Origin of the sequence: Aeromonas sp. R7-4, assembly GCF_040908055.1 — a bacterium.
Classification (GTDB): Bacteria; Pseudomonadota; Gammaproteobacteria; order Enterobacterales; family Aeromonadaceae; genus Aeromonas; species Aeromonas sanarellii.
Window position 1 is genome coordinate 1 of the sequence record NZ_JBFODA010000016.1, and the last position, 102,654, is coordinate 102,654.

Consider the following 102,654-nt stretch of genomic DNA (forward strand, 5'->3'; position numbering starts at 1 on the left):
TAGATTGGCCCCTGGAGGATCCAGACACTTCGCCCCTCTTAACTTAAGAGGTAGTCTTGGAACTATGTTCAGTACTAGTCGCAACGAGAAGATGGCCGAAGTGTTAACAGGAGCCGAGCGCCGTCGACGCCGGACTCCGCAAGAAAAGATCACCATGGTGCAGCAGACCTTTGAGCCCGGTATGACCGTCTCTCATGTCGCTCGCTTGCACGACGTCAACGCCAACCAGCTCTTCAAATGGCGCAAACAATTCCAGGAAGGCTCTCTCACGGCGATCACCGCCGGTGAGGATGTTGTTCCAGCCTCAGAGTTGGCTGCTGCCATCAAGCAGATCCGAGAGCTCCAGCGTCTGCTCGGGAAGAAGACCATGGAGAACGAGATCCTCAAAGAAGCTGTGGAGGTTGGTCGAGCAAAAAAATGGATTGCGCATGCGCCCTTGTTGCCGGGGGACGACGATTAAGGGCGGTGAGCCAAGCCCTTGGTGTATCGCGTGCGCAGCTATCCGTTCATGTTCATCGAAAACCTGGTTGGCGAGATGGCCGGCAGCATCGCCAACGCGATGACAGCGCCTTGCTTGCCCGGATCATGGGCGCGCTGGCAGAGCTCCCCTCCTATGGTTATCGGCGAGTCTGGGCGCTGTTACGACGTCAGTCAGAGGCCGAACGACTGCCCGTCGTCAACGCCAAGCGAGTATATCGCGTCATGCGCGATCATGGCCTGCTGCTGGAAAGAAAACCGGCGGTTCCCTTGGCTCAGCAGGCACATAAGGGGCGTGTCGCCGTTAACGAGAGCAATCGACGCTGGTGCTCGGATGGCTTTGAGTTTCGCTGCGATAATGGCGAAAAACTCCGGGTCACGTTCGCCATGGACTGCTGTGACAGGGAAGCCTTGGACTGGGCCGCCAGCACCGGGGGTTACGACAGTGACACGGTACAAGATGTCATGCTGCGCGCGGTCGAGCGTCGCTTCGGGGATGCGTTGCCGGCCTCACCGGTGGAATGGCTGACAGATAATGGCTCGGTGTATCGGGCCCATGAGACTCGCGCGTTCGCACGAGAAATCGGGTTGGAGCCCAGAACAACGGCGGTGAGGAGTCCACAGAGCAACGGTATCGCGGAGAGCTTCGTGAAGACGATGAAGCGAGACTATATCGAGATGATGCCGAAGCCGGATAGCCGAACAGCGGTAGGCAATTTGGCGATCGCGTTCGAGCATTACAACGAGCACCACCCGCACAGCGCCTTGGGGTATCGTTCCCCTCGGGAATATCTGCGCAGTCGGGTATCACAACCCTAAGCGGGAAAGAGTGTCTGGATCTATGGGGTCAAATCCACAAGGTTGTTTTACCAACACCACCTTTATTATTGAAAACAGAAAAAACCTTCATATTTATTCCCATGTTTTTTGGTTGTAATTTTTAATATTTAGAACAGATTGATCTGTTATCTAATATTTTCCTTAAAACCTATAGCACTATTTCGTAGGTTATAGCTTTCCGTGAATCCATTTATCAGCGAGGGCTATGGCTCATCCCGCCAATAGATATTAGGTGGCTATGTTAAGTCAAATGAATCTAACCTTTCCAGTCAAAAGTTGACGCAACCGTAGGGAAGCGCTGGATTTTTGCGCCAGCTCAACAATTGAAGTGAAGGCGCCGGGGAGCCGGAGCGGGGGCAAGGATGGGGTTGTCGAGAAGGAAGGGGCATTTTGTTGTCACGGGGAGGGGGGACTATAGTGCAGCGAGGCAAGGGTGCCTCGTTTGGCCCGTGTTAGTGGGGGTTAACCACAATGGATAGAACGATGGGAGTGTGACATATGAAGCGGATCCTGATGGTGTTGAGTCTGTGTGTGACGGTCATGGGCATGGGAATGGGGGTGGCCCAGAGCGCGACCTCTGGCGCGCAGCAAGAGTGCGAGGCCCAGGCGGCGGTGAAGAAGCTGGCGGGCGCCGCCAAGACCAGCTTTGTGGGCAAGTGCGTCAAGGATGCCTCCGCCAGTGCCAAGGCGAGCCAGTGCGAGAAAGCGGCCGCCGACAAGAAGTTGGCCGGTGCGGCCAAGAACAGCTTCGTGCAAAAGTGCCTGAAGACGGGCGGGGCCGCTGACAAGGCGACCCAGTGCGAGAAGGCGGCGGCGGACAAGAAGCTCGCCGGGGCGGCCAAGAACAGCTTTATCCAGAAGTGCGTGAAAACTGCCTGAGCCGGTTGAGGCAGTGAAACAAGAGGGGCCCCGTGCCCCTCTCTCTTTATTATGGCACCGGATGGGCAGAACACGACGAGCGGTTCGGGTTTGCGAACAATCCCGCCTGTCTTGAATGCGTTCCCGCCCGTTAGCCGCCTTTTTCACCGCCGGGTTGATCCTCTCCTCGTCGGGCTGCGTACTGGCAGCCCTTGGCTGCATCGCCGCTTTTCTCTGCACTGCACGCCCCATTCGTTTCAGTCGTCCGATCACTTATGTCGGCGCTGGCGGTGCCGATACCCTCCGTGGGTGAGGCTGTGGTGCCGATCCGGATCGTCAACGAGGTAGGAGTGTCATGTTCAATCACAAACTCAAGGCGCAGTTGCAGGCTTGCCAGACCCGGCTCGAAGAGGAGCAGGGGGTGGTCGAGGCGATCAAGGCGGGGGCCGCCACCCTTCTCTTCAGTCCGGAGGGGATCATCCTGGAGGCGAGCGCCCCCTTTCTGGCTCTGATGGGGTATGACGCGGGCGAGCTGACGGGACAGCCCCATAGCCGGCTCTGCCCCAGGGCCTGGGCCGAGTCCGACGACTATCGCCAGTTCTGGCGCCGCCTCGCCCAGGGGGAGGCGCAGTCCGGCACCTTCGAGCGGGTGAACCGGCAGGGGGAGACGCGCTGGCTCGAGGCGAGCTATTTCCCGGTGAGGCAGCAGGGCAGGGTGACCCGGGTGGTGAAGATTGCCAGCGACGTGACCCAGAGACACCAGAAGTTGCAGCGCCTGGAGGCGCTCACCGAGGCGCTGGACCGCTCCCGGGCCATGATAGAGTTCACCCCGAACGGCGACATCATCAGCGCCAACGCCAACTTCCTGAACGTCATGGGCTACACCATGGGGGAGCTGGCGGGCAGGCACCACAGGATCTTCTGTGACGAGGCCTTCCTGCGCGAGCAGCCCCGCTTCTGGGAGGAGCTGGCCCGGGGCCAGTTCAAGTCCGGCCTCTTCATGCGCCACAACAGCCGGGGGCAGGCGGTCTGGCTGGAGGCGACCTACAACCCCATTCGGGATGGCAGCGGCAAGGTGGTCAGGGTGGTGAAGTTCGCCAGCGACATCACCGAGCGCATCGAGCAGAACCACGCCACCCGGGAGGCGGCCCGCCTCGCCCACAGCACGGCCCAGGAGACCCTGCACAGCGCAGAGGCCGGAGCCGAGCTGCTGCGCGCCGTGGTGGAGACCTCCTCCCTCATCGCCACCCGGGTGGATCAGGCCATCGCCCTCATCGGCCAGCTCAACGAGCAGTCGAGGAGCATAGAGGCCATCGTCTCGACCATCAGCGCCATCGCCGATCAGACCAACCTGCTGGCCCTCAACGCGGCCATCGAGGCGGCGCGGGCCGGGGAGCAGGGACGCGGCTTTGCGGTGGTGGCGGACGAGGTGCGTCAGCTGGCGGCCCGCACCTCTCTTTCCACCGACGAGATCGCCAGGGTGGTGCAGAAGAACCGGGAGCTGACCGCCAGGGTGACCGAGGACATGGCCGGGGTGGCCGGCAGCGCCGAACTCGGCAAGCAGCAGATCGCCGGCGCCTCCCGGCTGATGAGCGAGATCCACCAGGAGGCGGACAGGGTCTCCCAGACGGTCTCCGCCCTCTCCATCTGAGGAGCCGGTCTGGCGACAGGGGCTGACGGTATCGCCAAAAGAGTGAGCGATCGCGCCGCCAGGCTGAACCCGGGCTGTATGGGCTCCCCCTTGTCAATTGTCCTCCCCGGAGCACTTGTTTAGGCTGCCGCCTCCTTTTTTATTGAACGGGTAGACAACGATGGCAGTACGACAGAGAGGCAGGGCCCTGGCCCTGCTGCTGGGAATGGGGGCGAGCCTGGGGCTCGGCGGTTGCATGGGACAGATGGGGCTCTCCGCCATGGTGACCAAGGGCAACCTCAGCGTGGTGGACAACCGCTACGGCCGCGCCGGCGTCTTCATGCTGCTCTCCCCCGTCTATGGCCTGGCGGCGACGGCGGATCTCTTCGTGTTCAACACCATCGAATTCTGGTCCGGCAAGAACCCCATCACCGGCAAGTCGCCGGCCCTGGTGGATCAGAAGGCCGACGCCGTCATCAAGGTCAACCAGCACCTGGATCCGGCCCTCAACAAGGTGCCGCTGGCCATGCTGCCCCAGGGGGTGCGCGAGGTGGAGATGCGCTACCCGGACGCCCACACGGCGCAGATGGAGATCCACTACCTCGACGGCAGACGCGGCACCATGCGCGGCGAGATGCACGGCGATCTGCTGCACCTCTATCTGGACGACAAGCTGATCTCGACCCTGAGCCGCCAGCAGCTCGATGAGATGAGCCGGGAGGGGCGCAAGCTCGCCTGAGGGGCCTCCCGAAGGGGAGCATGCCTGGTGTCACAAAGCCCCGCTTCGGCGGGGCTTTTTCGTGGGCGCGCGGCTCTGTCAGAGGGCGGTGCGAGGGGGTCGGGATCAGGGGCGGGCCGAGGGCTTGTGATGAGGGGCCAGGTGCTCTCCGGCAGCCTGAGCGCCCGGGTCGGCAGGACGGTGAGGGGGAAGGCCAGGGGGGGCGATGCGCTCTCACCGGCTCGCCAGCGGACGTATCATCACCCGCTCGCCGGGGGAGAGGGGCGCGGGGGCGAGTTCGATCAGGCAGTTGGCCTCGTCGTGCGACCCGTCCGCCGGGCGTACCAGCAGGACGCCCGCCTCATCCTGGCTCAGAACGCCGGGCACAGAGGCCAGCCCCGCCGATGGGGACAGGGCCGCCAGCAGCCGGGCGCAGAGGCGCAGGGGCGGGGCCGGCTGGCGGGCCCCTGGTCGGGGCAGCCAGGCGCAGACAAAGTCGGCGATGGCCTCCAGCTCGTCGAAGCCGAAGCGGGGCAGGGGGCTCGCCTGGGGCGTGTCGCTCACGAGGGCGATGATGTCAGGGTCATCGGGGAAGAGCAGGGGCCTGCCGATGGCGGCGCGATGGAGCTCCACCTTGGGAAAATGGTGATGCTTGAACCCCTCGACGAGCAGCAGATCCAGGGCGCTGGCATCGAAGCGGGCCAGCAGCGCCGCCAGGGAAGGCTCTCCCTCTGGCGTCTCCCGGATCAGGGCGTGACGCAGGCTGGACGCCGCCATCACCTGGGCGGCGCCCGCCTGGCGCAGGCGGTGGCTGTCCTTGCCGGGCCGGTCGATGTCGAAGTCGTGGTGGGTGTGCTTGAGCACCCCGAGGCGTAGGCCGCGTTGGCCGAGCAGGGGGATGAGGCGCTCCAGCAGCGTGGTCTTGCCGGTGCCGCTCCAGGCGACGAAGCCGAGCAGGGGCAGGGGGCTCATGGCGCGCCCCCTTCCCGCAGCCTCGCCTCCCAAGCGGCGAGCTCGTCCGGGCTGTTGAGGTTGACGAAGGCATCGGGCTGGTCGGCAAAGGGCACCACCGTCATCCGGTGGCGGGCAAACCAGGCCCCGGTCTTGCGCTCCCCAGAAGCCAGCGCCTGGCGCAGGGAGGGGAGCAGGGCACGGTGCAGCAGGGCGACCACGGGCTGCAGGTGCTCGCCGTCGTGGGCCACCACCAGTTCTGTATCAGGGGTCACGGCGGCGCGAAAGCGGGCCATCAGATCCCGGGGCAGGGCGGGGCCGTCACAGGGGACGAACAGCACCCAGTCGTGGCGGGCGGCGGCAAGACCCGCCTGCATCCCGGCCAGCGGCCCCTGGAAGTCGGCATGCTGGTCGCGGATGACGGGGGCAAGCTGCCGGTAGCGATCCTCGCTGCGGTTGGCATTGATCAGCACCTCGTCCACCTGGGGGCGCAGGCGCTCGAGCACGTGTTCGATCAGGGGCCGGCCCGCGAGGGGCACCCAGCCCTTGTCGTCGCCCCCCATGCGGGTGGCACGGCCACCGGCCAGGATGACGGCGGAAACGGGAAATGCGGGGGGCTGGGGTATGCTCATGGTGCTCCTGGGGGTGAAGAGGGCAGGCAAGGGGCCGGGGGGATCTTGCGCCAAGCGCGCCGCCGGAGCAAGCCTCTCCCGACCCTGGCCGGCGGGGCTTTGGCCGCAGGGTATGGCTGAGCTCACAAAACCGAATCCCTAAACGTCATATGATCCGCACCAATCTGAGTCTTGCTCTCCTGCCGAATGGCAACTTCATGTAAATCAAAGAGAATGACTATGGCTACCGGACAATATCTGCTGTGGAAAGATGCACAGGGCGAGGACTTTCGCCCGGTCGCGCTGACGGGTACCGATCTGCTCAACGATCGCAACCTCAACAAGGGCACCGCCTTCACCGAACAGGAGCGGGCCGATTTCGAGCTCGACGGCCTGCTGCCGCCCCAGGTGCAGACCTTCGAGGCCCAGTTGGAGCGTGTCTATGAGGCCTTCCTGAGCGCCTGCAGCGACATCGAGAAGTACCAGAACCTGAGGGCCCTGCAGGATCGCAACGAAACCCTGTTCTATGCCCTCCTGTCCCGCCACGTGGAGGAGATGACTCCCTACATCTACACCCCGACCGTGGGCAAGGCGTGCCAGGAGTTCAGCCACCGCTTCCAGAAGCCGCGCGGCCTCTACATCACCCAGAAGAACGTCGATGACATGGGCTCCCTGGCCCGCCACATGGACGCCAAGGCGGTGCGCATCATAGTCGTCACCGACAGCCAGGGGATCCTCGGCATCGGCGATCAGGGGGTGGGCGGCATGGGCATTCCCATCGGCAAGCTCGCCCTCTACACCCTGGGGGCCGGCATCCATCCCGCCTGCTGCCTGCCCATCGCGCTGGACGTGGGCACCGACAACCAGGCGCTGCTGGATGATCCCATGTACCTGGGTCAGCCCCACAGGCGCATCCGCGGCAAGGAGTACGACGACTTCATCGACAAGTTCGTGGCCGGGGTCAAGCGTCACTTCCCGAACGCCGTGCTGCAGTGGGAGGACTTCAGCAAGTCCAATGCCTTCAACAACCTGGCCCGCTACCAGCAGGTGCTGCCGTCGTTCAACGACGACATCCAGGGCACAGGCGCCGTGGTGCTGGCGGGCATCATAGGGGCGGTCAAGTCCAAGGGTGAGACCCTGGGCCAGCAGAACTACCTGGTCTACGGGGCCGGGGCCGGCGGGGTCGGGGTGGCGGATCAGATCTGCGCGGGGATGATCCGCGAGGGGCTGGACCCGCAGGCGGCCCGGGATCGCATCTACATCCTGGATACCCAGGGGCTGGTGTGTGACAACCGGGAGGGGCTGGACGAATACAAGCGCCGCTACGCCAAGCCGGGCCTGCTGCTGGCCCAGTGGGAGCTGCAGGGCAAGGCGGGGCTGACCGAGGTGCTGCGCCACGTGCCCATCACGGTGCTGCTCGGCACCAGCGGCGCCGGTGGCGCCTTCCAGGAGGAGCACATCCAGCTGATGCTGGCCCACTGCGAGCGCCCCATGGTGTTCCCGCTCTCCAACCCCACCGCCAACTGCGAGGCGCTGCCGGAGGACATCTTCCGCTGGAGCCGGGGCCGCGCCATCGTCGCCACCGGCAGCCCGTTCAAGGACGTGCACTTCGAGGGGCAGGACTATCGCATCGGCCAGGGCAACAACGTCTTCATCTTCCCCGGCGTGGGACTGGCCGCCATCGTCAGCCAGATCCGCGAGATCAGCCCTGACATCTTCACCACCGCCGCCTTCGCGCTGGCGGAATGCGTGGATGAGGCGGATCTCGCCCGGGGCACCGTCTATCCGAGGATCAGCGAGCTGCGCAACATCTCGGTGCACGTGGCGACCGCGGTGCTCAAGGACATAGTGCGCCGGGATCCCTCCCACCCCCTGATCGGCCAGGATCTGCATCAGCACATCCTGAGCCACATGTGGGAGCCGGTCTATCTGCCCTATCGCCGGGTCTGACGGGGTTTCGAAAAAACGCGACGGGGTGGCGCCAGCCACCCCGTTTTTTTGCGTCTGCCGCCGGGGCGGTAGCCATCTCGGCCCAACCGGGGGCGGCGGGTCGGGCGACCAGTTGAAACCCTTGCCATGCTATCTGCCCGGAAAAACGATTGGCGTCGGCCACAAAAGTGCGTAAAATCGCATACTCGATGCTTGTAGCAACGAATCCCGCCTAAAAAGCCAGTTTCATGCCCTCCTCAAGCAGTAAAAGGCAACAAATGACGCCCATCAGTTCATTTTCTGCCTTGAAAACGTCTTGTGATGACTGAAAAGTGTCAAATATCCCTGTCAGTTATCAAAAAATTAAGGATACCCATGTTTTCCTTGGTCAAGCAAAGCGTCGCCGGGCTGCAAATTCTGTTTGTCGCCTTCGGTGCCATGGTGCTGGTGCCCCTGCTCACCGGTCTGAACCCCTCCATGGCCCTGCTTGGCGCCGGTGTAGGCACCCTGCTGTTCCAGCTCTGCACCCGTCGTCAGGTGCCGATCTTCCTCGGCTCCAGCTTCGCCTTCATCGCCCCCATCATCTATGCCACCCAGACCTGGGGCCTGCCCTCCACCATGTTCGGTCTGTTCGCCGCGGGCTTCATGTACTTCATCCTGGCGGCCGTCATCCGCGCCCGGGGTATGGGCTTCGTGCACAAGCTGCTGCCCCCCGTGGTCATAGGTCCGGTGATCATGGTGATCGGCCTGTCGGTGGCCCAGGTGGCCTGCAACATGGCCATGGGACGCGCCGGCGGTGAGCAGGTGGTGCCACCGGCGACCGCCCTGACCCTGGCGGGCATTTCGCTGGCGGTGACCCTGATCGCGGCCGTGTTCTGCAAGGGCTGGATCAAACTCATCCCCATCCTGTGCGGTGTCATCGCCGGTTATGTCTCTGCCGTGCTGATGGGCCAGGTGAGCTTCGACGGCATGGTCAACGCCCCCTGGCTGGCGCTGCCCCACTTCGAGACCCCGGAGATCAACTGGGCCGCGGCGCTCTTCATGCTGCCGGTGGCCATCGCCCCCTGCATTGAGCACATCGGCGGCGTGCTCGCCATCGGCGGCGTGACCGGGCAGGACTACACCAAGAACCCGGGGCTGCACCGCACCCTGGCCGGTGACGGCATCGGCGTCTGCTTCGCCGGTCTCATCGGTGGTCCCCCCGTCACCACCTACGCCGAAGTGACCGGCGCCGTGATGATCACCCGCAACTTCAACCCGGTCACCATGACTTGGGCCGCGGTGTTCGCCATCATTCTGGCCTTCTTCGGCAAGTTCAACGCCCTGCTGACCTCCATCCCCATGCCGGTGATGGGCGGCATCATGCTGCTGCTGTTCGGATCCATCGCCGCCATCGGCCTCAAGACCCTGGTGGAGTCCAAGGTGGATCTGGGCCTGTCCCGCAACATCGCCATCGTGGCCGTGACCCTGACCGTCGGTGTCGGTGCCCTGGAGATGAAGATCGGCGACTTCGCCCTGGCGGGCGTGGGTCTGGCCTCGGTGGCCGCCATCCTGCTGAACCTCATCCTGCCCCAGCACTCCGAAGAGGGTGCCATGGAGAGCGCCAAGGACTGAGTCCGGGCACGAACACTTTCCCTTGTCTGACAAGAGGCCACCCCAGGGTGGCCTCTCGCTTTTTGGGCCGGCGGCCCCCCTCTCTGGCCGCCTCTCCCGAGGGACTACACTCAGGAGCGTCATTCAAGCTGGAGGGATAGGCGATGAGGAAGGCATGGATCCTGGCCCTGTTCGGGCTGATGGGAAGCGGCGTGGCCGAGGCCGGTGCGGTGCGCTACGAGGTGGAGGGGCAGCCGTTCGAGGGGTATTACCTGGCGGCCGCCGACAAGCAGGCCCCCCTGGTGGTGCTGGTGCACGACTGGGACGGGCTCAACGGCTATGAAATCAAGCGCGCCGAGATGCTGGTGGCGCTCGGCTACAGCGTCTTTGCGGTGGACCTGTTCGGCGCAGGGGTGAGGCCGACCGCCATGGAGGAGAAGAAGAAGCTGACCGGGGCCCTCTATCAGGACAGGAGCCGGATGCGCAAGCTGCTGCAAGGGGGGCTCGCCGAGGCGGGCCGACAGGGGGGGCGGCTCGACAATGCGGTGGCCCTCGGTTACTGCTTCGGCGGGGCCGCCGTGCTGGAGCTGGCCCGCAGCGGGGCGGATTTGAAGGGGGTGGTGAGCGTGCACGGCGGGCTGGAGACCCCGGCCGGGCAGGACTACAACCAGACGAAGGGGCATCTGCTGATCCAGCACGGCAGCGCCGACGAGGCGGTGCCGCTCACCCAGTTCGCGACGCTGGTCGGCGAGCTGGAGCGCGCCGGGGTCAAGCACGAGGCGACCAGCTACAGCGGTGCCCCCCACGCCTTCAGCGTGTTCGGCTCGGACAACTACCGCGCCGACGCCGATGCCAAGTCCTGGCGGCGCTTCACCGAGTTTCTCGGGGAGGTGACCAGGGGCTGAGGGCGCGGCAGTGCCTGGGGCTGGCTGGTTATACTCAACGGACGGGGCGCCGCCCGATGGGGGACTGGCGTTCGGATAGACACAGTAAGGAGTCATCTTATGGGTCAGATGCGGTTATGGGGCCAGATCCTGGCCGTGTTGCTGCTGGTCGGGTGCGCAGCCAAGGGCGATACCCCGGCCCAGCAGCGCAATACCATCTTGCAGATGCGTCAGCAGACGCTCTCCACCATGTACGGTCAGGATCCGGGGATCAAGCAGGAGGTGGCCAGAGCCAAGGGCTACGCCGTCTTCGCCAACGTGAACAACAACCTGCTGGTGATCAGCACGGGCACCGGCTATGGCGTGCTGCGGGATCATCGCACCGGCCGCGACACCTACATGAAGATGGCTTCCGCCGGGTTCGGGGTGGGCATGGGGATCAAGAAGTTTCAGGCCCTGATCATCTTCAACGATGCGGCGGCGCTGGATCGCTTCGTCACCACCGGCTTCGACGCCAGCGCCCAGGCGGATCTGGCCGCCAAGTCCGCCGAGGATGGCAAGGTGGTGGTGAGCGAGGCGGCCAACGCGGACTTCCAGAAGGTGAAGATGTACCAGATCACCGAGAAGGGGGTGGCGGTGCAGGCCACCATGCAGGGTTACAAGTACTGGCCGGACGACGAGCTCAACGGCAACTAGGGGCCGGCTCTTCGGACTCTCCCACAGGCGGCGCTCCCTCGGCGCCGCCTGCTTTTGTGGGGGATGGCCCGGGGGGATGTTCTCCCCGTCCCTCAGGCGGGGCGCTCGGCCAGGTTCAGGATCCTCACCCACATGGCGCCCTTGCCCACCTCGTGGCGGGAGGCCAGGGTGAGGCGCCCGCTCTCGGGGTCGATGCGGTGCACCGCCACCTGGTCGGACTGCTGCCCGGTGGCGATGAGCCAGTGGCCGCCGTGGTCGATGGCAAAGCCGCGGGAGCAGGCCTCGGTCGGGAAGTGGCCGAGGGGAGTCAGGGCGCCGTCCTTCCCGTCGATCCCGAACAGGGTGAGCAGGCTGCTGGCCCGCTCGCTGGTGTAGAGAAAACGTCCATCCGGGGTCAGGTGCAGGTCGGCGCCCCAGCGCTCCCCCTCATAGCCTGGGGGCAGCATGTCCAGGCTCTCGCGCGCCACTATCTGTCCGTCCGCCTCCCTGTGGTAGCGATTGAGGGTGGCATCGAGTTCGTTGAGGCAATAGAGATCGCCGTTGTCCGGGTGCAGCGCCAGATGGCGGGGCCCGGCGCCTTGGGCGGTATGCAGATCCCCCAGGGGGTGGGGGGAGAGCCTGTCATCCTGCCCCAGGGTGAAGCGGCGGATTGCATCCTCCTTCAGACAGGCCACCAGCAGCTCCTGCCCTCCCTCGTTTCCCGCAAGCGGCGTCACCGAGTGGGCCGCCATCAGGTTGTCGAGGCATTGGTGGGGGGGCTGCATCCGGCCTTCTTCGTCCCGGCGCGACACGCTGACGTGGTTGAAGGCGTAGGAGGCGGCGAAGAAGAGGCGCCCGCTCCCATCGGTACAGGTGTGGGAGGCGCTGCCGAGCAGCGGCGCCGAGGTCGAGGCCCCGAGCCGGCCATCGGCGGCAATGGGGTAGCTTTGCACCCGAAAGTCGGGGCGCACCCCGGCATGGAGCCAGTGCCGGTCCGGGCTGATGACCAGGGGCTGCACCTCGCCGCCGGTCTGCACCTCCTGCAGCGGGCGCAGTTCGCCCTCTTCCAGCCGAAACACATGGATCAACCCGCTCACCGGGTTGGCCACATAGACCACTTGTTGCATTGCATGCTCCTCAACGACGGCGCTGCGTCGGGATGAAGGGGAATCAGGGATGGACGCTCAGGGTCGGCTCAGTATCTCCTGAATGACGGGCACCACGGAGAGGACCAGCAGGGCCGCCATGGTCTGGTTGAAGCGGTGGCGGGCCAGGTCGTCGGCCAGCCAGCGCTTGAGCAGGGCACCGCACAGGAGCCAGAGCCCGACACAGGGGAAAGAGACGATGAAGAAGATCAGGGCGATGGCGAGGTTCTGCTGGTGGAAGTCGGCCCCCGCGCTGGTGAAGGCGGCGATGGCGCCGGTGGCGACCACCCAGGCCTTGGCATTGACCCACTGGAACAGGGCCCCCTTGAAAAAGCCGAGGGGGCGGGCCTGAGTGCTCCCCGTCACCTCGCCCTCCGAGCGGGCGATGAGCCAGGCGAGATAGAGCAGGTAGAGGGTGCCCGCGCACTTGATGATGAGGTGCAGGTCGGGGAAGAGGGTAAAGAGCCGGCCGAAGCCTAGCCCCACCAGCAACAGCATCAGAGTGAAACCGACGCAGATCCCCATGAGCAGGGGCAGGCTCCTGCGCACCCCGAAGTTGGCCCCGGCGCTCATCACCATGATGTTGTTGGGCCCGGGGGTGACCGATGCCGAGATGGCAAAGAGCACCACGGCGTAGAGATAGTCCATCGGCTTCCTCGTGGCTGACAGTCCGTTGTCCTCCCTATATTGGGGGGCTCGCCCCGCTTTCAAGGCGCCAGAGAGGCTGAAAAAAAACAGGCCCCGTGATGGGGCCTGTGCAAGCGGGCGGGATCAGACGGGCTGGTGCCCCGCCGGCGGCAGCGCCGGACGGGATTCCACCTTCTGTTCGTCTCCCTGCATGTTTTTGATGTAGACGTCCATCTGGTTGAACGCGATCTCGATGCCATGCTCGCGGAACAGCACGTCGATGCGGCGGTTCAGCTCGTCGATGGCCGGGTTGCGATCCCCCAGCTCGCTCACGAAGAAGCGCAGCTCGTGATCCAGGGTGCTGGGCCCGAAGGTGAGGAAGTAGACGGTGGGGGCGGGATCCTTCAGGACCCGGCTGTTCTCCGTGGCCGCCTGCATCAACAGCTTGCGGGTCAGATCCAGATCCGAGCCATAGGCCACCCCGACCCGGGCGATGACCCGGGTGACGGTATCGGACAGGGACCAGTTGATCAGCCGCTCTATCATCAGCTGCTGGTTCGGGATGATCACCTCCTTGCGGTCGAAGTCGGTGAGGGTGGTCGAGCGGATCCGGATCTTGTTGACCGTCCCCGAGATGGTGCCGATGGTCACGGTGTCGCCGATCCGCACCGGGCGCTCGAACAGGATGATGATGCCCGAGATGAAGTTGGAGACGATCTGCTGCATGCCGAAACCGATACCGACCGAGAGGCCGGCGGCCAGCCACTGCAGCTTCTCCCACTGGACCCCCAGCATGGCCAGCGCCGTCAGCGAGCCCATGCCGATCAGCACGTAGTTGAGCATGGTGGTGAAGGCGTAGGCCGTGCCCTGGGCGAGGCGCATCCTGGAGAGCACCAGCACCTCCAGCAGGCCAGGCAGGTTGCGGGCCAGGGAGAGGGCGGCGCCGAACAGGAAGAGGCCGGTCAGCACGTCGCTCAGGCTGATGGGATAGAGCACGGCATTGGCGCCTGTCCCCTCGCTCTTGTGCCACAGCACCACGCTGTCGAGGTAGGTGAAGACCGCCACCAGATCGGACCAGAGCCAGTAGAAGGCGACGCCGAACACCACCAGCAGCATGATTCGGGTCAGACGCAGGGACTGCTGGCTGACCTCTTCCAGATCCATGGGCTGCTCTTCGATGGCCTCGCCCCCTTCCGCATCCTCCAGGGTCTTGTGCTCGCGCTTGGCGACGGCGCGGCGATAGGCCAGGCGGCGGGCCGCCAGCTCGAGGCCGCGCAGGGCGGTGCGATAGACCAGGCTCCAGATAATGAGGAGGTAGAAGGACTCGATGAGGCGGCCGGTCAGTTTCAGGGCCGTGTAGTAGTAGCCGAGGGCCGCCAGTACCATGAGCGCCACCGGCGCCAGCGCCAGGGCGACGGCGGTCAGGGTCTGCAACATGCTCGCCTCGCCCTTGATGCGGGCGCGGGAGATGGGCAGCACCAGGTAGGCGGTCAGCCCCAGCAGCAGCATGGTCAGGGCCTGGCCTATCACGTCGTTGCCAAGGGAGGAGGGTTCCACCACCGCCTTGGTCGACAGCATGATGAGGGGCAGCAGGGGCAGCCAGAGGTAGCGCATGCTGTTGCGCTTGGCCTGCAGCTCGTCACGGGGGATGCGGAAGTGGGTCTCGCCGATGCCGCCCGGGCGCATCACCGACAGATAGACGCTGAACACCAGGTAGCCGAGGGCCAGGTTCAGGGTGATCTGGAAGATGAGTTTCGGGCTCAGCAGGCCGCAATAGGCCAGCAGCAGGCCGGCGGCCAGGATGAAGAGGGTGCCCGGCAGGCGCTGCAGCACGGTGAACAGCAGGGCGCGCGGGGTGTGCCACTGGCTGTCCTGGCGGAAGCGGCCGAGATCCTTGGCGATCTTCTTCTGGCGATCGAGCAGGGTGCCGCGTTTCCACAGCAGCAGACCACCCACCAGCAGCAGCGGCAGCGCCAGCAGGGAGACCGCCAGCAGCATGTCGCCCCAGCCGCTCCAGTCCGGTTTCAGCACCCAGTCGGAGACCTGCTTGTAGGCCTGGGCCGGCCAGCTGATGAACCACTTGGCGTCGATGGGCTTGTTGCTGCTCACCCAGAAGATGTGCTGTTGCAGGGTGAACTCGATGGAGGCATAGACCCGGCTCAGCTGCTGCTGGGTCAGCTGCAGGCTGATGGCGTTGGTGAGCTGGGCGTCCATCTGGCGGTTGAGCTGGTCCAGCAGGCTGATGCGGGTGTCGATGAGCTTGGCAAGGTTCGCCTTGTCCTCCTCGCTCACCGTCTCGCCGCTGCTGGCGATCAGGTTGTCCAGATACTGGGTCTTCTGGAACAACTGGTCACGTTGCTGGCTCAGCTCGAACTGGGCCAGGTGCAGGTCGGCGATCTGCTCTTCCAGGTTCTTCACCAGGGTGGAGGGCGCCGCCTCCAGCTGCTGGTAGAGCTGGTAGAGGATGCGCGACAGCAGCAGGTTGCCCTTGAGCATCTGCACCTGTTCGTTGAGGTTGCGCTCGGTCTGGGTGCCGCGCTCCAGCCAGCTCTTGGCCTGCAGATTCTTCTGGGCGAGCGAGTTGAGGCTGGTGGTGGCGCTGATGAGCTGCTGGCTGAGCTGGTGGTTGATCTCCTGCTCCTTTTGCACCAAGGGGTTGTCCTCGGCGGCCACCAGCTCGCCGGTCTGCTCGGCGGTCTTCTCGGTGTCACCCAGGCGCTTGGCGCTGCTCTGCTCCTGCAGGGCCTGCAGCTTCTGCTCCTCGCTCGCGAGCCGTGCGCTCTGGTAATCGCGCTGCTTGACCGCCAGATCCTGCATGCTGGTGCGGTTGTCCAGCTCCTTTTGCAGGTTGGCCAGTTGCAGATCCAGCAGGGCCAGCTCGGCGCCCAGCTTCATCTTCTCGGCGCTGCTCACCCCGTCCCCGGAATTGAGGCGGGTGCGGATCTCCTGGCTGCGCTGATAGGCGCGGCTCATGTTGGCCTGGGCCCGCTCCGGCAGGGTCTGCAGGCTGGTGATCTGGCTGCCGATGGTGCCGAGGGCCTCCTGGGCATCCTGCATGTTGGCCATGATCTCGGGCTGGCGGCTGTCGAGCTCCGCCAGGCTCATGGTGGCGTATTCGCTCCTGAGCTGCTCCGGGCTCTTGCCCTGGGTCAGGGCCTCGAGCCTGGCGCTGATGTCGCGCAGCTCGGCCGGCAGGGAGCGAATGCGCTCGTTCTGGCTCTTGGCCTTGCTCTTCTCCTTGTCGATGCTGTCTAGCAGGGAGAGGGTGTCGGTCAGGAACTTGTGATCCGCCTGCTGGCTGACGGTGAGGGCATCCGACTTGCCGAGGGCATCCAGCGCCCGCTGCACGGTGGCTCGCTGGGGCAGGTCCTGCGCCATGGCGTGCGGGGCGCAGAGGGTGATGAGTAAGCAGAACAGCGGCAACAGGGTAGCCGAGGCTCTTTTGAATCGTGTTGAGAGCATAAAACGTCCGGGTGATTATGCGAGGTTCGAAGGATTGTCCACCTGGGAAAAATCCGCGTGGATTCTAGCACCGGCGCGAGAGAGGCAGCAGGGGGGAGAGATAAAAAAAACGGCGCCCGAAGGCGCCGCTTTCATCGGTTCAGGGCTGATTACAGCACGTGAACGGAGGCGGTGTTGGTGGTGCCGCTCGGTACCAGGGCACCGGAGACCATGACAACCACGTCACCCTTCACGCCCATGCCGATTTCCAGCGCGGCTTCTTTGCCGATGCGATAGAAATCGTCGGTGGAGGCGATGGAGTCGACCACGTGAGTCACCACACCCTTGGTCAGCACCAGCTGGGCAGCGGTCTTCTTGTTGGTGGTGATGGCCAGGATCCAGGCTTTCGGGAAGTACTTGCGGATGGCCTTGGCAGACTTGCCGCCTTCGGTGGCGACCACGATCAGCGGGGCGTCCAGCTTCTCGGAGGTCTCGACCGCGCCTTTGCAGACCGCTTCGGTGATGCGCAGCTTGTTGCTGTCGTTGGCGGCAGACAGGTTGGACGGCATCACGGAGTCGGTACGCTCGCAGATGGTGGCCATGATGGTCACGGCTTCCAGCGGGTACTTGCCCTTGGCGGACTCACCGGACAGCATGACGGCATCGGTACCGTCCAGGATGGCGTTGGCCACGTCGCCGGCTTCGGCGCGGGTCGGACGCGGGTTCTTGATCATGGAGTCCAGCATCTGGGTGGCGGTGATGACCACTTTGCGTGCCTTGTTGCACTTCTCGATGATCATCTTCTGGGCGAAGATCACTTCTTCCACCGGGATTTCCACACCCATGTCGCCGCGGGCGACCATGATGCCGTCGGACACGGCCAGGATCTCGTCGAAGTTGTCCAGACCTTCCTGGTTTTCGATCTTGGAGATGATCTGGATGGCCTCGCCACCGTGGGCCTTCAGGTGCTCACGGATTTCCAGCACGTCTTCCTTCTTGCGGATGAAGGAGGCGGCCACGAAATCGACGCCCTGCTCGCAACCGAAGATCAGGTCGCGCTTGTCTTTCTCGGCCAGGGCCGGCAGCTTGATGGAGACGCCCGGCAGGTTGATGCCCTTGTTCTCGCCCAGATCGCCGTTGTTCAGGACTTTACAGATCACTTCGCGTTCGGTGATCTCGATGACGTCCAGGCCGATCAGGCCATCGTCAACCAGGATACGGTTGCCGACGCGCAGGTCGCTGGCAAAACCGGCGTAGGTCACGGCGACGCGATCCTTGTTGCCGATCACGGTCTGGTCGGTGGTGAAGGTGAAGGTCTGGCCGGCCACCAGGGAGACGTCGTTGCCGCCTTCCAGCTTGATGGTACGGATTTCCGGGCCCTTGGTGTCCAGCAGGATGGCTGCTTGCTTGCCGGTTTCGGCCATGACAGCGCGCAGGTTGCTGATGCGACCACCGTGTTCGGCGTAGTCGCCGTGGGAGAAGTTCAGGCGCATGACGTTCATGCCGGCATCCAGCATCTTGCCCAGCATTTCTTTGGATTCGGTCTTGGGACCGATGGTGCAGACGATTTTGGTCTTTTTCATGTCAGTCTTCATGGTTAAGGAATTTCCGCCGTGCAATATACACCAGTTTTTGGATACTTTTTATGATCCAGAAACAACGTTTTGAGCGAAAACGGCCTCATTTCACAAGATAACGTTTTCGCTCACTGTTGATTTTACGGGCTAAAATAATTGGTTTCTCCGTGTGCCGGCCCATTCGGTTCCCACTCTGCGTTCGCACCGGTGTCGAACGGATGTTGTTAAATAACAAGGCGACGAAGGCGGCGGGGGAGCAGGCCTTGATGGCCGACCGTCACCAAGTGTAGTGGGGAGACCGTCGGTTGCCAGCCAGGCGGGGAGAAAGGGAGTTCACGCGAACGAAAAAGGCGCCGCTGGTGACAGCGGCGCCTTTTTCGTTGCAGGGCCCGGCGCGGGCTTAGCCGAAGAACCAGTAACCGCGGTTGACGAGGCGGGTCAGCAGTTGCAGGAAGCCGGCCTGGTCGGCGAGCTCCTCCAGGTCGTCCTGGGTGACCATGTCCTTGTCGCAGAGCAGGGAGATGGCGGCGGCATCCTCGCCCGGCAGGGTCCAGGCCTCGCCGTCGATGTAGCAGGTCCTGGCCTCGCCGCTGAACCAGACGGTGCGCAGGCCAGGCACCTTGATGGCGGGCTCGCCCTGGCTCAGCAGGTCGGCCACCTCGTCGGCGCCGTAGTCGGGCTCCATGGGGCTCACGTCCAGATCGTGCTTGGCCTCGGAGATCATGGTGCCGAACCACTCCTTGAACAGGGTCTCGTCGTCGAGGGCCTGTTGCATCAGCTCGCGCAGGCGGTGCAGCTCATGGGGCTGGATCTCGCCGTGACGGGCGCGGGGCTTGAGGTCAGGGTCGCCATAGCGCTCGGTGCGCAGATCGTTGTCGATCAGGTGATCGGCGAAGGAGGAGATAAGCGCCCTGGCGTCCGGTGCGCGGAAGCCCACCGAGAAGTTCAGGGAGGGTTCGATGGCGTAGCCCTCGTGGGGGAATCCGGGCGGGATGTAGAGGATGTCGCCCGGCTCCATGATGACGTCGATGACCGCCTCGAACGGCTCGCAGTGCAGCAGGGCTGCATGGGCGGCGAACTCGCTTCGCGGCGTTGCATCGCCGACGCGCCAGTGACGCTTGCCCTGGCCCTGGGTGATGAAGACGTCGTAGTTGTCGATGTGGGGGCCGACGCCGCCGTGAGGGGTGGAGAAGCTCACCATGACGTCGTCAAAGCGCCAGCCCGGGATGAACTGGAACGGCAGCGCCAGCTCGTGCACCTCGGGTACCCAGTGGTTGCAGGCCTGCACCAGCACTGTCCAGTTCTCTTCCCCCAGATGGTCGTAGGATTCGAAGGGGCCGTGGGCCGCCTCCCACTTGTTGTTGAAGCGGGTCACCAGGCGCGACTCGATCACCTCCTCCATGGCCAGACCCGCCAGCTCGTCCGGGCTGATGGGATCCTGAAAGTCGGTGAAACCGCCCTTGATGAGGAGCGGGCGCTTCTGCCAGTAGTGCTCGAGGAAGTGAGCGATATCCAGATTGAGTTGGTACATGGTGCTTCTCGTATCTTGTGAGAGGGCTTGCCCAAGGCGGGCTTGGGCAAACCCTGTCGGGTGCTTGAAAAGTAGCAGGGGCCCTGTGGCAGAGCGTGCACAGGGCCCCTGTCGTATCGCGTTGGCCGCTTACTTCAGCAGATCCACCAGACGCTGGGCGTCGCCGATGTAGTTGGCCGGGGTCAGCTTCTTCAGCTCAACCTTGACCGCTTCCGGCAGCTCTAGGGTGTCGATAAAGGTACGCATCCCTTCGGCGTCGACGCGGCGGCCACGGGTCAGCTCCTTGAGCTTCTCGTAGGGTTTCTCGATGCCGTAGCGGCGCATCACGGTCTGGATGGGCTCGGCCAGCACTTCCCAGTTGGCGTCCAGATCGGCGGCCATGGCGTCCGCGTTGGCTTCCAGCTTGGAGATGCCCTTGAGGGTCGCCTGATAGGCAATCAGGGAGTAACCCACCGCCACACCCAGGTTGCGCAGCACGGTCGAGTCGGTGAGATCACGCTGCCAGCGGGAGATGGGCAGCTTGGAGGCCAGGTGCAGGAACACGGCGTTGGCCAACCCCAGGTTGCCTTCGGAGTTCTCGAAGTCGATGGGGTTGACCTTGTGCGGCATGGTGGAGGAGCCGATCTCGCCGGCGATGGTGCGCTGCTTGAAGTGGCCCAGGGAGATGTAGCCCCAGACGTCGCGGTCGAAGTCGATCAGGATGGTGTTGAAGCGGGCCATGGCGTCGAACAGCTCGGCGATGTAGTCGTGCGGCTCGATCTGGGTGGTGTAGGGGTTCCAGGTCAGACCCAGGGAGGTGACGAACTCCTCGGAGAACCGGTGCCAGTCCACGTTCGGGTAGGCGCTGAGGTGGGCGTTGTAGTTGCCGACCGCACCGTTGATCTTGCCGAGGATCTCCACCGCCATGATCTGCTTGTACTGGCGCTCCAGCCGGTAGGCGACGTTGGCCATCTCCTTGCCCATGGTGCTCGGGGTGGCCGGCTGACCGTGGGTGCGCGACAGCAGCGGCATGTCACGGTACTCGTGGGCCAGGCGTTTGATCTCGCCGATGAGCTTCTCGCAGTAAGGCTTGATCACCTCGTCGCGGGCGGTCTTCAGCATCAGGCCGTGGGAGTTGTTGTTGATGTCTTCCGAGGTGCAGGCGAAGTGGATGAACTCAGCGACGGCGGCCAGCTCCGGGTTCACTTCGACTTTTTCTTTGAGGAAGTACTCCACCGCTTTCACATCATGGTTGGTGGTGCGCTCGATCTGTTTGATGCGGGCGGCGTCGCTCTCGTTGAAGTCGCTGACGATGCCGTCGAGCAGGGCACTGGCGGCCGCGCTCAGGGCAGGGACTTCCGGGATCCCGGCGTGGCTGGCCAGTTTTTGCAACCAGCGCACCTCGACTTCGACGCGAAAACGCAGCAGACCGAATTCGGAGAAGATAGGGCGCAGGGCATCGGCCTTGTCGCCATAACGACCGTCAATCGGGGAAACGGCAGTCAGCGCGGACAGCTCCATGGGGTGAACTCCTGATGATTGGTGTGGGGGTTAAAATCGTTTGGCCAGTTCCACCATCTTCTTGCGGGCGAAGATGATCTGGGTGCGGCTGCCGCCGAGCTGGCGCCACAGCACCACGGCGCGAATGCCCGCCAGCAGCAGGGCGCGCACCTTGTGCTGTACCAGGGGCTGCTGCAGGAACAGCGGGGTGCCCGCCACCTGGATCCTGGGGCCTATCGGGCTGATAAGATCGCTGTAGATGCTCGCCATGTTGGCCAGGATCTGCTCGTCGAGCAGATCGAAATGCTGTTGCTGGCGGCCGATCTGGCTGATCCGCTCCCCCAGCATGTTGAGGATGTCCTTGCGCTTGGCGAGCTTGCGCTCCAGCGCGATCAGGCTCACCACGTAGCGGGTCAGCTCGGCGTTCTTCTGGCTGCCGTCGGCCCCCAGCTGCTCCACCAGGGCGCGGTAGCCGTCACGAATGGCGAGGTGGCTGCCGAACACTTCCAGCGGCTGCTTGGGATCGGTCACCAGCACGCTCTGCAGGCTCTCGCGCAGGGAAGCCTCGTCACAGGTGCCGTCGCGGGCCACCTTCTGTACCAGATAGGCCGCCTGGCAGATGCCGGCAAAGGCCATGGTCCTGTCTTGAAATTTATCGCTCATCGTTTCACGGCCCTGTCTTGTTCACTCATTGGCTGATGCCGTAGCAAGCCATGATCCTTGTTCTGTGTGCTCTTGGGGAGAGAGGCTTTGCCCCTCATCCGGCCCCCACTTCCGTCAGAGAAGAGGGGGCACCCTGCCCGATCCCTTAGACCGGGTGGCTGAAGCGTTGTTCGATGATACCGCCGCCCAGGCACACTTCCCCGTCGTAGAAGACGGCGGACTGGCCCGGGGTCACCGCGGCCTGCTTCTCGTCGAAGATGACCCGGATGGTCTCATCGTCGATGGGCTGGATCAGGCAGGGGATGTCTTCCTGACGATAACGGGTCTTGACGGTGCAGCGGCGCGGTTCGCGGATGGGGGTGCGATCCACCCAGTGCAATTGGCTCGCGATCAGGCCATCGGAGTAGAGGCGGGGATGCTCGCCCTGCGCCACCACTAGCGTGTTGCGCTCGACCTCTTTGTCGACCACGTACCAGGCCTCTTCGGTGGCATCCTTCATGCCGCCGATGCCGAGCCCCTTGCGCTGGCCCAGGGTGTGATACATCAGCCCCTGGTGCGTGCCTATCACCTTGCCGTCCACGGTTTCGATGGGGCCGGGCTGGGCGGGCAGGAATTTCGCCAGGAAGTCCTTGAACTTGCGCTCGCCGATGAAGCAGATACCGGTGGAGTCTTTTTTCTTGGCGGTGACGAGGTCGAGCTGCTCGGCGATGCGGCGCACCTCCGGCTTCTCCAGGTCCCCGACCGGGAACAGGCTCTGACCCACCTGGGCTTCGCTCAGGGTGTAGAGGAAGTAGCTCTGATCCTTGTTGGTATCCAGACCGCGCAGCAGGCGCGGGCGGCCGGTGCTGTCGTCACGGCGCACATAGTGGCCGGTGGCGATGTAGGTGGCCCCCAGCTCTTCGGCGGCAAACTCCAGGAACGCCTTGAACTTGATCTCCTTGTTGCACAGGATATCCGGGTTCGGCGTGCGGCCGGCCTTGTACTCTTCGAGGAAGTGCTCGAACACGTTGTCCCAGTACTCGGCGGCGAAGTTGATGGTGTGGAGTTTCATCCCCAGCTTGTCGCAGACGGCCTTGGCATCAGCCAAATCCTGGGCGGCAGAGCAGTACTCGTCCGTGTCGTCTTCTTCCCAGTTCTTCATGAACAAGCCTTCGACCTGATAGCCCTGCTGCTGGAGCAGGTAGGCCGAGACGGAAGAATCCACGCCGCCGGACATGCCGACGATCACCTTGATTTGGCTGTTGTCTGTCATTAGTCGAAGTTACCAGTTCGTTTAAACGGGGCGTATTCTACCAGAGTTTTGCGCCCCCGGTCACATCTCCATGCCGCCTTGCCCATCGGGAGCCCGGCAGCGGGAAATCGTTTTTCTTGTCTCGGCCCCATAGCGTCAAAAAGAGCGTCCAATGGCGCTTAAATGAAGGCCTTGAGGGCCGACAGCGGCAGGCGTGTGCCGGTCAGATAGTCCTGGATGCACTGCCACACCAGGGGGCTGCGCAGGGCCGGCTTGCACTCGGCGATCTCCTCCAGGCTGAGCCAGTGGCAGGCTAGCACGTCGCCGTCGGGATCCTCTGGATGGTGCTGACCCGGCGCCTTTTCAAGGTCGAAGATGACGGCGGTGCGCACGAAGGTCGCCTCGCTGTCCGCCGGCTTGTAGAGATAGACCCCGAGCCAGGCGGTGGGCGCGGCGGTGAGCCCCGTCTCCTCCTTGAGTTCGCGGCAGGCCGCCTCAATCAGATTCTCCCCCGGCTCCACGTGGCCGGCGGGCTGGTTGAAGCGGCGCCGGCCCGCAATCTCCTCTTCCACCAGCAGGAAGCGACCCTGCCAGTGCACCAGGGCGGCCACGGTGAGACGGGAGGAGAGGGGGGGATGCACAGTCATAAGGACTCCTTGTCGCGTGTCGTGATTCAGGATTGGCCGCGGGCCGGTCGGCGGGCCGTGCCCCGACCAGCGCTGCGGGATTTGCCTGCGCTCGGTGCCGCCTCGCGCCCCTCCCTCCCGGGGCCCTTGCCGTGGGTGGCCTGAGCCGGGCGCCTGTCAGGGGCCCTCTTGTCGCCCTGGGCTTGCCGGTTGCCTTGCGGCTTGCGCGGGGCCGGTGCCAGCTCGGGGGCGGGCAGGGCGCGGCTCTCTCCCGGTGCCAGGCCGTCTAGGGTCCAGTCGCCGATGGCGTAGCGGATGAGGCGCAATGTGGGGTGGCCGATATGGGCTGTCATGCGCCGTACCTGGCGGTTGCGCCCCTCCACAATTTTTACCTCGAGCCAGCAGGTGGGGATCTCTTTACGATCGCGAATGGGAGGATTGCGCGGCCACACCGCAGGTTCATCCATGATGCGGGCCCCGGCGGGCAGGGTCATGCCGTCATTGAGTTCCACACCGGCGCGCAGGGCGGCCAGTTTCTCCTCGCTCGGCACGCCTTCCACCTGCACCCAGTAGGTCTTGGGGGTCTTCTCTCCGGGCTGGGTGAGGCGCGCCTGCAGCTTGCCGTCGTTGGTGAGCAGCAAGAGCCCCTCGCTGTCGCGGTCGAGCCGGCCCGCGGCATAGATGCCGGGCTCGGTGATGTAATCCTTGAGGGTCTCGCGGCCCGCCTCGTCGGTGAACTGGCAGAGCACCATGTAGGGCTTGTTCAGCAGCAGCAGCTTGCGATCCGCCGCGGCCACCTCAGGCTTGCGCCCTGGGCCCGGGGTGGGCGGCTGCACCTTGTCTACCCTGGCGGGGCGGCCTGCGTCGGGGCGGCTGGAGAGGGAGAGGCGGGGACGGGGTGATTTCATCGCATGCATACCAAAAACAGGGGATGGGGGAGTGTACCACAGGGGGTGGTCGCCATGGGGGCAGGGCTCACCCTCTCGGGTCAGGGGGAAGCGGTGTCCGGCTCCAGCACCAGCGAGAGCCGCAGCATATCCTTGTGCTGGATGCCGTACTCCATCAGGGGCTCCGGGTAGTGGATAAGGAAGTGATCCTTCAGGACCGCATGGACGCGAAAGCCGTGGCGCTGGTAATAGGTGAGCTGGTGGCCGAAGCTGCCGGTACCGAGTTCGACGCGGAGTACCCCTTTCCCGGCCAGGCTGGTCAGCACGAAGCGCAGCAGGCCGGAGCCGATGCCTTGCTGCTGGCGATTGGAGGTAACGGCGATATTGAAGATCTCGGCCGTTTGCTCCCCCACCAGACCGGCCACACAGGCGCCCACTACCTCGTTGCCCGCCAGGGCGGCAAAGCCCCAGGCGCCGGGCAGATAGGCGGCAATGCGCTGTTCTGCGGGATCGGCCTCCAGCAGCAGCGCCAGCGGCAGTTGACCGGGGGCCATCTCGACAAACTTCATCTTTCTCTCTTTTATCTCGCTCTGACTGTCTGGGGCGCGCCGCCCTCTGGGCATCAATATTCCAGAAACTTCTCGCCACAGCGCTCGCAGATCAGGTGCTTTACATGGGTAGCCTGATAGGCGAGGGTTTGGCCGAATACCGCGTTGGTCAGGCTGCTGGAACGAAAGGCTTGCCAGAAGGCTTTGCGGGGATCTTTGGGCATGATGTCCTGAGTGTGATCGCGGGCGACCAGCACCACGATATGGCGGGTGCGCTCACCGCATCGGTCGCAACGATGGAGTTCGCTCTTTTCGCTCAAGGTTGCCATGCTGGCGTTCGTTCTCGTGGTGGGCGCGCGCCTATCATAGCTTTCTTCACCTGGCTCTCAATTCCCCGTTCAGGGGGCCGCCACGCGGCAAAGCCCTGCCCCATGAAAGTGGATCAGTCTCGATTTATCCCCGAGCGTCAATAGAACCACCCGGTTCTGAACGACACGCCGGTGATGACAAACAGGATGGAGATAATGGTCACCGGGATGATATGCCAGGCCATAGTGACGAGGTTTTTCTCGGATAGATGGGGAATGACTCTGAAGCGCGCACTCATGGCGAAGCCGAGCGTCAAGGCCAGCAGCGACAGCTTCAACAGGATCGGGTGGGCGACGGGGTTGGAAAAATCCAGCCACTGGCTGACGTCCGGCAGCATGCGATAAGCCAGATAAAGGCCGGTTATCACCTGGATGATCAACGCCGGCATGCCGATCTTTTCGTAAACGGACTCGAATTCCAGCAGCCTGGCGGGCGAGCGCTCCCTCAATACCCTGGGCAGCACGACCACCGACAGCACTATATGGCCGCCGGTCCAGATGGTGGCCGCGAGAATATGTAACAACAGTGCCAATCCGTACATCCTTATCCTCCGGCGATGCAATGCCGATGCATAGCGCCAACGATATATGACCCATGGTGAACCCGGGACGGGATGCGAGCGCCGGCGTCAGCGGGCCCCGTCATCCCTGGGCTTATCTCCTCGCCAGGAGTGGCGAGCAAAACATGTTAACCAATGGCATGATTTCGCAAAACCCGATGCCGACCAAATCCTGTTCAGGATCAAGAAACGGTCCCTCTCCGGGGAAAAATTCCCATTTGGGAGTAGATGACTCGTCGGGGCTAAGGCCAGCAGTGGCAGCCTGGCGCGTCGTGGAGGTGGTACGGGGATGCGCCCGGGGATGACCCTCATCACAACGACCGGCAAGCTGGCCGATGGCTGCCACCTGATCTTATCCAGCCCCCCCTGGCGCCGGTTTTTATGGGGATAGGTCAAGGGTGAGTGGGCATCTCAGATGGCTTGGTTTCATCCTGAGGGGGAGGCTCAGGACGGTAACGGGTCTGCTCAATTTGATCGTGGCGCAACAGCAGGGTATCGCCCCCCTTGAAGCGATAGGCACAGTGGATGGTGTTGCAGGTGATGCGGATATGGGGTTCATTCCCCAGCAGAGGTGACTGGCTATTGGCCTCGCTCTCCGGCCAGTTACCTTGCTCCAGAAGGGTGATCTGAACTTGTGCTGCTTTTACTCCTTGTATAAAGAAGTCTATGGCGCCCATGACGGGGATCAGCACCGCCAATAGCAGGAAGGCAAATTTGTAGTAGTTATCGCCAAGCCAGATAAAGGCTCGACTAAGAGAGGGGGCTGGGTAGCGCTTTTGCGCTTTGGCTTGCTTGCAAGCTGCCCGATATAACCACGATGTTCGCCACCACCATGTGAGCCTGATCCTCCAGCGCGGACAAAAAATTAGGACGGCACAAATGGAAAAAATGGAAATGATGAGGCCCAACAAGGGCCACATCCACGGTTTGAGCATATCGAGAGTTTTCATGAGCCCAAAGGCCAGTAGATAGTCCGCTGGTGGAGAAAACTCAGAATAATCAAGGAGAAATGCCATGGTGTAGCCATAGTGATAGGCCATGCCCAACAGGTAAGTTGCCGCGGTCAGGACAGGAACTGCCGCCATTATCACACCGACAAAGCGCCAGATTGTACCCTCATCTTCGGCTTCGGGCTTGGCAGTGCGCAGTTTCTTCACATGCTGGCGTAGCCAGCACCAACGGGTCGTTAATATGGGCTCACTCATGGAAATCCTTGTCAATCTGTCACTCATTCATATCCACAGTCTGTCGGCCATCGGGGTCATTTACCGCGGTTCCTCGGTAGGTGTGGCGAAAGCTGTGATCTGTCAGAGGATGGCGCGGCTGCGAAACAGCACCTTGCCACAGGCCAGGCAGGTGTGGCGAAGACGGTAGTCACCCCGGCCGGTGAGGGGGGTGAACAGCACCTTGTCGGAACCGCAGCCATGGCAGCGGGCATTTTCGGCATCCGTGGTGGCGCACTCGGGATGCAGTGCGAGGTATTCCGGCAGGGTGGGCAGGCTCTCCCAGTCCGGCTGGCCGAGTGAGCGGTTCCAGAAGATGAGGCCGGCGGCAACCAGACCCGCCAGGGTGAGCAGAACATGGGTCAGATCCATTCGAGAAAACTCCATTTGGGGCAGGCGGTGAGGCGTCGGATGGCCGACCCGGCATCTTAGCTGAGCGGGCAGGGCAGGCGATATCCCCGAATAGGTCGTACATACCCGGTCGGAAGGGGTCTGCCATCCATCCGGATAAGTGATGGCACTGGGAATGTCGCATCTGAAATCTGGATGGATGAAGGGCGTTTTTGCCGGCAACGGTGGTGGGGGGGAGAGGGGGCGGCGTGTGAAAAAACCTGCATAGCCAGATTTTGCCGGTGAGGGCGGGTGAATGGCCGGGAGTTTAAAACTCAATGCCATGATAAATATGGGAAATATATTTATGTCATGGGTTTTGGTGGGAAGAAAAGAGGGCCCCATAAGGGGCTTTCACCCGTTTTATAGATTAGTTATTTGCATAATCAATCGTTTATTTTGTTGGACAATCGGGGAAAACCTGGTGTCCAATCGGGGGAGCAGGTTGGCCAACAGTGCCGTCAGCCAGTGTGTAACCCGAGATGTAAGGAGACATCCTGATGGAAAAACTTGACCAAAATATCGACATCATGCGCCAGGAGTTCGAGTCCCAAGGGCAGAAGCAGGCTCAGGACAAATGGCAAGCCAGGGTCGATGAACTGCAGCGGGAGCGCACCGAGGTTCCCCAGCCGGAAGCGGCAGAACACTAGCCCTTGGCGGCCTTGTGGCCACCGAGTGAGCGCATAATGAAAAACCACCGCCCTGCACAGGGCGGTGGTTTTTTTGGGCGTCGCGACTAGGTTGTGCTCTCAAAGTGTTCATATTTCAAGCGCCTCAATTTTCAGCCATAAACAGGGCCTCTAAAGAGGCCAGTTTAGGCAGTTTTGAAGTGAATGAATGCGGTCTTTCTGGAAGGATGGAGTCCCATAGGATGGGGAGGGCGTTTAGCAACCACTTTAAGAACACAGCCTAGTCCGGATCCGGCAGCCTTTCCCCAACACCTTGATGTGGCTTGGCCGGATGTGGTTACGAAGATGTAACGACGGATGGCATGGGTGGAAGTTACCCTCGGGGGCGGCGCGGCGGCGCGGCGGCGCGGCGACGCGGGCAGGGGGAGGCCTCATTAAGAGGAGATCAGAGCCCTGGCGGGTGGGGGCCTGCACCCGCGCCAGGAGAGGATGGCGATGAGGCGATTCCCCGCCACGGGGGCGCACTGTGATCCAGTCTCCGACTATGGTCGGACATGCACGCCCGCCATTTGATTATGCAAATGGATGGGCTTAAGATGGCCGCGCGCAACGATCAGATTGATAACAAACGGAAGTTAGGAGATGCCGATGGAAAGCAAAGTAGTTATCCCGACCCAGGGCCAGAAAATCACAGTCGATGCCAACGGCAAGCTGCAGGTTCCCCACAATCCCATCATTCCGTTTATCGAAGGGGATGGTATCGGTGTGGACGTGACCCCGGCCATGTTGAATGTGGTGAACGCCGCGGTCGAGAAAGCCTACAAGGGCGAGCGCAAGATCGCCTGGATGGAGATCTACACCGGCGAGAAATCGACTCATGTCTATGGCGAAGGTGCCTGGCTGCCGGCCGAAACCCTGGATTTCATTCGTGAATACTGCGTGGCCATCAAGGGCCCGCTGACCACCCCGGTCGGCGGTGGTATTCGCTCCCTCAACGTGGCCCTGCGTCAGGAGCTGGATCTCTACGTCTGCCTGCGCCCGGTCCGCTACTACGAAGGCACCCCGAGCCCGGTCAAGCACCCTGAGCTGACCGACATGGTGATCTTCCGCGAGAACGCCGAAGACATCTACGCCGGCATCGAGTGGAAGGCGGACAGCGACGAAGCCAAGAAGGTGATCGCCTTCCTGCAAAACGAGATGGGCGTGAAGAAGATCCGCTTCCCCGAGTCCTGCGGCATCGGCATCAAGCCCATGTCCAAGGCCGGTACCGAGCGTCTGGTCCGTGCCGCCATCGAGTATGCCATCGACAACGATCGCGACTCCGTGACCCTGGTGCACAAGGGCAACATCATGAAGTTCACCGAAGGTGCCTTCAAGGATTGGGGCTATGCCCTGGCCCAGAAAGAGTACGATGCCCAGCTCATCGACGGTGGCCCCTGGTGCTCCTTCAAGAACCCGAAGACCGGCAAGACCATCGTCGTCAAGGACGTCATCGCCGATGCCTTCCTGCAACAGATCCTGCTGCGTCCGGCCGAGTATGACGTCATCGCCTGTATGAACCTTAACGGTGACTATATCTCCGACGCCCTGGCGGCACAAGTTGGTGGCATCGGCATCGCCCCGGGCGCCAACATCGGCGACGGCGTGGCCCTGTTCGAGGCGACCCACGGCACCGCGCCGAAGTACGCCGGTCAGGACAAGGTGAACCCGGGTTCCCTCATCCTCTCCGCCGAGATGATGCTGCGCCACCTGGGCTGGACCGAGGCGGCCGACCTCATCGTCAAGGGGATGGAAGCGGCGATTGCCAACAAGACGGTCACCTATGACTTCGAGCGACTGATGGAAGGCGCCACCCTGCGCTCCTGCTCCCAGTTCGCCCAGGACATGATCGACCAGATGTGATCCGGGTTGTTGAAATGCAAAACCGGCGCCATGAGGCGCCGGTTTTTTTATGGGAGCAGCAGGGTGGTCAGGTGGTCTTCTCCACGTGCTGCTCGTAGATCTGCTGCCATTTGCTGAGCTCGGCCTCATTCCCCTCTGCCTGCCAGAATTCGCAGATGGAGCTGGCCAGTTCGGATGCCATGGCGTGATCCCCGTCGCGACGGCTCATCAGATATTGTCCCAGCCAGCTTTGGTATTGTTTCATAGCCCGATCTCCTTATCTTGGGTGGCCCGAATGAGTTCTTGCTGGCGTGGATAGCCTGCCACAACTGGCTCAACCGGGTCACTTGTGGTTCCGCACGGCGGTTTGCCGCTCTTGCCCGATCCGGTTGTGATCTTGTCGGTTCGAGGGGCTAACAGGGCGCAGATGTCAAAAAACGGCCCCCATCGTATCACAAATTAACCACTCTGGGGACGTTGAAGGCAAATTAAGGCATCCAGCAGTCTGGCCGTCTCTGTGGGCGGGGTTGTGGTGTGCGCGCCATCTCGCTGATACGACAAGAGAAAAACCCGCCGGGTCGGCGGGTCTTGTGGGTGAAAAAAAGATCAGAGGCGGGCGCTGGCCAGGTACTTTTCCATCTCCTCGGCGGGCACCATGCCGCCGCCGGTGGCCCACACCAGGTGGGTGGCCCGGGCCATGTCGGCGATATCCAGCCCTCGTTCGGCCTGCCACGCCGGATCGGCCGTCACCCGCCAGGGACCCGCCATGCCAGCCAGGGCGGAGGGTTCGAGCCGGATCTGCTCGTCCCGGGCCAGCAGCCCCAGCAGGTCGTACATCTCCTGATCGCTCAGGGTGTAGAAGCCATCGAGCAGCCGCTCCATGGCGCGACCGACGAAACCGGAGGCACGCCCCACCGCGAGACCGTCGGCGGCGGTGAGGTTGTCGATCCCCAGATCCTGCACCGAAATCTGATCGTGCAGCCCGGTGTGGACCCCGAGCAGCATGCAGGGGGAGTGGGTGGGCTCGGCGAAGAAGCAGTGGACGTGGTCCCCGAACGCGAGTTTCAAGCCAAAGGCCACCCCGCCCGGGCCGCCGCCCACGCCACAGGGCAGGTAGACGAACAGCGGGTGCTCGGCGTCCACCCTGATGCCCATCTGGTCGAACTGCGCCTTCACCCGCTCGCCGGCCACCGCGTAGCCGAGGAACAGGGTGCGGGAGTTCTCGTCGTCGATGAAGAAGCAGTGGGGATCGCCTTGGGCCTCCTTGCGCCCCTGGGCCACCGCCACGCCGTAATCCTCGGCATACTCCACCACGGTGACGCCGTGCTCGCGCAGCTTGCGCTTCTTCCACACCCGCGCATCGGCGGACATGTGGACGCTGACCTGAAAGCCGAGGCGGGCGCCCATGATGCCGATGGAAAGCCCCAGGTTGCCGGTGGATCCCACCGCGATGCGGTATTGGCCGAAGAAGCAGCGCAACTCATCGCGAAGCAGCGTGCGATAGTCATCCCCTTCGCGCAGCAACCCGGCCGCCATGGCCAGCCGCTCGGCATGAGCCAGCACCTCGTGGATGCCGCCGCGCGCCTTGATGGAGCCGGAGATGGGCAGGTGGCTGTCTTTCTTTAGCAGCAGCCGACCGGTCAGCTCGACCCCGTAACGCTGGTTCAGGGTCGCCTGCATCGCCGGGATGGCCGCGATCTCGGACTCGAGGATGCCCTTGCTGGCGCGGGTCTCCGGGAAGGCCTCACACAGATAGGGAGCGAAGCGGGTGAGACGGGCGGCCGCCTCCGCCACATCCTGCCGGGTGAGGCCCACATGGGGCAGGCCTTCCGCCAGAGTGGTGGCCCCCGGATTGAACCAGGTCAGGGGATCGAGGGCCATCAGCCTCTCGAGCAGGGGAAAGCGGGCGATGAGCCCTGCCATGTCGCTGTGTGTCACGGGAACCTCGAGGGAGTGGTGAGGGGATGCCCCATTGAACGGTACGCGGGGCGGGCTGACAAATGATAAAAAGTGGGGTTTGGATGAGCTGGATTGATGCAAAGCGGAAAAATTCCTCGCTCCCATCGTGAAGGTAATGTTTTGGGTTTGTCTGGTGAATGCAACCTTCTGTCATCTGGTATCATCGGGCGGATCAAAAGAGAGGAGGGGCGACCATGGGAAGCGATGAACACTATGCGCTTAGGCGAAAGCTGCTGAGCGGTTATCAACTCGCCAGGCTCCATACCTTCGAGGCGGCGGCGCGGCACGGCTCCTTTGCGCTGGCGGCGGAGGAGCTCTCCCTGAGCCCGAGTGCGGTCAGCCACAGGATTGGCACCCTGGAAGAGGAGCTCGGCTTCCCGCTGTTCCAGCGCTTTCATCGCAAGGTGGTGCTGACGGCGGGCGGGCAGCGCGTCTTCTGGGCGCTAAAGTCGTCGCTGGAGTTCATCAATCAGGAGGTGCTGGAGATCCGGGATCAGGCGTTGTCGGGCTCCCTGACGATCCACTCGCGCCCCTCCATCGCCCAGTGCTGGCTGGTGCCGAGGCTCGCCGACTTTTTCCGCCAGCATCCTCTGATCGAGCTCAACCTGCTGACGGGCAACGAGAACATCAACCTGCAGGGGTATGGCATTGATCTGACCCTGGACTTCGACGCCAGGATGCCGGAGCGGCTCGCCATCCACCCCCTGATGGACGAGTACATGGTGCCGGTGTGCAGCCCGGACTATGCCGAGGAGCACGGGCTGCTGGAGAGCCCGGACAAGCTGCAGCACTGTCGCCTGCTGCACGACAGGCGGGCCTGGGGTCATGACACGGACAGTGACGAGTGGCGCACCTGGACACAGCACTGGGGGCTGGCTCTGGAGGCCTGCCAGTCGCACATGGGGTTTGATCGGGCCGACCTTGCCATCCTCGCCGCCACCCACCACGCCGGGGTGGCCATGGGGCGCAAGCAGTTGGTGAGCCAGGGGCTGGCGAGAGGGGCGCTGGTGATGCCTTTTCCTGCCATGGCGGTGCGCTGCGAACAGCGCTACTACCTCGCGACCCTCCCTCACCGCCAGTGCCCCAAGATCCAGGCCTTCATCACCTGGATCAAGGCGCAGGCAGAAGCCGCATGCTGAGGTACAGTCCTTTGCCAATATGGCGCCATGGCCTTTTCCATTGGGGATCACGGTCATGAGCACAATATTTGTGCCGTGATCGGTTGCCCTGGCCATCGAATTGAGCCACCCGCGATTCAATGCCAGGGCGGTCAGCCTTCCGGTTTATCCGATGGTAGAAGAGGGCAGGATTAACCCAACGGGAAAGAAATAAAGTCGGTGGCGTTTTCCAATAAGCGCAATGTGGAATTAACCGCAGTGAATAATGTCCATAGGGTATCAACTATCATCCTGACGCCATAAAAACATTATGTTGTTATAGCAAGGCCATGCTATTCTCAAAATGTGTAATCCCTGTGACATACAAAATAATTCTGTGAGGAAGTAATGAACGAGTTTCTGAAGGTTCTGCTGAACATTCGCAGCTTGCGTGCTGCCATCCGTGAACTGCCGTTTGAGCAACTGCAAGAAGCGAAAGAAAAGTTCGATCTGGTATATAACGAGCGTGCCGAATCCGTCGAACAGGAGCGTGCCGAGCAGGAAGAGCGTCAGCGCAAGCTGAACGAGTTTACCGAGATGCTGCAACAGGCCGGTATCGATCCGCGCGAGCTGATCAACAGCGTGGCAGCCCCGGCAGCCGCTGGTGCGACCAAGGGTAAACGTGCTCCCCGTCCCGCCAAATACAAGTATCAGGAAGATGGTCAGGAGAAGACTTGGACTGGTCAGGGCCGTATGCCCAAGGCCATCGCCGAGCAAGTTGCGCTGGGCAAGGATTTGAACGACTTCCTGATCTGATCGCCGTATCCGAATATCAATAATGCCGCCCCTTGGGCGGCATTATTATTTTCGGGAGCCTGCCTATCTCTTGCACTTGGAAAGCACCGGTAATTGCACAGGCTCGTCTGGAATAGCCATGACCATCATGGGCCAATAAAGCAGAATCATCCACCACCTGCCGCAGATCCGCGATCGCCGGCGCCATGCATTCAGGACTCATACAGCCCAAATTCTGTCGCAGCCCATCGGCCGGAGAATTAGGAAAGGCCAGGGTGGGGGTGAAATAGACGCTGGGGTGAAATAGCGGGAGGGATCCCGAACCTCTCTGATCGCCAGATCCCATTTGATCATGCTGAGTATGGGAAGGGCTTGATATTGCCCCGCTATTATTTTCTTTCGCCATTCATGTCCTATTTGACACCCCATCTTCGGAATATATGTCCCTCATTCTTTGTATGAAGGACATAGGTTGGGAGCGGCTGTGCCAAGGCGAGTAAATAAGAGATGACCTAGGTAACGGCCTGGCTGTCTTTATGATGAAGGGGGACTGCCTTGCGTTTGGCGACACGGCGGCGGGCCTGCACCGCCTCGGCCAGCATGGCGAGCAGGGTCTCGCTCTCTTCCCAGCAGAGACAAGCATCTGTGACCGACAGGCCGTATTGCAGCTCGCTCAGCGGGGCCGGTTTCTGGCTGCCTCCCTGCAGAAAACTCTCCACCATGACGGCGGCGACGGCGTCGCTCCCCTCGCCCAGTTGACGGCAGAGCTCTGCGGCGACCCTGAGCTGGTTCCCGTGCTGTTTCTGGCTGTTGCCGTGGCTGCAATCCACCATCAGACGATGGTTGAGCCCTTGGCGTGCCAGGCGCTCGGCGGCGTCCATCACGTCGCTCTGGTGATAGTTGGGCAGGGTGCCGCCGCGCAGGATGATGTGGCAATCCGGGTTGCCCTCGCTCTTGATCACCACCATGCCGCCCAGGCTGCCGGGGGCGGTGAACAGATGGGAGGCGGTGCTGGCCTGGATGGCATCGATGGCGACCCGGATATTGCCATCCGTGCCGTTCTTGAATCCCACGGGGCAGGGCAGTGCGGAGGCCAGTTGCCTGTGTACCTGAGACTCGGTGGTGCGCGCCCCTATGGCGCCCCAGCTGACGAGATCGGCCAGATAGAGAAAGCTGGTGGTATCGAGGAACTCGGTGGCGGTGGCGAGCCCCAGCCCATTGATGTCGAGCAGCACCTGGCGGGCCAGATGCAATCCCCGATTGATGTCGTTGCTGCCGTCCAGGTGGGGGTCGAACACCAACCCCTTCCAGCCCACCGTGGTGCGCGGCTTCTCGAAATAGGCGCGCATCACTATCAGCAGCCTGTCTTCATAGGCGCTGGCGAGCCGTGCCAGCCGCCCGGCATAGTCGAGGGCCGCGACGGGATCATGGATGGAACAGGGGCCAATCACCACCAGCAGGCGATCGTCTTCCCCAGACAGGATCCGGCGCACCTGGTGGCGCTGGCTGTCGATATGCCTGGCCATGTCGGTCGGGCAGGGGTGCTGTGCCAGCAGCTCGGCAGGGGTGGGGAGCGCCTCTACCGCGAAGGCGCGCATGACCGAATTCAAAACTGCCATCTGGAATTACCTTGCTGTGCATGAGTGCGATGGGGAACCCGGTATGCGCCATCCCGTTTGGGGCAGACAGGTTCACGGCTCACCGCAGTTGTTGAGAATGATTGTCATTATCTTGGTGTTTGTCTCAAATGCAAGCGCAATGAAACGGCCAGGCGAAGATGGGGGGAGTGGGACGATGGCGGGGGAACCGCAGCAAAAACCGGCCTCCTCCCCGAGGGAGGAAGCCTGCCAGTCACAAGATAAACAAGGAAGATCAGCTGTCCATCACGGCGTGCCTGTCCTGGTGATAGGCATCTTCATCCTTGCCGCTGCGCCAGTAGGGGACTGCATAGACCCGCTGGCGATCCACATCCAGGGTTCGCCTGACGTGGCGCCGAAGCGGCACGACCAGGCTCTCTTCCCCGCCGAACCAGAAATAGCTCCCCTCGGCGACCATGGGCTGGGCGGTGAAATGCGCCACCAGGGTCGCGGCTTGCTCCGGGTTGCCCACGAACCAGCGCAGGTCGACGCCGGCTGGCAGCGACAGATCCTGCACATCGTCCTGGTGGGGGACCAGCAGGGCGATATGGCCGCGGGCATGGGCCGGCATCACCTCCGTCATTGCGCTGATGGCGGGCAGGGCGGTGAGATCCCCCGCCATGTAATAGTGCTCGGCCGTCTGCAGCATGGGGTCGGGACCGCCCGGGCCCGAGATGGCGAGCCTGTCCCCCGGTTTGGCGTGCAGGGCGAAGCGGCTGGCGGGGCCGGCCTCGCCGTGCAGGGCGAAGTCGATGTCGAGCTCCAGCGCCTCCCGGCGAAACGCACGTATGGTGAAGGTGCGAATGACGGGTTTCTGGGCGGGATCGAGCCAGCGAGGCCCCTTGTCGGTGGGGGTGGGCAACACTATCTCGCGCTGATCCGGTCGGGGCAGCATGATCTTGACATGAGCACCGCCACAGCTGAAGGGGTAGTCCACAAGCTCGGGGCTGGTCAGGCAGATTCGGCGCAGGTGCGGGCTCACATCCTGAACATGCTTGACGGTGAGCAGGCGGGGGCGATTGGCCGGGGCGGGTTGAGACATGGGCATACTCCTGGCTGATGATGGCGCCCATTCTTGATTAAATGAAAACTATTATCAATTAGTTTGTGGGCAGAATGGGTCGCGATTGACCTCCTCGGGACGTCCATCGCGATCCCACACTCTCTGCCTGGATCAGGTTCGATCGCTTCCCCCCAGTGCCCGATAGATGCCTGCCATGTTGTTGAGCTGGGCCTGCTGCTGTGCCAGCAGAGCGAGCTCGGCATCCCACAGGCGGTTCTGCTCATCCAGCCAGGGTTGCACCCCGGTGGCTCCGGCCAGGAAACGGGCGCCTGCCAGCCTTTCGGCCTCCCGGGCATAGGCCCTCTGCTGCTCCAGATAGCGCAGCCGCTGATCCCCTTGCTGACGGGCGGCCAGGCCATCCTCCACTTCCAGCAGCGCGGTATAGAGCTGCTTGCGAAACTCGGTTTCGGCAATCTGGTAGTCGATGTCGGCGCTGGCGATGGAGAGCCGGGTCTTGTTGTACTCGAGGAAAGGGAGCGCCAGCGTGGCGCCCAGGGTGCCGACTGGATTTTGCAGCACCTGGGTCAGGGTATCCGAGGTGGTGCTGGCACCGCCGGTCAGGCTCAGGGTGGGATAAAAGCCGGTGCGGATCTCGTCTCCCCTCGCGAGGGTCTTGCGCAGCCTGAGTTCGGCGGCGCGCACATCGGGCCGCCGGGCCAGCAAATCGGCGGGGATGCCGGCCGCCACGGACGGGATCGGGCCCATGATCAGGGCGTCGGGAGCGTCAGCGAGCGGCCCGCTGCTGCGGCCCAGCAGCAGGCGAAGAGCATTGCCCGCCTGTGCCCGCTGCTGGGTGAGGGTGGCGAGCTCCGCCTGCTTGCCTGCCTTCTGCTGGCTGGCCTGTACCAGATCGAGTCGGGTCACGGCGCCCGCCTCGTATTTGGCGCGGGTCAGGCGCTCAATGCGCTCCAGATTGGCCAGTTGCTGGGTGCCCAGGGTAATGGCCGAGCCGAGGTAGGCCAGCTGCCAGTATTGCTCCAGGGTCTTGCCGATGAGCAGCAATCGGGTGGCGGCCAGATCCTGTTCGCTGGCTTGTGCCTCCCAGCTCGCCTGATCCCTTGCCGCGGCCAGTCTGCCCCAGAGATCCACTTCGTAGCTGAGGTTGAGGGAAGGGCCCAGGTTGCTGCTGGCGCTGCCATCTTTCATGTTCTTGGTGCCGCTGGCCCCGAGATTGGCGCTGACCGAGGGGGTGAGGTTGGTGTCAGCCAGATCGGCGCCGAGCAGGGCATTCTTGAGCTTGAGCCCGGCCACCCGCATGTCCGGGTTGGCGGCCAGCACCGCCTCGACCAGGCGATCGAGTGCGGGATCCTGGAATCCCTGCCACCAGGGGCCAGCCTGCTGCGCGGTGAGATCCCGGCTCTCCTGCTGCCATGCTGGCGCCACGTCGAGATCGGGTCTGTGATAGGTGCTCTGCTGGCTGCAGGCACCGAGGCTGGCGGTGAGCATCAGGCTTAGCCCGAGCCTTGATAGGTTGTGCATCGTCATTCCCTCGCCAGTGCCTCCACCGGATCGAGCCTGGCCGCATTGCGGGCGGGCAGGTAACCAAACAGGATCCCGATGAGGGAGGAGCACCCGAAGGCCATCAGGATGGAGAAGAGCGAGAAGCGCATCTGGAAGCTTTCCACGAGCAGGGAGAAGAGAGCGCCGATGAGCAGGGCGAGGCCGATACCGAGCAGCCCCCCCAGCAGGCTGACCATCACCGCCTCGATGAGGAACTGTTGCAGTATGTCGGACTGGCGGGCGCCGACGGCGATGCGGATCCCTATCTCCCGGGTACGCTCCACCACCGAGACCAGCATGATGTTCATCACTCCGACGCCGCCGACGATGAGGGAGATCACCGCGATGGCGGAGACCAGCAGTGTCAGGGTGGCGGTGGTCTTCTCCACCGATTTGACGATGCTGTCGCTGCTGAAGGTGAAGAAGTCCTTCACGCCGTGGCGCTGGGTCAGCAGGGCGACTGCCGCCTGCTCGGCCAGGGCGGGCTGGACGCCGTCTTTGACCCGGATGGTGATCTGGGTGAAGTGCTGCTGGGAGAGGAGACGGCTCATGACGGCGCTGTAGGGGAGCCAGACATTGACCGACTGGCTGCTGCGGCCAAAGCCGGTCTCCTGGGCCACCACGCCGACGATGCGCACCGGCAGGGTGCCGACCAGCACCACCTGACCGACCGGGTCCACCTTGCCGAGCAGGCTCTCTATGGTCTTGCCATCCACCACGGCCACCGCCGTCCGGCTGCGGATGTCCCGCTCATCGAGCAGGCGCCCCTGGGTGAGCGTCATCCCCTTGACCCGGAAGAAGTCGTTGCCGACCCCGATCACGCTGCCGCTGCTGGTCTTGTTGCGATAGCGCAGCTGGCCCGAGGTCGCAATCTGGGGGCTGGCCCCTTCCAGGTAGGGCTGGCCGAGCAGGGCGTCGAGATCCCGCTCGTTCAGGGTCTGGATGCTGGCGGCTTTCTCGTCCCCCCAGTCCTTACCGGGAAAGATGTCGATGGTATTGGTGCCCATGGCGTTGATGTCGTCGATCACCTTGGCGCGCGCCCCCTGACCCAGCGCCACCACGCTGACCACGGCGGCGATGCCGATGATGATGCCGAGCATGGTGAGGAAGGTGCGCATGCGGTGGGCCAGCATGGCGTGCAGGGCCATGCGGCCCGCCTCCCGGTAGCGATCCCAGCCCTGGCTCGCAGCGAGGGCGGCCGACTTGGCGCCCTGCGCATCGGGCCGGGTGGGGGAGACGGCCTGCTTGCCGCCGTCACCTGGTCCCTCATGGGGACGCGCCGGCGCCTCGGACTGGCTCTGCCGAGGTGAACTTTCGCCGGTTGTCCGCTGGCCGCTCTCTTCCACCACCCGGCCGTCGCGTAGGGTGATGATGCGGTCCGCATGGTTAGCCACCGCCATGTCGTGGGTCACCAGTATGATGGTGTGGCCCCGGGCGTGCAGCTCCTTGAGGATGGCCATCACCTCCTTGCCGCTCTGGCTGTCGAGGGCACCGGTGGGTTCGTCCGCCAGGATCACCTCGCCGCCGTTGGCCAGGGCGCGGGCGATGCTGACGCGCTGCTGCTGGCCGCCGGAGAGTTGGCCGGGTCTGTGGTGGCTGCGATCCTGCAGCCCCAGGCGGGTGAGCAGGGTGCGGGCCCGGATCCGGCGCTCGGCGCGGGCGGTGCCCGCATAGATGGCGGGGATCTCCACGTTGGCGGCCGCATCCAGGTGCGGCAGCAGGTGATAGCGCTGGAAGATAAAGCCGAAGTGGTGGCAGCGCAGCTGCGCCAGGGCCAGGGCATCCAGGGTGGCGGTGTCCTGGCCGCGAAACAGATACTGGCCGCCGCTCGGGCGATCGAGGCAACCCAGCAGGTTCATCAGGGTGGACTTGCCGGAGCCGGAGGCGCCGACGATTGCCACCATCTCCCCCGCATCGATGGCCAGATCCAGCGGGTGCAGCACGGTCACCTCGTGCTCCCCACTCTGGTAGCGGCGCTCTATGCCCTTGAGCCGGATCAGGGGCTCGCTCACGGCGCCATCTCCTCTTCGTCGTGCTGGACTGGCTTGCCCTGATCCAGGATGACCTTCTCCTGCTCGGTCAGACCGCTCACCACCTCTATCTTGATGTCGTCCTTCATGCCGGTCTGGATGCGGCGGGTCTCTCTCTGATCCCCCTCCCTGAGCAGGGTCACCTCGAATTCGTTGTCACCTAGCTTCTTGCCGAGGGCGGTCTGGGGAATGGTCAGCACCTGTTTGCGCTCGCCGAGCACTATGGTGACCTGGGTCGTCATGGCGACCCTCAGCTGGTGGCCGGGGTTGGGCACGTCGAACAGGGCGTAGTAGTAGATGGCGGCATTGCTGGTGGTCGTGGCGCTGGCCGTCTGCTCGTTGATGTTGGTGGGGGCCAGCTCGACCGTGCGCAGGGTGCCGTGGTAGCGGGTATCCGGATCCCCGATCAGGGTGAAATAGACCGGCATGCCCGCCTTGACCCGGGTGACGTCCGCCTCCGAGATCTGGGCCTTGACCGTCATGGTATCCAGGTTGGCGAGCTTGAGCAGGGTCGGCACCGTCTGGCTGGCGGCCAGGGTCTGCCCCTGGCGAGTGACGATGGAGACGACGGTGCCATCCATGGGGGCCTGAATGCGGTTATAGCCGAGCTCCGTCTTGGCCCGCTCCACCTTGATGAGGGCGTTGTCGATGTCTGCCTGGGCGCTCTGCAGCTCGGCCCGGGTGACGGCGAGCTGGGCCTCGGCGCTTTCCAGATCTGCCCGGGAGCTCGCCTCCTGCCGGAACATCTGCTGCTGACGGCGCCAGGCGAGCTCGTTCTGCTTGAGCTGCGCCTGCTTGATCTTGAGCTGGGCGCGGCGGCTGACCAGCTCCGCCTCGGCGGTCTTGAGGTTGTTCTGGGCGATCAGGGGATCGATCTCGGCCAGCAGCTCCCCCTGCTTGACCTGTTGCCCCGCCTCCACCGCGAGATAGGTGACCTGACCCGAGACCTGGGCCCCCACGTCCACCTGCTCGATGGCCTGCAGGACGCCGCTGGCGAGCACCGTCTGCTCCACGTCCTGGCGAGTGACGGTGGCGGTCAGCACGGGCTCCGGGGCCTTGCCGGGCCAGGCCAGCCAGGCGATCAGGGCAAGCAGCAGGAGGGCGAGCAGGGAGAACTTGCCCGGGGTGGGGAGACTCTTCATGTATCACCTGAAAAAAAGGGGAGAAGGCGCGCAAGGGCCATATCGTGCAGCAAATGGCACTCAAAAAGAAGCGAACGATGTGTAAGAAATCGTGTCGTCACCGCCGTGATGGAGGGGGCGGCGGGTGAGGATTTTGGCTGGTTGGGAGTTTACTGGCGCCCGTTTGGCGGTATCGGGAGAGGGTGCGCGGCCCGGATCTTTACAGGGGAAAGAGACCCGCTCGCCGAGCGGGTCCTTGGGCATCAGCCGACGGCCTGGAGCAACTCGGCGTGGGGCTCGTGACAGATCTGGATATCCACGGGCAGCTTGTAGATGAGCAGTCGGGCCAGTGAGCCTTCCATCCAGTGATGCCGGCTGCCGACCAGCAGCAGATCGGTCGGATGAGCGGCCAGCCAGCGCTTGAGATCCGGCACCACGTCGTCGACCACCAGGCACTGGTAATCCACGGGGTGAGACGGCAGGGTGATGAGCTCGCTGATGATCGCCTTGGCATCCAGGGTGCCCTGGACGCTGCGCTCCTCCTCGGACAGTGACAGACTCTTGCGGCGCACCTTGCTGCTGTGGGTCAGGTGCAACAGCGTCAGGTTGCTTCCCAATCCCTGTGCCAGACGGCTCGCCTTGGCCAGCGTCTCCTGCTCGTAATCCTTGCCTTCCAGCAACAGCACAATATTGGTCGAGCTCATAAGCAGTTCTCCTCGGCATGGCGCGGGCCACCCGGTCAGGGAGATTGTCCCGTCCCGGGGCATGCCCGCGGGTGTCACATCACAGTGGCCGACCCGCACGCCTCGCGTCGCACTCTGACGCCATGCCCACAGCCTCGGCTCTGTTTACATCATCATAACAGGTGCAGTTGAATGGAATATGAAGGTGTGCCGCAGATCGGTGTTGAGATGGAAGAATTTCATGGGGAAAGGGGAGAAAAGCAGCATGGTCACGGGTCTCCTTCTGCAGGAATGGCTCGTTATGCTGCCACTATGGTAGGCCGGATGGGGACCCTGTGATGGAGGTCAGAGGGGCGGGTTCGTAAGATGCTGCTCCAGCCAGGGGAGTCCCTCCTTCTTGCGGCTGAGGGCGCCCGCCAGCGGGACGGGGTCGGTGGGCAATATGCCCTTGCTGGCACAATGGAGCAGGCTGTCCCCCCTGGCCAGATCCGTCAGCATCAGGACATAGGCATCCAGAGAGTCCTGTTCCAGCCTGGTGTGCATGGCCTGGTACAGCTCCGCCATCCGGGCCTGCAACTGGGCCGGATCCATCACGCAGATCTGGCTCACCATCAGGGTGTGCCCCGCGATCTGGTAGCGCTTCTCATCGGCGACGAGCAGCTCGCTCATCGGGGCGTCACCGAGTTGGGTGCGGCGTTCCAGCAGGATCTGGGCGAAGGGGGCCAGCGCCAGATCGGCGATGGGCAGCAGTCGCTCGACCGCCGCCCTGTCCTGAGGCGTGGTGGTGGGGGAGGTGAAGTTGAAGGTGTCGCTCACTATGGCCCCCAGCAGCAGCCGGGCCTGGGCGCGGGAGAGCGCGTCATGGCCCATCAGGTCCAGCAGCACGGTGGCGCTGCAGCCGACGGCTCTTATCCAGGCATCGAGGGGGCCCCGGGTGATCAGGGTGCCGAGACGGTGGTGATCGATAAGCCCCTGCACATCGGCGTCGGCCAATCCTTCCGGCCCCTGCTCCAGCTCGCTGAAATCCACCAGGAAGACCGGCTTGCCGGCCACGCTGCCTTGCAGCACGGGGGGCGCCTCCACCCCGGCGGTCTCCAGGATGAAGCGGGTTTCGGCAATGGGCTCACCGAGGGCGAAGGCCTGGGCCGCCCGGCCCTGACGATTGAGCCAGTCGGCGGCGACCAGGGCGGTACAGATGCTGTCGCTGTCGGGATTCTGGTGACCAAAGACCTGGAGCATGGATTGATTCCTGAAGTGGGGTGAGAGGGACTGGCAGTGGGTGGCTACCTTGATTTGGCAGTATGATGCCGTCCTGCGCCGGAATGAAGCGGGCAGTGCGGGTTTGACCACGGATCGAGCCAGTGGTTCGACCGCCCTGGGGCCTAGCAATAGCCAATGACAAAGGTAAAAACAGGGAAGGCTGAACAAGGCGGGGATGGGGGAGCGGGGCTTACCGCCCTGAGCGGCAATGGTGGCGAAGGCTGGGCCAGCCAACAAGGGCCGACATGAACGGGAGGTCGCCCCTCCCGTCCTGACGTCAGCTTGCGAGCAGCTCGCGGGCGTTGGCCAGGGTGTTGTCGGTGATCTGATCCCCCCCCAGCAGGCGGGCCAGCTCGTTGAGACGGGCGTCTGGGGTGAGCGCCTGCATCTGGGTTTCCGTGGTCTTTCCGTCGGTGTGTTTGCTCACCACCATGTGCTGGTGGCCCTTGCCTGCCACCTGGGGCAGGTGGGTGACCACCATGACCTGGGTGGACTCGCCGAGCTGGCGCAAGAGGCGCCCCACCACGGCGGCGGTCGGGCCGCTGATCCCCACGTCCACCTCGTCGAAGATCAGGGTCGGTGTCGAAATTTTGCGGGCGCTGATGACCACGATGGCGAGGCTGATCCGCGACAGCTCGCCACCGGAGGCGACCTTGCCGAGTGGCTGAATAGGCTGGCCCGGATTGGTGGTGACCATGAATTCCACCCGATCGATGCCGAGGGGGGACAGGCTGCTCTGGGCATCGGGGCGCACCTCGATGGCGAAGCGGCCGTCGGGCATCGCCAGCTCGTGCATGCTGGCGGTGACCTTGGCGCCCAGCTCCTGCGCATAGCGCTGGCGGCTCTGGCTCAGCGCCTCGGCGGCCTGTACGAAGGCCTCACGGGCCGCGGCCAGTTCGTCTTCCATCCCCCCGAGACGCTCCTCGTCCGAGTTGAGACGGGTGAGCTCCAGGGCCAGATCCTGGTGGTGGTGGGCCAGCTCGGCCGGTTTGACATGGTGCTTGCGGGCGAGGGAGATGGCCTTTGAGAGGCGCGCCTCCAGCTCGTTGAAGCGCTCGGGGTCGAGCTCCAGGTTGTCGAGGTAGCTGCGCAGCTCGCTGTGGCTCTCCTGCACCCCGATCAGCGCCTCGTTCAACATGCCGAGCACATTGCCAAGCCGGCTGTCCATGCCCACCAGGGTCTCGGCCCTGTCCACGGCGTTCTGCAGCAGGCCGGCGATGGTGGTCTCCTCGTTGTCATAGAGCAGATCCAGGCAGGCGCCACACTCCTGCATCAGCTCGGTGCCGTTGGCGAGCCGCTGGTGCTCCTCTTCTATCTCTTCGAATTCCCCGGGTTGCAGGGCGAACTCGTCGAGCTCCTGCACCTGGTATTCGATGAGTTGGCGGCGGGCCTCCCGCTGCTGCTGCTCGGCCTTGAGCCGGTTGAGCTCGTTCTGCAGCTGGCGCCACTGCTGGTAGTGCCGGCGCACGTCGTCGAGCAGCAGGTGGTGGCCGGCGTAACCGTCCAGCAGGGCGAGCTGGTAGTCGGGCTTGAGCAGCAGCTGGTGGGCATGCTGGCCGTGGACGTTGACCAGCAGCTGGCCCAGGTTCTTGAGCTGCGCCAGGGGAACGGGCACGCCGTTGATGTAGCTGCGCGATCGCCCCTCGGCGGAGAGCACCCGCCGCACGATGCACTCCCCTTCGTTCTCCAGCTCGTTGGTGGCGAGCCAGGCGCGGGCGGCGGGGTTGCCCTCCAGCAGGAAACGGGCGCTGACCTCGGTCTTGTCGCTGCCGGGACGCACCATGCCGGCCTCGGCCCGCTCCCCCAGACACAGGCCCAGGGCGTCGATGGCGATGGATTTGCCCGCCCCCGTCTCGCCGGTGATGCAGGTCATGCCCGGTTGCAGATCGAGTTCGAGAAACTTGACGATGGCGAAGTTGTTGACGGTCAGCTGGGTCAGCATGGTCTCATCCTGTATGGGTCAACATTACTGTGTATGCATCCAGTATATACTGGTTTTCCATACAGTAAAGATGTCGCCGCAGGACGGAATGCAAAACGGCCCGCGTCAGGGCCGTGTTGTGAGTGAGATGGCGCGCAGGGGGGCGTCAGAACAGCTTGCTGCCCCAGCCGAGCTTGTTGCGCAGCACGTGGAAGTAGCTGTAGTCCAGCGGATGGACCAGGTGCAGCTTGTGGCTGCTTTTCCTGATGAGGATCTCGTCCCCCGGATGCACCGCCAGGGTCACCTGGCCGTCACAGCTCACCTGCATGGCGTCGTCCTGGTTGTCGGGGGATACCAGCAGTCGCACCTCGCTGTCCGCGTCCAGCACTATGGGGCGGCTGCTCAGGGTGTGCGGGAACATGGGCACCAGCGTGATGGCGTTGAGCTTGGGGGTAAGGATGGCGCCACCCGCCGACAGGGAGTAGGCGGTGGAGCCGGTCGGGGTGGCGACTATGATGCCGTCCGAGCGCTGGCTGTACATGAAGCTGCCGTCGATGTAGACCTCGAACTCGATCATGTGGGCGATCTTGCCCGGGTGCAGCACCGCCTCGTTCACCGCGAGGTTGCTGGACTTGCGCTCCCCGTGGCGATAGACAGAGGCCTCCAGCAGGAAGCGGTGCTCGCTCTTGAAGTGACCTGAGAGCACCTGCTCCAGGGGCAGCAGGTAATCCTGGGGCGAGAGATCGGTGAGGAAGCCGAGGTTGCCCCGGTTCACCCCGATCACCGCCACGTCGAAGCGCGACAGCACCCGGGCGGCCCCCAGCATGTTGCCGTCGCCGCCGACCACGATGGCGAGGTCCGCCTGCTCGCCGAGCTGCACCAGATCCATCACGTTGTCACCCAGCAACCCCAGGGTCTGGGCGACCCGGCTCTCCAGCAGGACGCGAAAACCGCGGCTGGTCAGATATTGATAGAGGCCGCGGAGGGTCTGGTTGGCCCCCTCGTGGTGGGGTTTGCCGATGAGTGCAACGGTTTTGAACGGAGAATCCATAGGTTACCGGGTCTGGGAGAGTCTTGGTGGGGAGTATACCGCGCTTTGCCGGGGATTTGTCTGCCGCCATGCGAGTTGGCGCATTCGGCCCCGAAAAGGGGCAATCTGGCCGGCCGGCGGGGGGCATTGTGTCCGATATGCCCTTTTCCCCTTGAAAGCCGGGGCGGCGTCCCCATAATAGCGCCAGCACAAGGGTCCGTTGGTGAGTGTCGCTTGCCTGAACGCCAGCTGCCCCTCATAAGTAACCCCTGAATATTGGAGATGTCATGAGCCACGAAGAACAAAAGGTTGAAGCGATGGAGCAATTGGAAGCCCAGCCAGTCGAGCCGACCGATGTAGACAGTGAAGTGACAGCCGAGCAGGCCCGCATTGCCGAGCTGGAGGCCCAACTGGAAGCGGCCCAGCAGGCCTCCCTGGAAGAGCGCGAGCGCGCCATTCGCGCCGTCGCCGAGATGGAGAACCTGCGTCGCCGTGCCGCTCAGGACGTGGAGAAAGCCCACAAGTTTGCGCTGGAGAAGTTCGCTGCCGAGCTGCTGCCGGTGCTGGACAACCTGGAGCGCGCCATCGAGCTGGCCGACAAGGAGAACGACACCCTCAAGCCCATGATCGAGGGGGTGGAGCTGACCCTGAAATCCATGCAGAGCGGCGTGGCCAAGTTTGGTCTGGTGGCCCTGGATCCCACCAACCAGCCGTTCGACCCCAATGCCCACCAGGCCATGAGCATGGTGCCGAGTGCCGACGTGGCGCCGAACACCGTCATCGCCGTGATGCAGAAGGGCTACGAGCTCAACGGCCGCGTCATCCGCCCGGCCATGGTGATGGTGTCCAAGTCCGCTGACTGATCACCCTGTTCTCACCAAGCCCGCCGCTTGGCGGGCTTTTTGTTGACCATGGCGCCACCCGGGTATTTGTGGCGTCATCTGGCAGGCATTCTTGGCTCCATGGGCCGGAGTGCAGGGTTTTTTCAGGGCCGGACTTGAAGCGCCGACTTGAGACCCCATATAGGTTGCAAGGCCACGGCGGCACAAAAAATTTGATGCCGGGAGCTTGAAAGCCACAGTGGCAGGCCCCACCTAGCCGTTAACGTATCAAGGCGAGCCCCTCGCCAGTTTATTCAAAGTATTTGGAGATTCGTCAAATGGGTAAAATCATCGGTATTGACCTGGGTACTACCAACTCCTGCGTCGCTATTCTGGATGGCGACCATGCTCGCGTGATCGAGAACGCGGAAGGCGACCGTACTACTCCGTCCATCATTGCCTATGCCGATGACGGCGAAATCCTGGTTGGTCAGCCGGCCAAGCGTCAAGCCATCACCAACCCGAAGAACACCCTGTTCGCCATCAAGCGTCTGATCGGCCGTCGTTTCGAGGATGACGAAGTACAGCGCGATCTGGAGATCATGCCGTACACCATCGCCAAGGCCGACAACGGTGACGCCTGGGTCGAGGTGAAGGGCAAGAAGATGGCACCGCCGCAGATCTCTGCCGAAGTGCTGAAGAAGATGAAGAAGACCGCCGAGGACTACCTGGGCGAGCCGGTGACCGAAGCCGTCATCACTGTACCGGCCTACTTCAACGACGCCCAGCGTCAGGCCACCAAGGACGCCGGTCGCATCGCCGGTCTGGACGTCAAGCGCATCATCAACGAACCGACTGCCGCGGCCTTCGCCTACGGCGTGAACAAGGTCAAGGGCGAGCGCAAGGTTGCCGTGTATGACCTGGGCGGCGGTACCTTCGACATCTCCATCATCGAGATCGACGAAGTGGAAGGCGAGACCACCTTCGAGGTGCTGGCCACCAACGGTAACACCCACCTGGGTGGTGAAGACTTCGACAACCGCGTCATCAACTACCTGGTGGAAGAGTTCAAGCGCGAGCAGGGCATCGACCTGCGCAAGGATCAGCTGGCCCTGCAGCGCCTGAAAGACGCCGCCGAGAAGGCGAAGATCGAGCTCTCTTCCGCCCAGCAGACCGACGTGAACCTGCCGTACATCACCGCAGATGCCACAGGTCCGAAGCACATGAACATCAAGGTGACCCGCGCCAAGCTGGAATCCCTGGTGGAAGACATGGTCAAGAACTCCCTGGAGCCGGTCCGTGTCGCCCTGAAAGACTCCGGTCTGGCGGTCGGCGAGATCGACGACGTCATCCTGGTGGGCGGTCAGACCCGTATGCCGATGGTGCAGAAGGCCGTTGCCGACTTCTTCGGCAAGGAGCCGCGCAAGGACGTGAACCCGGACGAAGCCGTGGCCATGGGGGCCGCCATCCAGGGTGCCGTGCTGTCCGGTGACAAGACCGACGTACTGCTGCTGGACGTGACCCCGCTCTCCTTGGGGATCGAGACCATGGGCAGCGTGATGACCGCGCTCATCGAGAAGAACACCACCATCCCGACCAAGAAGTCCCAGGTGTTCTCCACCGCTGAAGACAACCAGTCTGCCGTGACCATTCACGTGCTGCAGGGTGAGCGCAAGCGCGCCAGCGACAACAAGTCTCTGGGCCAGTTCAACCTGGAAGGCATCCGCCCGGCACCGCGCGGTCTGCCGCAGATCGAAGTGACCTTCGACATCGACGCCAACGGCATCCTGCACGTCTCCGCGAAAGACAAGGAGACCAACAAGGAGCAGAAGATCACCATCCAGGCCTCTTCCGGTCTGTCCGATGAGGAGATCGAACGCATGGTGCGCGAAGCCGAAGCCAACGCGGCCGAGGACAAGAAGTTCGAAGAGCTGGTGCAGGCCCGCAACCAGGCTGACGGTCTGGTCCACTCCGTGCGCAAGCAGATCGCCGAAGCCGGTGAAGCCCTGCCTGCGGACGACAAGAGCAAGATCGAGACCGCGCTGAGCGAGCTGGAAGCCGCCATCAAGGGCGACGACAAGGCCGCCATCGAAGCCAAGCAGCAGGCGCTGCTGGAAGCGTCCCAGAAGCTGATGGAAATTGCCCAGCAGCAGGCTCAGGCACAGGGCGCCGCCGGTGCTGATGCCCAGTCCTCCTCTTCTGCCAAGGCTGACGACGACGTGGTCGACGCCGAGTTCGAAGAAGTGAAAGACGACAAGAAGTAAGCCCGACCCGGATGGGCGAAGCAGGCTTCGCCCATCGGCTCAGAATCTGTTCACGGTCTGTCGCGAGAGGCCGTCAGCAAGGTAAAAAGCAGCGCAAGAACCGGAGTGTGTGTGAATACATGAGTACTCTTGGTTACAAACAAGCGAGCTGCACATGAGCCTTGATCACGGCTTCGTAGTAAGAGTGTGAGCAGATTCGTCAATGAATTTACGGGCGTTGGGTGACCAACGCCCGTCTGCGTAACTGCTGATATAGCAACAGGATGAGTATGTCGAAGCGCGATTTCTACGAAGTGCTCGGGGTGTCGAAAGGTGCCGACGAGCGCGAGATCAAGAAGGCGTACAAGCGTCTGGCCATGAAGTATCACCCGGATCGCAACCAGGGTGATGCCGCGGCCGAAGAGAAGTTCAAAGAGGTCAAGGAGGCCTATGAGGTCCTGACCGACGAGAACCTGCGTGCCCGCTACGACCAGTACGGTCATGCCGGGGTGGATCCGAGCCAGGGCGGCGGTCACGGCGGCTTCGGCGGTGGTGCCGACTTCGGCGACATCTTCGGCGACGTGTTTGGCGACATCTTCGGTGGTCGCGGGGGCGGTCGTCGCGGCCCGGCCCGTGGCTCCGACCTTCGCTACAACATGGAGCTGACCCTGGAAGAAGCGGTGCGCGGGGTCTCCAAGGAGATCAAGATCCCGACCCAGGTTCACTGCGAAGTCTGCAACGGCTCAGGTGCCCACACCGGCAGCAGTGCCCAGACCTGCCCCACCTGCCACGGCTCCGGCCAGGTGCAGATGCGCCAGGGCTTCTTCGCGGTGCAGCAACCCTGCCCGCATTGCCACGGTCGCGGCAAGATCATCAAGGATCCGTGCCGCAAGTGCCACGGCGAGGGGCGCTACCAGAAGACCAAGACCCTGTCGGTCAAGATCCCGGCCGGGGTCGACACCGGGGATCGCATCCGTCTCTCCGGCGAAGGGGAAGCGGGGGAGGCCGGTGCACCGGCCGGGGATCTCTACGTACAGGTCCACGTGCGCGAGCACGAGATCTTCGTGCGTGACGGCAACGATCTCTACTGCGAGGTGCCCATCAGCTTCACCACGGCGGCGCTCGGCGGCGAGATCGAAGTGCCGACCCTGGATGGCCGGGTCAAGCTCAAGGTGACCGCCGAGACCCAGACCGGCAAGCTGTTCCGCCTGCGGGGCAAGGGCGTCAAGTCCGTGCGCTCCGGTCAGGTGGGGGATCTGATGTGCAAGGTGGTGATCGAGACCCCGGTCAAGCTGACCGAGACCCAGAAAGATCTGCTGCGCCAGCTGGACGACTCCTTCAGCGGCGCCGCCGCCAAGACCCACAAGCCGAAATCCGAAGGCTTCTTCGAAGGGGTGAAACGCTTCTTCGACGACCTGACCAAGTAAGCGCGATCCGCGTGATCAAAGCCGGCCTTCAGTGCCGGCTTTCTTTTTGCCCGTGATCCGGTCCGGATCCGCCCTATTGAGTGGATCCCGATGAGGGATCTTCCTCACAACTTCCGCTCGTTCTTCCTGCGCAAATGCTATCCCGCTCACACTCTGGCTGAAACGGTTTAGCTTGTGTATTGAGTCAGCTAAAGCGGTTTAGCTATGCTCAGCCCGTCGATAACAACAGTGCCCGACCGGGCGACAGATGACAGGTGAGGACGATGACGATGTTCAAGAGCAAGTTGGCGCTGGCGGTGGCGCTGGGATTGGGGATGAGCGGCCCGTTGTGGGCGGCGGACGGTGGTATCGAGGCCCGTCTGGCGGCGCTGGAGGCGCGGGTGCAGGCCGCCGAGGCGCGCGCCACCGCGGCGGAAGCGCGGGCCGATGAGGCCCAGAGCAAGGCGAGCGAAGCCCACGAGACCGCCGCCGTGGCCAAGGCCCAGAGCGAGAAGGTGGACAAGCAGACCGCCGGCGCCCAGGGCTTCGAGTTCCACGGCTATGCTCGCTCCGGCCTGCTGGTCAACGGCAATGGCAACGGTGGCCGCGGCGGCCCCTACATCACCCCGGCCGGCTCGGTGGGCGGGGCCGTGGGTCGGCTTGGCAACGAGGATGACACCTACATGGAGGCCAACCTGCTCAAGACCCAGACCTTCGACGACGGCAGCTGGGCCCGCTACAAGCTGATGCTGGCGGACGGGGTGGAGACCAGCAACGACTGGACCGCCAGCGATTCCAGCCTCAATACCCGCCAGGTGTTTGCCGAGATCGGCGATCTGGCGAGCTTCAGCGGCCCCTTCCAGCACTCGGTGCTCTGGGCGGGCAAGCGCTTCGATCGGGACAACTTCGACATCCACTGGCTCGACTCGGACGTGGTCTTCCTCGCCGGGACCGGCGGCGGCGTCTACGACGTGCAGCTGGCCGACAGCTGGAAGGCGAACTTCTCCCTCTACGGGCGCGACTACGGTGACATCAGCGCGAGCGGCCTCTCCGACATCGAGAGCTACATCCTCACCATGAACAACCGCGTCGGCAACTGGCAGTGGATGTTGAACGGCCTCTCCGCCAAGGACAACGAGGCGCGCATCAACGACGGCGGCGTCGGCAGCGAGGCGGCGAACAAGGGGGCCCACACCCTGGTGGCCTACCACGCCGACAGCTTCTTCGGCATCAACCCCGGCTTCTCCAAGGCGGCCGTGCTCTATGGCCACGGCCTGGGGGCCGAGCTCAAGGGGCTGGGTTCCGACAGCGAGCTGCTGCCGGACGCCGATGCGGTGCGGGTCGCCCTCTTTGGCGCCACCGATCTTGCACCCCGCTGGCGTGTCGCCCCGGCCCTGCTGGCGGAGCAGAGCCAGGATCGCTACGTGAAGGGGGACGAGTACAGCTGGGTGACCCTCAATGGCCGGCTGGCCCAGGTGCTGAGCCAGAACGTGGAGCTGGTCTACGAGGCGACCTGGCAGTACATGGATCTCGATCCCAAGGGCTACAAGGGCCGCCAGGCGGTGAGCGGCGACTTCACCAAGCTCACCTTCGCCCCCACCTTCAAGGCGCAGACCGCCGGCTTCTTCGAGCGGCCGGAGCTTCGCGTGTTCGCCACCTGGATGGACTGGTCCTCCGAGCTCGACAACTACGCCAGCTCCGATGCCATGGGCCAGAGCGACTTCACCGCCGGCGGCGAGTGGAACTTCGGCGTGCAGATGGAAACCTGGTTCTAGTTCGTTATCCCGATCACAAAAATGGCAGCCGGTGCCGGGATCTGTTGGTTAGCTAAAACGGTTTAGCTGATAATGCGGACCAAGAGATCAGGGCCCGGCTCTGGCAAATCCTGTGCAGCAGTGGAGTAGCAAGGTGACGAATCGTGTGTGGGTAATGGGGGATGCGGTGGTGGACTTGATCCCGGAAGGGAAGGTGCACTACCTCAAGTGTCCGGGGGGCGCACCGGCCAACGTGGCGGTCGGGGTGGCGCGGCTCGGCGGGGAGTCGGCCTTCATCGGCCGGGTCGGCGCCGATCCCTTCGGCCGCTTTATGGCTGACACCCTGGCAAGCGAAGGAGTCGACATCCGCCATCTGACCCTGGATCCGGCCCATCGCACCAGCACGGTGCTGGTGGAACTGGATGACGAGGGGGAGCGCAGCTTCACCTTCATGGTGCGCCCGAGCGCCGATCAGTTCCTGAGCCCCGCCGATCTGCCGGTCTTCCAGGCTGGACAGTGGCTGCTGACCTGCTCCATTGCGCTCGCCAACGAGCCGGTGCGCAGCAGCTGCCTGCAAGCCATGACGACCATCAAGGCGGCCGGGGGACGGGTCTGTTTCGACCCCAATCTGAGGCCCGAGGTGTGGGGCAACCCCGCCGAGATGCTGCCCGTGGTGCGCGAGGCCATGGCCCTCGCGGACGTGGTCAAGCTCTCGGTGGAGGAGCTGCAACTGCTGAGCGGTCTGGACGATCTGGCCGCCGGGCTCGCCACCATAGCGGGGCCGGCCCTGGTGCTGGTGACCCGGGGGGCGGCTGGCGTGGTGGCCCGCCTCGGCGGCGAGCGGCTGGAGTGGGTGGGGCCCAAAGTGACCCCGCTCGACACCACGGGGGCGGGGGATGCCTTCGTCGCGGGGCTGCTGGCGGCGCTGGCAGGGCGTTCGTCGCTGCCCAGTCTGGCCGAGCTGCCCGCCATCCTGGCCCAGGCCCACGGCTGCGGGGCGCTCGCCACCACCGCCAAGGGGGCCATGACGGCACTGCCCACCCGCACCCGGCTGGATGAATTTTTGCGATCGGGCGCAAGCGGCCGTTGATCTGCGGCTAGAAGCCAGGACCGACAGCCCCTACTCTCATGTGACAAGGGCCCGCCGACGGCGGGTCATAAGAGGAAGATTATGAATATCAGTGCGATAGCCAAGGATCTGGTGCCCCTGCTCGGGGGCAGTGAGAACATCGTCAGCGCCGCCCACTGCGCCACCCGGCTGCGGCTGGTGCTGGCGGACGACAGCAAGGTGAACAAGGCCGCCATCGACAAGCTGGACGGGGTCAAGGGGTGCTTCAGCAACGCGGGCCAGATCCAGGTGATCTTCGGCACCGGCCTGGTCAACAAGGTCTATGCGGAGTTCGTGGCGCTGACCGGCACAGGTACCGCCAGCAAGGCGGAGCTGACCGACATGGCGACGGCCAAGCTCAACGTGGCCCAGCGCCTGGCGCGGACCCTCTCCAACATCTTCGTGCCCATCATTCCGGCCATAGTCGCGTCCGGCCTGCTGATGGGGTTGCTCGGCATGGTGCGCACCTATGGCTGGGTCAATGCCGACAGCGCCCTGTTCGTCATGCTGGACATGTTCAGCTCGGCGGCCTTCATCATACTGCCGATCCTGATCGGGTTCACGGCGGCGCGGGAATTTGGCGGCAACCCCTATCTGGGGGCGACCCTCGGGGGCATTCTGACCCACCCGGCCCTGACCAACGCCTGGGGCGTGGCGGGGGGCTTCAAGACCATGGACTTCTTCGGGCTGGACGTGGCCATGATCGGCTACCAGGGCACCGTCTTCCCGGTGCTGCTGGCGGTCTGGTTCATGTCCCACCTGGAGAAACAGCTGCGCAGGCGCATCCCGGACGCCCTGGATCTCATCCTCACCCCCTTCCTCACCGTCATCCTCACCGGCTTCGTGGCGCTGCTCTTCATCGGCCCCGCCGGTCGCGTGCTGGGGGACGGCATCTCGTTCGGCCTGAGCGCTCTCTATGAGCAGGCGGGCTGGCTGGCGGGCCTGGTGTTCGGCGGGACGTATTCGCTCATCGTCATCACCGGCATCCACCACAGCTTCCACGCCATCGAGGCGGGCCTGCTCACCAACCCGGCCATCGGCGTCAACTTCCTGCTGCCCATCTGGGCCATGGCCAACGTGGCCCAGGGCGGGGCCTGTCTCGCGGTCTACTTCAAGACCCGGGACGTGAAGATCAAGGCCATCACCGTGCCGGCGGCCATGTCCTGCCTGCTCGGCATCACCGAGGCGGCCATCTTCGGGGTCAACCTGCGCTACATCAAGCCCTTCCTGGCCGGTCTGTTCGGCGGTGCCTGCGGCGGTGCCTACGTGGTGGCGGCCAAGGTGGGCATGACGGCGGTGGGCCTGACCGGCATCCCGGGCATGGCCATCGTCCAGCCCATGAGCCTCATCCACTACGTCGTCGGGCTGGTGATCGCCTTTGGCGCCGCCTTCGTCGCCTCCTACCTGCTCAAGTACAAGGTGGAGTGATGAAGGAAAGCCATCTCCTCAACCAGGTTGTCCGGTCCCTGCTGGCCGGACAGCTCAAGGCGGCGGCCGATCCCCATCGACCCCGCTGGCACCTGGCAGCCCCGGTGGGGCTGCTCAACGATCCCAACGGCGTCATCGAGCACGACGGGCGCTACCACCTCTTCTACCAGTGGAACCCGCTCGGCTGCGAGCACCGCAACAAGGGCTGGGGCCACGTCACCTCGACCGATCTGCTGCACTGGCGGCACGAGCCGGTGGCGCTCCTGCCCACCGAGCCCTATGAGAGCCACGGCTGCTATTCGGGTTCGGCGGTGAGCGACGAGCAGGGGCGTCTGACCCTCATCTACACCGGCAACGTCAAATACCCGGACGGCGGTCGCACCGCCTACCAGTGTCTGGCCCGTGTCGACGGTGAGGGCGGCTTTGCCAAGCTGGGGCCCGTGCTGGACCTGCCCCAAGGCTACAGCGGCCATGTGCGCGACCCCAAGGTGTGGCACGACGGCCGGCAGTGGCTGATGGTGCTGGGGGCCCGCACCCTGGACAATCGGGGCGAGGTGCTGCTCTATCGCGGTGACGCGCTGGATGCCTGGACGCTGGTGGGCCCCATCGCCGGCAGCGGGCGCGGGGGGCTGGGGGAGTTTGGCTATATGTGGGAGTGTCCGGACCTGTTTGCGCTTGGTGAGCGCCATGTGCTGATCAGCTGCCCCCAGGGCATAGCCCCCCGGGGGGAGGATTATCGCAACCTCTACCAGTGCGGCTGGCTGGCGGGAGACTTCGACGGAACGCACTTCGAGCACGGGGCCTTCCACGAGCTGGACCGAGGCTTCGAGTTCTATGCGCCCCAGACCACCCAGGACAGCCAGGGGCGGCGCCTGCTGTTCGGCTGGCTGGGCTTGCCGGAGGAGAACGAGATGAGCCAGCCCACCATTCCCTATGGCTGGATCCATCAGATGAGCTGCCCGCGGGAGCTGTTCTGGCAGGACGACTGGCTCTGCCAGCGGCCGGTGGCGGAGATTTCGGCCCTCAAGGGGGCGCTGACCCGTTTCGAGGGGGGCGAGCTGCCTGCCCTGGCCATCGACAGCGCCTGGCTGGACCTGGCCCCGAGCGGTGAGGGTCGCCTCGGGTTCGGGACCGTGGCAGAGCTGGTGTGGCAGTCGGGGCGCATCGTGCTGCGTCGCCAGAACTGGCAGAGCGGGGAGTGGGAGGAGCGATCCTGCCCCTGGCTTGGGGGGAGTATCACCGTCTTGTGCGATCGCTCCAGCCTGGAGTGCTTCGTCGACGGCGGTCGCCAGACCCTGTCTACCCGCTACTTCCCCGGTGAAAACCCAGTACTTTCCGCACGTTGTGACGGTGATGACAGCAAAATTTGCCTCTATCACTGGCCGCTGGCGGCCTGCCTTGTACAATAGCCCGGTGTCAGTTTGCCGGGAGGTCAGGTGGAGAAGAAGAAACGGATCACGATTGCCCAGATAGCCACGCTCGCGGGGGTCTCCAAGGCCACCGCCAGCCTGGTGCTCAACGGCAAGAGTGCGGAATACCGCATCGCCGACGATACCCGCAAGCGAATACAGGCGGTGGCGGACGAGTGCCACTACCAGCCGAGCATCCATGCCCGCTCCCTGCGGGCGGTGCGCAGCTACACCTGGGGACTGGTGATCCCCGACCTCACCAACTTCGGCTTCGCCAGCATCGCCCGGGCCCTGGAGGCCCGCTGCCGGGAGGCGGGGATCCAGCTGCTCATCGCCTGCTCCGAGGACGATCCCACCCTGGAGCAGCGGGTGGTGGACAACCTCATCAGCCGCCAGGTGGACGGTCTCATCGTCGCCTCCAGCGGTCACAGCGACGACACCTATGCCCGAATTCACGACCGCCTGCCGGTGGTGCAGCTCGACCGCCACATCGGCGAGTCGCGCCTGCCCATGGTGATCTCGGACGCCTGCAAGGCCACCGCCGAGCTGGTGCAGGACATGACCCAGGATTGCGGGGAGGAGATCTACTACTTCGGCGGCCTGCTGGATCTCTCCCCCAGCCGTCACCGGCTGGCGGGTTATGAGCTCGGCCTGCACCGGGCCGGTCTCGTGGCCGAGGCAAATCGGGTGCGCCACCGGGACTATCAGCCGAGCTCCGGCTATCAGCTGATGGCCGAGCTGGTGGCCGAACTGGGGACGCCCCCCAGGGGCCTCTTCACCGCCTCCTTCACTCTGCTGGAGGGGGTGCTGCGCTACCTCAACGAGGCGGGCCTGATGGAGACGGGCATGCGCCTGTGCACCTTCGACGATCACGACCTGCTCGACTGCATCCCCATGCGTATCGACTCCGTGGCCCAGGACTGTCCGGCCCTGGCCCTCGCCGCCTTCGAGCTGATGCAGACGCTGATCGCGGGCTCCCCCCCCACGAAAACCGCCCAGGTGATCAACCCGCGCATCCGCTGGCGCAGCCGCCGCTAGTCATCCAGAGGTACTGCGCCCAGCAAAAAGCCCCGCCGATCCGGCGGGGCTTTTTGCTGGGCGCCATGGCCCGAGCGGGCCGGGAGTCTCAATCCGTGGTGCTGGCGCGCCAGAAGATCTGCTTGATGCGGGGATGCTCCCCCAGCTGCTTCATCAGAGCGTCGAGCTCGTCACCGTCGATGGAGGTGGCGAGCAGCACCGCCGAGATCTCCAGATCCTGCTCCCCAAACGGCTCGATGTCGAGCTCGCTCAGGGGGTAGTTGGCCTGCTCCAGCATCTGCTCCAGCCAGGGCAGCACCTCCTTCTGGTGGGTGCGGCGGATGAGGGCCGTGACGCGGTAGGTCACCTCGGTGTCGGTATTGTCCACCGGGTGGCGGTTGATCTGGTTGACCAGGGGGCGTAGCAGGGTGTTGGCCGCCAGCACGAAGAGGGCGCCGAGCACGGCCTCCAGGGCGAACCCGGCGCCGCTGGCGGCCCCCACTGCCGCCACGCCCCACAGGGTGGCGGCGGTGTTGATGCCGCGGATGTTGCCCGATTCGCGCATGATGACGCCGGCCCCGAGAAAGCCGATGCCGGAGACGATGTAGGCCACCACGTGGACCACGCCGTAGCTGCCGCCGTGCAGGTCGTAGATGCGCTGGGCCAGGTTGACGAACAGGGCCGCCCCCACGGCCACCAGCACGTTGGTGCGAAGGCCGGCGGTGCGCTGGCGGTACTGACGCTCCAGGCCGACCAGGCTGCCCAGCACGAAGGCGAGCAGCAGGCTGGCGAGGGTGTCGAGCAGGGCGATGAAATCGAGTTGTTGCCACATTCTCATGGGTGACTCCTTCTGACGGGGCCGACCCGGTGTCCCGGGGCGAGATGTCCATGGGGACATCGAAGGAACGCGGTCGGCGCGGGGTGAATGAAAACGCGCCCTCCCGCGTCTGGCCGGGAAGGCGCGGGAGGGGAGTGCCGGGCCCGTTAGAGCCGCCGGCCCGGGCCTTGCGCCGGCAAGGGCGCGCGGGGGGCGGGCGCCGGGTCCGGGTGTAGCTCCCAGCGCACCGGGTGATCGGCCCCGACCAGGTGGACGAACTGCACCAGGTAGCGGCGCTGGGGCGGCGTGCAGCAGAGGCTCAGCACCAGCACGCGACCTTCGCCGCTACCGGGTGTCATGGCCTGCCTGGGGTGCAGGCCGGCCGGCTGCAGGGTGCGGCTCACCCCGACCAGCACCCGCTCCATGTCGGCCCTGTCCTCGCAGCGGATATGCAGCCGATAGTGATGCCGGCGCCTCTGGCGGCACCACAGGCGCGGCCAGAGGCCAAGACCCAGCCTGCGCAGCAGGGAGAGGGTGTCACCGGCCAGCCGGTTATGTGAAGTCAAGCGCATAGTAGCCTCCTTTCGGGAAGCAGAAACTATGCAGGCAAGGTGTCGGCCTTGGGCCGGTCACCTGACGTCAAGTGTAAAAAGAAGGGGGGAAGATCCGCTTCTCGCTGGGGTGGCGAGTCGCGGCAGGGAGTGACCTGCGGCTAGCTCGCGACCGGGGTGCCGACGAACGGAGTCGGCGTGCATCTGTCACTTGATGAGTTGCCCACTGATGGTCTCCGCTATGGGTAAAGAGGCGACATGGTAGCCGATGCGGCGGCCGGGGTAAACCCTGGGACTCTGACAGCAACATATTGAAACAAAATGGGGTTTTACCACGAGGGAGCCATAGCTCCCTCGTTTTCATCGTCCGGTCTGGGCTATTTCATGCCCATGCGCCTCAGGATCATGGCGGCGGGGCAGAAGCCGGTGAACGCACTCTGTATCAGGTTGACCCCGACAAAGACGCTCAGCCAGACGAAGCCCGGGTGGACCCAGGCAGTGAGCAGCAGCGACAGCAGCAAGATGCAGCCTGCGACCACTCTGACTCCGTTATCGACTGTCATGTGTCTCTCCTTTTTTTGATTGTTTAGTAGTTGCTAATTTAGTGTTTATTTATACAATAGACTAAATATCAGCAATTGCTAATTTATGCTTATGAGCCCATTCGACGAGATGTACAGACACGCGACGGCGGCCGCCTCCCTGCTCAAGGCGTTGGCTCATCCCGAACGCCTGATGGTGCTCTGCCAGCTGGTGGAGGGGGAGAAGGGGGTCGGGGAGCTGTTGGCCCACAGCCAGCTCGGGCAGTCGGCCTTCTCCCAGCAATTGTCGGTATTGAAGCGCCATGGCCTTATCCGTTCGCGCAAGGTCTCCCAGCAGATCTACTACTCGCTGGTGAGCGAGGCCGCCGCCGATGTGCTGGCGGCGCTGCAAACCCATTTTTGTCACTCTGAAAATAAGGAATCTTGATGATGGAAAGCCAATGGCTGCTCTCTTTGGGCGGCGGCATGCTGGCGGGGCTGTCGGCCCTGATCCTGATGTTGTTCAACGGCCGGGTGGCCGGGATCAGCGGCATTCTGGCCGGTGCCTTGCAACACCGGGCGCCGTGGCGGGTGCTGTTTCTGCTGGGGCTCGGGGCGGGCGCCTGGCTGGCGCTGACCCTGGGTTGGGCCAGCATGCCCGCATTTACCACCCTGCCCGGTTGGCCGCTGGTGCTGCTGGCCGGCCTGCTGGTGGGCGTCGGCACCCGCCTTGGCAACGGCTGCACCAGCGGTCACGGCATCTGCGGCATGGGGCGGCTCTCCCTGCGCTCCATCGCGGCCACCCTCACCTTTATGGCGGCTGGCTTTATCACCGTCTTCGTCACTCATCATCTGCTGTAAGGGGTTGATCGTCATGGCATTGCTGACAAGTTTGCTCGCAGGTCTGCTGTTTGGCCTGGGGATGGCCATCTCCGGCATGGTGGATCCCGCACGGGTCACCGGTTTTCTCGATCTGGCAGGGGCCTGGGATCCCAGCCTCGCCTTCGTCATGGGGGGCGCCCTGCTGGTCTTTATGCCGGGTTATTTTCTGCTGGTGAAACCGCGCAGTCAGAGCCTGCTGGGGGAGCCCATCGCCGTCGTACCGGCCCCCAGGCTGGATCGCCGCCTGATCGGCGGGGCTGTGCTGTTTGGCATCGGCTGGGGGCTGGTGGGCATCTGCCCGGGGCCAGCCTTGAGTCTCATTTCTAGCGGGCAGCCCATGATAATGTTGTTTATAGCAGCCATGGTGGCCGGGATCTTGCTGGTCGACCGGGTGCTGGTTCCCGCACGGAGCAAGGCTCACCAGCCCCATACCGCCTGATCCCGTGAAGTGACTGATGACGCCAGGGAAGGAGAGTGATGATGGAAAACATCCGGTTGCTGGGGATCACCTTGCTGGTGATGACATCGCAGGCCATGACATCCACCCAAGCCCTGGCCGCAGAAGGGGATCCGGTGGCCCCGCTGACTGTGGCGCCACAGCCGGTGACCGACTGGCTGACACTCGATGGCACAGTCACTGCCATCCATCAGGGGACGGTGGCGGCCCAGACCAGCGGCCGGGTCTCCCGTATGCTGGTGGATGTGAACGATGAGGTCGTCGCCGGGCAACCGCTGCTGGAGATCAGCGGCAAGGAGCAGTTTGCCGCCGTCACGGGAGCCGAGGCGCGACTGGCCCGGGCACAGGCCCAGCAGGTGGAGGCCGAGCGCCAGCTTGCCCGTTTTCAGGCGCTGATCGCCAAAGGGGTGATCACCCGTGCCCAGCTCGACAATGCCCAGGCGACCGATAGCGCCGCCCGCGCGGAGGTGAATGCGGCCGACGCTGCCCTCACCCAGGCCCGCGAGGCCTACGGTTATACCCGCATTCTCGCCCCCTACGCCGGGGTGGTGACCAAGCGGTTGGTGGAGCTGGGGGAGACGGTGGCCCCCGGTACCCCGCTGCTCTCCGGCTTCTCCCTTGACGAATTGCGGGTGGAGGTGGAGTTGCCCCAATCCACCCTGACGCTGGCTCGTGAGCCTGCGGATGTGCAGGTGCTGCTGCCGGATGGCAACACCGTTACCCCCCTCAAACTGACCCGCTTCAACTATGCCGACAGCCAGAGCCACGCCTTCAGGCTGCGCCTCGACCTGCCGCCGCACACCGCCGGGGTATTGCCCGGCATGTGGCTCAAGGTGCAGCTCAAACAGGGTGAGCGTCAGGTGTTGCAGGTGCCGGATCGCGCCCTGCTGCGGCAAGGGGAGTTCAACGGCGTCTATCTGCAGCAGCCCGCTGGCTGGGCCCTGACGCCGGTGCGGGTTGGCCACTGCGTCGAGGGGCAGTGCGAGATCCTGGCCGGGCTGCAAGCCGGTGACAAGCTGGCCCCCGATGCCTGGGCGCAGCAGCAGGCGGTGGCTCATGAGTAGCGAGCTGAACGGCAACAAGGGGAGGCTGGGGCCAGCGGGCCGACTGGCTGCGCTGTTTCAGGGCTCGGCCATCACCCCGCTGCTGGCGCTGGTGGGGCTGCTGCTCGGCTTGTTTGCGGTACTGGTGACCCCCAAGGAGGAGGAGCCGCAGATCGATGTCACCTTCGCCGATGTCTACATCCCCTTCCCGGGTGCCAGCCCGACGGAGGTAGAGTCCCTCGTTACCACCCCGGCCGAGCAGGTGGTCTCCCAGATAAAGGGAATTGATACCCTCTACTCCTTCTCCCAACCCGATGGCGCCCTGCTGGTGGTGGTGTTCAAGGTGGGGGTGAGCCGCGAACAGGCCATCGTCGATCTCAACAACCAGCTCGATTCCCACCGCGACTGGTTGCCAGAGGGGATTGGAATCGGCCAGCCACTGGTCAAACCCCGGGGGATCGACGACGTGCCCATCGTCAGTCTGACGCTCTGGAGCAAGCAACTGGGCGCCCCCGAGCTGACCCGGGTCGCCCATGAGCTGGAGACCGAGCTCAAGCGTATTCCCGGTACTCGCGATATTTACAGTCTGGGCAGCCAGAGCGCGGTACTGCGGGTGATGCCGGATCCGGCGGCACTCAGCGCCCACGGCATCAGCTGGGGCGAGCTGAGTCAGCGACTGGCTGCCGCCAATCGGGTGGGCCCGACACAGGCCACCTGGCAGAACAACAGTGAGATCAAGGTGCAGGTGGGGCAGTTCCTGCAAAGCGAGCAGCAGGCCCGCGAGCTGGTGGTGGGGCTGCAGGGCGGCAAGCCGATTTACCTCGGTGATGTGGCTAGTGTGTCGCTCGGGGAGGAGACCCCGGTGCAGCGCAGCTGGATGGGGCAGGGGGATCACAGCTATCCGGCGGTGACGCTGGCCATCGGCAAGCAGCCGGGCCAGAACGCGGTCGATGTGGCCAAACGGGTAGAGGCGCGGGTCGAGAGTTTGCAGAACCGGCTTATCCCGGCTGGGGTCGAGGTGACGGTGACCCGGGACTACGGCGTCACCGCCGAGACCAAATCCAACACGCTGATCGGTAAGTTGATTTTTGCCACCACGGCGGTAGTGCTGCTGGTGCTGGTGAGCATGGGCTGGCGCGAGGCGCTGGTGGTGGGGGTGGCTATCGTCATCACCCTGGCACTGACCCTGTTTGCGAGCTGGGCCTGGGGTTTTACCCTCAACCGGGTGTCGCTGTTTGCGTTGATCTTCTCCATCGGCATTCTGGTGGATGACGCCATAGTCGTGGTGGAGAACATCCACCGTCATCGCGGTTTGGGCAAGGGGGCGCTCAAGGATCTTATTCCGGGGGCGGTGGACGAGGTGGGCGGGCCGACCATACTGGCGACCCTGACCGTGATCGCGGCCCTGCTGCCGATGGCCTTTGTCAGTGGCCTGATGGGCCCCTACATGAGCCCCATCCCCATCAATGCCAGCATGGGGATGCTTATCTCCCTGCTGGTGGCCTTTATCTTCTCCCCCTGGCTGGCTGGCCATTTGCTCAAGAGCGAGGCACATGTCGTCCACGGTGAGGCCAGGGCCGGACTCTTCCAGCGGCTGATGACCCCTTTCCTGATCGGTGACGGCGCCAAGCGCGCCAGACGCAAGCTCTGGCTGGCCATCCTGCTGCTGGTGGCGGGTGCCGCCGCCATGCCCATGGTGCAGTGGGTGGTACTCAAGATGCTCCCCTTTGACAACAAGTCGGAATTCCAGCTGGTGCTCGACATGCCGGAGGGGGCGACCCTGGAGCAGACCGAGCGCACCCTGCTGGCGGTCGGGCGGGAGCTTGCCAAGGTGTCCGAGGTGAAGGATTACCAGATCTATGCCGGCACCGCGGCCCCCATCAACTTCAATGGCCTGGTGCGCCACTACTTTATCCGCAGCGGCGCCAACCTGGGGGATATTCAGGTCAATCTGGTGGACAAGCATGAACGGGATCGCAGCAGCCACCAGATTGCCCAGTCGGTGCGGGCCCCCTTGCAGGCTATCGCCAGTGCGGCAGGGGGCAACCTCAAGGTAGTGGAGGTGCCGCCCGGCCCGCCGGTCTGGTCCCCCATAGTCGCGGAAGTGTATGGCCCGACACCGGCCGCCCGTGAAGCGGCGGCGCGCGCCGTACAGGCCCGCTTCGTGGCCACGGCGGATCTGGTGGACGTGGATATCTATCTGACCGACCCCCAGTCCAAGTGGCGGCTGGTGGTGGATCGCAGCAAGGCGGCTTTGCTCGGGGTCGATCTCGGGGATCTGGTGAGCACCCTCCATGGCGGGGTGGGTTATCAGGATGCCAGCTGGCTGCAGGGGCACGGCGCCAAGTATCCGGTGCCGATCCGCATCGAACTGGCTCCCGGTGACAAACGGGAGCTGGCGGGCGTACTGGCCCTCAAGGTGCGCAGCCCGAGCGGGCAGCTCATCCGGGTATCAGAGCTGGTGAGTCGCCGTGATGAGGTGGCACCCAGCTATATCATGCACAAGAACATGCAGCCCATGGTGATGGTGGTGGCCGACATGGGCGGCCACACCGACAGCCCGCTCTACGGCATGTTTGCCGCCGGTGCCGATATCGACCTGCCCCAATATTACGTGCAGCAGCCTGACAAGCTGGGGGAGGTGGCGCTGTTGTGGGACGGGGAGTGGAAGGTAACCTACGAGACCTTCCGCGATATGGGCATCGCCTACGGGGTGGGGATGATCCTCATCTACCTGCTGGTGGTGGCCCAGTTCCGCTCCTATCTGGTGCCGCTCATCATCATGGCTCCCATTCCGCTCACCCTCATCGGGGTGATGCCGGGCCACGCCCTGCTGGGGGCCCAGTTTACCGCCACCTCGATGATAGGGATGATAGCCCTGGCCGGGATCATCGTACGCAACAGCATCCTGCTGGTGGACTTTATCGAGCAGCAGAGAGGCGCTGGCATGCCGTTTGAGCAGGCGGTGATCGAAGCGGCGCAGGTACGGGCCAAACCCATCATGCTGACGGCGCTGGCGGCGATGATCGGAGCCCTGTTCATCCTCGATGATCCCATCTTCAACGGGCTGGCCATCAGCCTGATTTTCGGGATCCTGGTCTCCACCTTGCTCACCCTGGTGGTGATACCCTTGCTCTATTATGCCCTGCTCTCCCGACGCTGATGACGGGAGTCACTAGCTAAGGCGAAATGATGTCCTGCTCTCCCGACGCACGTGACGGGAGCCGATGGCGAAAGGAGGCGCGATGAAGAGAGGCTGGCTGTGGTGGACGGCGGGCGCCGGGGTGGCGGTGGCCGTCCTGGCATGGTGGCTGCGCCCGGTGGCGACGCCCGTCCCGCTGGTGAGCGTGGATCGCGGCGAGGTGCGCGTCACCGTGGTCAACACCCGGGCCGGCACCATCAAGTCGTGCCAGCGGGCCGGGCTCAGCCTGCCAGCTGGCGGCGTGGTGGAGCGGATCGCCGTCAAGGCCGGGGACAGGGTGGCGCAGGGAGACCTGCTGCTGACCCTCTGGAGCGAGGACATTCGCGCCGATCTCGCCCGTGCCCGCGCCCAGCAGGCCCTCGGCAAGACTCAGCGCGAGGAGCGTTGCAGCGAGGCCACCTACTACGAGCGGGAGGCCAGCCGCCTCGCCACCCTGCTCGCCAAGAACCTCACCTCCCGCACCCTGGCCGAGCAGGCCCAGAACCTGGCCGATACCCGCCGCTACATCTGCCGGGCGTCCCGCCAGCAGGAGCGGGTCGACGAGGCGCTGGTCGCCCAGGTGGAGGCCCGCCTGGCCGAGCGGCGCCTGCTGGCCCCCTTTGCCGGCGTGGTGGCCGAGGTCAACAGCAAGCTCGGCGAATACATGACGCCCTCCCCCCCCGGGGTGGCCATGCCCCCGGTCATCGATCTCATCGACGATCGCTGCCTCTATGTCTCCGCTCCCATCGACGAGGTGGATGCCGCCCGCCTCAGGGTGGGCCAGCGCGCCCGGGTACTGCTCGACGCCATGCCAGGGCGCGATCTCGCCGCCACCGTCATCCGCATCGCCCCCTATGTGAAGGAGCTGGAGAAGCAGGCCCGCACCGTGGAGGTGGAGGCGGCGCTCACCGCCCCGCCCGGCGACGTGCCTCTGCTCATCGGCTACAGCGCCGACCTTGAGGTCGAGGTGACTCGCGCCACCGATGTGCTGCGGGTGGCGGCCAGCAGCCGGGCCGACGATGGCAGCGTGCTGCGGCTGGAGGGGGATAGGCTGGTGCGGGTCCGGCCTCGCTGGGGCGTGGAGAACTGGAACTGGGTTGAGGTCACAGAGGGGCTCGCCGCCGGTGACCGGCTGGCGGCCCAGCCCGGTCAGATAGCCGGGGAGGGGCCCTTCACCGCCGCCACGGAGCCGGCGGATGAGTGATCTCATTCGCCTCGAGGCCGTCAGCCGTCGCTTCACCCTGGGGGGGAGCGAGGTGGCCGCCCTCGATCGCGTTTCCCTGCGGGTCGCCGAGGGGGAGTATCTGGCGGTGATGGGCCCCTCGGGGTCCGGCAAGTCGACCCTGCTCAATGTGCTGGGGCTGCTGGACAGGCCAGACGAGGGGCGCTACTGGCTGGGGGGGGAGGACACCGCCACCCTGTCTGAACCCGCGCTGGCCCGGCTGCGCGGCCATCGTATCGGCTTCGTGTTCCAGTCGTTTCACCTGGTCTCCCGCCTCACCGCCCGCGAGAACGTCGAGCTGCCGCTGATGCTGTGCGGCGTTGCCCCCACCGAACGCCATCGCCGAAGCCAGCAACTGCTGGCGAGCCTGGGGCTGGGCAACCGGGCCGACCACAGGCCCGCCGAGCTCTCCGGCGGCCAGCGCCAGCGGGTGGCCATCGCCCGGGCCATGGCCATGGCGCCGCGCCTCATCCTGGCGGACGAGCCCACCGGCAACCTGGACTCCCGCTCCGGGGAAGAGGTGATCACCCTGCTTGAGGGGCTCAACCGGGAGCAGGGCATCACCCTGGTGGTGGTGACCCACGACCCGCGCCTCGGCGAGCGGGCGGGCAGGCGGATCCTGATGAACGATGGCCGCATCGGCAGCGACAGCGGTGGTAACTGAATGCGGCGCCCCGATGCCATCCGCTTCGCCGCCGTGGCGTTATTGCGTCAGCGCACACGGGCGCTGGTGCTGATCCTGGCGGTGAGTCTGAGCGTCACCTCGGTGCTGCTGCTCACCGCGCTGGGGGAGGGCGCAAGACGCTATGTGGCCGACCAGTTCAGCTCCCTTGGCAAGGATCTGCTGGTGATGTTCCCGGGCCGCAAGGAGACCACAGGCGGGCTGCCGCCGGTCACCGGCAACAGCCTGCGGGAGATCACCCTGGATGACATGCACTACCTTGGCCAGCACCAGCCCAAGGTGCGGCTGGTGCCGCTGGTGATGGGCTTTGCCGAGGCCAAGCAGGGGGCCCGGGTGCGCCAGACCATGCTGCTCGGCAGCAGCAACGGGCTGCGGCATACCCACGGGCTGGTGCTGCTCGCCGGCCGCTGGTTGCCGGGGGAGGCCACAGAGGACAGGCCTGTGGTCCTGCTCGGGGCCGTGGCGGCCAGGGAGCTGTTCGGCCGGACCGATCCCCTCGGCCAGTGGCTGCGTTTTGACAATCGTCGCTTCCGGGTGGTGGGGATCTTCACCAGCCAGAGCAGCAATCTGGGGATGGACATGGCCGAGGCGGCGCTGATCCCGGTCGGCAGCGCCATGAGGCTGTTCAATACCGAGGGGCTGTTTCGCCTGCTGATCCAGCCGCTGGACGGGCAGGCGGTGCCCCCGCTGGTAACGCGGCTGGAGCAGCTGATGCAGGGGCGTCACGGAGTGCTCGATGTGACTGTGGTCAGGCGCGACGCCATGCTGGCCACCTTCTCCACCATTCTGGCCACCCTCACCCTGGCGGTCGCCGGCATCGGCGCCATCAGCCTGCTGGTCTCGGGCATCATGATGATGAATCTGGCGCTGATCAGCACCCGCCAGCGGACCGGGGAGATAGGCCTGCTCAAGGCGCTGGGGGCCGACAGCCGCCAGATCCGCCGGCTGTTCTTGTGGGAGGCGCTGCTGCTGAGCGGTGGAGGCGCCCTCATCGGCACCCTGCTGGGCTATGCCCTGGTCGCCCTCGCCGGCCTGATCTGGCCGACCTTCCCGGCGGCGGTGCCCTGGCAGGCGACGCTCTGCACCCTGCCGGCGGCCCTCTTGACCGGGCTCTTCTTCAGCTGGCTGCCGGCGTCCCGGGCGGCAAGACAAGATCCGGTCAGCAGCCTGCGCAGCGGGCAATGGGGCGGTGGCTGATGCGCCTCGCCGATCTGCTGTTCTGGCTCTGGCGCGCCCTGCTGGCCGGGCGCAGCCGCAGCCTGCTGTCGGCGCTCGGCATCGCCATCGGGATCGCCTCGGTGACCCTGCTCACCGGCATCGGCGAGGGGCTCAGGCTCTATCTGCTCGACAGCTTCTCCCAGTTCGGTACCCGCTTGATCGCGGTGACCCCGGGCAAGACAGAGACCGCCGGCGGCCCGCCCGGCATCCTCTCCAGCAGCCGCCCCCTGCTGCTGGAGGATGCCGACGCCCTCGCCAGATTGCCGGGGGTTGAGGCCGCGCTCCCTGTGGTGCAGGGGCAGGGGGAGGTGCGCAGCCGGGGGCTGACCCGCAGCACCGCCATCCTGGGCACAGGCCCGGCGGCGCTCTCTGGCTGGCGGCTCACCCTGGTGCAGGGGCGTTTTCTGCCCGCGGACGACAGCGCCATGCCCCGCGCCTATGCGGTGCTGGGCGCCAAGGTGGCGGCGGAGCTCTTCCCCGGCGGGGATGCGCCGGGCAGTCTGCTGCGGGCCGGGGATCGCCGCTTCCGGGTGGCCGGGGTGCTGGCTCCCAAGGGGCAGTTTCTCGGCTTCGATCTGGACGACATGATCTATCTGCCCGCCGCCCACGCCCAGGCGCTGTTCAACAGGGAGGGGCTGCAGGAGATCGACGTCATCTATGGCGCCGGGCGGGCGGAGGCCGAGATCTCGGCCCAGATCCGGCGGGTGCTGACGGCCCGCCACGGCGCCGAGGACTTTACCCTCACCTCCCAGCAGGACATGCTGGCGAGCCTCGACAAGATACTCTCCATCGTCAAGCTGGCGGTCGGCGGGCTCGGCATCATCTCGCTGCTGATCGGGGCGGTCGGCATCTTCAGCATCATGAGCATCGCCCAGCAGGAGCGGATCCCCGAGGTGGGCCTGCTGATGGCGCTGGGTTGCCCACGGCGGCGCATCCTGCTGCTGTTTCTGCTGGAGGCCGTGGTGCTGGCGCTGCTGGGGGGGACCATGGGGCTGGTCCTGCTCGGGGGGCTCAAGCTGCTGCTCGCCCTGCTGGCGGCGGGGCTGCCGCTCAGCCTTCATCCCCTCTATCTGTTGCTGGCGCTGGGGTGCAGCGCCCTGGTCGGTCTGCTGGCCGGGGTCGCCCCGGCGCTGCGGGCGGTGCGCCTGGACCCCGTGGTCGCCCTGCGCGGCGACTAGCCGAGCGCCTGCTGGCGGACGTCGCCCGCCTCGAACAGCGCGAAGTAGCACCGGTCGGCCTGGCTCATATGGCCGACCACCAGCTCATGGATGATGAAGTTGAGCAGTTCGTCGTGGCCCAGGGTGCCCGCCCTGGCGGCGGCCATCAGCTGGTCGGCCATGCTCAGCAGTCGCCGGTGATCCTGGCGGTGGGCCTCCAGCTCGGCAAAGTCATGCTCCGCCAGTACCTGCTCCTCGGCGGCGAAGTGCTGGCGGGCCATCTCGAAGACCCGCTCCATCTCCTCCAGCAGTCGATCCGGTCGCCCGTCTGGCTCGTTCAGACGCTCCAGCAGCCGGTTGGTCAGCCTGAAGAGCTGGCGATGCTCGGCGTCGATGCGGGGGTGACCGCACTCGTGGGCGGGTTGCCATTGCAGGGTGTCCGGTGCCAGCCCGGCGGCGAACAGGCAGACCCGGCCCCGGCCGTGGTGCTTGGCCTGGTACATGGCCTGATCGGCGTGGTGCATCAGGGTCTTGGGGTCGGTGCCGTGCTCCGGATAGAGGGCCACCCCTATGCTGCCGGAGATGCACAGCGCCTGCTGCTCGATCGAGAAGGGGTGGTGCAGGCTCTGGTGCAGCTTGTCGGCTACCGCGAGGGCCGCGGCGTCCGTATCGGGCAGCAGGATCACGAACTCGTCGCCGCCCAGGCGCGCCACCAGGTCCTCCTCCCGCACGCAGTGGCGCATGCGCTCCGCCACCTGTTTGAGCAGCTGATCCCCGGTCTCGTGGCCGAAGGTGTCGTTGATGGGCTTGAAGTGGTCGAGATCGATGAAGATGAGGGCCAGCGGCCGCTCGGGAGCCTGCGCCATGGTCTCCTTGAGCCGCTGCTGCAGCAGGCGGCGGTTGGGCAGCTGGGTGAGGGGGTCGTAGAAGGCGAGGCGGCGCATCATCTCCTCCCGTGCCGAGCGCTCGGTGACATCCCGGGTCACCCCCAGGATGGCGTCCGGCCAGGCCCGGGTGTTGCCGTGCAGGGTGGTGACCGTCTCGATGGCCACCAGATGCCCGTCCTTGTGGCGCAGCTGGGAGTGGATGACGCACCGGGTCTGGTCATGCTCCCCCCGCTGCCAGGCGGCCAGGGAGGCGGCGATCTCGTCGCGCAACCGGCCCCAGGAGTCATCGGGCAGCAACCGGCGAAGGGAGAGATTGAGCAGTTCGGCGGGTTCATAGCCGCTCAGGGACGAGATGGCGGGGCTGATGTAGCGAAGACGCAGGCTGGCGGTGTCCATGGTCCAGATGACGTCGCCGCTGTTTTCCGCCACGAAGCGGTAGTGCTGTTCGCGCTGGACCAGTTCCTGGGTGAGCCGCTGTCGGTCGAGCGCCTCCTGGCGCAGGCGCAGATAGAGGTACAGGAAGATGCCAAGCAGCACCAGCAGGCTGAGGGTGACCAGGATGGCCACAGTGACGCTTCGGTCGAACAGCTGGCGCTGCTGGAGCAGGCGGGCCTGGGCCGTGTTGTAGATGAAGGGGGCCAGGTTGGGGACGGCCTTGAGCATGCCGGCATCCCGGTAGGTCCTGGCGATCTGCTCCCAGCGTTCCGGCTGCATGTAGCCGGGCTCTATGATATCGGGCTGCATCAGCGCCCGGGTCTCGCGGGCCTCGAAGGCCAGCTGCGCGCGATCGGCCCTGCCGGGGTACTGCGTCAGGATGAGGTCGATCATCTCCTCGGGGTGGTCCATGGCATAGCGCCACCCCCTGAGACTCGCCTGCAGGAAGGCGTCGACCCTCTCCTGATTGGTGACGATCTCGTGCTCCGAGGTAAAGAGGTTTTCGCCGTAGAAGTCGAAGCCGATCTCCCTGGGGGTGAACACCCGGTGGCGAATGCCCCCTCGCGCCAGCGCGAAGGGCTCGGTGGAGCTGTAGGCGCTGATGACATCCGCCTGGCCCGTGATCAGCGCCTGCACCCCCTGCGCATAGGGCAGGGTCTCCCACGTCTTGTCCCGGGTGTGGTGATGCAGATAGGTGAGCAGCTCGTTGGCGCCGGGCTCCAGCATCAGGCGCTTGCCGGCCAGATCCGCCGGGGTGCGGATGTCCGGCCTGTCTAGGGTGATGAGCACCAGGGGGGAGTGCTGCAGCATGGCGGCGAGTACCACCACGGGGCGCCCTGCGGCCCGGGCCAGCAGCAGATCGCTGCCCCGGATGCCGAACTGGGCCCTGCCCGTGGTCACCTCGTTGATGACGTCGGTGCGGGGGCCGGCCTCGCGCAGGGTGACCCGCAAGCCCGCATCCCGATAGAACCCCTTGGCAAGGGCGGCATAGTAACCGGCGAACTGGAACTGGTGCTGCCACGGCAGTTGCACTATGAGGTGCTCGTCTGCCCTGAGGGGAAGCGTGGTCAGGGTGGAAATCACCACCCAGAGGGGCAGAAGCCAGCGCGCACGCTGGCAGGATGCATCGGACTCCGTCATACCGCGGTTCTCTCGGGAGGTGCTCTCCTGGCTAGAGTCAAACAATTTCTGTCCGTTCGCAAGGGGATCAAGGCCCGTCGAGAAAGGATATAGGGGGGAATAAAAGTCATTTTTGTGTCGTTCATCACGCCTGATGGCGGCACGGCTCATTTTGGCGCCTCGTCTGGGCGAAAGAAACGCCCTGATGGGAAGAAAAGGTGGCCATGCGGGGCGCGTCTGGGCCGCTACTCTTGCAGTCTGCTATTGATATAACGCATGTTTTTGGTGGTTGCGTGTCAACCCGCCTCGCTGCACCAACGGTGGAGGCTTTTTCCCGCGCTGGCGGCCCGCCTCGGCCACGGGGGTGCGCCGATCCTCCCCCAGGTGGTATGGTAGTCACCCGTTTCCTGTTCTCTGTTTCCTAACAAGGTCCCGCCATGTCCTCCTTGCGCCTGCTGCTTTCCGATTCCCACGACCCCCTGTTCAACTTGGCGGTGGAGGAGTGCATCTTCCGCCAGATGGACCCCGCCCAGCGGGTGCTGTTTCTGTGGCGCAACGCCAATACGGTGGTGATCGGCCGGGCCCAGAACCCCTGGAAGGAGTGCAACACCCGGCGCATGGAAGAGGACGGGGTGACGCTCGCCCGGCGCAGCAGCGGGGGTGGCGCCGTGTTCCACGACCTTGGCAACAGCTGCTTCACCTTCATGGCGGGCAAGCCGGAGTATGACAAGAGCGTCTCCACCGCCATGGTGCTGGAGGCGCTCAAGCGGCTCGGGGTGGAGGCGTTCGCCTCCGGGCGTAACGATCTGCTGGTGGCGACCCCGGACGGGGATCGCAAGGTGTCTGGCTCGGCCTATCGGGAGACCCGGGATCGCGGCTTCCACCACGGCACCCTGCTGCTGGACGCGGATCTCGGCCGGCTCGCCCACTACCTCAATCCCGACCCCAAGAAGCTGGCGGCCAAGGGGATCAGCTCGGTGCGCAGCCGGGTCGCCAACCTCTGCGAGCTGCTGCCGGGGATCAGCCATGAGCGGGTGGTGCAGGCCCTGTGCGAGGCCTTCTTCGCCCACCATGGCACCCGGGTTGCCCCCGAGCATATCTCCCCCGAGCGGATGCCCGACTTGCCGGGCTTTGCCGAGACCTTCGCCCGCCAGCGCAGCTGGGAGTGGAACTTCGGTCAGGCGCCCGCTTTCAGCCACCTGCTGGAGGAGCGCTTCCCCTGGGGCGGGGTGGAGCTGCACTTCGACGTGGAGAAGGGGGTGATAGGCCGGGCGCAGATCTTCAGCGACAGCCTGGATCCGGCGCCGCTCGATGCGCTGGCCGAGCGCCTGCCCGGGGTTGCCTATCGCCCCGAGGCCATCGACGACCTGTTGCAAGGGTGGCGGGCCGATTTCCCGGAACATGCCGAGCTGGAACCTTTCTGCCACTGGTTGCTGGCCGCCGTGCGCTGACCGAACCGGCGTGATCGGGGTCACAAGACGGCGAGGGGGGCGCCTCGGGGGAGGCATTCCCAGCCCCCGTCAGGGCTCAGTCATGACAAAAAGTAGGGCGGCGCATTAGATATTGTCTCTGTTGATGCTTTCGTCATGAGGGTATAAGAACCGCACCTTTGCCGTACCCAGGGTATAAAAATGAGTGATCTGGTTTACCTGAAAGACGACGGCGTCAACGCCGTCTCCCCCGCATTCGCCGCCCGCTTCGCCACCGTCAAGGCCCACTTCTTCTCCCGCAACCCCGAGCTCTGGCCGGTGTTTCGCGAGCCCGGTTTCGCCACCCTCAACGAGTTTCGCGCCCGCGGCCTGGCCCCGGATGCGCGCCTCAATGCCTGGCCCGATGGTCGTGCCCGCCTCGCGGATCTCTGCGAGACCATGCCGGTGCCCGCGCAGATGCGCACTCCGGGGGAGCCCATGACGGAGCTGCTGTTCGCCGGCGCGCTGTCCAAAGACTGGGAGAACCCCTCCAGCGTCGAGAACGTCATCACCATGTCGGCGGATCCTGCCATCTACGGCGCCCAGATGGGCATTCTCGCGAACCCCAACCTGGTCTACTCCGAGTATGCCGGGGTGGCCGAGGAGCTCGAGAAGAAGGTGGTGCGCCAGATTGCCCTGCTGGCGGGTTACGATCCGGCCCGCGCCACCGGCATCTTCACCCAGGGGGGGACCTTCTGTAACCTCTACGGCTACCTGCTCGGCATTCGCAAGAGCCTGCCCGAGGCCAAGCACAAGGGGCTCGGCCACTATCAGGACTACCGCATCATCAACTCCCAGGGCGGTCACTACTCCAACATCACCAACCTCTCCCTGCTCGGGGTGGATATCGAGAACAAGACCATCCGCATCCAGGTGGGGGAGAACAACGACATCGATCTGGCGGATCTCGAGCGCACCCTGACCGCCTGCTTCGCCCTGAAGCACGTGGTCCCCACCATCATGCTGACCATGGGCACCACGGATACCTTCGGGGTGGACAGGGTCAAGCCCGTGGTCGAGCTGCGGGACAGGCTGTGCGAGCGGTTCGAGGTGGCGGTCAAACCCCACATCCACGTGGACGCCGCCATCGGCTGGTCGATGATCTTCTTCCTGGGTTACGACTTTGCCGCCAACCCCCTGGCCATCAACGCCGCGACCCTGGCCGGCATCGAGCGCAACGTGGCGCGCTTTGCCGAGCTCAGATACGCCGACTCCTTCACCGTCGACTTCCAGAAGTGGGGTTATGTGCCCTACACCTCCAGCCTGGTGATGATAAAAGAGCAGAGCGATCTCAAGGCGATGGAGAATGACCCGGAGAACTTCTCCTACTTCGAGCGGGACATCCAGGGTCAGACCCACCTGCAATCCACCATCGAGTGCTCCCGGGGGGCGAGCGGCCTGTTCGGTGCCTATGCGGCCCTCAACTACCTGGGGGTGGAGGGGTATCGCACCGTGCTTGCCCACTGCCTGCAAAACGCCAACTACTTCCGCTTCCGGTTAAGCCAGCTCGGCAACGTCAAGCTGGTGGCCCAGGAGAATCAGGGGCCCAGTGTCGGCTTCAAGATCTACAACCCCGAGTGGGTGCAGGACCCGGAAGCCGAGTTCGCCTTCGAGCTGGCCCGTAGCCCGGATGCGGCCTACAAGGCGCGGCTGGCACGCAACACCGAGTACCACCGCAGCCTGTTCAAGGGACGCGGCAAGGTGGGGCTCTACACCAACTGGGTGGAGGCGGTGGCGCACTCGGACTACGACGAGCGTGGCAAGTACTCCTATATCGCCGGGGAGAAGGCGGTCTTCATGAACCCCGCCTGCGGCCGTGAGCAGATCGACGCCTTTATCGCGCATATTCGTGGCTGACTCCGGCTGAACATCACAGATAAAACAACGGCGGGCCCAGTGCCCGCCGTTTTCATTGTGTGTGGTCTCGCCATCACTGTTTCTGGATGGCCGTCACCGTCAACTTGCCACCCGGGTTTTCGGCGTGGAAGCGCACCGCGTCCCCCACCTTCAGCCCCTCCAGCAGGGCGGGATCCGACAGCAGGAACACCATGTTCATGGGGGGCATCTTGAGGTTCTCGATGGCTTCGTGCTTGATGCCGACCTTGCCGTTGGGGGCGTCGATGCGGCTGATGACCCCCTTGGTCATCGTCATTTCGCCCATCTCGTTCATGCCGTCCATTTGTCCCATCTGGCTCATGTCGTGCCCTTCGTGGTGCATCATCTCCTCGGCCTGCAGGCCGGTGTGGGTGGCGAGGCCGAGCAGCAGGGTCAGCGTCAGCGTCTTGTAGTTCATCATGTTTTCCTCGTCATCTATGCAAAAAAGAGTTGTTTGAAGCGGATTATTCGGCCTGTTCGGGCACGGGCTTTCCAAGGTGCCGGCTGCGCCACAGGTAGTAGGCGGCGGGCAGCACCAGCAGGGTCAGCACCAGGGCGCTCACCATGCCGCCGATCATCGGGGCGGCGATGCGCTGCATCACCTCGGAGCCGGTGCCGTGGCTCCACATGATGGGCAAGAGGCCGGCGATGATGGTCACTACCGTCATCATCTTGGGGCGCAGGCGCAGGGCGGCGCCGTGGATCACCGCCCGGTGCAGGCCCGCCTTGTCCGGCTTGCCGCCGGCCACGAGGTCATCCCAGGCGTGGTTGAGGTAGACCAGCATCAGGACGCCGGTCTCCACCGCCACCCCCGCCAGGGCGATAAAACCTACCCCTACGGCGACTGACAGGTTGAAGTCCAGCAGCCAGAGGGTCCAGATCCCGCCCACCACCGCCAGCGGCAAGGTGGTGAGAATGAGCAGCACCTCCTGGAAGCGGCGAAACGCCAGATAGAGCAGCAGCACGATAATGGCGATGGTGAGCGGCACCACGTAGGCGAGGCGTGCCTTGGCCCGCTCCATGTATTCGTATTGACCGGACCAGGTGAGGGCGTAGCCCGCCGGCAGCACCAGCTGCCTACCCACCTCGGACTTGGCCTCTGCCACAAAGGAGCCGATGTCGCGGCCGCGAATGTCCACGTAGACCCAGCCGTTGAGGCGCGCGTTTTCACTGCGCAGCATGGGCGCCTCGTCGCTGATGTAGACCCGCGCCACGTCCGCCAGGGCGATGCGTTCCCCCTTGGGGGTCACCAGGGGCAGCAGCTCGAGGCTGGCCACCGAATCGCGGTAGCTCTGGGGGTAGCGCAGGTTGATGGGATAGCGTTCGCGCCCCTCTATGGTCTGGCCCACCTCCATGCCGCCCACCGCGGTGGCGAGCACCGCCTGCACGTCGGCGATATTGAGGCCGTAGCGGGCCGCCTTGAGCCGGTCGATGTCCACCTTCACATAGCGGCCACCCGCCACCCGCTCGGCGTAGACAGATGACGCGCCCTCCACCTTGCCGACGATCTGCTCCAGCTGCTGGCCGAGCTGCTGGATCACCTTGAGATCCGGCCCCGCTATCTTGATGCCGACCGGGGTCTTGATGCCGGTGGCCAGCATGTCGATGCGGGTCTTGATGGGGGGCACCCAGGCGTTGGTGAGACCGGGGAAGCGGATGAGGGAGTCGAGCTCTTCTTTCAGCTTTTCCGGGGTCATGCCGGGGCGCCACTGATCGCGGGGCTTGAGCTGGATGCTGGTCTCCATCATCACCAGATCGGCTGGGTCGGTGGCCGATTCGGCGCGGCCTGCCTTGCCGAACACGTTCTGCACCTCGGGCACGGTGCGAATGAGCTTGTCGGTCTGCTGTAAAATCTCTCGCGCCTTGCCCACCGAGATATTTGCTGCTGTGGTGGGCATATACATGATGTCCCCCTCATCGAGCGGCGGTATGAACTCAGAGCCCAGGTACTTGAGAGGCCAGAAGCCCGCCACCGTCACCAGGGCGGCGATGGCCAGGGTGGTTTTCGGACGGGCCAGCACGGCCTTGAGCAGTGGCACATAGCCTTGGCTTAGCCAGCGGTTCAGCGGGTTGGCCTGCTCGGCCAGTACCTTGCCGCGGATGAAGTAGCCCATGATCACCGGCACCAGCGTGATGGCGAGCCCGGCCGCCGCCGCCATGGCATAGGTCTTGGTGTAGGCGAGGGGGTGGAACATCCGCCCTTCCTGCGCCTCCAGCGCGAACACCGGCAGGAAGCTGATGGTGATGATCAGCAGGGAGAAGAAGATGGCGGGCCCCACCTCTATGCTCGCCTCGGTGATGATGCGCCAGCGGTTCTTGTCGGTGAGCGCCTCCCGTTCCATGTGTTTGTGGACGTTCTCGATCATCACGATGGCACCATCCACCATGGCGCCGATGGCGATGGCGATGCCGCCGAGGGACATGATGTTGGCGTTGATCCCCTGCAGGTGCATGACGATAAAGGCGGTCAGGATGGCGATGGGCAAGGAGATGACCACCACCAGGGATGAGCGCAGGTGGAACAGGAAGGCAAGGCAGACCAGCACCACCACCGCGAACTCCTCCACCAGCTTGCCGGAGAGGTTGTCGATGGCGCGCTGGATAAGGTCGGAGCGATCGTAGACGGTGACGATCTCCACCCCCTCCGGCAGGCTGGATTTGAGCTCCGCCAGCCGCGCCTTGACCCCGTCTATGGTGTGCTGGGCATTCTCGCCGTAGCGCATGACGATGATGCCGCCCACCACTTCCCCCTCGCCGTTGAGCTCGGCCAGGCCGCGCCGGCTCTGGGGACCGGTGACGACATCCGCCACATCCCCCAGCAGCAGGGGGGCGCCGCGCACATTGGTGCCGAGCGGGATCTGCTTCAGATCCTCCACGCTCTTCAGATAGCCATTCGAACGCACCATATATTCCGCTTCCGCCATCTCGATGACGGAGGCGCCGGTCTCCTGGTTGCCCTGCTTGATGGCGGTCTCGATGAGGGAGAGCGGGATGCCGTAGGCGCGCAGCTTGTCCGGGTCGACCCGCACCTGATACTGGCGCACCATGCCGCCCACGGTGGCGACCTCGGAGACGCCGTCCACCGTTTGCAACTCGAACTTGAGCAGCCAGTTTTGCAGGGAGGTGAGCTCGCTGAGGTCATGCTTGCCGGTTCTGTCCACCAGCGCGTACTGATAGACCCAGCCCACCCCGGTGGCGTCCGGGCCGAGCTGGGGGCGGGCGGAGGCGGGCAGGTTGGGCGCTACCTGGCTCAGGTACTCCAGCACCCGGGCGCGGGCCCAGTAGAGGTCTGTGTCGTCGTCAAACAGCACGTAGACGAAGGAGTCGCCGAAGAAGGAGTAGCCGCGCACCGTGGTGGCGCCCGGCACCGCCAGCATGGCGGTGGTGAGCGGGTAGGTCACCTGATCCTCCACCACCTGCGGCGCCTGGCCGGGGTAGGAGGTCTTGATGATCACCTGGACGTCGGAGAGATCCGGCAGGGCGTCCACCGGGGTCTGTTTGACCGACCAGAGCCCCCAGGCGGTGAGCATGAGGGTCAATAGCAGCACCAGGAAGCGGTTGCCCACGGACCAGCGAATAATCGAGGGGATCATGGTTGGGCTCCTTGCTCATTGGGTGCAGAGAGCGGAGAGCGGTTGCCTGTCAGGCAGCGAATGATGGCAGGGATCATGACTTCTTCTCCATCTCGGGCATCGCCATCTGATGCTGGCCATGGTCCATGCCTTCCATTTGCTCCATCTCATCCGTTGCTGGCTTGGTGGCGTCGCCGGTTACTGGCGCTTGTTCCTGATGGATGGTGGTGATGCGATATTCATCCCCCTCCTGCATCACCTGCAGGTGCAGGGTCTGTCCCTCGGTCAGCTTGCTCATGTCGACCCCCTCGGCCACGGTGAACTCCATCTCCATGGCGGGCCACTGCCACTCGGGGATGGGCTGGTGGGCGACCATCAGGGTACGCCCGGCCAGGTCGATGCCTTGCACCTCCCCCTGGGTCCAGATCTGGGCGGGGCGCACCGCCGTCATGCGCTGGAAGTCCGAGTCGATGGCCGACTCCGAGTCGAGCAGGAACTGGGCCGAGCTGACGATGCTGTCCCCCGCTTCGACCCCCGCCTTGATGGCCACCTTGTCGCCAAACTGGGGGCCCAGGGTGACGGCCACCGACTTGAAGCTGCCATCCCCCAGCGCCAGCACCAGCCTGTCTTGGCTGCCGGTGCGGATCACCGCTTCGCTCGGCACTACCAGTCGGGGCTCGCCCTTGCCTGTCTGAATCGTCACCTTGGCGAACATATTGGGTTTCAGAAACTCGTCCGGGTTGGCGAAGCGCAGCCGTACCTTGAGGGTGCGGGTAGCGGCATCCAGGGTCGGGTAGAGGTAATCGACCCGACCCTGCCACTGGCGGCCCGGGGCGTAGTCCAGGGTCATGGTGACCGGATCGCCCACCTTCAGCTGGGCGGCCTGACGCTCGAACACCTCGGCACTCACCCACACCTGCTTGAGGGTGCTGATGTTGAACAGGGCCGCGGCGGGCTCCACATACTGGCCCTCGCGCACCTTCAGCTCGGAGACATAGCCGCTGCTCGGGGCATAGATGCGCACCGTCTCCTGCACCTGACGGCTGCGCTTGAGGGCCGCTATCTGATCCGCCGGCACCTGCAGGGATTTCAGCTTGCCCTCGGCGGCGCGCAGCAGCAGCGGGTTGGTGGTGTTGAGGGCCAGCAGGTATTCGTGCTGGGCGTTGACCAGATCCGGAGCGTAGAGCTCGTAAATCAGGCTGCCTTTGCTCACTTGCTGCCCCTCGCTCTTGATGGCGAGGGTGCGGATCCAGCCCGCCATGCGGGCGTTGACCGCCTCCAGCCTGTCCTCGTCATAACCGACGTAGCCCACCGTCTCGACCTGCTGGTGGATAGGCAATTTCTCCACCTTGGCAAGCCGCACCCCCAGGTTCTGCTGGATCTCGGGGCTGATGGTGACGGTGCCGGGCGACCCTTCCTGTTTTTCCTCATAGACGGGAATGAAGTCCATCCCCATGTTGTCCTTGGCGGGGCCGTCGCGCTTGTCGCGGGGATCCATGGGGTTGACCCAGTAGAGGGGCTGCTTCTCGGCGCTGGCGCCATCCGTGGTCTGTTTGGCGGCCCAGTAGCCGCCGCCGGCCCCGAGGGCGAGCAGCAGGGCAGACAGGATCAGCGTCTTGTTCATGACTGGCCTCCGGCGCGAGTCTGCAGGCAGAGCGTGCGGGAGGGCAGGGCGCCACGGGGCGCAAATGTCTTGGATGATGACATGGTACTTCTTCTCTCGTATCGGGCCATCGTCCGGCCTTGAGCGGATGCGGTGCTGGCGCTCGGCGGACGGGGTTGGCCGACCATAGGGGCAGGGCCGATGGATCGGCCGCTGCACGGCATGGCGATGGCAGTGCCATCGCCCGGGCTAACGGGAGAAGCGGTTTCTAATGGCGCAGCACGGACAGCATCAGATGCCGTCTGGGCCAGGAGGGGGGATGGGTACCACGCAGGCGCAGGAAGGGATCCCGCAACCAGTTGTCCAGCAGGGGGCCGATATTCCACGAAGAGGGGAGCAACAGCAGGGGCAGCAACAGCAGTGACAGCAGCATGCCGAGCAGGGGGGGCGCACTGGCGGCGCCGGAGAAGCCGGGCTGCATTTGACACTCATTCCCCGGCAGGGTCCCCGCATTCAGTGTGCCCGAATGGCAGGAGAGGGAGGCGGTGTCGATCTGGTCAGGGGTCATGGCGGCGTGCCGTACCGGCCCGCTCTGGTGCAGCCCATGAGACAGGGAGAGCTGTGGCGGGGTCAGGATGGGACCGGATGCGTCGCCCGGGAGGGGGGTGGCCACCCCATGCCAGCCGATGCACAGGGTGAGATTGCAGACGAGCACCAGCGCCAGCAATAGCCGGGCGATGAGCGCTGTGGGCAATCTCGATGACAACATGGTGCAGGTTCCCTGTGACGTATGGGATGAATGTAAACCTTACCTATAGGAGAAGGTCAAGGTTCGACCTGTACCATCTGCCAAAGAGTTGATATGGATTAAGAAATGCCGGATTGGCAGACGAAGAAGCCCCCGCGTGGCGGGGGCTCAGGGTCAGGAGTGACAGGGCAGCCCGACGGCCGGGATCAGGCGAAGCAGGTCCAGATTGGGGCGTGATCCGAGGGTTTGTCGATGCCGCGCAGCTCGTAGTCGATGCCGGTCTCGGTCACTTTGTCCTTGAGGGCGTCGGAGGCCATGATGAGGTCGATGCGCAGGCCCCGGTTCTCGTCAAAGCCCCTGGAGCGGTAGTCGAACCAGGAGAAGCGCTCGCACTCGGTGGGGTTGGCGGCGCGGAAGGTGTCGGTGAGGCCGAATCCCTTGAGCCGCTCCATCCATTCCCGCTCGATGGGCAGGAAGGAGCACTTGCCATCCCGCAGCCAGCGCTTGCGGTTCGCCTCGCCGATGCCGATGTCGAGATCCGTGGGGGAGATGTTCATATCCCCGATCAGCGCTATCTGGTCGTCCGGGGTATGGTGGGTCTCGAGGTAGTGCTGCAGGTCTTCATAGAACTTCTGCTTGGCCGGGAACTTGGTCTCGTGATCCTGGCTCTCCCCCTGGGGAAAGTAGCCGTTCATCACCTTGATGACGGAGCCGTCTTCCTGCTTGAAGCTGGCCATGATCATGCGGCGCTGGGCATCTTCCGGATCGGTGGGGAAGCCCTTTTGCACCTCGATGGGAGCCTGCTTGCTCATGATGGCGACCCCGTAGTGCCCCTTCTGGCCGTGGAAGACCACGTGGTAGCCCATGGCCTCCACGTCCGCCACCGGGAAGGCTTCGTCGTGCACCTTGATCTCCTGCAGGCCGATCACGTCCGGCTGGTGCTTGTCGATAAGGGCTTGCAACTGATGAAGACGGGCACGCAGGCCATTGATATTGAAAGAGATGATCTTCATGTTCGGGGTGCTCATGTCGTTTTTGTTCGTCGCTTATTGGACTAGGAATCCGCGATGGATGCAAGTTCGGGGGCTGTGACTGGCGCAGCGGCTCGGTAATCTGTTCACGATCTGTCGCGAGAGTCTGTCAGCAAGGTGACGCGCAGCAGAGGAACCTGAGTGCATATGTATACATGGGAGCGCCTGGCGACACATAAGCGAGCAGCATATGAGCCTTGGAAGCGGCTTCCCAGCAAGATCGTGGACAGGTTTCTAGCGGGTCATCTTCTTGACAAACACCACCACGAACAGTGCCAGCGTGAAGCTGCCGGTAAAGGCTTCGAAGGCGGCGAAGATCCGCGACAACCCCACCGGGGTGAAGTCCCCATACCCCAGCGTGGTGAAGGTCACCACGCTGTAGTAGAGGCACTCCATCAGGAAGATGGCGTTCTGCTCCAGAGGGGCGTCCGGGCGATAGATGAGGTGGGTGCCCGCGAAGTTGAGGCCGCAGAAGAAGTAAAAAATGCTGCAGATGACGATGAGCAGCAGGGAAAAAAGCACCACCCGCATGGGGGCCTCGCCGTAGCCGCAGAAGAGATCCACTATCCAGGAGGCGAAGCGGCGGTAGGACCAGAACGGCATCTGCAGGCGGCGCATGGTGAGCTCCTGCTGGATGTAGCGACCGGACATGGTGAAGATGCCCTGGGCCTCCGAGGCCTTGCGCAGATCCCGGTAGGTCTCCTCCGCCTCCTTGAACCAGACGCGGGCCTGCGCCGGGTCCCGCTCGCGGCGCCCCTTTCTGTCCTGCATCAGCCGCTTGCCCGTCTCCAGGTTGTCGAGGCGGGTGTTCTTCCAGCGGATGCCGAGCAGGTTGACGTCGTCGAGGGTGGCGCAGTGGAGGTTCGCTTCGCTCAGATCGGCCTTCATCAGGCTGCCGCCCTTGATGCGAATGCCGTAGAGATGGGCACCTCGCAGGTTGGCGCGATAGAGGTTGCACTGCTCCAGCAAGAATCCCTCCGGACCCTGCCTGTTCACCAGGTTGAGATCCGCCAGCTCGGCGCGGGCCAGTTGCAGGCCGTGGCACAGGCCTCCCTGGCGCACATAGCGCTCCAGCGCCTCGGCGGTGCCCGGGGAGTGGTGATCGCCCTTGGGATCGTGCCAGCGACACAGATCCTGTTCTCCCGCCTCTTCGCAGCAGTGGCGGCCATCGGCCACCAGGTATCGGCACATTCCCATGGCGTTGCCCCTCCCTTCCCTGAGTCAGTATCAGCATAGGTGAGGGGACGAGCGGCAGATCAGCTGCTCTGGTGGTATTCCTGGCGCAGCTTGCGAAAACGCTCCTGCTGGGCCGGGTTCAGGGGAATGCCCTCCAGCACGTCCAGGGTCTCCCTGCACTCGGCGCCAAATTCCGGGCTCTTGCGGTTCTTCTGCATCAGTTGCAGCAGCACCTGGATCTTGTTGAGGGCCGCCCCGGTATTGGCGGGAGCCCGGCGCAGCGCCTCGCGAAAATGGCCGAGGGCCTGCTCCAGCTCCCCGGCCTGATAGGCCTTGATCCCCAGATCGTTGAGTTGCTGGTAGCGCTGGCGGCGCTCCTGCACCGTCTTGTCGTCCCGGGTCACCCGGATGCAGGTGGTGAGCAGCCTGTCCTCATCCTCCGCCAGCAGTCCCTGCAGGCTTTCGGCGTACTCGAACTCCCCGAGCTGGTAGAGGGCGAGTATGGTCTCGCCGAGCAGGGCGGGGGGCATGGTGTCCGGCTTGTCCAGCCAGTTCTGGTTCGCGCGATAGAGCATCTTCTTGCCCTTGAGCAGCTCCCCGAGGGCGATGCGCACCCTGGCCTGGCAGATCTGCTCGAACACCGGGTAGTTGAACTCCGCCATCATCAGGGAGTCGCGAATGCGCGACAGGGCCGAGTTCACCTGCTTTTGCAGGTTGGCGATGTGGTAGCCGTCGTTGCTGTTGAGGGCGTAGAGGGTCAGGGTCTGGATGTAGGCCCCGAGATAATGCGGCGTGCGGTGGATGGAGTTGCGCGACAGGTCGATGAGGGACAGCAGCACGTCCTTGGCCTGGGCGTAGTCGTGGCGCAGCAGGCAGACCTCCGCCAGCCGGCGGGAGAGCTGCACCGACTGGGGGGAAATGTCCACCGCCCGCCTGAGCTCCTGCTGGGCCTGCTCCTCCTTGCCCAGGGCCTGCAGGGACTCCGCCAGCCAGAGGTAGGCCTCCACCATCAGGGGAGTGTGCTTGAGGGTCGCCTGCAGGTGGCTCACCGCCTCCTCATGCAGCCCCAGGGTGTGGCACGCCTTGCCCAGGGTCAGCCGGGCCCAGCTGTTCTCCTGCCCCGCCAGCAGCTGGCGCATCAGGCTGCGGGCCTCCTTCGCCTGGCCCAGCTTGAGCTGGGTGTCGGCCTGCAGGCAGCGGCAGAAGTTGGCGAAGCGCGGCGCCGTGTCGGCCTGTCTGGCACAGGCCTCGACCAGGGCAGGGAGATCGTCCCGGGTGAGGGCGGTGAAGACGCTCTCCAGGGCCTGGCGGCGGGCGAGGGCGCGTTTGAGACGAAACGAGAACTGCTCCTGGGAGAAGGGCTTCATCAGGTATTCGTCGGGTTCGGCCTCCAGCGCGCTCAGCACCATGGCGCGGGAGCCGTCGCTGCTGACCATGATCACTACGCTCTGGGGGGGGATGAGCTTCTGGTCCCGCAGGCTCTCCAGCAACTGGCGGCCGTTTTCCCCGGACCCCAGCTCGTAGTCGAGCAGATAGATGTCGAAACTCTCTTTCTGGCAGCGGCGGCGCGCCTCGTCGGCGGAATTGGTGTAGGTGATCCGGTTGATGCCGATGTTGATCAGCATCGCCTTCATCATCATCTGAAAGGAACGCTGCTCGTTGACCAGCAGGATATGCCTGGACTTGGGCTGGGCTTTCTTCTCTGGTGCGGGATCCGGTGTCTGCATCTGTCTTGCATCAGGCGCTGCGGGCTGGTGAAGGAAGTGTGCCATCAAAGTCCGCAGACAGGCAATCGGACGCGGGCCGAGCCCCCGCTTTTTCCCGCCGGGAGCGGATCGCAAAAATGCACGCCGCACCCTTGATCTTCATCAAGGAGAGGCGAAATGGCAGTGGCGAAGGCCGGCCCGGTTTTTAGACTTGAAGAGAGGCAGATCCCGGCGTTCCGCAGAGGGGCGGATGCCCGTCCATGCCTCGTGTGCACCAGAAGGAGGAATCAAATGAGTTTGCTACCGAGCCGCACCAGCCTGTTTGATGACCTGTTCCACGACATGGCCTCCGGCTTCTATATCCGCCCCCTGCACGGGGACCCGCTGCCCAGCCAGATCAAGCTGGATGTGCGGGAGAGCGACGGCGGTTATCTGCTGCAGGCCGAGCTGCCCGGGGTCGCCCGGGAGGACATACAAGTGGACGTGCATGGCAAGCTGGTGACCCTGAAGGCGGAGATCCGCCAGTTTGACAGCCAGAACAAGGATGAACGTGCCCTGCGCAGCGAGCGCTACTTTGGCAGCGTGTCGCGCACCGTCGAGCTGCCGGTGGAGGTGTCGCCGGAGCAGGTGAGCGCCAGGTTCGACAACGGCATCCTCACCCTGCGCCTGCCCAAACAGACGGTGACTCCGGCGCCCCACCGCATTCCCATCGAATAGCGGTACCATGATGTAAAGAGGCCCCGCCGTGCGGGGCCTCGTCGTTCATGGCTCGCTGCGCACCAGATAGGGGGCAAACTCGGGGGTGTGGCGCGCCACAAATCCCTGATCCGTCTTCTCTATGAGATAGACCGCGAGCCTGTGCTCCTTGGCAAAGGCCATCGCCCGCTCGGGCCCCATCACCATGAGGGCGGTGTCGAGGGCGTCGGCCTCCAGCGCGGTCGGGGTGATGACGCTGGCGGAGACCAGTCTGTGGGTCACGGGCTCGCCGGTGGCGGGATCGATGATGTGGGAGTAGCGCTTGCCGTCCAGCTCGTAATAGTTGCGATAGCTGCCGGCGGTGCTCACCGCCATGCCGTTCGGGGTGACCACGTCCTCGATGGCGCCCGGCCTGTCGGAGGGTTCGACGATGGCCACCCGCCAGGGGTTGCCCTTGGCGTTGCGGCCCTTGCTGCGCACGGCGCCCGCCACCTCGATGAGGTAGTTGTGCACCCCTCTTCGCTCCAGCAGGCCGGCTATCTCGTCGGAGGCCGCCCCCTCGCCCAGGGTGGAGAGGTCCAGATAGAGCCCCGGTATGGCCTTGCCGAGCAGGAAGTGATCTCCTTGGGGTGTCAGGGTGAGCTTGTCGATGCCGACCCTCTCCCTGGCCTGGGCGATCTGTTCGGCGCCGGGGCGCTGGGTCGGGCGCTTGTCCGGCCCGAAGCCCCAGAGGTTGACCAGGGGACCCACGGTGACATCCAGGGCGCCCCGGGTGAGGCGCCCCGCGTCCATGCCCTGTTGCACAATCTTCGCCATGGTGGCCGGGATGACCTGGGGAGGCTGCCCCGTCCCCTGGTTGAAGCGGGAGATGAGGGAGGCGGGATCATAGGTGGAGATCTCCTGGTTCAGGCGCGCCAGCAGGGTCTCCACCTCCTGTTGCAGGGCGTCCTGTCCGCCGGGGAAGGGATCGCTCAGGGTCACCGCATAGTAGGTGCCCATGGTGCTGCCCTGAATGCGGGTCTGGGTCGGGGCTGGCTGACAGGCGGTCAACAGCAGCATCAGGGAGAGCAGCAGGGTGCGCGGTGCCTGGCGCAGGGAAGAGGTGTGCATCTGTCATTCTCACGGGAGTCGTCGACGGGTGAGCAGCTTAGCCAAGGGCGTTCGGGTTGGCGAGCTGGCCAAGGGCGCCAACCCTGCAAATAATTAAGCCGGACGGCCCGTTGACCAATCCGGTCCCTTGTCGTGACGCGGGGGAGAGGAGTGACCCGGCCCGCATCTTTGAGCAAAAACCGTCGTCCCCCGGTGACATCTGGGTACAATGAAGATCGATTTTGACAGCATCTTTGCCTGGTGCCGCTCGGACTTTCGAGGCGAGTTTGCTGTCTTCCATCGCCAATCAAAGGAGAAGATGATGAAAAAGGTGTTAGCCCTGCTGCTTCTGAGCTCCCTCGCCGCCCCCGCCCTGGCCGATGAGTGCGCATTGGTCATCGAAGGCAATGATGCCATGCAGTTCAACCAGAAAGAGATGAGCGTGCCGGCCACCTGCAAGGAGGTGACAGTGACCCTCAATCACACCGGCAAGCTGCCGGTGGCCAACATGGGTCACAACTGGGTGCTGGCCAATACTGCCGACTACCAGGCCGTCGCCACCGCGGGCATGAGTGCCGGTGCCGATCACGACTACCTGCCCAAGGACGACGCCAGGATCCTGGCGCACACCAAGCTGGTGGGAGGGGGCGAGAGTACCAGCGTCACCTTCAAGACCGAGGGGCTGGCAGGCAAGGATCTCACCTTCTTCTGCTCCTTCCCCGGCCATTTCGCCATGATGAAGGGCAGCTTCAAGGTAGGCTGATCCGCTCGCACTTCATGCCAATCAAAAGCCGGGATTGCCCGGCTTTTTTGTGCCCGCTATCTGGCTTGCAGGGTAAAGAAGGCGAGGGTGGTCTTCTTCTGACACTCGAAGCGGATGCTCTGCTCGCCGTTGACCACCAGGGTTTCGTTGATCGCCACGGCCTGGCCTGCCACCGTCAGCTCGCCACTGAGCAGGTGGCAGAGGTAGGTCTTGTCCGCCTCCAGGGTGAGGGTGAGCGGGAAGGGGACGTTGAGCACCCGCACGTTGGCGCTGACGCGTTCGGGGTGGTAGATGAGCCCGAGATCCGTCACCTCTTTTTTCAGCAGCTCGCAGTGGGTCTCGTCATCGCCGCTGAAGTGGGCCGCCTCGAAGGTGGCATAGGGGTGGCCGTTGAGCACGAAGCCGGCGCCGCTGACGGGCAGGAGGATACGCTGATAGCCGGGAAATTTGGAGAAGGGGCCCGCCGTCTTGATGGGCGCCGAGCTCAGGCGGTAGTCGAAGTCGAGTTTGTCCAGGCTCGCCCCCTTGGGGGAGATAAGTATCTGGGCCGTGATGCCCTGCCTGTTTTTCCAGGGCATCTTCAACTGGTCGGACTCTTTAATCAGGGTGATCACGATGGCGCCTCGGCGGGTGGATGAGAGAGGTGGACAAGGAGGCCAAGTGATACCACCCCGATTGCCCTCCGGCAAGGCGCAGGCCACCTCGGCAAGCCCGACTGGCCAGAATATGGCCGTTGTCCGCCCGGTGTTGGCATGGGCGCGTTCGGGAGCCGGGTTGATGCAGGCAGGGAGGCAGAGGAGACGTCAGGGTTGTGATCCCGGCGCTGTTAAAGCGGCGCCGGCTCGCTACACTGGCTGCTCTGTCCAATGGAGGCCCCATGACCCACAAGATCATTCTGGATACGGATCCCGGCATCGATGACGCCATGGCCATTCTCTTTGCCGAGGCGCACCCTGCCATCGAGCTGCTCGCCATCACCACTGTGTTTGGCAACGCCACCATAGAAAACGGCACCCACAACGCCCTCTGGCTCAAGCAGAAATACGGCATGCAGGCGGACGTGGCCCAGGGCGCCGCCGCCCCCCTGCGGCGCGACCCCGTGGGCCCCACCACTGTGGTGCACGGCCCCACCGGCTTTGGCGACGTGCAGGCTGGGGCGGTGACCCTGACCCCGGATCCCCGTCCGGCCTGGCAATACATCGTCGAGACGGTGAAGGCCCACCCCGGCGAGATCACCCTGGTGACCATAGGGCCGCTGACCAATCTGGCGCTGGCGCTCGAGGCGGCCCCCGAGGTAGCCGCCCTGGTGAAGCAGGTGGTGGTGATGGGCGGCGCTTTCGGCGTCAACGGCCATCGCGGCAACGTGACCCCCTATGCCGAGGCCAATATCCACGACGATCCGGAGGCGGCGGATCGGGTCTTCACCGCCGACTGGCCCGTGGTGATCATCGGGCTCGACGTCACCCAGCAGAGCTTCTTCAGCAGCGCCTACCTGGATGCGCTGCGGGACCAGGCGGGGGAGCCGGGCCGCTTCCTGTGGGACGTGAGCCGCTTCTACCTGCGCTTCTATTCCGAGCGGATCGGGCTCGATGGCTGCCACGTGCACGATCCGTCCGCCATCGCCTATGTGATAGATCCTTCCCTGTTCACCCTGAGGGAGGGGCCGGTGCGGGTCGTCGACAGCGGCCCCGCCATCGGCCATACCCTGCAGAAGTTCGATGGCAAGGCCCATCCCCACGACAGCTGGGCCGGCTATCCTGCCCAGCGGGTCGGGGTGGCGGTGCGGGATCAGGCGCTGCTGGCCCTCTATCGGGATACCCTGACTGCCTGGGGCAGGGGGCGTTGAGCTCGGCGTAGTGGGCCCTGTGGTCGGGCCGCGGGCGCTGTCCGGTGGGCAAAGCGTGATGCCCGCCAGATAACGGGCCGCCGCCGCGCCCTATACTGACCCAGACAAGGATATGGATGGAGGATTGTGGATGGCCTGGCTCTCTTTGGTGGTGGCGATCGCCCTGATCTGGTGGCTGATGAAGCTGGGGCGTGGCGCCCTGTTCGAGATCCGGCTCGCGCCGGGCAAGGTGGTGGTGAAACGGGGCTCGGTGTCGCCGCGCTTCCTGGATCAGGTGAAGCAGATCCTGCGCCAGGATCCGGTGCGCGGCCGCATCCTGGGGCAGCGCGACGGCAGCGGCGTCAGGCTCGTCTTCTCCCGCTCCATCCCGGAGCCCGTGGCCCAGCGCCTGCGCAACGTATTCCCCTACGGGGATTATCGCACGACCCCGGCGCCGGACGGGCGCAAGCCCCGCTGAGTCGTCGTGACGCCCCTCATGTCCAGACGCCGGGCCCTCTGCCCGGCGTCTGCTTTTTTCTGCCCGCCATCGACGAGACGCTTGCCGCGATCAGCGCGGCCCTTGCAGGGGCGCCATCGCCTCCACCAGAAAGTCGATGAAGGCGCGGGCCTGGGGGGTGAGGAAGCGGCCACCGCGAAACACCGCGTGGATCTCGTCGTGGCGATCCTCGTAAGGGGAGGCCTGCCACTCGGGCAGCAGCGACACCAGGGTGCCGTCGTCCAGGCTCTGCTGCACCATCCAGCTCGACAGCAGCAGGATGCCGCACCCCGCCCGGGCGGCGCAGAGCAGGGGTGTACCGCCGACAGAGGCGAGGTTGCCCTGCACCGCGACCCTGTGCCGCTCGGTGCCCCTTCGAAAGTGCCAGTGCTGACGCTGGCGGCCATGACCGCGAATGAGGCAGTTGTGGTGGGCCAGATCGGCGGGATGGGCGGGTTCGCCATGGCGCGCCAGATAGGCGGGGGAGGCGACCAGCAGGGCCCGGTTGGTGAGCAGGTGGCGGGCGTGCAGGCCGCTGTCCACGGGCCGTCCGATGCGCACCGCCACGTCCACGTTTTCGGCGTCGAGATCCACCAGGCGGTTGTCCAGCTCGATCTCGAGCCGCACCCCGGGATAGCGGGCTAGAAAGTCCGGCAGGCGGGGCGCCAGCCAGGCCGCAGCGAAGCTCTCGAAGACGGAGACCCGAAGCGGCCCCTGCGGCGCCACCGACAGGGGCTGCAGGGATTGCACCAGCTGGTCGGCCTCCTCCAGCAGGGGCAGGGAGCGGGCGAGAAAGTACTCCCCCTGGCTGGTCAGCACCAACTGGCGGGTGCTGCGCTTGAAGAGCGGGATCCCCAGCTGCTGCTCCAGGGCATCGATGGCGCGGGTCACGGAGGAGGGGGCCAGGTTGAGGGCGCGGGCGGCACGGGAGAAGCTGCCCGACTCCACCACCTGGGCCAGGATGCGGATGCGATCCAGCATGGAATCACCTTTGCGATATACGCAAAACTGTTGCAGGTTTTGTCGGTATTCTACCGGCGAGTGAAAGGGTGAACAATGGGCCCATCGCCCATGTCGGGCCTCTTTACGGGAGCATCACCATGTCACAACGTATCCAGCTTGCCAGCCAGATCCCCGCCGCCATCCAGGCCATGCGGGGACTGGAAGCCTATCTCGGCGGCACCGACATTCCCCTGTCGCTCAAGGAGCTCATCAAGCTGCGCGCCTCCATGATCAACGGCTGCGCCTACTGCATCGAGATGCACGCCGAGGTGGCGATGAAGCACGGGGAGAGTGCGCAGCGGCTGCTGGCGCTCGCCGCCTGGCGCGAGTCGCCGCTGTTCGATGGGCGGGAGCGGGCGGTGCTGGCCCTGACCGACGAGGTCACTTCGATCGCCGACCAGGGGCTCACGGAGCAGACCTATGGGGAGGCGCTGGCCCAATTGGGGGAGAGTCTGCTGGCCCAGTGCCTGATGCAGGCCGTCACCATCAATGCCTGGAACCGGATCGCCGTTGCGACCCGTATGGAACATGCCCATCCCTGAATGCCGACCCCTGGCGGGGCTCGCCTATCCTCTGCAACGGGTCCGATGAGGACCCGTTTTTCATGGCGGGTTCCGGAAAGAGAGGCGCTCTGTCCGCTTTGATCGGCCTCAGGAAGTTAATCATACGATTGTTTGATTAATTATTTTTTTATTCCTTTCCCGAATATGCGTATCCAGATCAAGGAAGCGCGGGGTGGCCTGTGTATCGAAGAGGGGTTGTTTGGCTCTTTTTGTCACCACAAATCCGGTTGAAAATAGAGCGATGCGGTTGTTTCGGTTAATTAGTGGGCGTTTTTGGCGAAGGGATAAATTAACGGAAGATGAATCGCTCGAGTGTGATTTGAGTAAATTGGTCATTGTCAAGGGATTAACATCTGACACGGCTTTCCATCACCTTTGGAACATTTTTGGGATTAATTTTTCATGTTGTTCACATGCCGCTCTGATGCAATAAAATGCTGCATTTTTTTATACCAATAAGCCTTCAAAAGATGAGGACATTGCATGAGACTCTTTGATGTGAAGAGGGGCTTGGGCGCTTTGCTGTTGCTCGCGACCGCCAGCTTGCTGAGCGGCTGCGACATGGCTCTGATGAGCCCCAAGGGGCAGGTTGGTCTGGAGCAGAAGTCACTGATATTGACCGCACTCGGCTTGATGCTGATCGTGGTGGTGCCCGTGATTGTCATGGCGGTGGCGTTCGCTTACAAATACCGGGCGTCCAACACCAGTGCCACCTATGCGCCGGACTGGGCCCACTCCAACAAGATTGAGGCAGTCGTCTGGACTGTGCCCGTCATCATCATCGCCATCCTGGCGGTGATCACCTGGAAAACCTCCCACTCTCTCGACCCCTACAAGCCGCTGGAATCCGACGTCAAACCGGTTCAGGTGGATGTCATTTCCCTGGACTGGAAGTGGTTGTTCGTCTATCCGGAGCTGGGCATTGCATCGGTCAACGAGCTGGCCTTCCCGGTCAACACCCCGGTCAACTTCCGGGTGACCTCCGACACCGTGATGAACTCCTTCTTCATCCCGCAACTGGGCGGCCAGATCTACGCCATGGCCGGCATGCAGACCAAGCTGCACCTGATTGCCAACGAAGCGGGCGAGTACAAGGGCATCTCGGGCGGTTACAGCGGTGCCGGTTTCTCCGGCATGAAGTTCAAGGCCATCGCGACGCAGGACCAAGCCGGTTTCGACGCCTGGGTAGCCAAGGTGAAGGCCTCTTCCAAGGCCCTGAGCACCATGGATGAGTTCAATGCCCTGGCCAAGAAGAGCGAAAACCACCCGGTGGAGTACTTCGCCAGCGCCGATCCCAAGCTGTTCGTCAACATCATCAACAAGTTCATGGGCGGCATGTCCCATGGCGATCACGACACCCAGAAAGCGGGCGCCGCGGACCACGAGGGCATGAACCACGAAGCCATGAATCATGACGCCATGAACCATGAGACCCCGACCGAGGGGGCCATGGACGAGCAGGCCATGAACCATGACGCTCATGCCGGACACATGGCCATGTCGGCCGACAAGAGTGTGAAAGCAGGATCCGAGGAATAATCGATGTTTGGAAAATTGACACTCGAGGCTATTCCGTACCATGAACCCATCATCATGGTCACGATAGCCGGTATCATCTTGGGTGGGCTGGCCATTGCCGGTCTCATCACTTACTACGGCAAGTGGCAATATCTGTGGAAAGAGTGGCTGACCTCGGTCGACCACAAGCGCCTCGGTATCATGTATCTCATTCTGGGCATGGTCATGCTGCTGCGCGGCTTCGCCGACGCGGTCATGATGCGTGGTCAGCAGGTCCTGGCCTCCGCGGGCAGCGAAGGCTATCTCAACGCCCATCACTACGACCAGATCTTCACCGCCCACGGCGTCATCATGATCTTCTTCGTGGCCATGCCGCTGGTGATCGGTCTGATGAACATAGTGGTGCCGCTGCAAATCGGTGCCCGTGACGTCGCCTTCCCCTTCTTGAACAACCTGAGCTTCTGGTTTACCGCCGCGGCCGTGGTGCTGATCAACGTCTCCCTCGGGGTCGGTGAATTCGCCCAGACCGGCTGGCTGGCCTATCCGCCCTTGTCGGGGCTGGAGTTCAGCCCGGGGGTCGGGGTCGACTACTGGATCTGGAGTCTGCAGATCTCCGGTCTCGGGACCCTGCTGACCGGTGTCAACTTCTTCGCCACCATCATCCGCATGCGTGCCCCCGGCATGACCATGATGCGCCTGCCGGTCTTCACCTGGACCGCCCTGTGCGCCAACATCCTGATCATCGCCTCCTTCCCGATCCTGACCGTCACCATCGCCCTGCTGACCGCAGACCGCTACCTGGGTACCCATTTCTTTACCAATGACATGGGTGGCAACATGATGATGTACATCAACCTGATCTGGGCCTGGGGTCACCCCGAGGTGTACATCCTGGTGCTGCCGGTCTTCGGTATCTTCTCCGAAGTGGTGGCCACCTTCTGCAAGAAGAAGCTGTTCGGTTACACCTCCCTGGTGTGGGCGACGGTGGCGATCACCGTGCTCTCCTTCATCGTCTGGCTGCACCACTTCTTCACCATGGGCTCCGGCGCCAACGTGAATGCCTTCTTCGGCATCACCACCATGATCATCTCCATCCCGACCGGGGTGAAGATCTTCAACTGGTTGTTCACCATGTACCGCGGTCGCATCGAGTTCAGCTCCCCCATGCTGTGGACCGTCGGCTTCATCATCACCTTCACCGTGGGTGGCATGACCGGGGTGCTGCTCTCCGTGCCGGCCGCCAACTTCGTGCTGCACAACAGCCTGTTCCTGATCGCCCACTTCCACAACGTCATCATCGGCGGCGTGGTGTTCGGCTGCTTCGCCGGTATCACCTACTGGTTCCCGAAAGCATTCGGCTTCAAGCTGGATGACGTCTGGGGCAAGCGTGCCTTCTGGTGCTGGATCACCGGCTTCTTCGTGGCCTTCATGCCGCTCTACGTGCTGGGCTTCATGGGCATGACCCGTCGTGTCAGCCAGAACATCGATCCCGAGTTCCACGGCTGGCTGGTGGTCGCCGCCTGCGGCGCCGGTCTGATTGCCCTGGGCGTGCTGTGCCAGGTCATCCAGATCGTGGTCAGCATCCGCGACCGCGAGAAGAACCGCGACTGGACCGGCGACCCCTGGGGTGGCCGTACCCTGGAGTGGGCCACTTCCTCTCCGCCTCCCTTCTACAACTTCGCCATCGAGCCGAAGGTGAAGGGTCTGGACGCCTTCTGGGAAGCCAAGGCTGACGGCAGCGCTTACAAGAAGCCTGCCCAGTATGCCCCCATCCACATGCCGAAGAACTCCGGTGCCGGTGTCATCATCGCCGCCTTCAGCGTGGTGTTCGGCTTTGCCATGATCTGGCACATCTGGTGGATGGCCATCGCCGGCTTCATCGGCATGATCGCCACCTGGATCATCCACAGCTTCAACGACGATGTGGACTACTACGTACAGGTTGACGAGATCGAGCGCATCGAAGGTCAGCATTTCGACAACATCAACAAGGTGGCTTAATTCCATGGCGACTGACGTACTACATCACTCTCACGGTGCCCATGAGGATGGGCACCACGATGCCGGTGCCACCAAGGTATTCGGTTTCTGGATCTACCTGATGAGTGACTGCATCCTGTTCGCGACCCTGTTCGCGACCTATGCGGTCCTGGTCAACGGCACTGCCGGCGGCCCCACCGGCAAGGACATCTTCGAACTGCCGTTCGTGTTCGCCGAAACCATGCTGCTGCTGCTGAGCTCCATCACCTTCGGGTTCGGCATGCTGGCCATGAACAAGAACAAGGTCGCGGCGGTCAACACCTGGCTGTTCGTCACCTTCCTGCTGGGTGCCGGCTTCATCGCGATGGAAATCTACGAGTTCCATCACCTGATCGTGCACGAGGCGGGCCCGGATCGCAGCGGCTTCCTCTCTGCCTTCTTCACCCTGGTGGGGACCCACGGTATCCACGTGACCAGCGGCCTTGTCTGGATCATCGTGATGATGGTGTCGATCACCAAGAAGGGGCTGACCGAGCGCAACCGCACTCGCCTGATGTGCCTGAGCCTGTTCTGGCACTTCCTCGACGTGGTATGGATCTGCGTCTTCACCGTGGTCTATCTGATGGGGGTCATGTAAATGAGTCATTCCGTTGACATTGACTGGGCCAGCCACGGCAGCGCTAGAACCTATCTGATGGGGGCAATGTAAAAATGAGCAATCATACCGTTGACAATCACGGCGCCAGCCACGGCAGCGTCAAGTCCTACCTGATCGGCTTCGTGCTGTCACTCATCCTGACCGCCGTGCCGTTCTGGATGGTGATGGACGGCTCCGCCTCCCACGCCGTGGTGCTCGGCACCGTGGTGGCCATGGCGGTGGTGCAGATCTTCGTGCACCTGGTCTACTTCCTGCACATGAACACCTCCTCCGAGGAGCGCTGGAACCTGGTGGCACTGGTCTTTACCGTGCTCATCATCGCCATCGTGGTCGTGGGTTCCCTGTGGATCATGTACAACCTCAACATCAACATGATGGTTCACTGAGCGGGTTGATGATGATGAAGCAATACCTGCAAGTGACCAAGCCGGGCATCATCTTCGGCAACCTCATCTCGGTTATCGGGGGATTCCTGCTGGCCTCGAAGGGGAGCCTGGATGTGCCCCTGTTCATCCTGACCATGGTGGGGGTGTCACTGGTGGTGGCCTCCGGTTGCGTGTTCAACAACTACATCGACCGGGACATCGACTGCATCATGGAGCGCACCAAGAACCGCGCCCTGGTGCGGGGGCTCATCGCCCCCGGTGTCTCCCTCTGGTATGCGACGGCGCTGGGCGTTGCGGGCATTGCACTGCTCTACTTTGCGGCCAATCCGTTGGCCGCCTTGCTGGCGGTGCTGGGCTTCCTGGTTTATGTGGGGGTCTACAGCCTCTACATGAAGCGGCACTCTGTCTATGGCACCCTGGTCGGCAGCCTCTCCGGCGCCGCGCCGCCGGTCATTGGCTACTGCGCGGTGAGCGGGCAGTTCGACTCGGGGGCCCTGATCCTGCTTGCGATCTTCAGCCTGTGGCAGATGCCGCACTCCTATGCGATCGCCATCTTCCGCTTCAAGGACTACCAGGCTGCCAACATCCCGGTGCTGCCGGTGGTGAAGGGGATCCCGGTGGCCAAGCTCCACATCACCCTCTACATCCTGGCGTTCATGGTGCCGACCCTGATGCTGTTCCTCGGCGGCTACGCCGGTTACAAGTATCTGGTGGTGGCCACCGCGGTGAGCGTCTGGTGGCTGGGGATGGCGCTGTCGGGCTACAAGGCGGCGGTGGACGACTCCCTCTGGGCGCGCAAGCTGTTCATGTTCTCCATCGTCACCATTACTTGCCTGAGCGTAATGATGTCGGTGGACTTCCAGCCGGACGCAGCGCCTGTATTGGTGAGCATGCTGCCCTGATAGTGTGAACTGCACCCCTGAAATGCATGAAATCCAGAGCCGGGAATCTTCCCGGCTCTGCTATTATGGGCGCCGCCCTGCGAGGGGCATAGCCGATTTTTCGGGGGCGGCCGGGCGCCTGTCACCCCTTTCTTTCTCTCTTCTTTTTGACTCATCGAGGCCCTCATGAATGATTTCACCATGACGAGGGGCGAGCGACGCGCGACCTGGGCGCTCGGCTCCGTCTTCTCGCTGCGCATGCTAGGCATGTTTATGGTGCTGCCGGTGCTGACCACCTACGGCATGTCCCTGGCGGGCGCCTCCGAGGCGCTCATCGGGCTTGCCATCGGCATCTACGGCATGACCCAGGCCCTGTTCCAGATCCCCTTCGGCCTGCTCTCCGACAAGGTGGGGCGCAAGCCCCTCATCGTCGGCGGCCTGCTGATGTTTGCCCTTGGCAGCGTCATCGCCGCCCTGAGCGACGCCATCTGGGGGGTCATCGTCGGGCGCGCCCTGCAAGGGAGCGGCGCCATCTCCGCCGCCGTCATGGCGCTCCTGTCGGATCTCACCCGGGAGCAGAATCGCACCAAGGCGATGGCCTTCATCGGGGTGAGCTTTGGCATCACCTTCGCCATCGCCATGGTGACCGGCCCCCTCATCACCCATGCCCTGGGCTTGTCCGGCCTCTTCTGGCTCATCGCCCTGCTGGCCCTGGCCGCCATCGCCATGGTGCTTTGGGTGGTGCCGACCCCGGCGGCCCACCTGCAAAATCGCGAGTCCGCCATGGTGCGAGGCAGCTTTCGTACCGTGCTCACCAACCCTCGCCTGCTCAAACTCAACCTCGGCATCCTCTGCGTCCACACTCTGCTGATGTCGAGCTTCGTGGCCCTGCCGCCCCTGCTGGAACGTGCGGGCCTGCCCCGTGACAGCCAGTGGCAGGCCTATCTGGTCACCATGCTGATCGCCTTCGTGAGCGTGGTGCCCTTCATCATCTATGCCGAGAAGCACCGCCAGATGAAGCGGGTCTTCATCGGGTGCGTGGTGGTGATGCTGGCCGCCGAGCTGGTGCTCTGGCAGAGCGGCCAGCAGCTGTGGGGTCTGCTCGCCGGGTTGCAGCTCTTCTTCATCGGCTTCAACGTGATGGAGGCGCTGCTGCCGTCTCTCATCAGCAAGGAGTCCCCGCCGGGCTACAAGGGCACCGCCATGGGGGTCTACTCCACCAGTCAGTTCCTCGGGGTCGCCATCGGCGGCAGTCTCGGCGGCCTGCTCTACAGCCTGGGGGGCGGCCCCCTGGTGTTTGGCGGTTGCGCCGCCCTGGCCCTCGCCTGGCTCGGGGTGAGCCTCACCATGGCCGAGCCCCCCTATGTGAGCAGCCTGCGCATCGTGCTGCCGGAAGGGGTCGAGGCCACCCCGGCCCTGGAGCAGAAGATCCGCGCCTGCGAGGGGGTGAGCGACGTGCTGCTGGTGCGCGAGGAGCACTCCCTCTACGTGAAGGTGGACAGCAAGCGCCTGACCCGCAGCGATCTGGAGCGGCTGGTCTCTCTTTGAGGGTGACCTGGGGCACGGCTGCTATGCTGAGATCCTCACTCACAGGAGGAAAGGCTCATGTCATATGTGGACGGATTCGTGATCGCCGTGCCGACGGTCAACAAGCAGGCCCTGATCGACCATGCTGGGCTGTTTGACCCCATCTTTCTCGAATATGGGGCCACCCGGGTGCTGGAGTGCTGGGGGGATGACGTGCCCCACGGCAAGCAGACCGACTTTTACCGCGCGGTGGCGGCCAAGGAGGACGAAAGCGTTGTCTTCTCCTGGGTGGAGTGGCCGAGCAAGGCGGTGCGGGACGAGGCCATGACCAAGATGATGCAGGACCCCAGGATGGATCCGGCCAGCCCCATGCACCAGACCATGCCGTTTGACGGCGCCCGCATGATCTTCGGGGGCTTCACCACAGTGCTGGAACTCAAGGGCTGAGGCAGCCAGTGACACCCAGGCCCGTCAGATGATGAAAAAGCCCGCCATTAGGCGGGCTTTTTGCTGGGCGTCATGCCATGGGATCAGCGCTCCACCAGCGGGGCCGAGCGGTAGCTCCACAGGCCATAGGTACGCAGGGCGTCCCGGTAGATGCCGAGCCGCTCCTCCGGGCTTGCCTTGGCCAGGGCGGAGAGGGGCTTGTCCGGGTAGGCGACGCTGTCGATGCGGATGTTCGCCGGGCCGCTCTGCCAGCAGGCGATTTCCAGCAGGGTCTGGCCCCGGCGCACATGGCTCGCCGAGCTCACCAGGGTGGCGAACTCAATCTCGTGGCGGGCGAGGGCATAGCCGCTGTAGAGGGCGTTCTCCACCGTGCTGGTGGCGTAGTTTTCCTCGATGATGCGGGAGCGGTCGATGCCCTTCTTCGCCAGCCAGTCCGCCATCAGCTTGCCCTCGGTCTGGCGGTTCTGGGGCACACCGCCGGTGAGGATGACGAGGGCCGCCGGATCGGCCTGGGCCAGGGCGCGGGTGGTCTCGAGGCGCCCCAGCAGGATCTCGTGCATGGAGCCATCGGGATTGAGGGCATAGCCCAGGGTGACGATGGCGCGGCGCCCCTTCTTCTCGCTCCGTCCCTGACGCTCCTTGAGGGGGGTGGCGATCACCCGGTCCACGGTGGCGAACAGCCGCTGCAGATCGGCGGCGCGACCGGCGTTGAGCTCGCCGACCCGCTTGAGGTAGCCATCGGCCTTGGCCTGGTTGCCCTTGAAGCGCTGCCAGGTGGCGAGATAGGTGTTGATGTCCAGATCGTCCGGCGCGGCGCTCTGGGCCTGCTCGAACAGGGCGATGGCCCTGTCCACGTTGCCGTTGTAGATCTGGGCGTTGGCCGCCGAGACGAGCAGATCGGTGCGATAGGGCTCGAGCTGGTGCGCCTCCAGCAGCAGGGTGGTCACCTGCTCCATGTTGCTCGGCATCTTGGCGGTGAAGCCCGCATCGGAGACCCGGGCGGGGGAGTGGAAGATGCGGGCGGCATCCGCCAGCAGCTGATCCACCACCTGGCGCTTGCTGATGAACTGCTCGTAATTCTGCTCCTTCTGCAGGGAGCGCACCGGGGCGGCCCAGGCATCGGGTGAGACAAAGAGCGGCAGCGCCAGCAGGCTGGCCAGGGTCAGGGCAATCGCGGTTTTCTTCATCGTGGTACTCCACCTGGGGGGCCATGCCGTGGCATGACCCCGGAGTGCTTCTCCAATCAAAACAGACGCTTGGTTTGCTGCCTACTCTACTCCCTTCCTGATGAAAAAAACGTGAACCGTTCCGGTTATCCCGATGGCCCCCCTCAGCGGAGCCCCAGGCGCTCCTGCAGGAAGGCCAGCCAGGCCTCCACCTTGGCGGGCAGGTGGCGGCGCTTGGGATAGAGGCACCAGATGCCGTGCTCGGGCAGGGCATGGTCTGGCAGGACGGGTACCAGCCGCCTGGCGGCGAGATCCCGCGCCACGATGAAGTCCGGCATGTTGCCTATACCGAGCCCCGCCAGCAGCGCGGTGTGGATGGCATCGCTGTTGTTGACCTCGAAATTGCCCCTGGGGGTGATGGCCACCTCCCCCTCGGGCCCGTGCAGTCGCCACTGGGTGCCGCCGCGAAACAGGGAGTAGAAGAGGCAGTTGTGGCGCTCGAGATCCCTCGGGGTACGGGGCGTACCGGACTTCGCCAGGTAGGCGGGGGAGGCGCACAGGGTGCTGAGACAGGGGGCGAGGCGGCGGGCGACCAGGCTCGAATCCTCCAGCGCGCCGATGCGCACCGCCACGTCGAACCCCTCGGCCACCAGATCCTGCCGGGCGTCGCTCATGTCGAGCTGCAACTGCACCTCGGGGTGGAGAGCGAGAAACTCCGGGACAAGGGGGGCGATGTGGCGGCGGCCATAGACCATGGGCACCGTCACCCGCAGCAGGCCGCGGGGGGCCGATTGCAGGGCGCCGATGGCATCTTCCCCGTCGCAGGCCAGGCGCACCGCATGGCGCACCGTCTCGAAGTAGCGCTCCCCCGCCTCGGTGAGGGTGAGGGAGCGGGTGGTGCGATAGAGGAGCTGGCAGCCGAGGGCCTGCTCGAGCTGGCTCACCTTCTTGCTCAGCACCGACTTGCTGAGACCGAGCTGACGGGCGGCGCCGGACAAGGTGCCCGCCTCCACCACGGCGACGAAGGCCGGGAGCAGGGCGAAGGCTTCCTGGTTCATGTTGTTCTCGTTATGGAAACAATGTTGTTCTAAGAGGGTAGATTATCCCCATATCAAAAACAATTTACCCTGCTCGTCAGTTCAACCAAGGAGCAACCCCATGATCCCCCCGCTTGTTGACCGCGGCCCCGGCCGCCCCGCCCTCGGCCAGACCCTGGGCGCCCTGGCCGCCTTCGCTGCCGGCCTGCTGCTGGCGCTGATGATCGCCCAGAACGGCGCCCTGTCCCGCGCCACCGACCCCTGGCTCGCGAGCTGGCTGGCCCACGGGGTCGGCAGCCTGGTGGCCGGGCTCCTGTGGTGGCTCTCCCCAAGGCCCCCGACGCCGGAGGCGGCCCCGCCCTGGGCCTGGCTCGGCGGTCTGCCGGGGGCGCTCACCGTGGTGCTGGCGGCCCTGTGCCTCAACTCGCCCCTCGGCATGGCGGGCACCCTGGCCCTGCTGCTGCTCGGCCAGCTGCTGTTTAGTGCCCTGTGCGATGGCCTCGGCTGGCTCGGACTGGCTCGCCGCCGCCCCTCGGGAAAAGACGCGCTCGCCGCCCTGCTGGTGCTGGCCGGCGCCCTGCTTATCGTGCTGCATTAGGAGAGACACCATGACCCTATTGATCCTGCTGGGACTGCTGAACGGCGTGGCGGTGAGCCTGTCGCGCACCCTCAATGGCCGCCTCGCCAGCGCCCGGGGCGCCATGACGGCGTCCCTTGCCAACCACCTGCTCGGCTTCGGGCTGCTCGGCGCCCTGCTCATCCTCAAGGGGGCGCCCTGGGAGCGGCTCGCCGGGCTCGATCCCTGGCTGCTGCTCGGCGGCGTGCTGGGGGCGCTGTTCGTCGCCATCAGCAGTTGGGCCATCGGCCGGATCGGCGCCCTGGCCTGCGCCCTGCTCATCGTCACGGGCCAGCTGGCGGGGGGGGCCCTGCTCGATGCCCTGGCCGGACGGCTGGCCGCGAGCGATCTGCTCGGCATCCTGCTGGTGCTGGCGGGGGCTGCGCTGCAACGCTGGCAGGGCGGCAAGTCGCGCTCCCGAGGGTGAGTGGGGCTGTGATGGCCTGGGTAAACCGGCAGGGATGACAAGAGCGTCGCCCTGCCTGGATGCCAAAGGCGGCTCGCCTGCCGGATCAGGGCCCAGATGAAAAGGAAAAGGCGAAAGAAAGGGAGGGAAAGGAAGAAACAGGAAGGCAAAAGAGAGCAGAGAAAGAGAGGCGCCTGTGGGCCAGGGCCAGCCCAAAAGCAGAACACCGGCGCTAGGCCGGTGTTCTGAAATAACAGGGTTGCCCCCCTGCAGGGGGGGCGCGGTCAGGGCCGCTTAGGCGTAGAAAGCCTCGACGGTGCCCTTGACTGTGATCAGCATGGGGTTGCCGTAGCGATCCTTGGCCTTGGGGGAGGGGATCTTCACCCAACCTTCGCTGATGCAGTACTCCTCGACATTGGTGCGCTCCTTGCCGTTCACGCGAATGCCGATCTCGTGCTCGAAACACTCCGCCACATGGTGCGGGCTGCGCGGGTTGGCCGCCAGGCGGTTGGGCAGTGCAGGTTTGTTGTCGCTCATTTTATAGACCTGAGTTTGATAAAAAGTGGGTCATTGTAGGCAATGCCCGCCATGGGCTCAAGGCTGGTGGTGTTCCATCCCTGCTGGTTTTCAGCTTCCTTGAAAATTACGAATACCAAAACTTGGACACTCATCTGTTGTGTTCTGGCGATGCAACGTCTTGCTCAGAAAAATAGGGGAACTGATCATTTGTTTCTAACGCCCGCAGCACGGGCTGTATGGAGATGGTATTCACCTGACAGTTGCCCACAAAAGGGAGTGGTCATACGGCTTCAAACCGGATAACAAAACGGTACCCCTACCGTGTTATCTGGAGTCACCGTATGACCACCAACGAGAAAGTAGCACGTCGCAAACTCAGCCTGCTAGAGCTCGCCAAAGAGCTCAATAATGTCAGCAAAGCCTGCAAGCTCATCGGCTACAGCCGTCAGCAGTTCTACGAAATTCGCCGTAAT

At 64.2% G+C, this 102,654-nt stretch carries 90 protein-coding genes and 2 pseudogenes; 47 read left to right on the forward strand and 45 right to left on the reverse strand.

All coding sequences use genetic code 11. The features are described 5' to 3' along the window. Nucleotides 1-91: 91 nt before the first annotated feature. The 4 genes from AB5Y72_RS02800 to AB5Y72_RS02815 all read left to right on the forward strand — a co-directional run bounded on the left by AB5Y72_RS02800 (nucleotide 92) and on the right by AB5Y72_RS02815 (nucleotide 4,544). A protein-coding gene (locus tag AB5Y72_RS02800) for an IS3 family transposase (protein ID WP_270822696.1) occupies nucleotides 92-1,296 on the forward strand; the annotation gives its coding sequence in 2 pieces (ribosomal slippage) (nucleotides 92-410 and nucleotides 410-1,296; 1,206 coding nt in all). 519 nt (nucleotides 1,297-1,815) lie between these two features. Then, nucleotides 1,816-2,196 carry a hypothetical protein gene (locus AB5Y72_RS02805; RefSeq protein ID WP_325783372.1) on the forward strand — a complete coding sequence of 127 codons (381 nt, stop codon included), beginning with the start codon at nucleotides 1,816-1,818 and terminating at the stop codon, nucleotides 2,194-2,196. Between the two features lie 334 nt (nucleotides 2,197-2,530). Further along, complete coding sequence (locus tag AB5Y72_RS02810; protein ID WP_325783373.1) at nucleotides 2,531-3,826, forward strand: PAS domain-containing methyl-accepting chemotaxis protein; 1,296 nt, start codon at nucleotides 2,531-2,533, stop codon at nucleotides 3,824-3,826. 160 nt (nucleotides 3,827-3,986) lie between these two features. Then, the gene (locus AB5Y72_RS02815) at nucleotides 3,987-4,544 is read left to right on the forward strand and encodes a DUF3332 domain-containing protein (protein ID WP_209794528.1); all 558 of its coding nucleotides are present in this window, start codon (nucleotides 3,987-3,989) and stop codon (nucleotides 4,542-4,544) included. Between the two features lie 456 nt (nucleotides 4,545-5,000). On the opposite strand, the pseudogene mobB reads toward AB5Y72_RS02815, so the two are convergent. Together mobB and mobA are read right to left on the reverse strand one after the other, a co-directional pair. Further along, nucleotides 5,001-5,495: pseudogene (mobB, locus tag AB5Y72_RS02820) on the reverse strand (molybdopterin-guanine dinucleotide biosynthesis protein B); the annotation flags it as partial. Next, nucleotides 5,492-6,106 carry a molybdenum cofactor guanylyltransferase MobA gene (mobA, locus tag AB5Y72_RS02825; RefSeq protein WP_325783375.1) on the reverse strand — a complete coding sequence of 205 codons (615 nt, stop codon included), beginning with the start codon at nucleotides 6,104-6,106 and terminating at the stop codon, nucleotides 5,492-5,494. The gene mobA and the pseudogene mobB, both read right to left, overlap by 4 nt. 219 nt (nucleotides 6,107-6,325) lie before the next feature. Here mobA and AB5Y72_RS02830 point away from each other — a divergent pair, with 219 nt between their 5' ends. From AB5Y72_RS02830 to AB5Y72_RS02845, 4 genes are all read left to right on the forward strand, one after another. Beyond that, nucleotides 6,326-8,035 carry an NAD-dependent malic enzyme gene (locus AB5Y72_RS02830; RefSeq protein ID WP_209794531.1) on the forward strand — a complete coding sequence of 570 codons (1,710 nt, stop codon included), beginning with the start codon at nucleotides 6,326-6,328 and terminating at the stop codon, nucleotides 8,033-8,035. Nucleotides 8,036-8,389: 354 nt separating this feature from the next. Then, nucleotides 8,390-9,628: a uracil-xanthine permease family protein gene (locus AB5Y72_RS02835; RefSeq protein ID WP_216990689.1), complete on the forward strand. Its 1,239-nt coding sequence runs from the start codon at nucleotides 8,390-8,392 to the stop codon at nucleotides 9,626-9,628. A 143-nt stretch (nucleotides 9,629-9,771) separates the two neighbouring features. Continuing rightward, a complete protein-coding gene (locus tag AB5Y72_RS02840) occupies nucleotides 9,772-10,512 on the forward strand; it encodes a dienelactone hydrolase family protein (protein WP_042078652.1) in 741 nt (246 codons plus the stop codon). A gap of 99 nt (nucleotides 10,513-10,611) precedes the next feature. After that, complete coding sequence (locus tag AB5Y72_RS02845) at nucleotides 10,612-11,187, forward strand: hypothetical protein (protein WP_244462953.1); 576 nt, start codon at nucleotides 10,612-10,614, stop codon at nucleotides 11,185-11,187. A 92-nt stretch (nucleotides 11,188-11,279) separates the two neighbouring features. On the opposite strand, the gene AB5Y72_RS02850 is transcribed toward AB5Y72_RS02845, so the two are convergent. From AB5Y72_RS02850 to AB5Y72_RS02920, 15 genes are all read right to left on the reverse strand, one after another. Next, nucleotides 11,280-12,293, reverse strand: a complete 1,014-nt coding sequence (locus tag AB5Y72_RS02850; RefSeq protein ID WP_325783378.1) for a beta-propeller fold lactonase family protein — start codon at nucleotides 12,291-12,293, stop codon at nucleotides 11,280-11,282. 57 nt (nucleotides 12,294-12,350) lie between these two features. After that, the gene (locus AB5Y72_RS02855; RefSeq protein ID WP_325783380.1) at nucleotides 12,351-12,959 is read right to left on the reverse strand and encodes a LysE family translocator; all 609 of its coding nucleotides are present in this window, start codon (nucleotides 12,957-12,959) and stop codon (nucleotides 12,351-12,353) included. 123 nt (nucleotides 12,960-13,082) lie between these two features. Next, nucleotides 13,083-16,400 (reverse strand): mechanosensitive channel MscK, encoded by a 3,318-nt coding sequence (gene mscK, locus AB5Y72_RS02860; RefSeq protein ID WP_042078648.1) that lies wholly within the window; start codon nucleotides 16,398-16,400, stop codon nucleotides 13,083-13,085. A 149-nt stretch (nucleotides 16,401-16,549) separates the two neighbouring features. Then, nucleotides 16,550-17,962 (reverse strand): pyruvate kinase PykF, encoded by a 1,413-nt coding sequence (pykF, locus tag AB5Y72_RS02865; protein ID WP_042078647.1) that lies wholly within the window; start codon nucleotides 17,960-17,962, stop codon nucleotides 16,550-16,552. A 394-nt stretch (nucleotides 17,963-18,356) separates the two neighbouring features. After that, a complete protein-coding gene (locus AB5Y72_RS02870; protein WP_325783382.1) occupies nucleotides 18,357-19,487 on the reverse strand; it encodes a cupin domain-containing protein in 1,131 nt (376 codons plus the stop codon). Nucleotides 19,488-19,616: 129 nt separating this feature from the next. Further along, nucleotides 19,617-20,987: an adenylosuccinate lyase gene (gene purB / locus AB5Y72_RS02875; protein ID WP_325783383.1), complete on the reverse strand. Its 1,371-nt coding sequence runs from the start codon at nucleotides 20,985-20,987 to the stop codon at nucleotides 19,617-19,619. Between the two features lie 30 nt (nucleotides 20,988-21,017). After that, entirely contained in the window at nucleotides 21,018-21,629 is a 612-nt protein-coding gene (hflD, locus tag AB5Y72_RS02880; protein ID WP_042078644.1) for a high frequency lysogenization protein HflD, read from the reverse strand. A gap of 145 nt (nucleotides 21,630-21,774) precedes the next feature. After that, complete coding sequence (mnmA, locus tag AB5Y72_RS02885) at nucleotides 21,775-22,881, reverse strand: tRNA 2-thiouridine(34) synthase MnmA (protein WP_318161743.1); 1,107 nt, start codon at nucleotides 22,879-22,881, stop codon at nucleotides 21,775-21,777. A gap of 158 nt (nucleotides 22,882-23,039) precedes the next feature. Beyond that, on the reverse strand, nucleotides 23,040-23,507 hold the full coding sequence (locus AB5Y72_RS02890; RefSeq protein WP_325783385.1) for an NUDIX hydrolase: 468 nt from the start codon (nucleotides 23,505-23,507) through the stop codon (nucleotides 23,040-23,042). Between the two features lie 26 nt (nucleotides 23,508-23,533). Then, nucleotides 23,534-24,403: a pseudouridine synthase gene (locus tag AB5Y72_RS02895; protein ID WP_216990683.1), complete on the reverse strand. Its 870-nt coding sequence runs from the start codon at nucleotides 24,401-24,403 to the stop codon at nucleotides 23,534-23,536. Nucleotides 24,404-24,474: 71 nt separating this feature from the next. Continuing rightward, on the reverse strand, nucleotides 24,475-24,942 hold the full coding sequence (locus tag AB5Y72_RS02900) for a GNAT family N-acetyltransferase (RefSeq protein WP_216990682.1): 468 nt from the start codon (nucleotides 24,940-24,942) through the stop codon (nucleotides 24,475-24,477). Between the two features lie 53 nt (nucleotides 24,943-24,995). After that, the gene (locus tag AB5Y72_RS02905; protein WP_216990681.1) at nucleotides 24,996-25,250 is read right to left on the reverse strand and encodes a hypothetical protein; all 255 of its coding nucleotides are present in this window, start codon (nucleotides 25,248-25,250) and stop codon (nucleotides 24,996-24,998) included. A 137-nt stretch (nucleotides 25,251-25,387) separates the two neighbouring features. Beyond that, nucleotides 25,388-25,822, reverse strand: a complete 435-nt coding sequence (locus tag AB5Y72_RS02910; protein ID WP_223932142.1) for a CopD family protein — start codon at nucleotides 25,820-25,822, stop codon at nucleotides 25,388-25,390. Nucleotides 25,823-26,241: 419 nt separating this feature from the next. After that, nucleotides 26,242-27,054, reverse strand: coding sequence for a hypothetical protein (locus tag AB5Y72_RS02915; protein WP_325783388.1), 813 nt, complete (start codon nucleotides 27,052-27,054; stop codon nucleotides 26,242-26,244). A gap of 102 nt (nucleotides 27,055-27,156) precedes the next feature. Further along, nucleotides 27,157-27,444: a hypothetical protein gene (locus tag AB5Y72_RS02920; protein WP_325783390.1), complete on the reverse strand. Its 288-nt coding sequence runs from the start codon at nucleotides 27,442-27,444 to the stop codon at nucleotides 27,157-27,159. A 518-nt stretch (nucleotides 27,445-27,962) separates the two neighbouring features. Here AB5Y72_RS02920 and AB5Y72_RS02925 point away from each other — a divergent pair. Together AB5Y72_RS02925 and icd are read left to right on the forward strand one after the other, a co-directional pair. After that, nucleotides 27,963-28,112: a hypothetical protein gene (locus AB5Y72_RS02925; protein ID WP_216990679.1), complete on the forward strand. Its 150-nt coding sequence runs from the start codon at nucleotides 27,963-27,965 to the stop codon at nucleotides 28,110-28,112. A 627-nt stretch (nucleotides 28,113-28,739) separates the two neighbouring features. After that, a complete protein-coding gene (gene icd, locus AB5Y72_RS02930) occupies nucleotides 28,740-29,993 on the forward strand; it encodes an NADP-dependent isocitrate dehydrogenase (protein ID WP_042075114.1) in 1,254 nt (417 codons plus the stop codon). Between the two features lie 67 nt (nucleotides 29,994-30,060). On the opposite strand, the gene AB5Y72_RS02935 is transcribed toward icd, so the two are convergent. Both AB5Y72_RS02935 and dsdA read right to left on the reverse strand, forming a co-directional pair. Further along, the gene (locus AB5Y72_RS02935) at nucleotides 30,061-30,237 is read right to left on the reverse strand and encodes a hypothetical protein (protein WP_081843655.1); all 177 of its coding nucleotides are present in this window, start codon (nucleotides 30,235-30,237) and stop codon (nucleotides 30,061-30,063) included. A gap of 341 nt (nucleotides 30,238-30,578) precedes the next feature. After that, entirely contained in the window at nucleotides 30,579-31,895 is a 1,317-nt protein-coding gene (dsdA, locus tag AB5Y72_RS02940) for a D-serine ammonia-lyase (RefSeq protein WP_325783433.1), read from the reverse strand. A 230-nt stretch (nucleotides 31,896-32,125) separates the two neighbouring features. Here dsdA and dsdC point away from each other — a divergent pair, with 230 nt between their 5' ends. Together dsdC and AB5Y72_RS02950 are read left to right on the forward strand one after the other, a co-directional pair. Then, complete coding sequence (gene dsdC / locus AB5Y72_RS02945) at nucleotides 32,126-33,070, forward strand: DNA-binding transcriptional regulator DsdC (RefSeq protein ID WP_368198585.1); 945 nt, start codon at nucleotides 32,126-32,128, stop codon at nucleotides 33,068-33,070. 366 nt (nucleotides 33,071-33,436) lie between these two features. Beyond that, complete coding sequence (locus AB5Y72_RS02950; RefSeq protein WP_042075118.1) at nucleotides 33,437-33,844, forward strand: H-NS family nucleoid-associated regulatory protein; 408 nt, start codon at nucleotides 33,437-33,439, stop codon at nucleotides 33,842-33,844. 491 nt (nucleotides 33,845-34,335) lie between these two features. Here AB5Y72_RS02950 and AB5Y72_RS02955 read toward each other — a convergent pair whose 3' ends face one another. The 6 genes from AB5Y72_RS02955 to AB5Y72_RS02980 all read right to left on the reverse strand — a co-directional run bounded on the left by AB5Y72_RS02955 (nucleotide 34,336) and on the right by AB5Y72_RS02980 (nucleotide 41,878). Next, nucleotides 34,336-35,442: a 3-deoxy-7-phosphoheptulonate synthase gene (locus AB5Y72_RS02955; protein ID WP_325783395.1), complete on the reverse strand. Its 1,107-nt coding sequence runs from the start codon at nucleotides 35,440-35,442 to the stop codon at nucleotides 34,336-34,338. A 253-nt stretch (nucleotides 35,443-35,695) separates the two neighbouring features. After that, complete coding sequence (locus AB5Y72_RS02960; RefSeq protein ID WP_325783397.1) at nucleotides 35,696-36,502, reverse strand: siderophore-interacting protein; 807 nt, start codon at nucleotides 36,500-36,502, stop codon at nucleotides 35,696-35,698. A 132-nt stretch (nucleotides 36,503-36,634) separates the two neighbouring features. After that, complete coding sequence (locus AB5Y72_RS02965) at nucleotides 36,635-38,008, reverse strand: TolC family protein (protein ID WP_325783399.1); 1,374 nt, start codon at nucleotides 38,006-38,008, stop codon at nucleotides 36,635-36,637. Beyond that, nucleotides 38,005-40,035, reverse strand: a complete 2,031-nt coding sequence (locus tag AB5Y72_RS02970; protein WP_325783400.1) for a MacB family efflux pump subunit — start codon at nucleotides 40,033-40,035, stop codon at nucleotides 38,005-38,007. The genes AB5Y72_RS02965 and AB5Y72_RS02970 overlap by 4 nt, the downstream gene beginning before the upstream one ends. Next, complete coding sequence (gene macA / locus AB5Y72_RS02975) at nucleotides 40,032-41,195, reverse strand: macrolide transporter subunit MacA (RefSeq protein ID WP_325783401.1); 1,164 nt, start codon at nucleotides 41,193-41,195, stop codon at nucleotides 40,032-40,034. Before macA ends, AB5Y72_RS02970 begins: the two co-directional genes overlap by 4 nt. A gap of 242 nt (nucleotides 41,196-41,437) precedes the next feature. Next, a complete protein-coding gene (locus AB5Y72_RS02980) occupies nucleotides 41,438-41,878 on the reverse strand; it encodes a universal stress protein (protein WP_042075129.1) in 441 nt (146 codons plus the stop codon). A 171-nt stretch (nucleotides 41,879-42,049) separates the two neighbouring features. Between AB5Y72_RS02980 and AB5Y72_RS02985 the strand changes: the two genes are divergently transcribed. After that, nucleotides 42,050-42,196 (forward strand): hypothetical protein, encoded by a 147-nt coding sequence (locus AB5Y72_RS02985; protein WP_325783402.1) that lies wholly within the window; start codon nucleotides 42,050-42,052, stop codon nucleotides 42,194-42,196. A gap of 6 nt (nucleotides 42,197-42,202) precedes the next feature. Here the strand turns inward: AB5Y72_RS02985 and AB5Y72_RS02990 are convergent, their stop codons facing one another. From AB5Y72_RS02990 to nadK, 3 genes are all read right to left on the reverse strand, one after another. Then, nucleotides 42,203-43,096 (reverse strand): DHHA2 domain-containing protein, encoded by an 894-nt coding sequence (locus AB5Y72_RS02990; protein WP_325783403.1) that lies wholly within the window; start codon nucleotides 43,094-43,096, stop codon nucleotides 42,203-42,205. A 298-nt stretch (nucleotides 43,097-43,394) separates the two neighbouring features. Then, nucleotides 43,395-45,059: a DNA repair protein RecN gene (gene recN / locus AB5Y72_RS02995; RefSeq protein WP_325783404.1), complete on the reverse strand. Its 1,665-nt coding sequence runs from the start codon at nucleotides 45,057-45,059 to the stop codon at nucleotides 43,395-43,397. A 145-nt stretch (nucleotides 45,060-45,204) separates the two neighbouring features. Then, nucleotides 45,205-46,089 carry an NAD(+) kinase gene (gene nadK, locus AB5Y72_RS03000; RefSeq protein WP_042075132.1) on the reverse strand — a complete coding sequence of 295 codons (885 nt, stop codon included), beginning with the start codon at nucleotides 46,087-46,089 and terminating at the stop codon, nucleotides 45,205-45,207. Between the two features lie 266 nt (nucleotides 46,090-46,355). On the opposite strand from nadK, the gene grpE reads away from it, so the two are divergent. The 8 genes from grpE (at nucleotide 46,356) to AB5Y72_RS03040 (ending at nucleotide 57,275) form a co-directional block, all read left to right on the forward strand. Beyond that, nucleotides 46,356-46,931: a nucleotide exchange factor GrpE gene (gene grpE / locus AB5Y72_RS03005; protein ID WP_042075133.1), complete on the forward strand. Its 576-nt coding sequence runs from the start codon at nucleotides 46,356-46,358 to the stop codon at nucleotides 46,929-46,931. A gap of 296 nt (nucleotides 46,932-47,227) precedes the next feature. Then, nucleotides 47,228-49,153, forward strand: a complete 1,926-nt coding sequence (gene dnaK / locus AB5Y72_RS03010; protein WP_209794558.1) for a molecular chaperone DnaK — start codon at nucleotides 47,228-47,230, stop codon at nucleotides 49,151-49,153. A gap of 269 nt (nucleotides 49,154-49,422) precedes the next feature. Further along, complete coding sequence (gene dnaJ / locus AB5Y72_RS03015; RefSeq protein ID WP_209794559.1) at nucleotides 49,423-50,559, forward strand: molecular chaperone DnaJ; 1,137 nt, start codon at nucleotides 49,423-49,425, stop codon at nucleotides 50,557-50,559. A gap of 263 nt (nucleotides 50,560-50,822) precedes the next feature. Further along, a complete protein-coding gene (locus tag AB5Y72_RS03020; protein ID WP_325783405.1) occupies nucleotides 50,823-52,313 on the forward strand; it encodes a carbohydrate porin in 1,491 nt (496 codons plus the stop codon). A gap of 154 nt (nucleotides 52,314-52,467) precedes the next feature. Further along, entirely contained in the window at nucleotides 52,468-53,382 is a 915-nt protein-coding gene (locus AB5Y72_RS03025; RefSeq protein WP_325783434.1) for an aminoimidazole riboside kinase, read from the forward strand. An 81-nt stretch (nucleotides 53,383-53,463) separates the two neighbouring features. Next, nucleotides 53,464-54,828 (forward strand): sucrose-specific PTS transporter subunit IIBC, encoded by a 1,365-nt coding sequence (locus AB5Y72_RS03030; RefSeq protein WP_209794562.1) that lies wholly within the window; start codon nucleotides 53,464-53,466, stop codon nucleotides 54,826-54,828. After that, nucleotides 54,828-56,237, forward strand: a complete 1,410-nt coding sequence (locus AB5Y72_RS03035; protein ID WP_325783406.1) for a sucrose-6-phosphate hydrolase — start codon at nucleotides 54,828-54,830, stop codon at nucleotides 56,235-56,237. The genes AB5Y72_RS03030 and AB5Y72_RS03035 overlap by 1 nt, the downstream gene beginning before the upstream one ends. 27 nt (nucleotides 56,238-56,264) lie before the next feature. After that, nucleotides 56,265-57,275 (forward strand): LacI family DNA-binding transcriptional regulator, encoded by a 1,011-nt coding sequence (locus AB5Y72_RS03040; RefSeq protein WP_325783407.1) that lies wholly within the window; start codon nucleotides 56,265-56,267, stop codon nucleotides 57,273-57,275. A gap of 88 nt (nucleotides 57,276-57,363) precedes the next feature. Here the strand turns inward: AB5Y72_RS03040 and AB5Y72_RS03045 are convergent, their stop codons facing one another. The 3 genes from AB5Y72_RS03045 to AB5Y72_RS03055 form a co-directional block, all read right to left on the reverse strand. Then, nucleotides 57,364-58,092, reverse strand: coding sequence for an MgtC/SapB family protein (locus AB5Y72_RS03045; protein ID WP_325783408.1), 729 nt, complete (start codon nucleotides 58,090-58,092; stop codon nucleotides 57,364-57,366). A 146-nt stretch (nucleotides 58,093-58,238) separates the two neighbouring features. Further along, entirely contained in the window at nucleotides 58,239-58,643 is a 405-nt protein-coding gene (locus tag AB5Y72_RS03050) for a hypothetical protein (RefSeq protein WP_325783409.1), read from the reverse strand. 356 nt (nucleotides 58,644-58,999) lie between these two features. Beyond that, a complete protein-coding gene (locus tag AB5Y72_RS03055) occupies nucleotides 59,000-59,185 on the reverse strand; it encodes a DUF2892 domain-containing protein (protein WP_042076094.1) in 186 nt (61 codons plus the stop codon). Between the two features lie 91 nt (nucleotides 59,186-59,276). On the opposite strand from AB5Y72_RS03055, the gene AB5Y72_RS03060 reads away from it, so the two are divergent. From AB5Y72_RS03060 to AB5Y72_RS03100, 9 genes are all read left to right on the forward strand, one after another. Continuing rightward, nucleotides 59,277-59,591, forward strand: coding sequence for a helix-turn-helix transcriptional regulator (locus AB5Y72_RS03060; RefSeq protein ID WP_042076102.1), 315 nt, complete (start codon nucleotides 59,277-59,279; stop codon nucleotides 59,589-59,591). Further along, complete coding sequence (locus AB5Y72_RS03065) at nucleotides 59,591-60,004, forward strand: YeeE/YedE thiosulfate transporter family protein (RefSeq protein WP_325783410.1); 414 nt, start codon at nucleotides 59,591-59,593, stop codon at nucleotides 60,002-60,004. The genes AB5Y72_RS03060 and AB5Y72_RS03065 overlap by 1 nt, the downstream gene beginning before the upstream one ends. A gap of 13 nt (nucleotides 60,005-60,017) precedes the next feature. Further along, a complete protein-coding gene (locus tag AB5Y72_RS03070; protein ID WP_325783411.1) occupies nucleotides 60,018-60,464 on the forward strand; it encodes a YeeE/YedE family protein in 447 nt (148 codons plus the stop codon). Nucleotides 60,465-60,505: 41 nt separating this feature from the next. Beyond that, entirely contained in the window at nucleotides 60,506-61,546 is a 1,041-nt protein-coding gene (locus AB5Y72_RS03075) for an efflux RND transporter periplasmic adaptor subunit (protein ID WP_325783435.1), read from the forward strand. Next, on the forward strand, nucleotides 61,539-64,688 hold the full coding sequence (locus AB5Y72_RS03080; protein ID WP_325783412.1) for an efflux RND transporter permease subunit: 3,150 nt from the start codon (nucleotides 61,539-61,541) through the stop codon (nucleotides 64,686-64,688). The genes AB5Y72_RS03075 and AB5Y72_RS03080 overlap by 8 nt, the downstream gene beginning before the upstream one ends. An 82-nt stretch (nucleotides 64,689-64,770) precedes the next feature. Continuing rightward, entirely contained in the window at nucleotides 64,771-65,910 is a 1,140-nt protein-coding gene (locus tag AB5Y72_RS03085; RefSeq protein ID WP_325783413.1) for an efflux RND transporter periplasmic adaptor subunit, read from the forward strand. Then, a complete protein-coding gene (locus AB5Y72_RS03090) occupies nucleotides 65,903-66,592 on the forward strand; it encodes an ABC transporter ATP-binding protein (RefSeq protein ID WP_325783414.1) in 690 nt (229 codons plus the stop codon). The genes AB5Y72_RS03085 and AB5Y72_RS03090 overlap by 8 nt, the downstream gene beginning before the upstream one ends. After that, on the forward strand, nucleotides 66,593-67,807 hold the full coding sequence (locus tag AB5Y72_RS03095; protein ID WP_325783415.1) for an ABC transporter permease: 1,215 nt from the start codon (nucleotides 66,593-66,595) through the stop codon (nucleotides 67,805-67,807). After that, nucleotides 67,807-69,006 carry an ABC transporter permease gene (locus AB5Y72_RS03100; RefSeq protein ID WP_209794574.1) on the forward strand — a complete coding sequence of 400 codons (1,200 nt, stop codon included), beginning with the start codon at nucleotides 67,807-67,809 and terminating at the stop codon, nucleotides 69,004-69,006. Before AB5Y72_RS03095 ends, AB5Y72_RS03100 begins: the two co-directional genes overlap by 1 nt. Here the strand turns inward: AB5Y72_RS03100 and AB5Y72_RS03105 are convergent. After that, nucleotides 69,003-71,447, reverse strand: coding sequence for a diguanylate cyclase (locus tag AB5Y72_RS03105; protein ID WP_368198586.1), 2,445 nt, complete (start codon nucleotides 71,445-71,447; stop codon nucleotides 69,003-69,005). The two genes, AB5Y72_RS03100 and AB5Y72_RS03105, sit on opposite strands and share 4 nt — an antisense overlap. A gap of 416 nt (nucleotides 71,448-71,863) precedes the next feature. On the opposite strand from AB5Y72_RS03105, the gene AB5Y72_RS03110 reads away from it, so the two are divergent. Both AB5Y72_RS03110 and AB5Y72_RS03115 read left to right on the forward strand, forming a co-directional pair. Continuing rightward, nucleotides 71,864-72,877 carry a lipoate--protein ligase A gene (locus AB5Y72_RS03110; protein WP_368198587.1) on the forward strand — a complete coding sequence of 338 codons (1,014 nt, stop codon included), beginning with the start codon at nucleotides 71,864-71,866 and terminating at the stop codon, nucleotides 72,875-72,877. Between the two features lie 180 nt (nucleotides 72,878-73,057). Continuing rightward, entirely contained in the window at nucleotides 73,058-74,752 is a 1,695-nt protein-coding gene (locus AB5Y72_RS03115) for a pyridoxal-dependent decarboxylase (protein ID WP_325783418.1), read from the forward strand. A gap of 73 nt (nucleotides 74,753-74,825) precedes the next feature. Here the strand turns inward: AB5Y72_RS03115 and AB5Y72_RS03120 are convergent, their stop codons facing one another. The 7 genes from AB5Y72_RS03120 to AB5Y72_RS03150 all read right to left on the reverse strand — a co-directional run bounded on the left by AB5Y72_RS03120 (nucleotide 74,826) and on the right by AB5Y72_RS03150 (nucleotide 84,627). Continuing rightward, nucleotides 74,826-75,188: a copper-binding protein gene (locus AB5Y72_RS03120; RefSeq protein ID WP_219144384.1), complete on the reverse strand. Its 363-nt coding sequence runs from the start codon at nucleotides 75,186-75,188 to the stop codon at nucleotides 74,826-74,828. A 46-nt stretch (nucleotides 75,189-75,234) separates the two neighbouring features. Next, nucleotides 75,235-78,363, reverse strand: a complete 3,129-nt coding sequence (locus tag AB5Y72_RS03125) for an efflux RND transporter permease subunit (RefSeq protein ID WP_325783419.1) — start codon at nucleotides 78,361-78,363, stop codon at nucleotides 75,235-75,237. 73 nt (nucleotides 78,364-78,436) lie between these two features. Further along, complete coding sequence (locus AB5Y72_RS03130) at nucleotides 78,437-79,966, reverse strand: efflux RND transporter periplasmic adaptor subunit (protein ID WP_325783420.1); 1,530 nt, start codon at nucleotides 79,964-79,966, stop codon at nucleotides 78,437-78,439. Nucleotides 79,967-80,213: 247 nt separating this feature from the next. Further along, the gene (locus tag AB5Y72_RS03135; RefSeq protein WP_042076060.1) at nucleotides 80,214-80,714 is read right to left on the reverse strand and encodes a hypothetical protein; all 501 of its coding nucleotides are present in this window, start codon (nucleotides 80,712-80,714) and stop codon (nucleotides 80,214-80,216) included. A gap of 185 nt (nucleotides 80,715-80,899) precedes the next feature. Next, nucleotides 80,900-81,706, reverse strand: coding sequence for an exodeoxyribonuclease III (gene xthA / locus AB5Y72_RS03140; protein ID WP_279981572.1), 807 nt, complete (start codon nucleotides 81,704-81,706; stop codon nucleotides 80,900-80,902). A gap of 252 nt (nucleotides 81,707-81,958) precedes the next feature. After that, nucleotides 81,959-82,921 (reverse strand): ion channel, encoded by a 963-nt coding sequence (locus AB5Y72_RS03145; RefSeq protein WP_325783421.1) that lies wholly within the window; start codon nucleotides 82,919-82,921, stop codon nucleotides 81,959-81,961. 59 nt (nucleotides 82,922-82,980) lie between these two features. After that, nucleotides 82,981-84,627, reverse strand: coding sequence for a response regulator (locus AB5Y72_RS03150; RefSeq protein WP_042076055.1), 1,647 nt, complete (start codon nucleotides 84,625-84,627; stop codon nucleotides 82,981-82,983). Between the two features lie 270 nt (nucleotides 84,628-84,897). Here AB5Y72_RS03150 and AB5Y72_RS03155 point away from each other — a divergent pair, with 270 nt between their 5' ends. After that, complete coding sequence (locus AB5Y72_RS03155) at nucleotides 84,898-85,323, forward strand: Hsp20/alpha crystallin family protein (protein ID WP_042076053.1); 426 nt, start codon at nucleotides 84,898-84,900, stop codon at nucleotides 85,321-85,323. 45 nt (nucleotides 85,324-85,368) lie between these two features. Here AB5Y72_RS03155 and AB5Y72_RS03160 read toward each other — a convergent pair whose 3' ends face one another. Then, nucleotides 85,369-86,412 (reverse strand): FAD:protein FMN transferase, encoded by a 1,044-nt coding sequence (locus tag AB5Y72_RS03160; RefSeq protein WP_325783422.1) that lies wholly within the window; start codon nucleotides 86,410-86,412, stop codon nucleotides 85,369-85,371. Nucleotides 86,413-86,713: 301 nt separating this feature from the next. Between AB5Y72_RS03160 and azu the strand changes: the two genes are divergently transcribed. Further along, a complete protein-coding gene (gene azu / locus AB5Y72_RS03165) occupies nucleotides 86,714-87,154 on the forward strand; it encodes an azurin (RefSeq protein ID WP_216990648.1) in 441 nt (146 codons plus the stop codon). 56 nt (nucleotides 87,155-87,210) lie between these two features. On the opposite strand, the gene AB5Y72_RS03170 is transcribed toward azu, so the two are convergent. Continuing rightward, complete coding sequence (locus AB5Y72_RS03170; RefSeq protein WP_325783423.1) at nucleotides 87,211-87,768, reverse strand: HutD family protein; 558 nt, start codon at nucleotides 87,766-87,768, stop codon at nucleotides 87,211-87,213. Between the two features lie 263 nt (nucleotides 87,769-88,031). Between AB5Y72_RS03170 and AB5Y72_RS03175 the strand changes: the two genes are divergently transcribed. Together AB5Y72_RS03175 and AB5Y72_RS03180 are read left to right on the forward strand one after the other, a co-directional pair. After that, a complete protein-coding gene (locus AB5Y72_RS03175) occupies nucleotides 88,032-89,000 on the forward strand; it encodes a nucleoside hydrolase (RefSeq protein ID WP_325783424.1) in 969 nt (322 codons plus the stop codon). 130 nt (nucleotides 89,001-89,130) lie between these two features. Continuing rightward, complete coding sequence (locus tag AB5Y72_RS03180) at nucleotides 89,131-89,457, forward strand: DUF3634 family protein (RefSeq protein ID WP_209794587.1); 327 nt, start codon at nucleotides 89,131-89,133, stop codon at nucleotides 89,455-89,457. A gap of 90 nt (nucleotides 89,458-89,547) precedes the next feature. Here the strand turns inward: AB5Y72_RS03180 and AB5Y72_RS03185 are convergent, their stop codons facing one another. Beyond that, nucleotides 89,548-90,456, reverse strand: a complete 909-nt coding sequence (locus AB5Y72_RS03185; protein WP_325783425.1) for a LysR family transcriptional regulator — start codon at nucleotides 90,454-90,456, stop codon at nucleotides 89,548-89,550. Nucleotides 90,457-90,575: 119 nt separating this feature from the next. Between AB5Y72_RS03185 and AB5Y72_RS03190 the strand changes: the two genes are divergently transcribed. From AB5Y72_RS03190 to AB5Y72_RS03225, 8 genes are all read left to right on the forward strand, one after another. Beyond that, nucleotides 90,576-91,019 (forward strand): carboxymuconolactone decarboxylase family protein, encoded by a 444-nt coding sequence (locus AB5Y72_RS03190; protein WP_042076037.1) that lies wholly within the window; start codon nucleotides 90,576-90,578, stop codon nucleotides 91,017-91,019. Between the two features lie 504 nt (nucleotides 91,020-91,523). Then, nucleotides 91,524-92,579: a cytochrome o ubiquinol oxidase subunit II gene (cyoA, locus tag AB5Y72_RS03195; RefSeq protein WP_368198588.1), complete on the forward strand. Its 1,056-nt coding sequence runs from the start codon at nucleotides 91,524-91,526 to the stop codon at nucleotides 92,577-92,579. Between the two features lie 3 nt (nucleotides 92,580-92,582). Further along, the gene (cyoB, locus tag AB5Y72_RS03200) at nucleotides 92,583-94,559 is read left to right on the forward strand and encodes a cytochrome o ubiquinol oxidase subunit I (RefSeq protein WP_325783428.1); all 1,977 of its coding nucleotides are present in this window, start codon (nucleotides 92,583-92,585) and stop codon (nucleotides 94,557-94,559) included. After that, nucleotides 94,480-95,175 carry a cytochrome o ubiquinol oxidase subunit III gene (locus tag AB5Y72_RS03205; RefSeq protein ID WP_080560441.1) on the forward strand — a complete coding sequence of 232 codons (696 nt, stop codon included), beginning with the start codon at nucleotides 94,480-94,482 and terminating at the stop codon, nucleotides 95,173-95,175. Before cyoB ends, AB5Y72_RS03205 begins: the two co-directional genes overlap by 80 nt. A gap of 74 nt (nucleotides 95,176-95,249) precedes the next feature. Beyond that, nucleotides 95,250-95,582, forward strand: coding sequence for a cytochrome o ubiquinol oxidase subunit IV (locus AB5Y72_RS03210; protein ID WP_042076034.1), 333 nt, complete (start codon nucleotides 95,250-95,252; stop codon nucleotides 95,580-95,582). 8 nt (nucleotides 95,583-95,590) lie between these two features. After that, nucleotides 95,591-96,484 carry a heme o synthase gene (gene cyoE, locus AB5Y72_RS03215; RefSeq protein WP_010673685.1) on the forward strand — a complete coding sequence of 298 codons (894 nt, stop codon included), beginning with the start codon at nucleotides 95,591-95,593 and terminating at the stop codon, nucleotides 96,482-96,484. A gap of 165 nt (nucleotides 96,485-96,649) precedes the next feature. Next, a complete protein-coding gene (locus tag AB5Y72_RS03220) occupies nucleotides 96,650-98,011 on the forward strand; it encodes an MFS transporter (protein WP_325783429.1) in 1,362 nt (453 codons plus the stop codon). Between the two features lie 57 nt (nucleotides 98,012-98,068). Beyond that, the gene (locus AB5Y72_RS03225) at nucleotides 98,069-98,437 is read left to right on the forward strand and encodes a DUF1428 domain-containing protein (RefSeq protein WP_103244539.1); all 369 of its coding nucleotides are present in this window, start codon (nucleotides 98,069-98,071) and stop codon (nucleotides 98,435-98,437) included. 83 nt (nucleotides 98,438-98,520) lie between these two features. Here AB5Y72_RS03225 and AB5Y72_RS03230 read toward each other — a convergent pair whose 3' ends face one another. Together AB5Y72_RS03230 and AB5Y72_RS03235 are read right to left on the reverse strand one after the other, a co-directional pair. After that, nucleotides 98,521-99,624 carry a YdcF family protein gene (locus AB5Y72_RS03230; protein ID WP_325783430.1) on the reverse strand — a complete coding sequence of 368 codons (1,104 nt, stop codon included), beginning with the start codon at nucleotides 99,622-99,624 and terminating at the stop codon, nucleotides 98,521-98,523. 143 nt (nucleotides 99,625-99,767) lie between these two features. Next, complete coding sequence (locus AB5Y72_RS03235) at nucleotides 99,768-100,661, reverse strand: LysR family transcriptional regulator (RefSeq protein WP_368198589.1); 894 nt, start codon at nucleotides 100,659-100,661, stop codon at nucleotides 99,768-99,770. A gap of 100 nt (nucleotides 100,662-100,761) precedes the next feature. Here AB5Y72_RS03235 and AB5Y72_RS03240 point away from each other — a divergent pair, with 100 nt between their 5' ends. Both AB5Y72_RS03240 and AB5Y72_RS03245 read left to right on the forward strand, forming a co-directional pair. Continuing rightward, the gene (locus tag AB5Y72_RS03240) at nucleotides 100,762-101,238 is read left to right on the forward strand and encodes a DMT family transporter (protein ID WP_368198590.1); all 477 of its coding nucleotides are present in this window, start codon (nucleotides 100,762-100,764) and stop codon (nucleotides 101,236-101,238) included. Nucleotides 101,239-101,248: 10 nt separating this feature from the next. After that, nucleotides 101,249-101,683, forward strand: a complete 435-nt coding sequence (locus tag AB5Y72_RS03245; protein WP_045524056.1) for a DMT family transporter — start codon at nucleotides 101,249-101,251, stop codon at nucleotides 101,681-101,683. 273 nt (nucleotides 101,684-101,956) lie between these two features. On the opposite strand, the gene AB5Y72_RS03250 is transcribed toward AB5Y72_RS03245, so the two are convergent. Then, nucleotides 101,957-102,199: a DUF3297 family protein gene (locus AB5Y72_RS03250; protein WP_216990638.1), complete on the reverse strand. Its 243-nt coding sequence runs from the start codon at nucleotides 102,197-102,199 to the stop codon at nucleotides 101,957-101,959. Nucleotides 102,200-102,522: 323 nt separating this feature from the next. Here AB5Y72_RS03250 and AB5Y72_RS03255 point away from each other — a divergent pair. After that, nucleotides 102,523-102,654: pseudogene (locus tag AB5Y72_RS03255) on the forward strand (IS481 family transposase); the annotation flags it as partial.

Excerpts from the sequence above, each read along its gene's own strand:
- AB5Y72_RS02805 (WP_325783372.1), top strand. The coding sequence starts at position 1,816 with ATGAAGCGGATCCTGATGGTGTTGAGTCTGTGTGTGACGGTCATGGGC.
- AB5Y72_RS02810 (WP_325783373.1), top strand. The coding sequence starts at position 2,531 with ATGTTCAATCACAAACTCAAGGCGCAGTTGCAGGCTTGCCAGACCCGG.
- AB5Y72_RS02815 (WP_209794528.1), top strand. The coding sequence starts at position 3,987 with ATGGCAGTACGACAGAGAGGCAGGGCCCTGGCCCTGCTGCTGGGAATG.
- mobA (WP_325783375.1), bottom strand. The coding sequence starts at position 6,106 with ATGAGCATACCCCAGCCCCCCGCATTTCCCGTTTCCGCCGTCATCCTG.
- AB5Y72_RS02830 (WP_209794531.1), top strand. The coding sequence starts at position 6,326 with ATGGCTACCGGACAATATCTGCTGTGGAAAGATGCACAGGGCGAGGAC.
- AB5Y72_RS02835 (WP_216990689.1), top strand. The coding sequence starts at position 8,390 with ATGTTTTCCTTGGTCAAGCAAAGCGTCGCCGGGCTGCAAATTCTGTTT.
- AB5Y72_RS02840 (WP_042078652.1), top strand. The coding sequence starts at position 9,772 with ATGAGGAAGGCATGGATCCTGGCCCTGTTCGGGCTGATGGGAAGCGGC.
- AB5Y72_RS02845 (WP_244462953.1), top strand. The coding sequence starts at position 10,612 with ATGGGTCAGATGCGGTTATGGGGCCAGATCCTGGCCGTGTTGCTGCTG.
- AB5Y72_RS02850 (WP_325783378.1), bottom strand. The coding sequence starts at position 12,293 with ATGCAACAAGTGGTCTATGTGGCCAACCCGGTGAGCGGGTTGATCCAT.
- AB5Y72_RS02855 (WP_325783380.1), bottom strand. The coding sequence starts at position 12,959 with ATGGACTATCTCTACGCCGTGGTGCTCTTTGCCATCTCGGCATCGGTC.
- mscK (WP_042078648.1), bottom strand. The coding sequence starts at position 16,400 with ATGCTCTCAACACGATTCAAAAGAGCCTCGGCTACCCTGTTGCCGCTG.
- pykF (WP_042078647.1), bottom strand. The coding sequence starts at position 17,962 with ATGAAAAAGACCAAAATCGTCTGCACCATCGGTCCCAAGACCGAATCC.
- AB5Y72_RS02870 (WP_325783382.1), bottom strand. The coding sequence starts at position 19,487 with ATGTACCAACTCAATCTGGATATCGCTCACTTCCTCGAGCACTACTGG.
- purB (WP_325783383.1), bottom strand. The coding sequence starts at position 20,987 with ATGGAGCTGTCCGCGCTGACTGCCGTTTCCCCGATTGACGGTCGTTAT.
- hflD (WP_042078644.1), bottom strand. The coding sequence starts at position 21,629 with ATGAGCGATAAATTTCAAGACAGGACCATGGCCTTTGCCGGCATCTGC.
- mnmA (WP_318161743.1), bottom strand. The coding sequence starts at position 22,881 with ATGACAGACAACAGCCAAATCAAGGTGATCGTCGGCATGTCCGGCGGC.
- AB5Y72_RS02890 (WP_325783385.1), bottom strand. The coding sequence starts at position 23,507 with ATGACTGTGCATCCCCCCCTCTCCTCCCGTCTCACCGTGGCCGCCCTG.
- AB5Y72_RS02895 (WP_216990683.1), bottom strand. The coding sequence starts at position 24,403 with ATGCATGCGATGAAATCACCCCGTCCCCGCCTCTCCCTCTCCAGCCGC.
- AB5Y72_RS02900 (WP_216990682.1), bottom strand. The coding sequence starts at position 24,942 with ATGAAGTTTGTCGAGATGGCCCCCGGTCAACTGCCGCTGGCGCTGCTG.
- AB5Y72_RS02905 (WP_216990681.1), bottom strand. The coding sequence starts at position 25,250 with ATGGCAACCTTGAGCGAAAAGAGCGAACTCCATCGTTGCGACCGATGC.
- AB5Y72_RS02915 (WP_325783388.1), bottom strand. The coding sequence starts at position 27,054 with ATGAGTGAGCCCATATTAACGACCCGTTGGTGCTGGCTACGCCAGCAT.
- AB5Y72_RS02920 (WP_325783390.1), bottom strand. The coding sequence starts at position 27,444 with ATGGATCTGACCCATGTTCTGCTCACCCTGGCGGGTCTGGTTGCCGCC.
- AB5Y72_RS02925 (WP_216990679.1), top strand. The coding sequence starts at position 27,963 with ATGGAAAAACTTGACCAAAATATCGACATCATGCGCCAGGAGTTCGAG.
- icd (WP_042075114.1), top strand. The coding sequence starts at position 28,740 with ATGGAAAGCAAAGTAGTTATCCCGACCCAGGGCCAGAAAATCACAGTC.
- AB5Y72_RS02935 (WP_081843655.1), bottom strand. The coding sequence starts at position 30,237 with ATGAAACAATACCAAAGCTGGCTGGGACAATATCTGATGAGCCGTCGC.
- dsdA (WP_325783433.1), bottom strand. The coding sequence starts at position 31,895 with ATGGCAGGGCTCATCGCCCGCTTTCCCCTGCTCGAGAGGCTGATGGCC.
- dsdC (WP_368198585.1), top strand. The coding sequence starts at position 32,126 with ATGGGAAGCGATGAACACTATGCGCTTAGGCGAAAGCTGCTGAGCGGT.
- AB5Y72_RS02950 (WP_042075118.1), top strand. The coding sequence starts at position 33,437 with ATGAACGAGTTTCTGAAGGTTCTGCTGAACATTCGCAGCTTGCGTGCT.
- AB5Y72_RS02955 (WP_325783395.1), bottom strand. The coding sequence starts at position 35,442 with ATGGCAGTTTTGAATTCGGTCATGCGCGCCTTCGCGGTAGAGGCGCTC.
- AB5Y72_RS02960 (WP_325783397.1), bottom strand. The coding sequence starts at position 36,502 with ATGTCTCAACCCGCCCCGGCCAATCGCCCCCGCCTGCTCACCGTCAAG.
- AB5Y72_RS02965 (WP_325783399.1), bottom strand. The coding sequence starts at position 38,008 with ATGACGATGCACAACCTATCAAGGCTCGGGCTAAGCCTGATGCTCACC.
- macA (WP_325783401.1), bottom strand. The coding sequence starts at position 41,195 with ATGAAGAGTCTCCCCACCCCGGGCAAGTTCTCCCTGCTCGCCCTCCTG.
- AB5Y72_RS02980 (WP_042075129.1), bottom strand. The coding sequence starts at position 41,878 with ATGAGCTCGACCAATATTGTGCTGTTGCTGGAAGGCAAGGATTACGAG.
- AB5Y72_RS02985 (WP_325783402.1), top strand. The coding sequence starts at position 42,050 with ATGGAATATGAAGGTGTGCCGCAGATCGGTGTTGAGATGGAAGAATTT.
- AB5Y72_RS02990 (WP_325783403.1), bottom strand. The coding sequence starts at position 43,096 with ATGCTCCAGGTCTTTGGTCACCAGAATCCCGACAGCGACAGCATCTGT.
- recN (WP_325783404.1), bottom strand. The coding sequence starts at position 45,059 with ATGCTGACCCAGCTGACCGTCAACAACTTCGCCATCGTCAAGTTTCTC.
- nadK (WP_042075132.1), bottom strand. The coding sequence starts at position 46,089 with ATGGATTCTCCGTTCAAAACCGTTGCACTCATCGGCAAACCCCACCAC.
- grpE (WP_042075133.1), top strand. The coding sequence starts at position 46,356 with ATGAGCCACGAAGAACAAAAGGTTGAAGCGATGGAGCAATTGGAAGCC.
- dnaK (WP_209794558.1), top strand. The coding sequence starts at position 47,228 with ATGGGTAAAATCATCGGTATTGACCTGGGTACTACCAACTCCTGCGTC.
- dnaJ (WP_209794559.1), top strand. The coding sequence starts at position 49,423 with ATGTCGAAGCGCGATTTCTACGAAGTGCTCGGGGTGTCGAAAGGTGCC.
- AB5Y72_RS03020 (WP_325783405.1), top strand. The coding sequence starts at position 50,823 with ATGACGATGTTCAAGAGCAAGTTGGCGCTGGCGGTGGCGCTGGGATTG.
- AB5Y72_RS03025 (WP_325783434.1), top strand. The coding sequence starts at position 52,468 with ATGGGGGATGCGGTGGTGGACTTGATCCCGGAAGGGAAGGTGCACTAC.
- AB5Y72_RS03030 (WP_209794562.1), top strand. The coding sequence starts at position 53,464 with ATGAATATCAGTGCGATAGCCAAGGATCTGGTGCCCCTGCTCGGGGGC.
- AB5Y72_RS03035 (WP_325783406.1), top strand. The coding sequence starts at position 54,828 with ATGAAGGAAAGCCATCTCCTCAACCAGGTTGTCCGGTCCCTGCTGGCC.
- AB5Y72_RS03045 (WP_325783408.1), bottom strand. The coding sequence starts at position 58,092 with ATGAGAATGTGGCAACAACTCGATTTCATCGCCCTGCTCGACACCCTC.
- AB5Y72_RS03050 (WP_325783409.1), bottom strand. The coding sequence starts at position 58,643 with ATGCGCTTGACTTCACATAACCGGCTGGCCGGTGACACCCTCTCCCTG.
- AB5Y72_RS03055 (WP_042076094.1), bottom strand. The coding sequence starts at position 59,185 with ATGACAGTCGATAACGGAGTCAGAGTGGTCGCAGGCTGCATCTTGCTG.
- AB5Y72_RS03060 (WP_042076102.1), top strand. The coding sequence starts at position 59,277 with ATGAGCCCATTCGACGAGATGTACAGACACGCGACGGCGGCCGCCTCC.
- AB5Y72_RS03065 (WP_325783410.1), top strand. The coding sequence starts at position 59,591 with ATGATGGAAAGCCAATGGCTGCTCTCTTTGGGCGGCGGCATGCTGGCG.
- AB5Y72_RS03070 (WP_325783411.1), top strand. The coding sequence starts at position 60,018 with ATGGCATTGCTGACAAGTTTGCTCGCAGGTCTGCTGTTTGGCCTGGGG.
- AB5Y72_RS03075 (WP_325783435.1), top strand. The coding sequence starts at position 60,506 with ATGGAAAACATCCGGTTGCTGGGGATCACCTTGCTGGTGATGACATCG.
- AB5Y72_RS03080 (WP_325783412.1), top strand. The coding sequence starts at position 61,539 with ATGAGTAGCGAGCTGAACGGCAACAAGGGGAGGCTGGGGCCAGCGGGC.
- AB5Y72_RS03085 (WP_325783413.1), top strand. The coding sequence starts at position 64,771 with ATGAAGAGAGGCTGGCTGTGGTGGACGGCGGGCGCCGGGGTGGCGGTG.
- AB5Y72_RS03090 (WP_325783414.1), top strand. The coding sequence starts at position 65,903 with ATGAGTGATCTCATTCGCCTCGAGGCCGTCAGCCGTCGCTTCACCCTG.
- AB5Y72_RS03095 (WP_325783415.1), top strand. The coding sequence starts at position 66,593 with ATGCGGCGCCCCGATGCCATCCGCTTCGCCGCCGTGGCGTTATTGCGT.
- AB5Y72_RS03100 (WP_209794574.1), top strand. The coding sequence starts at position 67,807 with ATGCGCCTCGCCGATCTGCTGTTCTGGCTCTGGCGCGCCCTGCTGGCC.
- AB5Y72_RS03105 (WP_368198586.1), bottom strand. The coding sequence starts at position 71,447 with ATGACGGAGTCCGATGCATCCTGCCAGCGTGCGCGCTGGCTTCTGCCC.
- AB5Y72_RS03110 (WP_368198587.1), top strand. The coding sequence starts at position 71,864 with ATGTCCTCCTTGCGCCTGCTGCTTTCCGATTCCCACGACCCCCTGTTC.
- AB5Y72_RS03115 (WP_325783418.1), top strand. The coding sequence starts at position 73,058 with ATGAGTGATCTGGTTTACCTGAAAGACGACGGCGTCAACGCCGTCTCC.
- AB5Y72_RS03120 (WP_219144384.1), bottom strand. The coding sequence starts at position 75,188 with ATGAACTACAAGACGCTGACGCTGACCCTGCTGCTCGGCCTCGCCACC.
- AB5Y72_RS03125 (WP_325783419.1), bottom strand. The coding sequence starts at position 78,363 with ATGATCCCCTCGATTATTCGCTGGTCCGTGGGCAACCGCTTCCTGGTG.
- AB5Y72_RS03130 (WP_325783420.1), bottom strand. The coding sequence starts at position 79,966 with ATGAACAAGACGCTGATCCTGTCTGCCCTGCTGCTCGCCCTCGGGGCC.
- AB5Y72_RS03135 (WP_042076060.1), bottom strand. The coding sequence starts at position 80,714 with ATGTTGTCATCGAGATTGCCCACAGCGCTCATCGCCCGGCTATTGCTG.
- xthA (WP_279981572.1), bottom strand. The coding sequence starts at position 81,706 with ATGAAGATCATCTCTTTCAATATCAATGGCCTGCGTGCCCGTCTTCAT.
- AB5Y72_RS03145 (WP_325783421.1), bottom strand. The coding sequence starts at position 82,921 with ATGGGAATGTGCCGATACCTGGTGGCCGATGGCCGCCACTGCTGCGAA.
- AB5Y72_RS03150 (WP_042076055.1), bottom strand. The coding sequence starts at position 84,627 with ATGCAGACACCGGATCCCGCACCAGAGAAGAAAGCCCAGCCCAAGTCC.
- AB5Y72_RS03155 (WP_042076053.1), top strand. The coding sequence starts at position 84,898 with ATGAGTTTGCTACCGAGCCGCACCAGCCTGTTTGATGACCTGTTCCAC.
- AB5Y72_RS03160 (WP_325783422.1), bottom strand. The coding sequence starts at position 86,412 with ATGCACACCTCTTCCCTGCGCCAGGCACCGCGCACCCTGCTGCTCTCC.
- azu (WP_216990648.1), top strand. The coding sequence starts at position 86,714 with ATGAAAAAGGTGTTAGCCCTGCTGCTTCTGAGCTCCCTCGCCGCCCCC.
- AB5Y72_RS03175 (WP_325783424.1), top strand. The coding sequence starts at position 88,032 with ATGACCCACAAGATCATTCTGGATACGGATCCCGGCATCGATGACGCC.
- AB5Y72_RS03180 (WP_209794587.1), top strand. The coding sequence starts at position 89,131 with ATGGCCTGGCTCTCTTTGGTGGTGGCGATCGCCCTGATCTGGTGGCTG.
- AB5Y72_RS03185 (WP_325783425.1), bottom strand. The coding sequence starts at position 90,456 with ATGCTGGATCGCATCCGCATCCTGGCCCAGGTGGTGGAGTCGGGCAGC.
- AB5Y72_RS03190 (WP_042076037.1), top strand. The coding sequence starts at position 90,576 with ATGTCACAACGTATCCAGCTTGCCAGCCAGATCCCCGCCGCCATCCAG.
- cyoA (WP_368198588.1), top strand. The coding sequence starts at position 91,524 with ATGAGACTCTTTGATGTGAAGAGGGGCTTGGGCGCTTTGCTGTTGCTC.
- cyoB (WP_325783428.1), top strand. The coding sequence starts at position 92,583 with ATGTTTGGAAAATTGACACTCGAGGCTATTCCGTACCATGAACCCATC.
- AB5Y72_RS03205 (WP_080560441.1), top strand. The coding sequence starts at position 94,480 with ATGTGGACTACTACGTACAGGTTGACGAGATCGAGCGCATCGAAGGTC.
- AB5Y72_RS03210 (WP_042076034.1), top strand. The coding sequence starts at position 95,250 with ATGAGCAATCATACCGTTGACAATCACGGCGCCAGCCACGGCAGCGTC.
- cyoE (WP_010673685.1), top strand. The coding sequence starts at position 95,591 with ATGATGATGAAGCAATACCTGCAAGTGACCAAGCCGGGCATCATCTTC.
- AB5Y72_RS03220 (WP_325783429.1), top strand. The coding sequence starts at position 96,650 with ATGAATGATTTCACCATGACGAGGGGCGAGCGACGCGCGACCTGGGCG.
- AB5Y72_RS03225 (WP_103244539.1), top strand. The coding sequence starts at position 98,069 with ATGTCATATGTGGACGGATTCGTGATCGCCGTGCCGACGGTCAACAAG.
- AB5Y72_RS03230 (WP_325783430.1), bottom strand. The coding sequence starts at position 99,624 with ATGAAGAAAACCGCGATTGCCCTGACCCTGGCCAGCCTGCTGGCGCTG.
- AB5Y72_RS03235 (WP_368198589.1), bottom strand. The coding sequence starts at position 100,661 with ATGAACCAGGAAGCCTTCGCCCTGCTCCCGGCCTTCGTCGCCGTGGTG.
- AB5Y72_RS03240 (WP_368198590.1), top strand. The coding sequence starts at position 100,762 with ATGATCCCCCCGCTTGTTGACCGCGGCCCCGGCCGCCCCGCCCTCGGC.
- AB5Y72_RS03245 (WP_045524056.1), top strand. The coding sequence starts at position 101,249 with ATGACCCTATTGATCCTGCTGGGACTGCTGAACGGCGTGGCGGTGAGC.
- AB5Y72_RS03250 (WP_216990638.1), bottom strand. The coding sequence starts at position 102,199 with ATGAGCGACAACAAACCTGCACTGCCCAACCGCCTGGCGGCCAACCCG.